This is a genomic window from Chryseobacterium sp. JUb7 (genome assembly GCF_024806495.1).
Classification (GTDB): domain Bacteria; phylum Bacteroidota; class Bacteroidia; order Flavobacteriales; family Weeksellaceae; genus Chryseobacterium.
Map to the genome: position 1 here is coordinate 1 of NZ_JANUFF010000003.1, position 115,343 is coordinate 115,343.

General features: G+C 35.4%; 104 protein-coding genes and 1 pseudogene. 60 read left to right on the forward strand and 45 right to left on the reverse strand.

Annotated elements, in window-relative coordinates; genetic code table 11:
- Positions 1-213: 213 nt before the first annotated feature.
- Together M2373_RS06825 and M2373_RS06830 are read left to right on the forward strand one after the other, a co-directional pair.
- Positions 214-1,755, forward strand: coding sequence for a glycine--tRNA ligase (locus tag M2373_RS06825; RefSeq protein ID WP_259108914.1), 1,542 nt, complete (start codon positions 214-216; stop codon positions 1,753-1,755).
- Between the two features lie 256 nt (positions 1,756-2,011).
- Positions 2,012-3,535, forward strand: a complete 1,524-nt coding sequence (locus tag M2373_RS06830) for a hypothetical protein (RefSeq protein WP_259108916.1) — start codon at positions 2,012-2,014, stop codon at positions 3,533-3,535.
- A 26-nt stretch (positions 3,536-3,561) separates the two neighbouring features.
- On the opposite strand, the gene M2373_RS06835 is transcribed toward M2373_RS06830, so the two are convergent.
- Positions 3,562-4,863 (reverse strand): M48 family metallopeptidase, encoded by a 1,302-nt coding sequence (locus tag M2373_RS06835; protein WP_259108918.1) that lies wholly within the window; start codon positions 4,861-4,863, stop codon positions 3,562-3,564.
- A 100-nt stretch (positions 4,864-4,963) separates the two neighbouring features.
- On the opposite strand from M2373_RS06835, the gene M2373_RS06840 reads away from it, so the two are divergent.
- Positions 4,964-6,103 (forward strand): serine hydrolase, encoded by a 1,140-nt coding sequence (locus M2373_RS06840; RefSeq protein WP_259108920.1) that lies wholly within the window; start codon positions 4,964-4,966, stop codon positions 6,101-6,103.
- A gap of 3 nt (positions 6,104-6,106) precedes the next feature.
- Positions 6,107-6,718, forward strand: coding sequence for a YdeI family protein (locus M2373_RS06845; RefSeq protein ID WP_259108922.1), 612 nt, complete (start codon positions 6,107-6,109; stop codon positions 6,716-6,718).
- Between the two features lie 60 nt (positions 6,719-6,778).
- Here M2373_RS06845 and M2373_RS06850 read toward each other — a convergent pair whose 3' ends face one another.
- The 4 genes from M2373_RS06850 to M2373_RS06865 all read right to left on the reverse strand — a co-directional run bounded on the left by M2373_RS06850 (position 6,779) and on the right by M2373_RS06865 (position 11,148).
- Positions 6,779-7,753: a DUF4113 domain-containing protein gene (locus M2373_RS06850; RefSeq protein ID WP_259109768.1), complete on the reverse strand. Its 975-nt coding sequence runs from the start codon at positions 7,751-7,753 to the stop codon at positions 6,779-6,781.
- A gap of 127 nt (positions 7,754-7,880) precedes the next feature.
- Positions 7,881-8,897, reverse strand: coding sequence for a site-specific integrase (locus M2373_RS06855; protein WP_259108924.1), 1,017 nt, complete (start codon positions 8,895-8,897; stop codon positions 7,881-7,883).
- Between the two features lie 2 nt (positions 8,898-8,899).
- The gene (locus tag M2373_RS06860; RefSeq protein ID WP_259108926.1) at positions 8,900-9,910 is read right to left on the reverse strand and encodes a tyrosine-type recombinase/integrase; all 1,011 of its coding nucleotides are present in this window, start codon (positions 9,908-9,910) and stop codon (positions 8,900-8,902) included.
- Positions 9,898-11,148, reverse strand: coding sequence for a site-specific integrase (locus M2373_RS06865; RefSeq protein ID WP_259108928.1), 1,251 nt, complete (start codon positions 11,146-11,148; stop codon positions 9,898-9,900). Before M2373_RS06865 ends, M2373_RS06860 begins: the two co-directional genes overlap by 13 nt.
- Positions 11,149-11,755: 607 nt before the next feature.
- Here M2373_RS06865 and M2373_RS06870 point away from each other — a divergent pair.
- The 4 genes from M2373_RS06870 (at position 11,756) to M2373_RS06885 (ending at position 14,437) form a co-directional block, all read left to right on the forward strand.
- Positions 11,756-13,113 (forward strand): IS3 family transposase gene (locus tag M2373_RS06870; protein WP_409013191.1). Its coding sequence is split into 2 segments (ribosomal slippage): positions 11,756-12,091 and positions 12,094-13,113, totalling 1,356 coding nucleotides; the frame shifts between segments, so codons are not numbered across the junction.
- Between the two features lie 46 nt (positions 13,114-13,159).
- Entirely contained in the window at positions 13,160-13,450 is a 291-nt protein-coding gene (locus M2373_RS06875; protein WP_259108931.1) for a hypothetical protein, read from the forward strand.
- Between the two features lie 367 nt (positions 13,451-13,817).
- Positions 13,818-14,120 carry an NmrA family NAD(P)-binding protein gene (locus M2373_RS06880; RefSeq protein ID WP_259108933.1) on the forward strand — a complete coding sequence of 101 codons (303 nt, stop codon included), beginning with the start codon at positions 13,818-13,820 and terminating at the stop codon, positions 14,118-14,120.
- Between the two features lie 149 nt (positions 14,121-14,269).
- Entirely contained in the window at positions 14,270-14,437 is a 168-nt protein-coding gene (locus tag M2373_RS06885) for a hypothetical protein (RefSeq protein ID WP_259108935.1), read from the forward strand.
- 144 nt (positions 14,438-14,581) lie between these two features.
- On the opposite strand, the gene bla is transcribed toward M2373_RS06885, so the two are convergent.
- Complete coding sequence (gene bla / locus M2373_RS06890; protein WP_259108937.1) at positions 14,582-15,481, reverse strand: class A beta-lactamase; 900 nt, start codon at positions 15,479-15,481, stop codon at positions 14,582-14,584.
- Positions 15,482-16,476: 995 nt separating this feature from the next.
- Between bla and M2373_RS06895 the strand changes: the two genes are divergently transcribed.
- Positions 16,477-17,949 (forward strand): tail fiber domain-containing protein, encoded by a 1,473-nt coding sequence (locus M2373_RS06895; RefSeq protein WP_259108939.1) that lies wholly within the window; start codon positions 16,477-16,479, stop codon positions 17,947-17,949.
- Positions 17,950-18,725: 776 nt separating this feature from the next.
- Here M2373_RS06895 and M2373_RS06900 read toward each other — a convergent pair.
- Positions 18,726-19,637, reverse strand: a pseudogene (locus M2373_RS06900) (IS3 family transposase); the annotation flags it as partial.
- 480 nt (positions 19,638-20,117) lie between these two features.
- Between M2373_RS06900 and M2373_RS06905 the strand changes: the two are divergent.
- Entirely contained in the window at positions 20,118-21,035 is a 918-nt protein-coding gene (locus M2373_RS06905; protein ID WP_259108941.1) for a hypothetical protein, read from the forward strand.
- Between the two features lie 941 nt (positions 21,036-21,976).
- On the opposite strand, the gene M2373_RS06910 is transcribed toward M2373_RS06905, so the two are convergent.
- Positions 21,977-22,309: a hypothetical protein gene (locus M2373_RS06910; protein WP_259108943.1), complete on the reverse strand. Its 333-nt coding sequence runs from the start codon at positions 22,307-22,309 to the stop codon at positions 21,977-21,979.
- A gap of 184 nt (positions 22,310-22,493) precedes the next feature.
- On the opposite strand from M2373_RS06910, the gene M2373_RS06915 reads away from it, so the two are divergent.
- From M2373_RS06915 to M2373_RS06960, 10 genes are all read left to right on the forward strand, one after another.
- Positions 22,494-22,994 (forward strand): M15 family metallopeptidase, encoded by a 501-nt coding sequence (locus tag M2373_RS06915; protein WP_259108944.1) that lies wholly within the window; start codon positions 22,494-22,496, stop codon positions 22,992-22,994.
- Between the two features lie 17 nt (positions 22,995-23,011).
- Positions 23,012-23,422, forward strand: a complete 411-nt coding sequence (locus M2373_RS06920) for a hypothetical protein (protein WP_259108946.1) — start codon at positions 23,012-23,014, stop codon at positions 23,420-23,422.
- A 189-nt stretch (positions 23,423-23,611) separates the two neighbouring features.
- A complete protein-coding gene (locus M2373_RS06925; RefSeq protein WP_259108949.1) occupies positions 23,612-24,649 on the forward strand; it encodes a patatin-like phospholipase family protein in 1,038 nt (345 codons plus the stop codon).
- 219 nt (positions 24,650-24,868) lie between these two features.
- Positions 24,869-25,039 (forward strand): hypothetical protein, encoded by a 171-nt coding sequence (locus M2373_RS06930; RefSeq protein WP_259108951.1) that lies wholly within the window; start codon positions 24,869-24,871, stop codon positions 25,037-25,039.
- 182 nt (positions 25,040-25,221) lie between these two features.
- Positions 25,222-25,824 carry a leucine-rich repeat domain-containing protein gene (locus tag M2373_RS06935; protein ID WP_259108953.1) on the forward strand — a complete coding sequence of 201 codons (603 nt, stop codon included), beginning with the start codon at positions 25,222-25,224 and terminating at the stop codon, positions 25,822-25,824.
- Between the two features lie 4 nt (positions 25,825-25,828).
- Positions 25,829-26,437, forward strand: coding sequence for a leucine-rich repeat domain-containing protein (locus M2373_RS06940; protein ID WP_259108955.1), 609 nt, complete (start codon positions 25,829-25,831; stop codon positions 26,435-26,437).
- Positions 26,438-26,441: 4 nt separating this feature from the next.
- Positions 26,442-27,047 (forward strand): leucine-rich repeat domain-containing protein, encoded by a 606-nt coding sequence (locus tag M2373_RS06945; protein WP_259108957.1) that lies wholly within the window; start codon positions 26,442-26,444, stop codon positions 27,045-27,047.
- 152 nt (positions 27,048-27,199) lie between these two features.
- Positions 27,200-28,120 (forward strand): YafY family protein, encoded by a 921-nt coding sequence (locus M2373_RS06950; protein WP_259108960.1) that lies wholly within the window; start codon positions 27,200-27,202, stop codon positions 28,118-28,120.
- Positions 28,121-28,201: 81 nt separating this feature from the next.
- Complete coding sequence (locus tag M2373_RS06955; protein WP_259108962.1) at positions 28,202-28,798, forward strand: energy transducer TonB; 597 nt, start codon at positions 28,202-28,204, stop codon at positions 28,796-28,798.
- Between the two features lie 8 nt (positions 28,799-28,806).
- Entirely contained in the window at positions 28,807-29,238 is a 432-nt protein-coding gene (locus M2373_RS06960) for a nucleoside deaminase (protein WP_259108964.1), read from the forward strand.
- On the opposite strand, the gene M2373_RS06965 is transcribed toward M2373_RS06960, so the two are convergent.
- From M2373_RS06965 to M2373_RS06990, 6 genes are all read right to left on the reverse strand, one after another.
- Positions 29,235-29,768 carry a GNAT family N-acetyltransferase gene (locus M2373_RS06965; protein ID WP_259108966.1) on the reverse strand — a complete coding sequence of 178 codons (534 nt, stop codon included), beginning with the start codon at positions 29,766-29,768 and terminating at the stop codon, positions 29,235-29,237. The two genes, M2373_RS06960 and M2373_RS06965, sit on opposite strands and share 4 nt — an antisense overlap.
- Positions 29,769-29,827: 59 nt before the next feature.
- Positions 29,828-30,586, reverse strand: coding sequence for a type III pantothenate kinase (locus tag M2373_RS06970; RefSeq protein WP_259108968.1), 759 nt, complete (start codon positions 30,584-30,586; stop codon positions 29,828-29,830).
- A gap of 199 nt (positions 30,587-30,785) precedes the next feature.
- Positions 30,786-32,624, reverse strand: coding sequence for a M1 family metallopeptidase (locus M2373_RS06975; RefSeq protein WP_259108970.1), 1,839 nt, complete (start codon positions 32,622-32,624; stop codon positions 30,786-30,788).
- 121 nt (positions 32,625-32,745) lie between these two features.
- Complete coding sequence (locus M2373_RS06980; protein WP_259108972.1) at positions 32,746-33,381, reverse strand: hypothetical protein; 636 nt, start codon at positions 33,379-33,381, stop codon at positions 32,746-32,748.
- 2 nt (positions 33,382-33,383) lie between these two features.
- The gene (locus tag M2373_RS06985; protein ID WP_259108974.1) at positions 33,384-33,851 is read right to left on the reverse strand and encodes a DUF1572 domain-containing protein; all 468 of its coding nucleotides are present in this window, start codon (positions 33,849-33,851) and stop codon (positions 33,384-33,386) included.
- Positions 33,852-33,987: 136 nt separating this feature from the next.
- Positions 33,988-35,679, reverse strand: coding sequence for a DUF6909 family protein (locus M2373_RS06990; protein WP_259108977.1), 1,692 nt, complete (start codon positions 35,677-35,679; stop codon positions 33,988-33,990).
- A gap of 519 nt (positions 35,680-36,198) precedes the next feature.
- Here M2373_RS06990 and M2373_RS06995 point away from each other — a divergent pair.
- The gene (locus M2373_RS06995; RefSeq protein ID WP_259108978.1) at positions 36,199-38,394 is read left to right on the forward strand and encodes a glutamine synthetase III; all 2,196 of its coding nucleotides are present in this window, start codon (positions 36,199-36,201) and stop codon (positions 38,392-38,394) included.
- A gap of 338 nt (positions 38,395-38,732) precedes the next feature.
- The gene (locus M2373_RS07000) at positions 38,733-39,446 is read left to right on the forward strand and encodes a C40 family peptidase (RefSeq protein WP_259108979.1); all 714 of its coding nucleotides are present in this window, start codon (positions 38,733-38,735) and stop codon (positions 39,444-39,446) included.
- Positions 39,447-39,578: 132 nt separating this feature from the next.
- Here M2373_RS07000 and M2373_RS07005 read toward each other — a convergent pair whose 3' ends face one another.
- The 6 genes from M2373_RS07005 to M2373_RS07030 form a co-directional block, all read right to left on the reverse strand.
- Positions 39,579-40,154 (reverse strand): pentapeptide repeat-containing protein, encoded by a 576-nt coding sequence (locus M2373_RS07005; protein WP_259108980.1) that lies wholly within the window; start codon positions 40,152-40,154, stop codon positions 39,579-39,581.
- An 80-nt stretch (positions 40,155-40,234) separates the two neighbouring features.
- Positions 40,235-41,464 carry a rod shape-determining protein RodA gene (gene rodA, locus M2373_RS07010; RefSeq protein ID WP_259108981.1) on the reverse strand — a complete coding sequence of 410 codons (1,230 nt, stop codon included), beginning with the start codon at positions 41,462-41,464 and terminating at the stop codon, positions 40,235-40,237.
- Positions 41,461-43,497, reverse strand: coding sequence for a penicillin-binding protein 2 (locus M2373_RS07015; RefSeq protein ID WP_259108982.1), 2,037 nt, complete (start codon positions 43,495-43,497; stop codon positions 41,461-41,463). Before M2373_RS07015 ends, rodA begins: the two co-directional genes overlap by 4 nt.
- The gene (locus M2373_RS07020) at positions 43,494-44,000 is read right to left on the reverse strand and encodes a rod shape-determining protein MreD (RefSeq protein ID WP_259108983.1); all 507 of its coding nucleotides are present in this window, start codon (positions 43,998-44,000) and stop codon (positions 43,494-43,496) included. The genes M2373_RS07015 and M2373_RS07020 overlap by 4 nt, the downstream gene beginning before the upstream one ends.
- Positions 43,993-44,847 (reverse strand): rod shape-determining protein MreC, encoded by an 855-nt coding sequence (mreC, locus tag M2373_RS07025; protein WP_259108984.1) that lies wholly within the window; start codon positions 44,845-44,847, stop codon positions 43,993-43,995. Before mreC ends, M2373_RS07020 begins: the two co-directional genes overlap by 8 nt.
- A gap of 26 nt (positions 44,848-44,873) precedes the next feature.
- A complete protein-coding gene (locus tag M2373_RS07030) occupies positions 44,874-45,899 on the reverse strand; it encodes a rod shape-determining protein (RefSeq protein ID WP_027381028.1) in 1,026 nt (341 codons plus the stop codon).
- A gap of 395 nt (positions 45,900-46,294) precedes the next feature.
- Here M2373_RS07030 and hemA point away from each other — a divergent pair, with 395 nt between their 5' ends.
- Genes hemA through hemE form a run of 4 tightly spaced genes read left to right on the forward strand, consistent with a single transcriptional unit; the run spans position 46,295 to position 50,254 of the window.
- Positions 46,295-47,569: a glutamyl-tRNA reductase gene (gene hemA / locus M2373_RS07035; RefSeq protein ID WP_259108989.1), complete on the forward strand. Its 1,275-nt coding sequence runs from the start codon at positions 46,295-46,297 to the stop codon at positions 47,567-47,569.
- On the forward strand, positions 47,556-48,464 hold the full coding sequence (hemC, locus tag M2373_RS07040) for a hydroxymethylbilane synthase (protein WP_259108990.1): 909 nt from the start codon (positions 47,556-47,558) through the stop codon (positions 48,462-48,464). The genes hemA and hemC overlap by 14 nt, the downstream gene beginning before the upstream one ends.
- A 37-nt stretch (positions 48,465-48,501) precedes the next feature.
- Positions 48,502-49,173, forward strand: a complete 672-nt coding sequence (locus M2373_RS07045) for a uroporphyrinogen-III synthase (protein ID WP_259108991.1) — start codon at positions 48,502-48,504, stop codon at positions 49,171-49,173.
- Between the two features lie 43 nt (positions 49,174-49,216).
- Positions 49,217-50,254 (forward strand): uroporphyrinogen decarboxylase, encoded by a 1,038-nt coding sequence (gene hemE / locus M2373_RS07050; RefSeq protein WP_259108992.1) that lies wholly within the window; start codon positions 49,217-49,219, stop codon positions 50,252-50,254.
- Between the two features lie 113 nt (positions 50,255-50,367).
- Here hemE and M2373_RS07055 read toward each other — a convergent pair whose 3' ends face one another.
- The 7 genes from M2373_RS07055 to M2373_RS07085 form a co-directional block, all read right to left on the reverse strand.
- Complete coding sequence (locus M2373_RS07055) at positions 50,368-51,000, reverse strand: NAD(P)H-dependent oxidoreductase (RefSeq protein WP_259108993.1); 633 nt, start codon at positions 50,998-51,000, stop codon at positions 50,368-50,370.
- A gap of 170 nt (positions 51,001-51,170) precedes the next feature.
- On the reverse strand, positions 51,171-51,989 hold the full coding sequence (locus tag M2373_RS07060; RefSeq protein ID WP_259108994.1) for a T9SS-dependent choice-of-anchor J family protein: 819 nt from the start codon (positions 51,987-51,989) through the stop codon (positions 51,171-51,173).
- Between the two features lie 147 nt (positions 51,990-52,136).
- The gene (locus M2373_RS07065) at positions 52,137-53,357 is read right to left on the reverse strand and encodes an aminotransferase class V-fold PLP-dependent enzyme (RefSeq protein WP_259108995.1); all 1,221 of its coding nucleotides are present in this window, start codon (positions 53,355-53,357) and stop codon (positions 52,137-52,139) included.
- A gap of 183 nt (positions 53,358-53,540) precedes the next feature.
- The gene (locus tag M2373_RS07070; protein WP_259108996.1) at positions 53,541-54,179 is read right to left on the reverse strand and encodes a 50S ribosomal protein L25/general stress protein Ctc; all 639 of its coding nucleotides are present in this window, start codon (positions 54,177-54,179) and stop codon (positions 53,541-53,543) included.
- A 55-nt stretch (positions 54,180-54,234) separates the two neighbouring features.
- Positions 54,235-55,173, reverse strand: coding sequence for a ribose-phosphate pyrophosphokinase (locus M2373_RS07075; protein ID WP_259108997.1), 939 nt, complete (start codon positions 55,171-55,173; stop codon positions 54,235-54,237).
- An 85-nt stretch (positions 55,174-55,258) separates the two neighbouring features.
- Positions 55,259-56,845 (reverse strand): G-D-S-L family lipolytic protein, encoded by a 1,587-nt coding sequence (locus M2373_RS07080; protein ID WP_259108999.1) that lies wholly within the window; start codon positions 56,843-56,845, stop codon positions 55,259-55,261.
- An 11-nt stretch (positions 56,846-56,856) separates the two neighbouring features.
- A complete protein-coding gene (locus tag M2373_RS07085; RefSeq protein ID WP_259109001.1) occupies positions 56,857-58,089 on the reverse strand; it encodes an OmpP1/FadL family transporter in 1,233 nt (410 codons plus the stop codon).
- Between the two features lie 275 nt (positions 58,090-58,364).
- Between M2373_RS07085 and M2373_RS07090 the strand changes: the two genes are divergently transcribed.
- From M2373_RS07090 to M2373_RS07115, 6 genes are all read left to right on the forward strand, one after another.
- Positions 58,365-59,807, forward strand: a complete 1,443-nt coding sequence (locus M2373_RS07090; protein WP_259109004.1) for a regulatory iron-sulfur-containing complex subunit RicT — start codon at positions 58,365-58,367, stop codon at positions 59,805-59,807.
- Positions 59,800-60,264: a gliding motility lipoprotein GldH gene (locus M2373_RS07095; protein ID WP_259109006.1), complete on the forward strand. Its 465-nt coding sequence runs from the start codon at positions 59,800-59,802 to the stop codon at positions 60,262-60,264. The genes M2373_RS07090 and M2373_RS07095 overlap by 8 nt, the downstream gene beginning before the upstream one ends.
- A gap of 6 nt (positions 60,265-60,270) precedes the next feature.
- Entirely contained in the window at positions 60,271-62,646 is a 2,376-nt protein-coding gene (locus M2373_RS07100; protein WP_259109008.1) for a penicillin-binding protein 1A, read from the forward strand.
- Between the two features lie 75 nt (positions 62,647-62,721).
- Positions 62,722-64,263 carry a YdiU family protein gene (locus M2373_RS07105; protein ID WP_259109011.1) on the forward strand — a complete coding sequence of 514 codons (1,542 nt, stop codon included), beginning with the start codon at positions 62,722-62,724 and terminating at the stop codon, positions 64,261-64,263.
- A 91-nt stretch (positions 64,264-64,354) separates the two neighbouring features.
- Complete coding sequence (locus M2373_RS07110; RefSeq protein ID WP_259109013.1) at positions 64,355-65,284, forward strand: T9SS-dependent choice-of-anchor J family protein; 930 nt, start codon at positions 64,355-64,357, stop codon at positions 65,282-65,284.
- Positions 65,285-65,361: 77 nt separating this feature from the next.
- Positions 65,362-66,636: a DUF6080 domain-containing protein gene (locus tag M2373_RS07115; RefSeq protein ID WP_259109015.1), complete on the forward strand. Its 1,275-nt coding sequence runs from the start codon at positions 65,362-65,364 to the stop codon at positions 66,634-66,636.
- Between the two features lie 53 nt (positions 66,637-66,689).
- Here the strand turns inward: M2373_RS07115 and M2373_RS07120 are convergent, their stop codons facing one another.
- Entirely contained in the window at positions 66,690-67,229 is a 540-nt protein-coding gene (locus tag M2373_RS07120; RefSeq protein WP_259109016.1) for an SPOR domain-containing protein, read from the reverse strand.
- Positions 67,230-67,411: 182 nt separating this feature from the next.
- On the opposite strand from M2373_RS07120, the gene M2373_RS07125 reads away from it, so the two are divergent.
- From M2373_RS07125 to M2373_RS07185, 13 genes are all read left to right on the forward strand, one after another.
- Positions 67,412-68,773: a c-type cytochrome gene (locus M2373_RS07125; protein WP_259109018.1), complete on the forward strand. Its 1,362-nt coding sequence runs from the start codon at positions 67,412-67,414 to the stop codon at positions 68,771-68,773.
- Positions 68,774-68,796: 23 nt separating this feature from the next.
- Positions 68,797-71,865: a TAT-variant-translocated molybdopterin oxidoreductase gene (locus tag M2373_RS07130; protein ID WP_259109020.1), complete on the forward strand. Its 3,069-nt coding sequence runs from the start codon at positions 68,797-68,799 to the stop codon at positions 71,863-71,865.
- A 25-nt stretch (positions 71,866-71,890) separates the two neighbouring features.
- Positions 71,891-73,288, forward strand: a complete 1,398-nt coding sequence (gene nrfD, locus M2373_RS07135) for an NrfD/PsrC family molybdoenzyme membrane anchor subunit (RefSeq protein WP_259109023.1) — start codon at positions 71,891-71,893, stop codon at positions 73,286-73,288.
- A complete protein-coding gene (locus tag M2373_RS07140; protein ID WP_233110498.1) occupies positions 73,275-73,796 on the forward strand; it encodes a DUF3341 domain-containing protein in 522 nt (173 codons plus the stop codon). Before nrfD ends, M2373_RS07140 begins: the two co-directional genes overlap by 14 nt.
- Position 73,797: 1 nt before the next feature.
- Positions 73,798-74,481, forward strand: coding sequence for a cytochrome c (locus M2373_RS07145; RefSeq protein WP_259109026.1), 684 nt, complete (start codon positions 73,798-73,800; stop codon positions 74,479-74,481).
- Positions 74,482-74,489: 8 nt separating this feature from the next.
- A complete protein-coding gene (locus tag M2373_RS07150; RefSeq protein ID WP_259109028.1) occupies positions 74,490-75,821 on the forward strand; it encodes a quinol:cytochrome C oxidoreductase in 1,332 nt (443 codons plus the stop codon).
- Between the two features lie 145 nt (positions 75,822-75,966).
- Positions 75,967-76,986: a hypothetical protein gene (locus M2373_RS07155; protein WP_259109031.1), complete on the forward strand. Its 1,020-nt coding sequence runs from the start codon at positions 75,967-75,969 to the stop codon at positions 76,984-76,986.
- Between the two features lie 49 nt (positions 76,987-77,035).
- Positions 77,036-78,238, forward strand: a complete 1,203-nt coding sequence (locus M2373_RS07160; protein WP_259109034.1) for a hypothetical protein — start codon at positions 77,036-77,038, stop codon at positions 78,236-78,238.
- 9 nt (positions 78,239-78,247) lie between these two features.
- Positions 78,248-78,784: an adenine phosphoribosyltransferase gene (locus M2373_RS07165; protein WP_259109036.1), complete on the forward strand. Its 537-nt coding sequence runs from the start codon at positions 78,248-78,250 to the stop codon at positions 78,782-78,784.
- A gap of 182 nt (positions 78,785-78,966) precedes the next feature.
- On the forward strand, positions 78,967-79,674 hold the full coding sequence (locus tag M2373_RS07170) for a tetratricopeptide repeat protein (protein WP_259109038.1): 708 nt from the start codon (positions 78,967-78,969) through the stop codon (positions 79,672-79,674).
- A gap of 3 nt (positions 79,675-79,677) precedes the next feature.
- The gene (gene ribH / locus M2373_RS07175; protein WP_259109039.1) at positions 79,678-80,196 is read left to right on the forward strand and encodes a 6,7-dimethyl-8-ribityllumazine synthase; all 519 of its coding nucleotides are present in this window, start codon (positions 79,678-79,680) and stop codon (positions 80,194-80,196) included.
- A 233-nt stretch (positions 80,197-80,429) separates the two neighbouring features.
- Positions 80,430-82,508, forward strand: a complete 2,079-nt coding sequence (locus tag M2373_RS07180; RefSeq protein ID WP_259109041.1) for an LTA synthase family protein — start codon at positions 80,430-80,432, stop codon at positions 82,506-82,508.
- 78 nt (positions 82,509-82,586) lie between these two features.
- Positions 82,587-83,441: a neutral zinc metallopeptidase gene (locus M2373_RS07185; protein ID WP_259109043.1), complete on the forward strand. Its 855-nt coding sequence runs from the start codon at positions 82,587-82,589 to the stop codon at positions 83,439-83,441.
- Positions 83,442-83,493: 52 nt separating this feature from the next.
- Here M2373_RS07185 and M2373_RS07190 read toward each other — a convergent pair whose 3' ends face one another.
- Positions 83,494-84,354 carry a GLPGLI family protein gene (locus M2373_RS07190; RefSeq protein WP_259109045.1) on the reverse strand — a complete coding sequence of 287 codons (861 nt, stop codon included), beginning with the start codon at positions 84,352-84,354 and terminating at the stop codon, positions 83,494-83,496.
- A gap of 10 nt (positions 84,355-84,364) precedes the next feature.
- A complete protein-coding gene (locus M2373_RS07195) occupies positions 84,365-85,303 on the reverse strand; it encodes a GLPGLI family protein (protein ID WP_259109047.1) in 939 nt (312 codons plus the stop codon).
- 216 nt (positions 85,304-85,519) lie between these two features.
- Here M2373_RS07195 and M2373_RS07200 point away from each other — a divergent pair, with 216 nt between their 5' ends.
- The 5 genes from M2373_RS07200 (at position 85,520) to sufD (ending at position 90,069) form a co-directional block, all read left to right on the forward strand.
- Positions 85,520-85,849, forward strand: coding sequence for an iron-sulfur cluster assembly accessory protein (locus M2373_RS07200; RefSeq protein ID WP_259109048.1), 330 nt, complete (start codon positions 85,520-85,522; stop codon positions 85,847-85,849).
- A gap of 81 nt (positions 85,850-85,930) precedes the next feature.
- Positions 85,931-87,379, forward strand: coding sequence for a Fe-S cluster assembly protein SufB (sufB, locus tag M2373_RS07205; protein WP_259109049.1), 1,449 nt, complete (start codon positions 85,931-85,933; stop codon positions 87,377-87,379).
- Positions 87,380-87,405: 26 nt separating this feature from the next.
- Complete coding sequence (gene uraH, locus M2373_RS07210; RefSeq protein ID WP_259109050.1) at positions 87,406-87,819, forward strand: hydroxyisourate hydrolase; 414 nt, start codon at positions 87,406-87,408, stop codon at positions 87,817-87,819.
- 29 nt (positions 87,820-87,848) lie between these two features.
- Positions 87,849-88,592, forward strand: coding sequence for a Fe-S cluster assembly ATPase SufC (gene sufC, locus M2373_RS07215; protein ID WP_259109051.1), 744 nt, complete (start codon positions 87,849-87,851; stop codon positions 88,590-88,592).
- Between the two features lie 169 nt (positions 88,593-88,761).
- The gene (sufD, locus tag M2373_RS07220) at positions 88,762-90,069 is read left to right on the forward strand and encodes a Fe-S cluster assembly protein SufD (protein ID WP_259109770.1); all 1,308 of its coding nucleotides are present in this window, start codon (positions 88,762-88,764) and stop codon (positions 90,067-90,069) included.
- 159 nt (positions 90,070-90,228) lie between these two features.
- Here the strand turns inward: sufD and M2373_RS07225 are convergent, their stop codons facing one another.
- Positions 90,229-91,173, reverse strand: a complete 945-nt coding sequence (locus tag M2373_RS07225; RefSeq protein ID WP_259109052.1) for a DUF3078 domain-containing protein — start codon at positions 91,171-91,173, stop codon at positions 90,229-90,231.
- Between the two features lie 274 nt (positions 91,174-91,447).
- Between M2373_RS07225 and M2373_RS07230 the strand changes: the two genes are divergently transcribed.
- From M2373_RS07230 to M2373_RS07245, 4 genes are all read left to right on the forward strand, one after another.
- Entirely contained in the window at positions 91,448-92,215 is a 768-nt protein-coding gene (locus M2373_RS07230) for a rhomboid family intramembrane serine protease (RefSeq protein ID WP_259109053.1), read from the forward strand.
- A 39-nt stretch (positions 92,216-92,254) separates the two neighbouring features.
- Complete coding sequence (dprA, locus tag M2373_RS07235) at positions 92,255-93,364, forward strand: DNA-processing protein DprA (RefSeq protein ID WP_259109054.1); 1,110 nt, start codon at positions 92,255-92,257, stop codon at positions 93,362-93,364.
- A 190-nt stretch (positions 93,365-93,554) separates the two neighbouring features.
- Positions 93,555-94,913 (forward strand): NADP-specific glutamate dehydrogenase, encoded by a 1,359-nt coding sequence (gdhA, locus tag M2373_RS07240; RefSeq protein ID WP_259109056.1) that lies wholly within the window; start codon positions 93,555-93,557, stop codon positions 94,911-94,913.
- Between the two features lie 129 nt (positions 94,914-95,042).
- Entirely contained in the window at positions 95,043-95,411 is a 369-nt protein-coding gene (locus M2373_RS07245) for an iron chaperone (protein WP_259109058.1), read from the forward strand.
- A gap of 42 nt (positions 95,412-95,453) precedes the next feature.
- Here the strand turns inward: M2373_RS07245 and M2373_RS07250 are convergent, their stop codons facing one another.
- From M2373_RS07250 to M2373_RS07260, 3 genes are all read right to left on the reverse strand, one after another.
- Positions 95,454-95,792: a hypothetical protein gene (locus M2373_RS07250; protein WP_259109060.1), complete on the reverse strand. Its 339-nt coding sequence runs from the start codon at positions 95,790-95,792 to the stop codon at positions 95,454-95,456.
- Between the two features lie 116 nt (positions 95,793-95,908).
- On the reverse strand, positions 95,909-96,397 hold the full coding sequence (locus M2373_RS07255) for a YkgJ family cysteine cluster protein (protein ID WP_259109062.1): 489 nt from the start codon (positions 96,395-96,397) through the stop codon (positions 95,909-95,911).
- On the reverse strand, positions 96,398-97,366 hold the full coding sequence (locus tag M2373_RS07260) for an ion channel (RefSeq protein ID WP_259109064.1): 969 nt from the start codon (positions 97,364-97,366) through the stop codon (positions 96,398-96,400).
- Between the two features lie 164 nt (positions 97,367-97,530).
- On the opposite strand from M2373_RS07260, the gene M2373_RS07265 reads away from it, so the two are divergent.
- Positions 97,531-97,911, forward strand: a complete 381-nt coding sequence (locus tag M2373_RS07265) for a group III truncated hemoglobin (RefSeq protein ID WP_259109065.1) — start codon at positions 97,531-97,533, stop codon at positions 97,909-97,911.
- Positions 97,912-97,960: 49 nt separating this feature from the next.
- On the opposite strand, the gene M2373_RS07270 is transcribed toward M2373_RS07265, so the two are convergent.
- From M2373_RS07270 to hflX, 9 genes are all read right to left on the reverse strand, one after another.
- Entirely contained in the window at positions 97,961-99,031 is a 1,071-nt protein-coding gene (locus M2373_RS07270; protein ID WP_259109066.1) for a calcium:proton antiporter, read from the reverse strand.
- Between the two features lie 66 nt (positions 99,032-99,097).
- The gene (locus tag M2373_RS07275; RefSeq protein ID WP_259109067.1) at positions 99,098-99,436 is read right to left on the reverse strand and encodes a DUF6122 family protein; all 339 of its coding nucleotides are present in this window, start codon (positions 99,434-99,436) and stop codon (positions 99,098-99,100) included.
- A 16-nt stretch (positions 99,437-99,452) separates the two neighbouring features.
- A complete protein-coding gene (locus M2373_RS07280) occupies positions 99,453-100,679 on the reverse strand; it encodes a hypothetical protein (RefSeq protein ID WP_259109068.1) in 1,227 nt (408 codons plus the stop codon).
- Positions 100,680-102,719, reverse strand: a complete 2,040-nt coding sequence (locus tag M2373_RS07285) for a hypothetical protein (protein WP_259109069.1) — start codon at positions 102,717-102,719, stop codon at positions 100,680-100,682.
- 15 nt (positions 102,720-102,734) lie between these two features.
- Entirely contained in the window at positions 102,735-103,403 is a 669-nt protein-coding gene (locus M2373_RS07290; protein WP_259109070.1) for a hypothetical protein, read from the reverse strand.
- Positions 103,404-103,440: 37 nt separating this feature from the next.
- Positions 103,441-104,157, reverse strand: a complete 717-nt coding sequence (locus M2373_RS07295) for a DNA alkylation repair protein (protein WP_259109072.1) — start codon at positions 104,155-104,157, stop codon at positions 103,441-103,443.
- 113 nt (positions 104,158-104,270) lie between these two features.
- Positions 104,271-105,551: a sodium:proton antiporter gene (locus tag M2373_RS07300; RefSeq protein WP_259109074.1), complete on the reverse strand. Its 1,281-nt coding sequence runs from the start codon at positions 105,549-105,551 to the stop codon at positions 104,271-104,273.
- 24 nt (positions 105,552-105,575) lie between these two features.
- Positions 105,576-106,202: a DUF4919 domain-containing protein gene (locus M2373_RS07305; protein ID WP_259109076.1), complete on the reverse strand. Its 627-nt coding sequence runs from the start codon at positions 106,200-106,202 to the stop codon at positions 105,576-105,578.
- Positions 106,202-107,425 carry a GTPase HflX gene (gene hflX / locus M2373_RS07310; RefSeq protein WP_259109078.1) on the reverse strand — a complete coding sequence of 408 codons (1,224 nt, stop codon included), beginning with the start codon at positions 107,423-107,425 and terminating at the stop codon, positions 106,202-106,204. The genes M2373_RS07305 and hflX overlap by 1 nt, the downstream gene beginning before the upstream one ends.
- Before the next feature lie 206 nt (positions 107,426-107,631).
- On the opposite strand from hflX, the gene M2373_RS07315 reads away from it, so the two are divergent.
- The 4 genes from M2373_RS07315 (at position 107,632) to M2373_RS07330 (ending at position 111,993) form a co-directional block, all read left to right on the forward strand.
- A complete protein-coding gene (locus M2373_RS07315; protein ID WP_259109080.1) occupies positions 107,632-108,345 on the forward strand; it encodes a LytTR family DNA-binding domain-containing protein in 714 nt (237 codons plus the stop codon).
- Positions 108,346-108,538: 193 nt separating this feature from the next.
- On the forward strand, positions 108,539-109,018 hold the full coding sequence (locus M2373_RS07320; protein WP_259109082.1) for a T9SS type A sorting domain-containing protein: 480 nt from the start codon (positions 108,539-108,541) through the stop codon (positions 109,016-109,018).
- A gap of 5 nt (positions 109,019-109,023) precedes the next feature.
- A complete protein-coding gene (locus tag M2373_RS07325; protein WP_259109083.1) occupies positions 109,024-111,573 on the forward strand; it encodes a collagen-like protein in 2,550 nt (849 codons plus the stop codon).
- Positions 111,574-111,579: 6 nt separating this feature from the next.
- Positions 111,580-111,993 (forward strand): hypothetical protein, encoded by a 414-nt coding sequence (locus M2373_RS07330; RefSeq protein WP_259109085.1) that lies wholly within the window; start codon positions 111,580-111,582, stop codon positions 111,991-111,993.
- Positions 111,994-112,070: 77 nt separating this feature from the next.
- Here M2373_RS07330 and M2373_RS07335 read toward each other — a convergent pair whose 3' ends face one another.
- Positions 112,071-112,505 (reverse strand): META domain-containing protein, encoded by a 435-nt coding sequence (locus M2373_RS07335; protein ID WP_259109087.1) that lies wholly within the window; start codon positions 112,503-112,505, stop codon positions 112,071-112,073.
- A gap of 86 nt (positions 112,506-112,591) precedes the next feature.
- On the opposite strand from M2373_RS07335, the gene M2373_RS07340 reads away from it, so the two are divergent.
- Complete coding sequence (locus M2373_RS07340; protein WP_259109089.1) at positions 112,592-114,784, forward strand: S46 family peptidase; 2,193 nt, start codon at positions 112,592-112,594, stop codon at positions 114,782-114,784.
- Between the two features lie 156 nt (positions 114,785-114,940).
- Here the strand turns inward: M2373_RS07340 and M2373_RS07345 are convergent, their stop codons facing one another.
- Positions 114,941-115,243, reverse strand: a complete 303-nt coding sequence (locus M2373_RS07345) for a hypothetical protein (protein ID WP_259109090.1) — start codon at positions 115,241-115,243, stop codon at positions 114,941-114,943.
- Positions 115,244-115,343: the final 100 nt, after the last annotated feature.

The window sequence follows — 115,343 nt, forward strand, 5'->3', positions numbered from 1 at the left end:
CCCCCCCCCCCCCCCCCCCCCCCCCCCCCCCCCCCCCCCCCCCCCCCCCCCCCCCCCCCCCCCCCCCCCCCCCCCCCCCCCGAAACTCAAAAAATAGCGAGTAGTGAAAGCAGGTTCCCGGCTCCTAAACTACACGAATATAAAAACTTCCATCTTCCCGCATCCATCTTCCTACATTTTCACTATTTTTGCACTTCAGACGTTAAAAAAATTATGGCAAAGCAAGAAGATGTTTTCAAGAAAGTGATTTCTCACGCTAAAGAATATGGTTTTATTTTCCCTTCGAGTGAGATCTATGACGGTTTATCCGCTGTTTATGATTATGGACAGAATGGGGCTGAACTAAAAAATAATATCAAACAATATTGGTGGAAAGCGATGGTACAGCTTAACGAAAATATTGTGGGTATTGATTCGGCAATTTTGATGCACCCAACAACCTGGAAGGCATCGGGCCACGTAGACGCTTTCAACGATCCATTGATTGATAATAAGGATTCTAAAAAACGTTTCAGAGCAGACGTTTTGGTGGAAGATTACTGCTTAAAAATCGAAGATAAAGAGAAAAAAGAAATCGAAAAGGCAGCGAAAAGATTCGGTGAGTCTTTCGATAAAGCTCAGTTTGAAGCGACGAATCCAAAAGTTTTAGAATACAGAGCAAAAAGAGAAGCTATTCTTTCAAGATTAGCAAAATCTCTTGAAAATGAAGATCTTGCTGATGTAAAAGCTTTAATTGAAGAATTGGAAATTGCTGATCCAGATACAGGATCTAAAAACTGGACGGAAGTAAGACAGTTTAACCTGATGTTCGGAACAAAATTAGGTGCTTCTGCAGATTCTGCAATGGACCTTTATTTAAGACCGGAAACAGCTCAGGGTATTTTTGTTAATTTCTTAAACGTACAAAAAACATCCCGTCACAGACTTCCTTTTGGTATCGCTCAAATCGGTAAAGCGTTTAGAAATGAAATCGTTGCAAGACAGTTTATTTTCAGAATGCGTGAATTCGAACAAATGGAAATGCAATTCTTCGTTGCTCCGGGAACTGAATTGGAATTCTACGAACAATGGAAAACAAAACGTCTGAACTGGCACCTTGCTTTAGGTTTAGGAAACGAAAATTACAGATTCCACGATCATGAGAAATTGGCGCACTATGCAAATGCAGCGGCTGATATTGAGTTTAATTTCCCATTTGGATTCAAAGAATTGGAAGGTATTCACTCAAGAACAGATTTCGATTTAAAAGCTCATGAGAAGCATTCAGGAAGAAAACTTCAGTTCTTCGATCCTGAAAGAAATGAAAACTATGTACCTTATGTTGTGGAAACTTCAGTTGGTTTAGACAGATTATTCCTTTCCCTTTTCGCTCATTGCTTAAAAGACGAAACATTGGAGGACGGTTCAGAAAGAACAGTATTATCATTACCACCAGCTTTAGCACCAATAAAAGCAGCTATTCTTCCATTAATGAAGAAAGACGGTTTGGCAGAATACGCAGAGCAGATATTTAATGATTTAAAATACGATTTCAACTTATTCTACGAAGAAAAAGATGCGATCGGAAAACGTTACAGAAGACAGGATGCGATCGGTACTCCTTACTGTATCACAATCGACCACGATTCATTGACGGATCACACGGTGACGATCAGAGACAGAGACACGATGCAGCAGGAAAGAGTTCCGGTTTCAGAACTGAGACGAATTATCGACGAAAAAACAAACTTCAGAAATTTACTTTCTAAACTATAGATCAAAAGCCTTGAGAAATCAGGGCTTTTTTTTATTAAAAAAGTAAAAAGAGAATAAGCCAAATAATTGAGATTTTAAGAATTAATAATTATCTGATATGGCATCTAATGACCGATTAAGAGACTTACTAATAATCGGTATTCGTCAAAACTTCCCACTTAAGCCTATCATCTCCCATCTGAGCGATCTTATTTTTATGAAGAGTTTATGATAAAATATGAGTTAATTTATTACTTTTGAGATTCAAATTTCAACCATGAAAAAAATACTCTTACTGGCATTTGGTTTAGTTCAGACTTTATATTTTTCCCAGACACAGGATTTGGCGGCTTTAGCTACCGGAGAGCACGTGGGTATGAATGCTTTATTTGATGAACAGGATAATCTTTATGGCTATGTATCTCTTTATTCTTATGGAAAATCCGGAGACAAAACAAAAAAATTCGAATATGTCATTCTGGATAAGAATCTAAATCCCGTCGCCAATAAAGAATTTGAAGGAGATATTACGGCAGGTTCCTATATGGGATATGTAGACTTCAGAAAAAAAGTAATTCTGCGCCCCAGTTCATTAGATTATTCTAAAGTCAAGATGGGTGAATTGTTTACGCCCCGTTCTATGGAAATTGACTTAGCGAATAATTCTGTTCAACCAAAGACTTATTACGACTACGACAACGGAACTTTTAAAATTATAAGTCAACCCAAAAACTGGAAAGATGCCCGCAAGGAAAACAGAGAAGAGAAAAAAACCAAAGGCTATAATTACTACTCTACCGTTTTTGAAATCAAAGAAGGTGGTTTTTTAGCTATTGAACTTAATGACTATGGGAAATATGTCAACAACAATTCTCTGATAAAGTTTGATGAAAATAAAAACGAAGTCTGGAGATACAGATATAATGAAAATGGTGATAAAAAAAACACCGAAGAACTTGCATTGGTAGAAAAGGATGCCAAAAATATCTATTTCATCAAACAGAAAAAGACCAATGACACCAAGGAATTCACGTTGCTTGTTTTAGATATGAAAACAGGAAAAGAAGTGATCAGCAAACCTATTTCCGGGCTTTCTGATGATACTGTTGATCATATCACGTCTTTTTCTTCTACGACAAGAAGTTTAGATAACGACAAAACGTTCGATGATAAAATTGTCATTGTCGGAAGAAATTATGAAAATAAAAAAGGAGTCGGCTTTGCAAGACTGATCATTGATAAAAACACCTTTGAAGTGACTACCAAAAAGATCAATTACGTTACCGATTTGTCTTCCTATATTCCAAGAATTGATGAATTCGGGTATGTGGAAAAAAGCTATCACCTTCAGCCTCGGGATGTCTTTTTCTTAAAAGACGGAAGTGTAGGAATTCTCCTTGAAAAATATAAAATAGACTTCAATTACGGAGTTCCTAAAACAACAGATTTGGTTTATATTTTTACAGATAAAGATTTTAAAGTAAGAGGAACTAAAATATTCACCAAAGAAAAGTCTTTATCAACAAGTGATTATTTATTTTCACAATATATTAATGATGGCAATGATGTTGTTTTCTTTTACAGAGATTTACAAAAAGACAAAGAAACCAGAGAGAAGAACTGGAAACTATTCATCAACACTCTTATTAACGGGACATTTAAGCAAGAGATAGTTCCTATTTCAGAAAAAGATTCTTATACTGTGATTCCTTATATTGGAAAAGAAGGTTATATCCTTCTCCGGGAGTTTAATGAAAAAGAAAAATTCAATAAAATACGTCTTGAAAGACTAAATTACTGATAAAACAAAGAATCCTGATCATATGATTAGGATTCTTTGTTTTGATAATATTCTGAAATATTTTTAATTTCTTCAAGACTCAGATTCCACATAAAGCTTAAAAACTGCTGATAGCTGTCGCTCTGTTTTTTAGGCTCAACTCTGTCGAGATATCTATTGAGATTATAATTTTTCCGGGCTTCATAAATTTTTGCAAAGTATTTTCCAAGCCAGTTTTTATGATAGGCTTCATCTTCTCCATCCTGTAAAAACTGCAGCGAAACATAAATTCCCAATCCATAATCTTCGGAATGATAATAGTTGGACAAAACTTCCATTCTTGCCGCTTTTTCCAAGGTCATATAAGCAACCGAAGGTTTAAGAGTTTCAGCAGCCTGACTGAGCTCCGGGAAAACTTTCTTTATATTCTCTATTCTTTTAGCCATCTCAGGATGCGACGCCAAAGAATCTTTATTGAATTTTTCTTTATAAAAATCATAATTATAGAGTGAGAAATCTTCTTTTTTAAGCCACTGATCTTTAAAATGCTGATTAGGAAGCTCAAAAAACTTTTTATAGGTTTCCACTTTTAATGCTCGGGGGGATATGGTATCAAAATCCTGAAGTCTTTTTAACATATTTACAAATTCACCCTTTTTGAAATCTCCTTTTGTGAAAATTGTATATCCCAAAGAATCAGCTTCCATTTCCTGATGTCTTTTTTCAGCACCTTTTTTATACATTCTGTTTTTAAGAATATCAAAAGCTCTTTGATTAAGCCCGTTTTGCTCAATTTTCAGGTTTTTGACGGCTACCTTATCTTTTTCATTATTTTCAACAAATTCCATAAACAGCTTAAAAGAATGTTCTTTAATTCTATGTCCCAGTTCATGAGAAATTACAGCAGCAATCTGTTCTTCATTATCAAGCCAGTTAAAAAGCCCCATATTAATCACAAAAGTTCCGTCCAAAAGACAATATGCGTTGGGGGTATTATCTTTAGCTATTAATATTTTTAAATTCTGAGGAATTTGCGGATTATTTTTTCTTAACCTCTGAATCAGCGATTTCACGTGGATATCGTAATCTGATTTAAAGATAAAATCTTTATTTTTCACCTGCTTCACAAAGTCAGTGCCGAATTCCTTATAAATTTTGGCAAGATCAGCCCCGGTTTTACCTGGATATTGTGATTTTATCTTTTTTATAAACAGATCATTATTTGTATTGAAATTTTGTATAAATTCTTTTCGCTGCGCATAATCTGCGGTATCTATTGTTTTATTTATCTGACTGAAAGACAATCCGAAAAAAAAGATAAATAACCCGTTAATAAGTCTAAAATTCATATTTTTTATCAAATAATCACAAAAATAGTTTATTTACATATCCATTTTAATTTTCGTATCAATTTTATTTTAAATTTGTTTTACACTAATCATTCAAAATATGTGGTTAATCATTTTACAAAGCTTTTTAATAATTCTCATTATTGCCATTATCCTCGTTTATATTTTCGGGTACGGTTATCTTTTTAACGGGATCTCGAAAACCTACTTAAAAGGTAAATCGAGCGCCAATATTGATGATGGCAAGCTCTTTTCAAGCAATATCATTGCCACGGAAAATCCTGTTCTGTGGGAAGAAGCTCCCGGCTATAACACCACTGAACTTCCTCAAAATATAGTGGATGATCTGACCCATTCTCATACCGCTTCTTTTATTGTCATTAAAAGTGGAAAACTGATTCACGAACAATATTTTAACGGTTATAATCAGTTATCAAAAACCAATTCTTTCTCGATGGCCAAAGCAGTTACTGTAATGCTTTTAGGAAAAGCTTTGGAGGAAGGAAAGATTAAAAATATTGATGATAAATTATCCGATTATTTTGATGAATTTAAACAAAAGGAGTTTGGAAAAGAGGTAACATTAAAAAACCTTGCCCAGATGGAAGCCGGCTTAAACTGGGATGAAGACTACAAAAATCCCTTTCTTCCAAATGCTAAAGCCTACTATGGAAGAAGCCTTATAAAAGCTACTTTTTCAAGAAAATTCAAAGAAAATCCAGGCAAAAAATTTGAATATCAAAGTGGTTCAACACAACTGCTTGGGTTTGCTGTCCGAAAAGCTGTTAATCAATCTTTAGCCAGTTATTTATCTGAAAAATTCTGGACGCCTTTGGGAATGGAACAAAACGCAGAATGGAGCACCGATGAAAGCGGAATGGAAAAAACCTATTGTTGCATTCATTCTAATGGAAGGGATTTTGCAAAATTGGGACAGCTATTTCTGGATGACGGAAAAGTTGGAGATCAGCAAATTTTAAATCTTGATTTTATTAATCAAATGAGGACTCCCACTCAGAAATCTGAAGAAATTTACGGCATGGGCTTCTGGATCAATCACGACAACCCCGTTAAACATTATTATTTTCTTGGATTACAGGGGCAATATATTATTATAGTTCCTGAGCATCAAATGGTCATTGTAAGAACGGGAAGCTATAATAATCTTCCTAAAAATGACCGGGGAAGGCCTGATCAGGTAAAATTTCTAGTAAATGAAACGGTGAAATTATTTCAATAAAATATGGAAAAACACAGCTCAAAAGTTGATGAATATATTGAAAAGTCTCAGGATTTTGCGAAACCGGTCTTAAATTATCTCCGCGAACTTGTTCATAAATACTGCCCTGATGCGGAAGAAGCAATGAAATGGAGCTTTCCAAATTTCACCTACAAAGGTAAAATACTTTGTTCAATGGCGTCGTTTAAACAACACTGCACCTTTGGATTCTGGCTGGAAGAGGAAATGAAAACCATGCAGGAGATCACAAAAGATATTGAGAAAAATTCTATGTTCAGCTTAGGAAAAATTTCTAAAATCGAAGATCTTCCTTCAAAACCTCAGCTTAAGAATGCCATAAAAGAGGCTATGGAGCTTACAGATATGGGAATTACGTTGAAAAAAGCAGCTCCCTCTAAAACTGAAAACGAAATTCCAAATGAGCTTCAAAATGCACTAAATATCAGTAAAAAAGCTCTCGCTATTTTTGAAAAAGGGTCGCCTTCGTTTCGTAAAGAATATATCAACTGGATCACGGAAGCAAAAACTGAAACTACCAGAAATAAAAGAATAGAACAGGCTTTGGAATGGATTTCTGAAGGCAAAGGAAGAAACTGGAAATATGAGAAAAAGTAAGTTTTGAGTTATAAATGATGAGTTATAAGTTTTGAATTTCATTAAATTTGAAATAACGTTTTAGTGGAAACGAAAATTTGCTTCAGGAAGGGTATTATTCTTTAAAAAAGCTTCATATTCGGGAGACAACTGTGCCCGTCCGAAAGTATTTTGTCCGCTCATACTTCCTAAACGCACTTTATCCTTCCCGAATTTTTTGTTCATCGCATCCATTGCTTTCATTACCGGTAAATGTTGATTTTGTGTATCTTCCTCAAAAAGATTAATCAGCCTTTGATCTTCAGGAACAAAATCATTAACAATCACACCTGCTTTTTTGTAATAAAAACCTTCTTTAAAAATTGCCTCAAAAAGCTCATTCACAACCCTTCCGATAAGAATTGAAGAGTTGGTAGGATTGGGAAGAACCCGGGTCACAGCATTTCTGTATTCCGGCAAATCTTTTCGAAAACGGTTGGTCTGCACAAAAACAGTGATCATTTTACAACATGTATTTTGTTTTCTCAGCCTCTCCGAACAATACATTCCAAAAGTTTCCACACGCTCCCGGACCTCCTCTTTTTTTGTAAGCATTGTCATGAAGCTTCGGGTAACGGCAATCGACTTTTTGGGTGAAGGGGCATCCAGTTCCAATTGACGGATTCCTTTTAACTCATTGATCATTCTTACCCCATGAATCCCCATAATTTTGCGAACCCACATTTCAGGCTTCTGAAGAAGATCCCAGGCTTTATACACCCCGTTATCCTGCATTTTTACAGCAAGCCTTCTCCCAATTCCCCATACGTCACCAATGTTAAGCCATTTCAAAGCTTTTTCAATTTTTTCAGGAGTATCTAAAATATACACTCCCTCAAACTTGTCGGGGAAATCTTTAACAATTCTATTGGCAACTTTACACAAGGTTTTAGTGGGAGCAATTCCGATGCTTACCGGAATATTCGCTTCAACATTGATTTTATTACGGATTTCAAGGCAGTAATCATAAATATTGACATATTTAAATCCTGTAAGATTTAAAAATAACTCATCAATATTATCAAAAGCTTTCGATAACGTTGATTATCAAAACTTAAAAATAATCATAAGCCTAAAATACAAAGTATTAATTATCAATTATTTAAATCATCAACTTTCTATTTAGGCTTTTGATTATAATATATTAGCTCAGACTTTTGAGAAAGTCTTTCAGTTTAGGATTCTTTTCCCAAGATCTTTCTGTATTACTTTCAGGAAGAACATTTACATAAACGGATTCTAACGCTTCTCTTTTTTGCTTTGAATCAGCACGGGCATAAATTTCTGTGGTCTGTATGCTTTTGTGTCCCAGAAAGTCTCTAATATAAACTAGGTTAACACCACCTTGTAATAAATGCATTGCTTTTGAATGTCTTATAATGTGAGGACTAATTTTTGATGGTATCAAATCTTCATTTTGCAATCTAGCTGACAATGCATATTTCTTTAAAATATATGTTATTCCAGCGGTTGTCAATTTTTCGCCTATTCGATTAGAAAATAAAGGACTTTTTTCTCTTCCAAATTTATTCAACCCAAAGTCCTGTATATAATTTTTTAAAAGATCCGTTTGTTCTTTTTGTAATGGAACAATTCGTTGCTTATTTCCTTTCCCAACTAATCTAATTGTATTTGGATTATCAAATCTTATAGAATCTGGTGTTAAGTCAGCAATTTCTTGGACACGAGCGCCACTGTCATAGAGCAGTGCAAGAAGAGCCAAATCCCTTCTAGAACTTCGTGAATTTAGTGGAACTTGATCTAAAAGTAATTTTATTGCATCTATTGATAGGTAAGAGAAACTTCCGCTTTTATCTTTCTTTAGTCTGATAGAGCGGATATTCTGCCATTCTGAAATTCTCATTGGCTCCTCATATTGTAGATACTTACAAAAAGATTTAATAGCTGCATATCTTTGGTTTCTAGTTGAAATTTCATTTCTATGTTCGTACTCAAGCCATTGTAAAAAATCTAAAACAACATTTCTATTTAAATGTTTTAATTGTAGATTGTCGGCATTAATATTTTTTTCGTCTTTCATGAATATTAATAGAAGAGTGAAAGCATCCCTATAAGCTCTAATAGTATGTTTTGACGAATTACATTCTCCAATTAGATATTTTATGAAGAAATTTTCCAAATGTTTAGCAAAATCTGTCATGACTATTTGTTTTTATTATATTTCATATCGGGAAAAACAAAAGACGTTATGCTTCCTTTCTTAATTAAATCTGGAAACATTTCATTTGTTAGTTTAACATATGCTTCAGTAGATTTTATATTTTTATGTCCTAAAAAGACAGAAATCATAGGTAAAGCACAATAAATATCTTCCCCATTTCTTACAAGTTTTTCTAAAGTGTGTACCGCTGCTGTGTGTCTAATATCATGTATTCTGGGTCTATTAAAATATGCTTGTTTAGGAACATCGCTATATTCCAATAGTCTTCTAAACCATGCATGAATATTATTTGGCAAACAGGGTTTTCCTTTCTGTGTGACAAAAAAATTTTTGTGCGCATCACATATTCCTTTTACAGGTATTGTTTCTTTAAATTTTTGATATTGGAAAAGAACTTCGTAAAGAGAATGATTTATTGCAACTATTCTATTTTTATCATTCTTAGTATCGCTAATTTCAATGATTTTTTTATCAAAGTTAACATTATCATTAGTGATACTTAACGCTTCCCCAATCCTTATCCCGGTGCTATAAAGTAAGCGTAGAAATGCTGGCAAAACAAACATTGGAGTATCATTATGATGCTTTCCAATTCTTAATTGATCAGCACTGGAAAATATTAATATTATTTCCTCATGTGTATAGATATATGGAATATAATCATTTTGTCTACCTCCTTTAGGAGTATGTGGAATATAGCATTCGACACCAATACTACACAGATATCTACAAAAATGTATCCACGCAACATACTTATGATATAAATTGCGAGGATTATCATTAATACGTGTTGATTTCCATTCTAAAATAAGCTCTTTTGTTATATTTAAACTAGTTATATTGTATTCAATAAAGAATCTATCAAATTCAAGCATAAAACATTTTAACATCAGACCTCGGAGCAGACCTTTACGTTCCTTTTCGAGTAGAAAACCCTCAATATGTGCAGAGAATACACTTCTGTATGTAAAATATCCATTCATCTTATCCATGACAAACCTTTTCCTTTTTGTGAATAAAAGTCAATATTTACATTAGGTACATCTAATGTACATTTCAATAGATTTTTAATACTTATGTGGAGATAATGCATAGTCGTCCCTGAACTTTGATGCCCGAGAGTATCTGCAATTATAGGTAACGCAGTACCATTATTTAGAAGATTGGTAGCAAGACTATGCCGCAAAGAATGTGGACCATGCTTTTTTTTACTATAATCTATATTCGCTTTTTGGAAATATTTATTAATTATAACATTAAGCCCTCCCTCTGTCATTGGTATATATGGAGCATTACCCCGTAAAAAGATGTATTTGGAATCTGACTTAGCCCTACCATTTTTTATATAATCTATTATCGCTTCACCAACATCTATTAATAATGGCAATTCTATCTTATTCTTTGTCTTATATTGTTCAAATACTATTAAATTATTATCCCAATCAATGTTAGAAAATTGTAAAAATCTTATATCTGATGATCTTATTCCTAATCTAGTAGCTAATAGCATCATTGCATAATCTCTCTTGCCCATTGCATATTTCCTGTTAACTGAAGATTCTATACATAGAATTTCTTCTAAAGAATAATGCGATGTTGACTTTATTGTCTTCCTAACTTTTACACCATCAAGAATATGTGTAGTACTATAACTGATGAGTTTTTTATTATATAAATAACGTAATAAAGCTCTCAAAATAATTGCTGCATGATCTTTTCCTGTTTCCACAGAACTAATGAACGTCAATATAGCTTCTGATGAGATTTCAGAAAGAGAAGATAAATTTTTCTCCTCCATTCTGTGACAAAATTTTTCTAAAGCAATATAATAGTTTCGACGTGTTTTTATATCTAACCTTCTCTCAACTGCATACTTGTTTAAAAAATTAAAAAGTAGAGGACCTAGTTGTGTCGGTAGAATTTCATTGTAGTCTTTTTTACTTTTTTTAATAATCCATATTTCTTGAAGCATCCCATTGATAAGATCTACATACCTACTATCCATTCTAAATTTACAATTTTTTATCATCCTACTATTGCTGGGTTCTTCTCTAAATTTTAAGTATTTCATCCCAACATCCTCACTGTAAAATTCAATTGAATAATCTTGCATAAATTTTTGAAGTTTTATAAATTCAAACGAAAGCTTTTTCTGAAGATCACTTGAGTTGATATGCTCTTTCATATACTTTTCAAGTTTAGCATGAAGTTTAGTAAGATCTTGTTCCATAATATTTATATTTAATGTTTATAAAAGAATCAACTTTAATCATAAAGATGGAAGTAAACAATGTATTAAATACAAAATTTAAATATAAAGTTACTGATATTTAAATATTTAAACATTAATCTTTAAAACTTTCGATAATTTATTTTTGAAATTTTATCTTTGCTTAGAAAATAATTTAACGTAAAGCGTAAGCTATCGTTTTGGTACAAGAAAACTGCGAATCTTCTTATGATAACCAAATCCGATAGACTTACGCCCGTGCCTTATATCGGCGTGGGCTAAGTCTTCCTTCTGGTTATCGGGTTCTTCGCAGTACCTCTTGTACGGATTGAGATTAGTACCACGCTTTTTTATTTTATAATGATAAATTATATAAAATATGAATATAACGCAGTTTTTACATTCTGAAAAAAAATTTTACGAGGGATTGATAGATAGACTGGATATTTTGATAAGCTTATGCGACGATTCTAAAAATATTGAATCCCTAAATAATGCTACTGACAATTTCACTTCAGGTAATTTTAATGTGTAAATCGTCAGCAAAAAGAGGACATTTGATATTAGAAATTTAAGGAGTGTTTTCATAAAAAGAGTAATTTTAATTATGGCAACACCGAAAAAGAAACCAACCGAAAAATTTGTAAAAGATATTCGGCAAAACACCCGCAGAATATTTACCGCAGAGCAAAAGATTCTAATCGTGATGGAAGGTCTTCGAGCTGAGACCTCCGTAGCCGAACTTTGCAGGAACCATAATATTGCACAGTCGCAGTTTTATGCCTGGAACAAGGAGTTTATGGAAGCAGGAAAGAAGCGCTTAAATGGAGATGTCGCTCGCGAGGCTACGAGTGATGACGTATCAGACCTGAAGAAGGAAAACGCACGTTTGAAAGAGATAGTGGCTGATCTGGTTGTTCGTTATGACATTGTAAAAAAAAGTTTAGACAGGCTGGATTAATCGATAAATATAGGAAATATATGAGATTATCAGCAGCCGAGAAATACGAAATCATTCAAACGGTGACCAGGAGTGAAATCGGTGTGAAGCGAACCTTGGAAAGTTTTGGAATCGCTAGAAGTAGTTTTTACAAATGGTATCAAAGCTACCTCGAATACGGCTATGATGGCTTGGAAACTACGAAAAGGGCAAACACAAGACAATGGAACAGCATTCCTGAAAGACAGAAAGATTTGGTGGTAGAAATCGCTTTGGAACACACCGAATTGTCTGCAAGGGAACTGGCCTACAAAATTACCGATGAGCAAGGTGTTTTTATTTCAGAATCCAGTGTTTACCGTATTTTGAAGCAAAGAGACTTAATCCCGGCCCCGAATCATTTTCTTCTTTCGGCAGCAAATGAGTTCAAAGACAAAACGGAATTTGTGCATCAAATGTGGCAGACAGATTTTACTTATTTCAAGATCATTGGCTGGGGATGGTACTATCTGAGTACGATTTTGGACGATTACAGCCGCTACATCATTCACTGGGAGCTATGCGATTCTATGAAAGCCGAAGATGTGAAACGAACGGTGGACACAGCCATTAAAAAAGCCAAATTAAAGACCAAAGTCAAACCGAAACTGCTATCAGACAACGGTTCCTGCTACGTCTCCAATGAGTTGAAAAGCTATCTGAAAGACGATTTAAGGATGAAACAGGTTCACGGAAAACCGATGCATCCGCAGACCCAGGGCAAGATCGAGCGTTATCACAGAACGATGAAAAATGTAGTGAAACTAAATCATTTTTATCACCCCGAGGAACTCATCCAGGCACTGGAAAAATTTGTAGAAAACTACAATAACAAGCGCTATCACGAGTCGATAAATAACCTAACTCCGAGGGATGTATACTTCGGAAGATCAGAACAGATTTTGGAAAAAAGAAAGCAGATAAAAGAAGAATCCATCCGAAAAAGAAGACAAATATATAATCAACAAAAATTAGTAAGTTTATAAACCGAAAATCCTCCTTAAGGATTTAAACCAAAATGTCTAAGTTGGTTTGAAGACGTACAATTTTAATGCTCAAATCTTGTTTATAATTAATAAGGAGAAAAGATTTTTACATAATAAAGAGATTGCTATAGCTATGCTAGATCACTTTAACAATAAATTTGATATCATCCAATTGCAGAATAAAATTTCTATTGTATTAAATAGAAAGCTGCCCCAATTTGAGGAACTTATTAAATATAAATATTCTAATGCTTACAAAGATACCGTATGGGGTAAAAAAGAATGGCTAGACAAAAATGGTATTCCTAAGTCTTTATACATGTATAAAATTAGATAAATTAGTCCCGCTACAGAGTGGGTGACTATAATTATTACTATAACATTAAATAATATTTCATAATAATAAATTTGCAGCATGATTACAGAGCATTCAATAAATAGCATTGCTAGCTAAATTTTTTCCTTGGTAATCCAATCTCATGCGAATGAGAGTAAGGTTTTCTATGAGTCCGCTCAAATCTTCTTTTATACGTTATTGACGATTTTGACGTCCTAAAGAATAGCATTCCTTCTATTTTCTATTTTCTCTCACAAGGCTGGAAAAATCATTTTAGGAGAACTAGAAGAAAATCCTGAATACAATTGCTGACATAATCCGCAGTTGCATTTAATTTTTTATATAACAACTTCATAAAAATTATATTATGTCAGCTATTTCAAATAAACCCAGAATTTTTATTACAGGTGCGACAGGCTATATTGGTGGCACCTTCCTTCACATAATGTTGGAGCTCGGGTACTTGGAGAACTTTACGATTTCATCATTAGTGAGACGACAACAAGACACGCAATCGATGCTCGATCTGGGAATTATTCCCATACTTGGAATATTGGCTAATTCTAAACTTATTAAGCAAAATGCTTCCGAATCGGACATTGTGTTCAATACTGCAAACTGCGATCATTTGGTAAGTGTCAAAGCTATTACTCAGGGTTTAATTGAATGATAGTATCAATAATTTTTTCCATCGTATCGTTTTTTGAGATTACTTTTTGTAGTTTAAAACTTCAACATATTTAAAATTGTCAACATCAATATCGGGATTAAATCTCTTAAATCCATTTATATCAGCGCTGGTTTAACCAATACTTTTCAGTGCAACAGTGGTACCCGTACTACTGGACCAACCATGCGGAAGCCCACGAAAAAAAAAACTACTTAGACCTCCTTGAAGCTGAAAAAATCAAGTATCTACAGCAAGTAATCAATAAAGGAATAGCATATTATTCTTATAATAGCAAGGCTGGTATTCCTATTAAATAGTGAGCTATTTAATAACTGATTTTTTTAATCAAAAATAAAATCCAAAATAAGGAAGGTTGAGCTCATTAATTTAAATATAGATTTAAATAGTACCACTTTTTGGGAGTCATGCTAAAAAAATAAATTCAAGACGTAGTAATTTGATTACTTCGCTATAGCATAAAAATCCCAAATCTCTTTAGAAATTGCTGCAATTACATTGATCCCACGGTCTAGCGGCCCTTGAAAATCAGAAAGAAAGACGGAAATAGCGAGATGTTTACCATTAGGTAAAGTAACGATCCCCATATCATTAAAAGCGGCCATCATCCCTTGTTTATTCATTCCCGAATAGCCAGTTTTATGAAATAATTCAGTTTCTGCTGGCAATTGCACCGTTATCCTTTTACTCCCATCCGGTAACTCGCGCATGATCTGAAACAGAAAATCATTGTTTGATTTAGAAAGCAATTTCTGGTCAAATAGCAACTGTAATAATTGCAACGAGCCGCCAGGCTTAAGCCAGTTTTTGTACTGCAATGACTTGTCTTTTTCCATTGCACCTTCTGTATACGCGATAGCAATATCTTTTACACCAGCACGGTGAAGATATTTATTTATAGCGGCCGGGCCACCAGCAACCTTTGTGATCAGAAAATCACAGGCATTGTTATCACTCTTTGTAACCATATACATAAGCAGATCGGCTAAGGTCACGTCCAGATCCTGATTCGGAAAATCTTTGATCATCGGACTATAGGTATTGATATCCAGGGATTCTTTAGGCATATGAAATTTTTGGTTGAGCTTAAGTTCACCTTTATCCACCTTGTCCAATACCGCAAAGGCAATCGGAAATTTAAACACGCTCATCATCGGGTACTCATGGTTCCCGTTAATCACAAAACCGGTTTTAAAATCCATTCCCATAACACCCACGCCAATTTTCCCTCCTGCAGTATCGATAATGTGGTTGATCTTTTCCTGTAACTGCACGAGAGATTTGTTTTCTTGACCGAACATAACTTGCGGGATAAGTATTAACGCTACGATAATGTACTTCATATTTTGGAATTTAATCATGTCATAAAAATATAAAAAATATGATACTTTGAACAACGTATAAATGTTAAAAAACCATAAAAAAGAACGTTAGTCAATCGGTAATTGTAAATCATCTAATCCATTCATTGACAACATCTAATCACTTTCCCTACTTAAACATAAGCAACTTAAGTCATGAACATTTTTTGATACAATGCGCAGCAATTGATCTTAAAATAAGATCAAGGTTTATGATGTAATAGTAAGAAAATTCTCATTTTTACAAACCTAGTAAACCCGCAATAATTACTAATAATACATCGTTCATACCCATTGTTAATTTTTACTTAGTACAAAATAACATCAATTTTTTGTCAAAATCAGTTTATTAATCAAAAATAATTAAACTATTTATTATTAATAACTTATTAGCCATTGAAAAAATGTATTTACAATCATTTTTAGTCGGTTATATTCTGAAATAAACGTAATTAGATTTAAATTCATTATAGCTTTTATAAAATTGATATTAGAATATTATTTTTTTTTATCGTTTTGTGAGATTTTTGTTCACCTTTCCATTAATTAGTATATGGATCGAATGGACATTGATTTAATTTTTTCCAAGAGGAATTACTAAATTCAAGATCAAAATTATCCATGCAGATATAACGAAATTGCCATTTTTTACTGTAATCATACTCAATAATCTTTTTCTAATTTTTATGCTCGTAATAGATTTTTTTCTATATTTACAATACAAATAATTACCTATGAAAAATATCAAACTTCCTCCACTATTTTCAATAGAATATCTCTTAATAATCAAGTAGATATTAATTTCCAGAGTATATAAAAACAGATTCAAAAAAACTAGTGTACTATTCTTTATTGTTGATGTATAAAAAGTGGAATATGCCTAAAGTTAATCTTGATAATGGAGATTATTATTTACTAAAATTGTATATAATAAGTCACACACTTTATAAAATTATTAAACTTAAAACGATATTACAATGAAAAAAGTAATCTTATCTTCCCTTTTATTATTGGGTGCTTACTCCTTCGCTCAAGTAGGGGTTAACACCAACACACCTTCCTCCACGTTAGATATAACAGCTAAAAATGCGACGGGTACCACAGATAATGTTGACGGCCTTTTAGTTCCTCGCGTAGACCGACAAAGAGCGCAAAGCATGACAACAATTCCGACTTCTACAATTATCTATGTAAATAGTATTGCGACAGGAGCAGCAACAGGTATAGCCACCAATATAGATGCTGTAGGCTACTATTTTTATAATGGCACAACGTGGATTAAAATGCCTGTGAATATTTACAATTCAGACGGTACTTTAACAGGAAACAGAACAGTAACTCAAGGGGCAAATACTTTAGCTTTTACGGGAACAGCTGTTAATGCTTTTTCGGTAGACGGAACTTCACTATCTGTAGATGCTACCAATCATAGGGTGGGTATTGGCACGAATTCTCCGGACGGACCTCTTCATATCGTAAGTACAGGATCAAATGCACTTATTAATGAGAGATTTGCTACAGGTACGGGTAGCCCTGCTTATCTTGCCTTAAGACGAAATGGAGCAACAGCTATTGGATCAAACGCAGCAGTACAATCAGGCTATTATCTAGGGGCTATTACATTTAATGGAAACTCAGGGACTGGATATACTACTAATGCTATTAATGGTAATAGTATGGTAGTATCTTCCGCTACAGAAAATTACACAGCAACTGCACAAGGTTCTAATTTAAGTTTCTGGACTGTACCTAGCGGAACAACCACCAATGTTCAAGCAATGATTATTACTGATACTGGAAATGTAGGAATAGCAACAGCTAGCCCTCAAACCAAATTGGATGTACAAACACCAACTCAACAATATGGATTTCAGCATACCGACGGAGCGGTAAGAGTAAGATCTTACATTGGAATTGGAAACAATGCGGGAGCCGGACTTTCTGGTTGGTTAGGTACTAATTCCAATCATCCACTAGATCTTATGACAAATGATCTTTTTAGAATGAGGATTACCACTAGCGGAAATGTCGGTATAAATACTGTAGCTCCTACATCTACTCTTTCAGTCAACGGATCAGCAGATAAACCCGGAGGAGGAAGCTGGGGAACGTTCTCTGATAAAAGAGTTAAAAAAGAGATTGTAGAGTTTAGAGACGGATTAAATGTTATTACACAACTAAGACCTGTTACCTATAAATACAATGAAAAGTCCGGATATAAAGATCTAGATAAACAATATGTTGGTTTCATTGCTCAGGAAGTAGAAAAAGCAGCACCATATATGGTAAATATTATAGACGATTCTGCAAAAAGTGGGTTGAAAGACAAAAGAGAGCTAGACGAAAGTGCATTGACTAAAATATTGGTGAATGCCGTAAGAGAGCAACAAAAGGAAATTGAAGATCTGAAATTGCAAGTAAAAGAAATGCAAAAATTATTGAAGAAATAATAAATTAATGTAAAATAATTTCAATACTCCCTCAAATGAGGATGTGAATAAAAAAATAAGGACTTTGATTTTTGTAATCTGAGCCTTTATTTTGTAAAAAAAAAAGAAAATCAGTCTGAAATACATTAAAATTTATATGTATATCCGTTTTCACGCATATTCTTGTAATACCTGCTATTAAAGGCCTTTTGAAGGTTCTATTACCAGAATATGTTTGATTTAGTATGTAAAATAAACTCATCTACATAGAATTAAAAATATTTTCGTTTAATTCCAGAGGCAATATCTTTAAAACAATACAAATAACTAACTGTTTAACAGTGTGTTATTTGTATTGTTGCCAATTACGGATATATATAAATTTATCTCAAAAAAAGTGAAAATTCAAAATTTCTTCTAAATCGTTACTCAATATTGTATAAAAGTTTAAAGACTAACATTATTACGGGTAACGACTATTCATTTATAAGTTGAATTAAAACATAAAAAAGGTTATTTCAAGTATATATGCATGATTATGATCTAATCACTTAGCCTAAGTGCACAACAGGTTAATCTATATATTATTCTCTTTGTGATTCACTGACTGTATTTTTACCAAATTGGCTATTACTAATTTAAGGGATCAACATATAATATAGTGATTTTAATAGATATGATCAATCAGAAAAGTTTTCGATTTTGCATCATATTCCTAAAACAATCATGTGTCGAAAAATTTTATAGTATAATTTGACCTTGCAACTATTTTTGAGACAAAATTTATATACTTTTCTTTAAGCTACATTTTTAGATTGATTAGACATTAAATTTTGATACTCTCGTATGGTTAAATTTCCTAAAGCTGAATGCCTTCTTTGGGTGTTGTAAAATGTTTCTATATATTCAAACACAGAGTTTTTGGCATGGTCTCTAGTTTCATATTTATTTTGATAAATAAGTTCCGTTTTTAAGGTCTTGAAAAAACTCTCCGCTACTGCATTATCATAGCAATTTCCTTTTCCGCTCATACTTCGAGTAATGTTTTTTCCGACTATTGACGTAAATTCTGTGCAGGCATACTGTATCCCTCTGTCCGAATGAAAAATTAAACTATCATGATCCTGTAAAGGACGGTGAAGTCGTGCCATTTTCAAGGCAGCAATACTGGTGTCCTGAGCTTTCATCGTCTCACTTAACGACCACCCTATAATCTTTCTGTCAAATAAGTCAATAACTGTAGTGAGATATAACCAGCCCTGACCTGTACGGATATAGGTAATATCAGAAACCCATACTTCTCTGCTGTTTTTAACCCGAAAATTCTGATTTAAATAATTTCTGGCAACAGGGTATCGATGAGATGAATTGGTAGTCTTCTTAAATTTTTTCTTTACAATACTTCTCAGGTCACCCTCTCTCATCAGTTTGGCAACAAAAGGGCGAGAAGCTCTTATTCCTTTTGATTCAAGTTCCCTTACAATCCGGGGGCTTCCATATCTGCCACGGCTCCAATGATAGATACTGAAGATCTCCGCAGATAAAACAGCTCTTCTTTCTGATCTCATAGTAGGTTTTCTTTTCTTCCAATGATAGAAACTGCTCCTGCTTACCTTTAATACCTCATACATCTTCCCGACAGGAAACACACTAGCGTGTTCTTTGATAAATTTATATCTTACCCGTCTCTCTTGGAGAAGATGCCTACCGCCTTTTTTAAGATGTCACGCTCAAGCTTTGTTTCTTCATGTTCCTTGCGAAGCCTTAGTAACTCTTCTCTTATGGGATCGGAGGAAATTTGTTTTTCCTTGGTAAGCCTACCTTCTTTGTGAAGCTTTAGCTTTCTCCAATTGACTAGACTTTCTTTGCAAATCCCCAATTCTTGAGCCACCAAAGAGACATTGCCTCGCTGTTAACTTAAAGATACTGCTTAGATTTTAAACTCTAAACTGTAATTTTTTCTGATCTTTTTCATACTCTTAAAGTTAAAGAGTATAAGAATTGTGTCCTAACAAAGTTAGCAACTCCACCTTTTGATTATGACAATTTAAAGCACATAATATTAAATATTGTGATAGTAGCTCGTCATTTTTACTTAATTATAAATTCTCTAAATGTTATATATTATAGAAAAAAAAACAACTTAATTAATATTTTTAACATATTTTTTTTAAATATAAACTAATAAAATGTACTTTTTTTTAGAAAAACAATTTTATATTAAAATTTTAGTACTTTTGTATATAAATATTAACACATTCAAAATGAAAAAATTACAATTTATGTCCATCATCATGGTAGGGTTTTTAAATGCACAAGTTGGAGTTGGAACTCCTAATCCAAAAACGTCTTTTCACGTTGATTCATCGAAAAATAATCCCACAGCAACTGATCCTTCAGCAGCTCAACAGACGGACGATGTAGCATTTACTAATATATCTGGAAATGCGGCCATAGGTATTGGTACAATAACACCTACACAAAGTATAGATGTGGTAAATGGTAATGTGCGAGTGCGTAGTATAGCGGCAAGTACAACTGGATCGACGGATAGATTGGTAGTTACGGATACCAACGGGATTCTAAGAACAGCCTCAGGTAGTAGCTTCTCCACAACAGATAGTGGAAATAGAGTTCTAAGAGTAACAGGAGGCACAGCACTTAATGCACAGACCAGTTGGACTAATAATACTTGGACAACCCTTATCCTAAATCCTGCCTATAATCCACTAAATTCTTACAATGCATCAACAGGTGAATTTACAGTTCCATCAGATGGTTTCTATTTAATTTATGGGGTGATTACATATAATCTACCATCTGCAGGATCCGGAACTTTTGATGGAACTCAAGGAATTGCTTATGGCGCTATTACGATAGATGGAGGCCGTATATCGACAACTACACTTCCTATTATTAGAGGAGTTAAGTCTCCCTCGGCTGTTAATAATTTAACATTAGCCTGTAATGCAGGAGTTTGGCTAAAAGCAGGAGAGAAGATTGCTCTTCAATTTCTAACTTACGGGACACCAAATATGGTTGCAAACCTTTCTGACCTCACAGTTGATAGAAATAGTTCCAGAATGGAGGTAAATAGAATATTTTAATGTTTTTCTATATAAAAATTTAAATTTATTACCATTTATAAGTTCTCTTACAAGTGAAAAGGCTACCCCAAGGGGCAGCCTTTTCTGTATCAATAAATTGCAATGTTTAATTATTTTTCCAACTCTCAGTATTGTCTGATTTATAATAGTAAGATCGGTCTTATCGCTTTTATCTTTCGAGATGTTTCTCTGTTCAACAACGAAAATATACTGAAAAAGAAATAAAAAGAGTTGTAAAGTAATTTTCAAAGAAATTACATGAAACCGACCGTATTTCTGTAATAATAAATAGCAATAGGTCTAACAATATTTGGTAATTCTTCCACAAGTTCTATATTTTGTTACACTCTAATCCTTCTACTTCACCGAATAATATACTAAAACCTATTATGGATGGACTCTCTGATCATAATGGAGTATTATTGATGATTGTCAAGTCCAAACAATACGTAACTATGGGATTGATTGGACAAAAGGAGAACACGAAATAAATGTTTCGATTCAATATGTTCCAGACGATTATGTTTCCAAAGCAAATCTTGTTTTTGTTAGACTTGACGGTAATTTATATTTTCCAATACAGGCTGATCTACCTCTAGAAGCTAAAAAACTTATCATTGAATATTTTGAAAATGAAATGAAATTTAGAAATAAGATCTTAGAACAAACCAATGATTATCATCAAGCAAAAATGTTTATGTCAATTCAAAGACTCTTTCACAAATCAAGAATAAATAAATCTTATAATCTATTAGAGACAGAAGAGTGTTTAAACTAAAATCATAGGTGAAAATAATATGGCTGCGAACAACTTCTATTAACATTTTTAAATATTTAAAAATATCAACTTATAACAATGATGACTACTAAATTTTGTTTTTATTTAAATATAATTATCGAAAGTTATAGGTAATATCACATTCTCAAGTAACTTTTTCATTTTAGCTTTCGATTAAAATTAACTTTGGATAATCAATACTGTAGGTTTCAAATTCCAATACATACGAACTGGCAATACGGATAACCTGCTGGCTTTTAAAATTATATAATTCAAATTTTGCAGAAAAACTTTTCACGTCATGTTGTTTGAACAACTCTTTGTACTTAAAAGCAGGTGCAGCCATCGGAATGCCGAGATCTTTTGCTTCTTTGCTTCGGGACACAACACAGCCATCGTTGTTGGAGAGCACCACAACGGGTTTGTTTTCAAGCGAAGGATCCAAAGTCCTTTCACACGAAACAAAAAAATTATTGCAATCTACCAGCGCATACATAATCTGATCACGGACATTTTATAGGACAAAATTATAACTTTTAAAATAGAAATTTATGTTTCTAAAAAACTTTAACATTATATTAATCAAATAATTACAATAGGTTGATTTTATTCAAAACACGTCGAGTTTTGACGCCAACTTGGTATAATTTTGCTTTTCAAAAACATACAAACTTATAATTATGGACAAAGTCAGCTTACAAAGAATCGAAAAACTTCACCCCGTCGTAAGAGAGGAAGTGAAGCAAATTATTAAAGAATGTGATGGTGCATTGACCGGAAGAGCAAAAATAAGAATTACCCAAGGTTTAAGGAGTTTTGAAGAACAGGAAAAACTCTACGCGATCGGAAGGCTTACCACAGGAAAAAAAGTAACGAATGCCAAAGCCGGACAAAGCATTCATAACTACGGTCTTGCAGTAGATATATGTTTAATGATTGACGGAAAAGTCGCAAGTTGGGATACTGCCAAAGACTGGGACAATGATGGCGTTGCCGATTGGTATGAATGTGTAAAAATTTTCGCAAAACATGGCTGGGACTGGGGGGGGAACTGGAAAACCTTTAAAGATCTGCCTCACTTTGAAAAGAAAGCCATTACGACCAAAAAGGGGTTGGTAAAAACCAGTTGGAGGACATTGTTAAAAATGGGCAGGGACAAAGATGGATACGTCATCCTATAAGCCTGCGAAATATTTTTATGCAAAATGATTTAGAAGAAATTATTAAAAAATTAATTTTCTACAGCAACGATTATGATGATCTTCCTGATTTCTTAGCTCATAAGAAAAATAAAAAAAACTTATGGAAGCTTCATTTCATTATTTCAGATTTACTATTATGGCAGAAGACTTTATTCAAAGAAAATAGTACAGACGTACCTTGTATCTTTAGCTGTAATCAATATTATATGCAGGATTACGAAATAACTGATTACAAAAATGTTATAGAAGATTCAGAGGAACTAAGCTTAATTTTCATTATAAAAAATGATATTATACAATTAAATCCTTCATTAACTTCGTTACAGATTATCGAAATCCGACAATTAATTGAAAATTTGATGGCAACATCATTCAGAGTCAAAAACTTAGAAAAAATAATGAAATAAATTCTCTAAAAAGAGAAATTTATTTTTAATACGACAAGTTCTGTCGCTTCCCACTCCTATCTTTGTATATCAGAAAGCACCAAAAGCAATATCAATAGAAAGCTAAAACCAATAGTAAAATTCATAACACTATTGGTTTTACTTGTCTAAAGTTGCCAAGTCTTTCTCTAAAAAAAGCAAAAAAATAACATGAAAAAAACAACTATTCTTTCTTTAGACGGTGGCGGAATAAGAGGGATTATTACCTGTATTATTCTACGCTACATAGAAGAGCAATTGCAGATTCATGATAAACCAAGCGCTAAACTTGGTGATTATTTTGATCTGGTAGCCGGAAGCAGCACAGGAGGACTTATTGCGTCTATTATTCTCTGCCCGGATGAACACCGAAAAGCAAAATACTCTATCCAAAAAGGATTAGAGTTATATGCCGAAAAAGGTGGTGACATATTTCAGGTATCTTTTTGGGAGAGATTAGTAAATCCTTTTGGATTGTTGAATGAAAAAATTTCTCAAGAAGCCCTTGAAAAAAATTTAAATGACTTTTTTGGAAATTTAGAATTAAAAGAATTAATAAAACCCTGCTTAATAACAAGTTATGATATAGAAAACAGAAGAGCAAAACTTTTCAACTCATGGAAAGCCAATTTGAGCACAGACAATTTTTATGTAAAAGATGTCTGCAGAGCAACCTCAGCGGCTCCGACGTATTTCAGTCCGGTTCAGATAAAATCGATGTACGGACAGATTTTCAGCTTAATAGACGGAGGAATGTTTGCGAATAATCCGGCACTTTGTGCTTACGCCGAAGCCCGAAAAACCTCTTTTGCGGAAGTTTTGAAAAATCATCAGAAAGCGAATCATCCTACTGTTAATGATATGATTATCATTTCTATCGGTACCGGTATTGAGTCCAGGAGCTATTCATTTAAAAAAATGGAAAAATCCGGAAAATTGGGATGGGTAAATCCTATCATTGATATTTTAATGTCTGCCAATGCAGAAACAGTTGATTATCAGCTTTGTCAAATGTTTCAGACACTAGGTCTGCGAAATCAGAAAAATTACTATCGACTAAATCCTTCGTTGAAAAACGCTTCTCCTGCGATGGATAACGTAAGAAGATCAAATATTGAGAATCTGATTCAGGCCGGATTAAGTTATATTGATGACAACAGAGATACTCTTAACCAAATTGTACAAAAACTCATTAAAAACAAAATATAAGCAATTTAACTTATAACTGGATCATATAAGCAATTTAGCTAATATTTTAAATTTAAAAATCTTTTCTAAACACGTCAAGTTTTGACGTTCTCCGCTTCTATCTTTGAAATAGAAACAAAGACACAAAAACAGACCATTAAAAACTTTTAAACTCTATTGAATTCAACATTTATAAATGCTGGACAGCCCGAAATATGTTCAACTTTTAAAACACCAAACATGGAAACACCAAATCACAAATCAGATATACTTTTCGATGAAGAGCTCTACACTATTGAGTGGAGCGACATCGAAAATGCAGAGATAGACTATGAAAACTATCTCAATGATATTGAAAATTTCTTCCGACAAGATTTTGAGAGTGATATTCTTGAAGAAGATATTTATTAAATACAATTTTTAAACACAATCCGTTCTGTGCTGTTCAGCATATCCTCAAAAACCAATAATCCTTTTTTATGTCTCACAACCTTTGAACTCACCATTCACACGATGTTGAACAGCCAGAACTGTGTTTAAATTAAAGATAAACCAATCAATTTTATTAAAACTACTAATAACAAAAATATATTATGACAACTAGAGAAAAACTAAAAAAATATTTTGAAGCCGGAGATAAACCTACCCAGCAAGAGTTTGAAGAGTGGCTGGATTCTTACTGGCATATGGAGGACTTAATTCCTCAGGATTCTGTTGATTTAATAGAAAAAGCCGTACCATGGATCATGGACGGTGTACTTTATAGTAATTCGTTATCAATCACAATTCCATCCAATGTGAAAAAAGTTGCAGATGAAGCATTTATGAACAAAGGTACTGGTCGTTATATCAGTGAAATCAAATTTAAAGAAGGAGTGGAAGAAATTGGAATCCGTTCTTTTAATGGCCAACCCGTAACTAAGGTAAAAACACCATCAACCCTGAAAAAAATTGGCGAAGGAGCGTTCACTTTCTATCTTTTTGAAGAGATAACTTTAAATGAAGGATTGGAATACATTGGAAAAGTTGCCTTTGCCACTTTCGTATCGTCAATTAAAAGTTTATACATCCCTAGCACTGTAACCTATGTAGGAGAAGATGCTTTCAAAATTTCTTCCCTTGAGACAGTTTCTGCCCCTGCAGGATTAGATTTAAGTATTTCAGGTATTCCGGCATCAAAAATAATCTATCGATAAAATCATGACAACAAGAAATCAACTAAAACAATATTTTAAAGCCAATAAAAAACCGACTCAACAAGAATTTTGGGAATGGCTGGATTCCTATTGGCATCAGGAGGAAGACTTAATCCCACAAGATTCTGTTAATTTAATAGAAAAAACTATACCCTGGATTTTAGATGGTGTACTTCATAGCACTGGATTATCCATCACATTTCCACCAAATGTTAAAAAAATTGCTGATGAAGCATTTATGAATAAAAACAATGGCCGCTATGTTCTGGAAATTAAATTGAATGAAGGATTAGAAGAAATTGGGATTCGCGCTTTTAATGGGCAGTTTGCAACCAGAGTAAAAACACCATCAACCCTGAAAAAAATTGGAGAAGGAGCGTTCTCTTATTTCCTTTTTGAAGAGATAACTTTAAATGAAGGATTAGAATATATTGGAAATGATGCATTCGGTACCTTCATATCTCCAATTAAAAATTTATACATCCCAAGTACAGTAACATTTGTTGGTCAGGATGCACTAAGGCTTCCCTCTCTCCAAACAGTTTCTGCTCCGTCAGGATTGAATTTAAGCATCTCAGGTATTCCGTCTTCTGCAGTAATAACTTATCGATAAAATCATGACAACAAGAGAGAAACTAAAACAATATTTTAAAGCTAATAAAAAACCTACTCAACAAGAATTTGAGGAATGGCTGGATTCCTATTGGCATCAGGCGGAAGACTTAATTCCACAAGATTCTGTTAACTTAATTGAAAAAGTAATTCCATATATATCAGGTGATGTGATGTATGGCTATGGATTGTCCATTACCATTCCTTCCAATATCAGAAAGATAAATGATCAAGCTTTTGTGTATCAACAAAATTCCCGTTATATTCTTGAGATTAAATTTAGTGAGGGACTGGAAGAAATAGGAACTTATGCTTTTTTTGGACAAATGGCAGGCAAGATTAAGACGCCTTCAACGCTGAAAAGAATTGAAGAAGGAGCATTCAGTTATTTGTTTTTCGAAGAAATCATATTAAATGAAGGATTAGAATACATTGGAAAAGATGCATTTAGAACGGTTATAAATTCAATCTCGACCTTATATATCCCTAACAGCGTGACATTTGTAGGAGAAAACGCATTTCTCCTGTCACATCTTCAATCAGTTTCTGCCCCTGCAGGACTAGATTTAAGTAACTCAGGTATTCCGGCATCAATAATTACTTATAGATAAGAGATAGAAATCAACAACTTTTATAAAAGGATATAATTAAAAGTTTTAGTTAAAAAATAAAACACGACACTTTTTGTCGCATTAAGCTCATATATTTGTAATAGAAACTTTTACCATGAAACGTAGCAAAGCTACATCATAAATATATCCGAATGAAAAAAGATTTTTATCTGACAAGATATGCCTTAATTATAAAAAGATTAGAAAGTTCTCCGGCTACCTATTCGCAGCTGGAGGACTATCTTCTCAACTCTTTCGAATTTCAGGATGCAGGGATCAAGAGCTACTCTATCCGCACACTGCAGAGAGATATTCGTGAGATTTCTGATCTTTTTAACCTTTCTATTCACAACAAAAAAAAGGGTGACAACCGGTATTATATTGAGAGCCGCCCCATTATGGAAGTAGATGAATACAATCAAAAATTATTGGAATCTTTTCAGGTAAGTAATGCTCTGAATCTTCATCCGGATTTCTCAAATTTCATCTTTTTTGAAAACCGAAAACCTACAGGTGTAGATCATTTCTACGACCTTTTCTTTGCCATCCGTAATAAAAGAATTGTAAGTTTCGAGCATTACAATTATAAAAATAAACTGATGACTTCGAGAAAAGTTCATCCGTTAGCTTTAAAAGAATCAAAAGGCCGGTGGTATCTTATTGCCATCGACACCAAAGATCAGATGTTGAAATCTTTCGGACTCGACAGGATCAATTATCTGGATGTAGATAAAAATAAATTTCGAGAAAAATACAAATACAACCTGAGAGAACATTTTAAAAACGCTTTTGGGGTTATGAATCTTGCCGAACAGAAACCTCAGCAGATCGTTATCAAGTGCAGCAAGCATCAGGGTGAATATATTAAAAGCTTCCCGCTTCACCAATCTCAAAAGGAAACCAAAGAAACCCTCACAGAGACCTTTTTCGAGTTTTTCTTACATCCTACTTACGATTTTATGCAGGAGATTCTTTCGTACGGAAAGGAGGTGCAGGTTTTAGAACCGAAAGGTTTAGTTGATGATATCCGCAATCACCTGCAGGAATCTCTGAACAAATATTTTGAAAACTAATTGTTCCGAAAATTTCAGTTTTTTTTATTACATTTACATAAATAACATGTCGTGAAATCTCTATTTCTTTACTTTTTTTGTTTGACCCCTTTTTTCTGTTTTTCACAGCAGACAGAAGAATTTAAGAATGTAAAGAACTATTACAACCAGCATCGTGTTTTGCTCAATAACGAATTTCGAAAGAAATATGAGGCCGAAACCAATGTTCTGAATAAAGATGCTATAAAAAGAGATTTCGTTTTTTTTATGAAAAAAATGGACAGTATCGAAAATACAGCATTAGTAGGTGCTTTATTAAAGGTTAAAAACCTGGAAGATCTGAATAGCATTAAGAATAAGACGGCTACACTTCCTGAAACCTCCCCAGATATTACATCATCAACAGGTCAGATGGCCGAATATCCCGGCGGCATGAATACCCTTAGACAGCAAGTCGCTAATCTTTTTTATACAGAAGGCGTACATTCTGAAATGAAAACTGCCAAAGCTCTTGTTGCATTTATTGTGGAAAAAGACGGAACCATAAGCAACGTACAGGCTTCAGGAGATAATTTCACTTTCAACAGACAAGCTGAAATCGCCTTATATTCCGTTCCTCAAAAATTTACCCCTGCTGTTTTTAATGGCGGACCTGTAAGATATCGCTTCAAGCTTCCTTTAACGATGACTATTGAATAAAAACATTAATGTTTACAGACGAATATTACATGAAAATGGCTTTACAGGAAGCCGAAATTGCTCTTGAAAAAGATGAGGTTCCCATCGGTTGTATTGTGGTTTCTAATAACCGCGTGATTGCAAGAGCACATAACCTTACAGAAACTCTGAATGATGTGACTGCCCATGCCGAAATGCAGGCCATCACTTCAGCTGCTAATTTTTTGGGTGGAAAATATTTGATCAACTGCACGCTGTATGTCACCATGGAACCTTGCGTGATGTGTTCCGGAGCACTTTCCTGGTCTCAGATTTCAAAGGTAGTCATTGGAGCCAGAGATGAGCACAGAGGATTTATCAATAAACACCTCTCCTTACATCCAAAAACAGAAATTGTTACGGGAATTATGGAAAACGAATGTTCAACGATTGTAAAAGATTTTTTTAAGTCAAAACGCTAATCTTGATCCCTGAAAACAGAATACATCGGAATATCATAGTATTTACCGTCTTTCTTCAGATGCTGTTTTAAAATAGCCTCCTCCTCCATTCCTATTTTCTGCATTATTTTTCCGGAAGCCGGGTTATGAGGGAAGTAGGTTGCGTAAATTTTATTAAAACCCAATTCTTTGAATCCAAAATCAACAACCGATTTTGCAGCTTCAGTCACGTATCCCTTGTTCCAGAAAGGCTTTGCGAGCCAGTAGCCCATTTCAGCTTTATCAGAACCTTCATCATGAAGTCCGATGGCCCCGATCATCTGCTCATTTTTATCCCGAATAGCAAATGTAAAGCCTTTTCTTTTATCAAAAGCCTCTCTCGAAATTTTAAACCAAAACTCAGCATCTTCTTTGCGGTAAGGATAAGGAATATTGGAAGTAAGCTCCGAAAAAACTTTATCCTGAAGATATTGAGTTACAAGAGGCAGATCTTCTTCTTTTAATTCGGAAAGGATCAATCTTTCCGTTTCTATTCTAGGGAATTTTGTCATGGTTTTGTGGTTGAGATTGAGGTTGAGGTTTTTAAACTGATCCCTAACCTCAGCCTGATTTATAAATCTTTTCCTAAAAAATAAAGACCTTTTAATGTGTGAAGCCTGTCCATCACATGGATTTTGTCTGTCAGAGGTTTGTAAACGTGGGAAACGCCTCCGGTAGCTACAACAAAGCAGTCATCATTCACCTCATCGTTTATTCGGTCAATAAAACCTTCTACCATTCCTAAAAACCCATATACCATACCACTTTGCATGCAGGTTACCGTATCAAGTCCCAAAACTGTTTTTGGCTTTTTCAATTCAATATCCGGAAGCTGTGCCGTTTGATTGATCAGAGAATTTAAAGCAGTAACAATCCCAGGAGCAATGATAACACCCAATGTCTCACCGTTTTCTGCTACGCAGCTTGCCGTAAGTGCTGTACCGAAATCAAGAACAATTTTTTTCCGGTCTGTATACATATTATGTGCAGCCACAAGATTGGCATAAATATCCGTTCCCATCTGTTTAGATTTTGCCACGACGCCTGAAGGTGTACTCCTATCAACAATTACAGGAAGGATTCCATGGATTTTTTTGATCGCCGAACTTATCACCTTGGTCAGCTGAGGGACAACCGATCCGATAATCACTTTTGTGATCTGCTCGGGTTCAACTTTATAAGTCTGATATAACATCAGCATCTGAACGTATAATTCATCTGCTGTTCTGTAAGGTTTTGTATTGATCACCCACGAAATATCACAATTGTCATCATCAAAAAGACCAAATCTGATATTACTGTTTCCTACGTTGATTACGATTGAATTCATTGACTTATTTTTCAAAAGGATATGCTTTATAATAGAAATCCTTGATTTATTTTCAGGGGATAAATTTAATGATTTTAATAAAAAACTATGTCTCAATCTCCCATAAATTGATCCTATCCTTAAAAAAACTTAAACAATTCATGCCAACAAAAAATCCTACAGACTATCTGTAGGATTTTGACATTTATTTTTAATGCGATTATTTTACTTCTACGAAATTATCATCCATATTGACATCTGCAATTCTCTGACTGAAATCGATTCCTAAAACAGACAGCTGATCTTTTGTGTAAGGCACCGTCACTACATATTCCTTCTGTGTCCATGGCCAGTAAGGCATCGTTTTGAAATCTCCATAGGCATCTTTTGTTTTCCAGGTATGCGTCATATTTAACGGAATCTGGTAGGTCATCACTTTTTTATCCTTAGTCAGTACACTGAAGTCAATTGGCATTGGTACCTGCCCTTTGTTGACTAAAGTAATTGTTGTCGATTTTGCATCATACTTCACATCCTTGATTCCATAATCAATTGTTTTTGTGGTATAGATCCAATAGTTCTGAAACCATTTCAGATCCATTCCGGAAACTTTCTGGGCAATATGCAAAAAGTCTCTGTCTGAAGGATGTTTCATACTCCACTGTTCATAATATTGCTTCAGGGTTTCTGCTAAATTCTGCTCACCCATAATGTATCCCAACTGCACCAGATACAATTCTCCTTTTACATAAGAAGCATATGAATATGAGGTTCCGTTATCATGATGGTCACCAAACCATATCGCAGGCTCCTCAATTCCTTTTTTGATAAAACTTCTGTAGGCATTTAATTTATCGGTAAACGGATTCGGAAGTTCCTCCGGAAAAAGCTGATGCATAACAAAACTTTCAGCATAGCTTGTAAAACCTTCATCCATCCATGGGCGCATAGGCTCATTGGTTGCCAACATCTGCTGGTACCAGGAATGAGAGCCTTCGTGAGCCATTAATCCCATTAAGTCTTTAATATTTTTTGATTCACCCAAAATCATCGTACACATTCCGTACTCCATTCCACCATCTCCCCCTTGAATAAAGGCATAGGTTGGATAGACATATTTTCCGAAATGAGAATTCATAATCTGGAAATATTTAGTTATATACGGCTGAGCCTGTTCCCAGACTTTCGTTTTATCATTATTCTGGTATACAAAAAATACTTTCGGACCTTGTGAAACATCAAAACTTTTCACAATATAATCCCGGTCTGCGCTCCAGGCGAAGTCGAGAATATTTTTTGCAGTCCATTTCCAGGTGGCTTTTTTATTTTTCTCAGCTTTAATTTTTGCATTGGTATCGTATCCTTTTACTTCTGTAGGATTTTCAAGAATTCCTCCCGCTCCGATGACGTAGTCTTTATCAATTTTAATAGTCACATCAAAATCTGAAAATGGAGCATGAAACTCTCTTCCGATATAGTCAAATGTTGCCCAACCGTCATAATCGTATTCCGCAATTTTCGGATACCACTGTGTCATGGTCATATCAACACCTTCTCTATTATTTCTTCCGCTTCTTCGAATCTGCTGAGGAATTACAGCATCCCATTCCATTGTGAAAATAGTTGTTGAATTAGGTTTAATAGGTTCTGCCAAATATACCTTCATTACTGTTTCCTGAATCTCAAACTTTACGTCTTTTCCGTTTTGTTTAAGCCAGTGAATATTTTGAGCTCCTTCTTCATTTTTCGGAATCGAGGCCAATCTTGAAATCCCATCTTTTTGCAATCTTGAGTCTCCATTTTTCCCTTGGGCAGCCACTCTCTGATCCATCATAGAGTTAGGTTTAAAAGCATTCCAGTACAAATGGAAATAAACCACATTCAGTTCATCCGGTGAGTTATTGGTATATTCTAAGGTCTGATTCCCTTGGTAAGTAAATTTTTCAGCGTTCACATCAATATCCATCTTGTACTTCGCACTCTGCTGATAGTAAGCTCCTTGCTGAGCCTGAAATTGAGAAATGATAAACGCAAAAATGATTGCAACCGATTTTTTCATTTAAAATTTTATTTTTTTTAAAGATAAGTAATTAAAATAAGACCTCAAATGTAGACTTATGTTGAGGTTTTATCTGTGTGATATGGTTTTAGATGGAGTTTTGAGGAGTTTGTTAAAAAGATTATTCCAATTCAAATTCTTTTCCCACCAAGCTTAGCTTTTCAAATAATTGAGATGAGAAGTTTTTAATAAAAATACTTTTAGATTGCTTTTTATTTCCTTTGAAATTTTGAAACTCTATTTTATTAGTTTTCATATTATAAACATCGTTTGTCACGGTATAATCTCCTGTCAGCAAGTTATATGTTTTACTGCAATGACCACTCGGAGTTCTGTAGCTGTAATCATAACCAATAAGCTGTATTTCTTTTACTTTTTGGTTAAATCTTAATTTCAGACCGTGTCCGTATACACCTGTTCCTTCCTGATAAACCAAGAAATCTACCACATCATTTTTATATTTTAAGGGAATAACAAAAACTCCGTTAAATAAATCAAAATCGATGTAAAAAGTTTTATTCTTCGACGAAAGATAGAGGATCAGATACTTTTTAGCAGAATGCAATTCGTACTCTGATTGATAAATTAACGTAATCACATCATCTTTCTTATCCTTATCAAAATCCACAACAATCCTTTTCATTTCCTTTCCGTTTGAAGGACTTTCTTTAAATTCTGAAAAACCATCAGGAATTTTGAATTGTGAAAAACAATAAGAAGAAATAAGCAGCATAAAAAGAAAATATATTTTTCTCATTTTCAAATCGGCAATAATTTTTTAATCAAAGTAATCTGTCCCAAATGATAATATGCATGCTCAATCATTCCATCAATATTTCTTAAATAGGTTCCGTATTTTTCATCGACAAAAACTTCACTCATTTTGGAATCAGGCATTTGCTCTAATAAATGGGCAAACTTTTCAGAATCGCTCCAAAGCTTATTCAATAATCCTTCCCATTCTTCCTGAGATTCAATTGACGGAAGATCAAAGCTAAATTGATCTCTGATTTCCAAATCACCACCTTCAAAAACATTCATAAGTCCCGCGATATAATAATCGATGTGAAAAGTGAGCATTGCGATTGTGTTCAAAGAACCGACTTTCGTGCTTGCTTTTTTCCAAGTGATATCTTTTAATTGATCCTTAAAATTGGTATTTGCAATCCAAAGTCCATCAAGCAAAACCTCTCGGAATCTTTTTGCTAATTGTGAAGTTGAACTCATTGTTTTTAATTTTTTTAAAGATAATTATTTTTTAAATTTTCTCACAAAAACCTTGACAAGGATGATTATTAAAAAAAATCCTTCAAGGCTTTTGAAACCTTAAAGGATTAGATGGATTCTTAATCGAGATTAAAAATTATTTTTTAGCTGAAACTTCTTTTTTTCCGCTTTGTAAAATCTTTTCTAAGATTCTTAACGTAATCAGATATGTTGGTTTTACACCTGTCAGCCCTAAACCACCTGAAGAAAGTGTGCTTCCCGTTTCCAAAGGATTATCCGAAGCGTAATAAGCATACATTACAAATAAATCAGGTGAAATATGATGTCTGATTTTAGATGCTACCTGAATGGCTTTTTGATAATGTGCACCTTCCATCTCCAGTCCAATTGCCTTCCAAGAAGTATTCATAAAATAAGAAAGAATATCTCTGTTTTGAAGCGATGTTCCTAAAACGGTAATCATAGGTCCTTCGAAAGCTTTTAATTCATCATCGTGAAAATCTTCAAGCTTTAAAGCATTTTCAAAAGGATAATTATCTGCCGTTCCTTCAAATATATGTGAAGTAGGAATCATAATATCTCCTTTTGCACCGGCAAGAATTCCGGCTTTACCCATGATGGAAACAGATTTCACTTTCATCATGTAAACCTCTCCTTTGTGTTCGAAAGGTCTCAACAACTCATCCATCACCTCAAAAGCCTGTTCACCAAAAGCATAATCGAAAACCATAATCACATCATCTCCACCATATTTTATATCGTTGAAAGGCGTGTTTTTAAGATTTGTTTTGCTCAAATCAATGATCTGAACATCGATATTACTTCCGCTTTTATCGTTAATATAGATCAAACCTTCTTCCAAAGCATATTTAGAAACTTTATCACGAAGTTCTTTCTTATCAGAAATTTCGCCGTACAGTTTATAATCTACTTCCTTGGTATCTTTTTTCTTTAAGGCATCATTTCCATACAACATGTTTTTTACAGAGTGCATATTGGCAGAAATAATATGAAGCGGTCTCATATGAAGGTTGTTTTCAAATAAAACTTCTTTCACTTTATTGGCCCATTTTTCACCAAAATAGTGATGTCCCACTCTTTCCTTTAATATCGCACTGAAATGAATTTCTCTTTCTCTTGTCTGTTTTGCATCTTCCAAACTAACTTTTGCCAAGTTATAGATGATTTTGAATAAACGGTCAGGATTGCTGTCGTCCCCAAAAGTATTGTAAGCGTTTAATGTCTCATCAAAAGTTCTTCCTATTAAAGAAGATAAATGAATAAGAGCAACTTCTTTTTCTTTTCTGCTGAATTTTTTTTCACCTTTTACTACCTCTTCGATAATTTTAAAAGCACGTGTCGGTTTCCAGTTTTCATCCTGGATGAACGCCAGATTTCTAACTTTATCTGCTTCTATAAATAAAAATGTAAGGTGAGTAAGGATATCATAGATCTCAGAACGTCCCAAAAGAACTTCAATATTCATCTGGTGTTCGTCTATTCTGTAACAGTTTCTTCTTCTCTTTTTAGGTACAATTGGCTCGAAACTTCCTTTATCAAAACCCTCATCTGATGTCAGATGAATAAAAGCACATTCTTCAATTCCCTCAGGAAGCCTGTCTAAAACATACATCAAACCATCCAGTTCCAATTTACTTGGAATATTCATACTTCCATAAATCTCCGGATTGATGGTCTTCAACAAACTTCTGATGCTCTCCCCCGAAACACCGGCAGGTTTAAAAAAACCTCTGTAAAAGAGGTGTCTCATAGAAATATACAATCTTTCAATTGCTTCCGTTGTTTCTCTTGCTCTAGAATTTGTCATAAAATAAATTTCACACAAATATACAAAATCTCCGCTCAACTTATTTTAAGTATCTTTTAATAAACGATTTAACATAATATATAAATTCAATGATGTTATTGCTATGAATAAAGCAAAAAAGCAAAAGTATATCGTGGAAATTTATATAAGAAAATGATCGTTTTTAAGACCACCCCGTCAAAAATTTCAAAGAAATTTTTGATACCACTCCATTGGTGAGGAATTTTCTTCCTTTTAGAAATATTATTTATGAAAAATGGGCTTCGGTCATCACAAACAAAATAATTACTATGTATATGCTGTTTTAAATTCGTAAATTGTATAACAATAGTATGTATCCATTATTAATGGTTTTCAAAAAAAGATTCAATTTAAAACTTTGAATTCATTTCACCCCTTTAAAAAATCAAATCAACGTTTGAAATTTAGTTAAAATTAAATTTACCCCTTAATTTTTTAGGGTAAAAATATTTTCAATTCATTTTTTTTGTAAATTTGCCCCGTAAAAATTAACCTAATATGTCAACTTTAAGATTCAAAGCGTTAGAAACTTTACCATTCAAGGACTTTAGAAAAGATAACTCTATTGAAGTTCCTGCAAAATTGTCAGAATTATTCTGTCAGAATGTTTTCTCAGAAGAAACAATGAGAGAATATTTAACGAAAGAAGCATTCCAGTCTATTTTGGATGCAATGAAAAAAGGAACAAAAATCCAGAGACACATTGCAGACCAAGTAGCTGTAGCCATGAAAGACTGGGCAATGAGCAAAGGGGTAACTCACTACACTCACTGGTTTCAGCCTTTGACAGGTACAACTGCAGAAAAACACGATTCTTTCTTCACTCCAATTGAAGGAGGCAGAGCTATCGAAAGATTCAGCGGAAACTTATTGATCCAGCAGGAGCCGGATGCATCTTCTTTCCCGAACGGTGGTATCAGAAACACTTTCGAGGCAAGAGGTTATACAGCTTGGGACCCTACATCTCCGGCATTCATTATGGGAACTACATTATGTATTCCTTCAATTTTCATCTCTTACACAGGAGAAACTTTAGATTATAAAGCCCCTCTTTTAAGAGCTTTGAACGCTGTAGACGAAGCTGCAACCAATGTAATGCAGTATTTCGATAAAAACGTAACAAAAGTAACTCCTACTTTAGGTTGGGAGCAAGAATATTTCCTGGTAGATTCAGCATTATATCAATCTCGCCCGGACCTTGTATTAACAGGGAAAACTTTGCTTGGACACTCTCCTGCAAAAGGACAGCAGCTGGATGACCACTATTTCGGTTCAATTCCTACCAGAGTAATGAACTTCATGAAAGAGTTGGAAATCGAATGTATGAAATTAGGTATTCCCGTAACAACAAGACACAACGAGGTAGCACCAAACCAATTTGAGCTGGCTCCAATGTTTGAGGAAGTAAATGTTGCCGTTGACCACAACTCTTTGTTGATGGACATTATGGCAAGAATTGCTCACAAACACCATTTCCATATTTTATTCCACGAAAAACCATTCGCAGGCGTAAACGGAAGCGGAAAACACAACAACTGGTCTTTAGCAACAGATACTGGTGAAAACCTATTAAGCCCTGGAAAAAATCCTAAGAAAAACTTACAGTTCTTAACGTTCTTCGTTAACACAATTAAAGCTGTTCACGAATACGCTGATCTTTTAAGAGCTAGTATTGCATCTGCAAGCAACGACCACAGATTGGGTGCTAATGAAGCTCCACCGGCAATTATTTCTGTATTTATCGGTAGCCAGTTATTCAGAGTTTTGGAAGAGCTTGAAAAAGTAACGGAAGGAAAACTTTCTCCGGACGAAAAAACAGATTTAAAATTAAATGTAGTTGGAAAAATCCCTGAGATCCTGTTGGATAACACCGACAGAAACAGAACTTCTCCATTTGCATTTACAGGAAATAAATTCGAGATCAGAGCGGTAGGTTCTTCTGCAAACTGCGCGGAATCTATGACAGTAATGAACACGATTGCTGCAAAACAATTAAACGATTTCAAAAAAGAAGTTGATGCATTGGTAGAAACAGGTCTTAAAAAAGACGAAGCCATATTCAATGTATTAAGAGAGTACATCAAACAGTGTAAAAACATCATGTTTGAAGGGGACGGATATTCTGATGACTGGGCTAAGGAAGCTAAAAAGAGAGGTTTGAACAACTTAAAAACAACTCCGGAGGCTCTTAAACAGGAAATGGACAAAAAATTCGTTGATCTTTATGAAGAAATCGGAGTTTTCACTCACAGAGAGGTTGAGGCAAGAAACGAAATTAAATTAGAAAAATATTCTACCGTTATCGATATTGAAGCCAGAGTTTTAAGTGACATCGCAAGAAATCACATTATTCCTTCAGCTTTAAATTATCAAAACAGATTAATTGAAAACGTAAAAGGTCTTAAAGAGATTTTCGGAGACAAAGAATTCAAAACATTAGCGAAAGAGCAAATGAGCCTGATTACTAATATTTCTGAGAATGTTTCTAAAATCAAATTAGGTGTTGAAGACCTTATCAAAGCCAGAGAAGCTGCAAAAGCTGTATCTGACAGTCAGAAGCAGGCAGAAACTTACTGCAACAAAGTAAAACCTTTATTTGATATCATCAGAGATGCTTCTGACGATCTTGAGATGATGGTGGATGATGAACTTTGGCCAATGACAAAATACAGAGAAATGTTGTTTACAAAATAACATTTGTAAAGTTCCATATTAGTGAAACTCCTCGATTTATCGGGGAGTTTTTTTTGTTTTATTAACAGTCCTGAAAATTAGAGTTTTAAAACTGAATGCTTGATTAATAAAGGAAATACGATTTATTTTGTTAAAGAATCTTAATAAAAAAAACCGCACACTCACCTAAAACAGGCGGTTGCGGTTTGTTTTTCTTTAACATACTTAAATAATATGTTAAAATGTGTTAAAATAAGAACCTGACAATTATCATATCGGGGCTCTTTTAGACGGAATACATACTTTTGTAATGCTTTTGAAAAATACTATTCCTTTTTAACACGGTTAATCAAATTTATATGAAGAAAAGAGTTTTGTTTTATTTAGTTGCTTTAGTTTCTACAGTTTCATTACAATCGTGCGCTACAAATTATGTAGTTTCAAAACCAGCAACTTATAGTAAAGAATACAAAACAGATGCCAAACTAGCTTCTCTTGATACGAAGAAAATGGAGCTAGACAAGCAAAGATTAATTGATTCTTTCCTTGCAGAAAAAGCGGCATCTTTAGTCAATGCTAAAAACGCAGTTAAGAATTCTGAAATTGCAAAAGCAATCAGACATAACAAAACAATCGACAATATCCTAACAGAAGCTGAAACATACCTAGGAACGCCTTACAGATATGGAGGAATGACAAGAAACGGTATTGATTGTTCAGCTTTCGTTCTTTCTGTATTTGGTGCTGCAGCAGGCCTTAGCTTACCAAGAGTAGCGGCTTCTCAGTCTCAGGAAGGAGAAAAAATTGAAAAAGAAAACCTACAGAAAGGAGATTTAATTTTCTTTTCTCATGGAAGAAGAATTTCTCACGTAGGTATTGTAGAAAGTGTTACAGAAGATGGGGAGGTTAAATTCATTCACGCTGCCACGTCGAAAGGAGTGATGGTTTCTTCACTGAATGACTCTTATTGGGGACCTAAATACAGATTCGGAAAAAGAGTGATCAACGAAAACGGAGAGGCCTTCAATAACCTGGCAACTACGACTCCAGCATCAAACGCAACAAGTTTTTAATTTTAAATAATTGATTTAAATAATGAAACCATCAATATTTTTTGATGGTTTTTTTATTTTTAGTGATTAATTATACCTCTTGTTCTCTCACTTACACTCATTACGAAACTTCAAAAATCCGGCTTCGGACTCCTAGCCATTCTTATCAATTTCAATATCGAATTTATAAAGAAGCCCATAAATCTCAGACAACGAAAATTTAGCTTTTTTAAGCCTGTTCTGAGAAGGATCTATTGAATAGTTGACCGATGTTCTGAAATCTGCTTTTTCAAGGTTTGTATTATCGAAAACAGCGCCTGAAAAGTCGCAATGGCTAAATGCAGCATTAGAAAGATCACACTCGGCGAAATCAACTTCTATGAGCTTTGAATTTTTAAATAGGGTCTTTTTGATTTTTGTTCTGTAGAAAATTGAATTATGCAATAAACAGCCGTCAAATTTAAAAGACATTCCGAACTCATTGCAGTCATCAAAATGAAGCCCGAACATTTTACATTCTTTAAAAATAACATCACGAAAAGCCGTTGAGACAAGCTTTGCCATACTCAGGTTGCAGCTAATAAACTCACAGTCGTTGAAACTGAAGCCCGAAAGATCCGCATATTCAAAATTACAATGACGGAAAGTACAATTTTCGTATTCACCCCTTTGAAATTTAGAAAAATCTGTGTTTTCGAAAGTTTGGTCCAGAACGTATGCTTCTTTCATAAGATTATAGTTTTGCTCGTAGATTTAAATCAAGAAATTAATCGGAAAATACTTTCACCAGCCTTTTCTACTTCAAACTGTTAAACCAGGCTGTTTTTATCTGCATAATTAAGTTTAAAGAAAATAAAAGTCATGATTGAAAAAGCCAATAAAGAACTCCCTCCATAACTGAAATACGGCAAAGGAATACCCACTGTAGGAAAAAGCCCCATAACCATCCCTAAATTGATCGTAAAGTGCATTAAAAGAATGGAAGCAAAGCAATATCCAAAAACCCTGTTAAAGGTTGATTTCTGCTTTTCTGCGAGATAGTAAATCCTTCCGATGTATACCATGTAGCACAAAACAAGAATTGCACTTCCTAAAAAGCCCCATTCTTCTCCCACCGTACAGAAAATATAATCGGTTTCCTGCTCAGGAACGAATTTACCCTGAGTCACAGAACCTTCCCGATATCCTTTTCCTAAAAGTCCTCCGGAACCAATTGCCGTCTTTGAATACAGCAAATTATAACCGGAAGTATCTCTAAAAGCTTTTTCACCTTTAAAAAGAACCTCAATTCTTTCTCTCTGGTGTTTCGGCAGTTTTTCTAAAATATAAGGTGATCCGAAAGCCAGTCCGCATAAAATCAGAATAGATCCGGCAATACTTGAAATGGAAATAACATTCCATGACATTTTATAGTAATTCATGGCAATCCAGCCTCCCGCAATCAATAAAATCGTGATCACAACATATACCGGAGGAATAGCCAATGAAACAAGAAATACACCTGCAAAAAGAAATCCAACGCCAAAAAGTAAACCACTCAGACCTTCACGGTACAAGGCAATGAAAAAGGCAATAAATACCAACATAGACCCAACATCGGGAATAGCAAGCACAACAACTGCCGGAATACCTATAATTCCAAGTGCCGTTAAAAGTGATTTTCTGTTTTTTAAATTAAAGTCAGGTCCGGAAACATAATTGGACACCATAAGCGCCGTTCCTATTTTCGCAAACTCAACAGGCTGCATGGTAAAACTTCCGAACTTATACCAGTTTTTCTGGCCCAAAATCTCTTTACCAAAAGGGAAAAGACCAATAAGCAATAAAACACCGCCTATATAAATGATCCCTGACATATTTTCGAAAAACTTACTTCTCCCGACAAAAATAATAAGACCTACAAACAGGGAAATACCGAAAAAAACCAATTGCTTTTCTCCTAATTTCTGATCCACACTGTAAATATTTGCAATCGCAAAAATGCAAAGCAGGAAATATAAGCCAAGACCTAATTTATCTATTCCTTCTGTCCATTTCATTGCTTAGCAGGTTTTGTATTTTTATTATTTTTTGTTTCTTCTTCTATCTTTTTCTGCAGTTTTATTTTCTGCTCTTTAATAAAGTTTAAGCTATCCTTAATTCTTTTTTGCTTCACAGAATCCTGAGTTGGATCTTTATAAAGTCCTTTACGTTTCAGATCAGCAACCCATTGTCTTTTATATTCAGGCATGAAACTCGCGCCGGTCATTTTTTTATAAAGATTTTCTCTTTTTAAATCACCGGTAATATATTTTTCGGCGATGACAGCAGAAGCAGGACCGGCCCAGGTAGCACCGAATCCGGCATGTTCCATAACAGCAACCACAACAATTTTAGGTTTATCTGCAGGAGCAATCAGTACAAAGATTGAGTTATCCTTTCCTTGTGGCACCTGTGCTGTACCCGTTTTTGCCAGCATAGTAAAATCATTAGATTTTAAACTTCTTGCTGTTCCTCTTAACACCACAGCCTCCATACCTTTCAGTACAGGCTCAAAATGTTTGGGGTCCACCAACGTCTGATGCTTCTTTTTGAATCTCGGATCAGGATTTGGTTTACCATCAATAGATTTTACAATATGAGGCGTATAGTACCATCCTTTATTCGCAATTGCCCCTACATAATTAGCAAGCTGAAGAGGCGTAATCATGATATCTCCCTGCCCCATTCCGTTGAAAACGGCACCGGTAGCCAAAGGGTCCCAGTTTTTATAATCTTTTTTACCGCTATATTTATTAAGAGTTTTCTGTCTTTTTTCATAGAATTCTCCAGACGGAATTCTTCCTTTCGCACCAACAGCAAGGTCATTGTTTAAAAATTCTCCAACCCCGAAGCTGTTCATGATTTTTTTCCATTCATCAACCCCTTTGGAAGGATTTCCCGGATATTTATTAATAATAGCAAGATAAGCGTATGAAAAATAGCAGTTACTGGAAATTTGAATAGAAGGAATCAAAGGATCGGCTCCGCCATGACCTTTAATTCTTAATCCTCTGTAATTAAAACCTCCGCCACAAGGAAATATCGTATTTTCCGTCATCACCCCCATCTGCATTGCAGAAAGAGCCGTTAACAGTTTAAAAGTAGACCCTGGAGGATAAGCAGCCTGAGCAGATCTGTCAAAGGTTGGTTTATTCTCATAGATCGTATCTTTTGATAATGCGTATAAGTTTTTAGATTTATTAGGACCTGTAAATAAGTTGGGATCAATATCCGGACCGGTTGCCATCGTTAAGATTTCACCATTATTAGGATCAATGGCAACAATAGCTCCGTGCTTATCCACAAGCATTTCTTCGGCCATTCTCTGCAGATCGTAATCAATCGTTAAAGTAATATCTTTTCCGGTGATTACATCTTTATCCAATGTCCCGTTTTTATAAGATCCGATATTTCGGAGCCTGATATCCTTTTGGATATATTTCATTCCTTTTACCCCACGAAGCTCTTTTTCATAAGATTTTTCAACACCTGTTTTTCCGATAAAATCTCCCGGCAAATAATAGGTTGAATCTTTTTTAATTTCTTTTTCATTGACCTCACTGGTGTAGCCTAAAAGGTTTCCGGAAGTCGAAACTTCATATTGACGCTGTGGTCTTGAAACAATACTGAATGCCGGATATTTAAATATAATTTCCTGAACTCTTGCAATATCTTCTCTGCTGAGGTCTTTAATAAAAGTCATCGGCGTCAGCTTCGAATAATATTTCTCTTTCTTTATGGTATTAACTTTATTGATGAAATCCGATTTGCTGATCTTCATTAAATTACAAAACCCAAGAGTATCAAAATCAGGTTTCATTAAAGCTTGCGTAAAAGAAATCTCGTAGGCAGGCTGATTTCCAACCATAATTTTTCCATTTCTGTCGAAAATGACTCCTCGTTGGGGAATAACATATTCAATTTTAATAGAAGTATTCGCAGCATTCAATGCATAACGATCTGTAAACAATTGTAAATAAGCAAGTCTCGCCACGAAAATCAAGGCGATAACAGCAAGAGCGGAAAAAATTTTTAAATAACGTGTGTTCAAACTTTTTGTTTGATTTTAAATATTAATGCGTAAACAACGATAAAGATAAATGAAATTATACTCGTCACCAATACATTAATTAATATTTCAAAAAATCTACTAAACTTAAAGAACTCTATATATTGTACTAAAAGCTGATGTAAAAAGATACTTGAAAATAAAAACAGCAAAAACTGCGCCCATTGAAGGGACTGAAATGAGAAAAAGTCTGTGGAAGTATCTGTAGACGTTCTGAAAATTAAGGTTCTGAAGTAGGCAATCAGAGTGGTCGCAAATGCATTGATTCCCCATGAATAAAGGAATGCATCAACCGAAAGGCCGATCAGAAAACTTAAAGCCAGAAATTGAAATTTATTTCTGAAAAAAGGATAAAACATAACGAACACAGGATATAGTACCGGCGTATATTTTCCGAAAATCGTGATCCTGTTCAAAACAAATATTTGTAATGCAACCAGAAAAATCATGATTAATATGTCCGTAAATAAAGTCCTGCTAATCATTTTCTTTTTTTATTACAGCTTGCATTGTATCTTGAATCTTTTGTACTTCAGCTTTTTTAAGGTTTTTAACCACGAAAACTTTATTCAAAGCTCCCATTTTTTCACTTAATTCAACTGAAATATCCCAGAAACCTGTTTTATTATCAACAGAATATCCCGCGATGGTACCGATCTGAACTCCTTTGGGGAAGATCGCCGATTTACCGTCAGTAACAACAGTATCCCCTATTTTAAGGGCAACATATTTAGGAATATCTGCCAGGTGCATCACTCTCGAATTATCTCCGTTCCATGTTAAGGTACCAAAATATCCTGAGTTTTTTAAGGCGGCATTAATTCTGATTCTGTTTACACTTAAAACAGACTGAACCAACGCATAACTATCAGTAGAATTGATGACAATTCCGGCAATTCCCTTTGGAGCCATTACGCCCATCTGTGGAAAAACCCCGTCTCTTCTACCTCTGTTTATTGTAAAGTAATTATTTCTTCTGTTGATACTGTTGAAAACAATTTCACCGTCGACGAATGTATAAATCTGTCCGCCACCTAACGTATCATGAACTTTTCTGAACTGAGGATTTGCAGCGCCCTGTTTTCCGTAAAGCTCAACCATCAAAGCCTTATTCTGAGTAACCAGGTCATCATTGATCTGTTTAAGCTTCAGATAAGAAACCCCCTCATCAATATATCCTGAAACCCAAGAATTCAAAGCAGCAGATTGACCTGCAATCCAGGATTTCTGCATGGCATTTTTAGAGAATATCAGAACCAGAGCAATAATTTGCAGGAATATAAAGAAGACAAAAAGTGCGTTCTTCGAAAATAATCTCAGCAAAAATCCCATTCAGATGTGTTCGTAAAAAGTTAAAATTATTTAATTAAGAAATTGAATTTATCCATATTCTTAAGAGCGATACCTGTTCCGCGAACTACAGCTCTCAACGGATCCTCTGCAACAAATACAGGAAGACCTGTTTTTTTGTGTAGTCTATCCGCAAGACCTCTCAACAATGCACCACCACCAGCAAGATAAATACCTGTTTTGTAGATATCAGCAGCCAATTCAGGAGGAGTAAGAGAAAGAGTTTCCATTACAGCATCTTCAATTCTGATAATTGATTTGTCTAATGCACGGGCAATCTCTTTGTATCCAACCATGATTTCTTTTGGTTTTCCAGTGATAAGGTCTCTACCCTGTACCGGAATATCTTCAATATCAACGTCAAGATCTTCAACAGCAGAACCCACTTCGATTTTAATTCTCTCGGCAGTTCTCTCCCCGATGTAAAGATTGTGGTGTGTTCTTAAGTAATAAGCAATGTCATTTGTAAATACATCACCTGCAATTTTCACAGATTTATCACAAACAATACCTCCTAAAGCAACCACAGCAATTTCTGTAGTACCGCCACCTATGTCGATAATCATATTACCTTCAGGTTTCTGTACATCGATCCCGACTCCTATAGCAGCAGCCATTGGTTCATAAATCAAACGTACTTCTTTAGCATTTACTTTCTGTGCAGAATCTCTTACCGCTCTCTTTTCAACCTCAGTGATTCCGGAAGGAATACAAATCACAATTCTTAATGCAGGCTGAATAAATTTACCCTTAATTCCAGGAATTTTTTTGATAAATTCTTTAATCATGTGTTCAGAAGCGTGGAAATCTGCAATAACCCCATCTTTCAGTGGGCGAATTGTTTTGATATCCTCGTGAGTTTTACCCTGCATATGCTTCGCCTGCTCGCCGACGGCAATCGGCCTACCCGTAGAACGCTCAATTGCAACAATTGACGGCTGATCTATAACAATTTTATTATTATGGATGATAAGGGTGTTGGCAGTACCAAGGTCTATCGCAATTTCTTGCGTAAACATATCGAATAAACTCATATTTTCCTTCTGATTTTTTAAAGAGTTACAAAGATATAAATTTAAGACAACCAAAGAAATTCCGCAAGCATATAATTTGGTTAAAATTTTATTAAAATTTTCAATAATCTATTAACTTTTACTTTAATCAATTACAGACTTTAACCTAAACCAGATTTAAGTCAATTCTCGGCTGGAAGCGGGAAGATTGAAGGTTGAGGTTTTCATAATCAGACAAAGGGTCGTTTTTTAATGAATTGATAATCTTCAAACCGTTAAAATTGGATTAAAAAATTTAACTTTTCATATTATTTGGAAAGCTTATTTAGAAGCAAACCAAAATAGTTTTTTACGATAATTATCATATACATTATCAGAAAGTGATTAATGAAAAAAAACGTAAATTTGCTGCGCTTATGTTACAGTATTCCAATATACATCAAACGTCGAATTTCGCCGTACTTTCTATAAGCTTTGAAAAGGCAGATGTAGAAACAAGGGGAAAATTTGCATTCTTTGATGAAAATATCAAAAACTTTGTTACCCGAATTCACAATGAAGATTTAGGGGATGCTTTCGTGGTATCGACATGTAACAGGACCGAAATTTACACAACTTCGCCCAATTATCTTTTAGTGGCTGAAGAATACTGCAAAACAATCGGTGTTCATTTTACCGATTTCATCAGATTTGCAAATATCCACACCAAAGAAGAAGCGCTGACTCACCTGTTCAGAGTAGCGGCAGGTCTGGAAAGTCAGATTATCGGTGACTTTGAAATTATCGGTCAGATAAAAAAAGCATATAACCGTTTCAAAAAAGAAAGAAAAAATTCTAATCCTTTTTTGGAGAGATCAATTAATTCTGCCATTCAGATTTCAAAAAGAATCAAAAACGAAACAGGAATTTCCAATGGGGCAGCGTCAGTTTCTTATGCGGCGGTGCATTATATTTTAAATAATCAAAAAAGGATTACGGAGAAAAATATTCTTCTGTTGGGAGTTGGAGAAATCGGACAGAACACGGTTGAGAATCTGGTAAAACATGTTTATCAGCCCAAAATTAAAATCGCCAACAGAACTCAGGAAACAGCAGCCAAGATATCTGAAAAATACAGTATTCCTCATATTGACTATTCTGATTTTGACAAAGAATTAAGTGGCACCGATATCCTGATCGTGGCAACCGGAGCAAGACATCCGATTGTTGATAAATCTCACTTCCCGAACGGAAAAGAAACTTTGGTCATCGATCTTTCCATTCCAAATAACGTTGACAAAAACGTCATGGAAAACGAAAATGTAACCCTGATTGATGTCGATGAGCTTTCAAAACAAATTCAGGAAACCATTCAACAGAGAGAAAAAGAAATCCCGAAAGCTGAAAAAATCATCAAGGAAATGACAAAAGATTTTCTTGAATGGGAAAAGAAGAGAAGACTGGCTCCCAATATTCATCATTTCAAAGCGGTTTTAAAAAATATGGAACGTAACGAAATGCATAATTTTTACAGAAAAAATAAATATATAAATATCACGGATATGGAACTTTCTGATAAAATGATTCAGAAAATCACCAACCGGTTTGCAAAATATATCATCGATAATCCTTTAAAAGCCGAAGAAATTAGTAAATTAATGCACGAAATATTAGTTGAACAACCAAACAACGAATTCAATGAAAAGCATTAGAATCGGAACCAGAAATTCCGCACTTGCACTTTGGCAGGCGAGAGAAGTTGCGAGGCATCTTCAAAACAACAACTATTTAACGGAAATTGTTCCTATTGTATCTTCGGGTGATAAAAATCTTAATCAGCCGCTTTATTCTTTAGGAATTACAGGTGTCTTTACAAGAGATCTGGATGTTGCATTATTAAATGATGAGATCGACATTGCGGTACATTCATTAAAGGATGTTCCGACCAAACTTCCTGAAAACCTTGAAATCATTGCTTATCTGGAGAGAGACTTTCCTCAGGATGTTTTAATCCGTAAAGAATCTGCAAAAACTAAAGAATTTCATGAACTGAAATTGGCAACGAGCAGTTTAAGAAGAAGAGCATTTTGGCTTAAAAATTATCCAAATGCAGAATTTTCTGACATCCGGGGAAATATACAAACCCGTCTTCAAAAGCTGGAAGACGGTGATTTTGATGCGACAATTTTATCTTTAGCAGGAATCAAGAGAATGAAAATGGAAATCGATTATGAAATGCTTCCATTTTTAATTCCAGCTCCTTCACAAGGAGTAATTTCTGTTGCAGGACATTCTGAAAAAACAGATATCAACGAAATCTTAAGTTCTATCAATCATAAACCCACCCAGATCTGTGTAGAAATGGAAAGAAATTTCCTAAACACCCTGGAAGGAGGTTGTACAGCTCCTATTGGCGCATTTGCAGAAATCTTCGGGGATCAGATTCGTTTCAAAGCAGGACTTTGCTCATTAGATGGTAAAAACTGTATCTTGACTGACGAAAGTTTTGTTTATAATGAAGAAGAGAACTTTGGAAAAAAATTCGCAAAAATAGTTCTTGAAAATGGTGGAAAAGAACTGATGGCAGAAATTAAAAGCCAGATTTAAAAAACACCCTTTATCTTTTAGCTCCAGGCTCTAAAAAATGAAAATCTTATTTACCAAAAATATAGACCCATCTGTTATATCCAAAGAATTAGGAGAGCATATTGCGGTCGATTGTGTTGAGGTAATTAAGACAAATCCTCTTATAGTTCGCTCCTTTGACCTGAAAGACCATTCATTAATTTTCACCAGTGTCAATGGCATAAATTCTTTTTTTAAAAACGGATTTAAGCCTAATGAAGATTTTACGGCAAAAAATTATAACAAAATCTACTGTGTCGGTGAAAAAACAAAACGAGCATTAAGAAAAAACGGCTTCGGAACCTTTAAAGTTCTGAAAAATGCAGATACCCTCTCAAGATTCATCATTGGCCATTGCCAACATGAAAACTTTTTACACTTTTGCGGCAATCTGGCGATCAGCGTTCTCGACCAGGAGCTTCCACTGCAAAATATTAAATATAAAAAGGTTACCGTCTACAATACTGAAGAAATGAATCCCATGATACCTGAAAAATATCATGCTGCCGTTTTTTTTAGTCCGAGTGGAGTTCGTAGTTTTGCAAAAAAAAATTCATTGGAAAACATGAAGCTTTTTTCGATTGGGGAAACTACTTCTAATGAATTAAAAAAGTATACTTCTGAAAAGATTTTTACTTCTGAAGAAAATAATTTAATCTCTGTTTTTGGATTGATTAAAAGGTTTCTTTAAGCTTCATAACAACAATATTGGCAAATTATAGTCTAAATAAATTATGATCAAAAACGACCTATATCTAAAGGCTCTGCGTGGTGAAACCGTAGAAAGACCGCCTGTTTGGATGATGAGACAAGCCGGAAGATATTTACCGGAATTCATTGCTCTTCGTGATAAATATGACTTCTTTACAAGATGTCAGACTCCCGAGCTAGCTTCTGAAATTACAGTACAGCCTATCAGAAGATATCCTTTGGATGCTGCTATTTTGTTTTCCGACATTTTAGTAGTTCCTCAAGCGATGGGAATTGATTTCAAAATGAAAGAAAATGTAGGTCCTTGGCTAGATAATCCGATCAGAACAATGGAAGATGTACAGAATGTGATCGTTCCGGATGTGAATGATACATTAGGATACGTTTTTGACGCCATTGAACTTACTTTACAAAAGCTTGACAATGAAATCCCATTGATTGGTTTTGCAGGTTCTCCCTGGACAATTCTTTGCTATTGCGTAGAAGGCAAAGGAAGTAAGGCTTTTGACATTGCTAAATCTTTCTGTTTCCAACAACCGGAAGCGGCTCATCTGTTATTACAGAAAATCACTGATACCACGATTGCATATTTGAAGAGAAAAGTAGAAAAAGGTGTTTCTGCTGTTCAGGTTTTTGATTCTTGGGGAGGTATGCTATCTCCGGCAGATTATCAGGAATTTTCATGGAAATATATTAACCAGATTGTTGAAGCGCTAAGTCCGTTAACCCATGTAGTAGTATTCGGAAAAGGATGCTGGTTTGCTTTGGAAGAGATGGTTCAATCACCAGTTTCGGCTTTAGGAGTTGACTGGACAATCAAACCGGAATTCGCGAGAACACTAACCAATCACACGATGACTCTTCAGGGGAACTTTGATCCGGCAAGACTGCATTCCACACCTGAAACGATTAAAAAGATGGTGAATGAAATGATCAACCGTTTTGGAAAAGACAGATATATTGCCAATCTTGGTCATGGAATTTTACCTAATATTCCTCTGGAAAATGCAGAAGCATTTATAAGAGCGGTAGTGGATTGGAAACCGAATACTCAGTTTTAATTTCCCCTAAGATTTTCACTGATATTATGATAAACTTTATGTGAAATTTTAGTTTAAATAAAATACAAATACCCTTTCAGTGATTGAAAGGGTATTTTTTATGAGTAAAATAATTAATTAACTTCAGTAATGAAATCTTCTTTTGGTTTTCTGACTTTCGTAAGGTTTACCAACCAGTCATTGGATGCATCTCTGTAACCTATTGGCAATAGCAGAACACTCTTTAAACCTTTTTCTTTTAAGTTTAAAACTTCGTCCACCGCTTCAGGAGAAAACCCTTCCATTGGCGTAGAATCTACTTCCTCAAAAGCTGCCGCAATAATCGCTGCTCCGAAAGAAATATAAGCCTGTTTTGCAGCATGCGTAAAATTTTCTTCAGCAGACCTTTGAGGATAAGTTCCTAACAACATCTGTCTGTAATTTTCCCAGCCTTCATTTTTGAATCCTCTGATATCATTGGTCAAATCAAACATTTTATTGATTCTTTCTTCTGTGTAATTATCCCAGGCTGCAAAAACCAAAAGATGTGAACAATCCGTAATCTGTGGCTGATTCCAAGCATGAGGTTTGATCTGTTCTTTGATTTCCTGATTGGTAATCACAATGATTTCAAAAGGCTGAAGACCACTAGATGTGGGTGCCAACCTTGCTGCTTCTAATATTTTGTCCACTTTTTCCTGTGGCACTTTCTGACCGTTCATTGCTTTTGTTGCAAATCTCCAGTTCAGTTTTTCAATTAATTCCATATTTTAAAATTTAACTACGCAAAATTACTTCAAGTGTCCTATATAAAAGACACTGATTTTTAAATTTGATTCATTGTTAATATCTATATTTTAATCAATACAACCCGATTAACACAAATCAAGAGTCCGGTAAAATAAAAAAGCTCCTGAAATTCAGAAGCTATCAACCATCATTGTTTTATAATTTTCTTTCTTACCGTGTTCTTACCATCGTCGATTGAAATTATATAATTTCCCTTTGGAAGATCAGATAAATCGTATGTTTGAGATTTTCCTGAAAAAGTTTTCACTCGTTTTCCGGACATATCCATAACTGTAATTTTAGTATCGTTTTTTATATCAGATTTAATATAAAAACTATCTTTAACAGGGTTTGGATAAAGCTCCAGCCCTTTTCCTAAAAAGGCATCTGAAGTTGCCAACACTCCTGTTGAGGTAATTGTCACATCATCAATTGCCGCTCCGTAAGAATAATCCCCTACATCATCGTAAATAAATCTAAGCTGGAAATTGGCATTAGCATAAGGTGCTAAATCTATATTTGCAGCATCTGCATACACCTGAAGAACATAAGTAAGTGTATTAAAATCAATATTCCAGGTTCCCGAACTTCCGGCAGAAGAAAACACCTGAACCCAAGAAGTTCCGTTGAATGCTTCGACCTTTATCACAGAATCCAGATCATAGATCATATTTGCATATTTAAATGACAGCTTCGGGTTTGCAACTCCCGCAAGGTTAATAACCGGTGAAACCAGCCTTGCATTTGAATTAACACCTGAAGGTCCGGCATCATCATCATCAAAAAAAGCGGCTCCGTTTGGAAATGAAGCAAAGCCAGCCTGGCCGCCTACTGCCCAATTGTAAGTCGTATCAGGATTATTTACCGTCCATCCTGAAGGAAGACTCCCTCCATTAAAATTTTCAGAAAACACTTGTGCATTACTAAGCCCACAAGCCAGCAAGAATAAAAGCAATTGTTTTCTCATGGTATAGTTTTTTAGGATATTTAAATTTAAGAAATTATTTTCAATAAAAAATCAATATTAAATAAATAAAATATTCAATATCAATACTTTTAAATAAAAAAGCACTCCAGATATGCTGGAGTGCTTAAAAGTTATATATTATAAATATTAGCTTAACATTCGCTGGGCTTTTTTCACCCCTTCAATCAATGCATCGATTTCCTCAAAAGTATTGTAAACCGCAAAACTGGCTCTTACCGTTCCTGCAATATTAAAGAAATCCATGATCGGCTGTGTACAATGATGGCCAGTTCTTACAGCAACTCCCATTTTATCCAGAATCATTCCTACATCAGAAGCAATCCCTATTCCTTCCAGATTAAAAGAAACTACTCCGGTTCTATTGGCTTTTTCACCATAAATTTTAATTCCCTCTAATTCCAGAAGGTGTCTTTGAGCATATTCTAATAACGCATTTTCGTGATTCTGAATATTCTCCTGCCCTACTTTCTGAATAAAATCAATTGCCGCACCTAAAGCAATATTTCCACCTACATTTGGTGTTCCGGCTTCAAATTTAAAAGGTAGCCCTGCATATGTTGTTCCATCAAACGAGCATGTTGCAATCATCTCACCTCCTCCATGGAATGGTGGCAAATCTTCCAGAATTTCCTGTTTTCCGTATAAAATACCGGTTCCCATAGGTGCATACATTTTATGCCCCGAAAACACGAAGAAATCACAATCCATTTTCTGAACATCAATTGTAAAATGCGGAGCCGACTGAGCACCATCAATAACAATATAGGCATCTGAATTCTTTCTTGTCTTTGCAATAATTTCTTCAATAGGATTTACAATTCCCAAAGCATTTGAAACCTGATTAACAGAAACCACTTTTGTTTTTTCGCTTAAAAATTCATCCAGATAATTAAGCTGAAGAATTCCATTTTCATCAATAGGAATCACTCTTAATTTTGCTCCAGTTCTCTCACAAAGTAACTGCCAGGGAACAATATTTGAGTGATGCTCAAGATAAGAGATAATAATTTCATCATCTTTTTTCAGCTTTTGCGTCAGAATATAAGCGATAAGATTCAACCCTTCTGTAGTTCCTTTTGTAAAAATCACTTCAAAATCATGCTCAGCATTAATGAATTTCTGGATTTTCCTTCTTGAAAGCTCCATTTCTTCCGTTGCTAACTGACTCAATGTATGGATTCCTCTATGCACATTGGCATTAAGCTCTGTATAGTATTTGTTCCAAACTTCTAAAACAGAGTTGGGTTTTTGCGATGTTGCTGCATTATCTAAATAAACCAATGGTTTCCCGTTCACCTTCTGATCTAATATAGAAAACTGACTTCTTATTTCCTGAATGTCAAACATTTATTAAAATTTTAAATTAAAACGTTCTTATTTAGAACACTTCAAATTTACGGCTTTTTTTCGGATTCTTGCTGAGGCCAAATTGTTGCCAGCTGATAGAAAGGATTCGATGAATAATATTGCAGACAAAAAAACCTGTCAAATAAAATTGACAGGTTCTTATATTGTTTAAATAAGCAATTCTTATTCTGCTGCAGTTTCTGCTGCCGGAGCTTCTCCTTCAGCTGCAACTTCTTCTTCATCTTCATCATCCATTGCTGCTGCACCTCCTTTCATTGCATTTCTAGACATCTTAACAGCAACTACTACTGCATTGTCCGGGTGAACGAAAGAATATCCCTCAGTTTTGATACCTCCAACATAAAGTTTGTTACCAATTCTTAATGGAGTAACATCAACAACGATCTCATCAGGTAAGTTAGCAGGAATAGCTTTTACTTTCAATTTTCTGAAAGACTGACGTAAAACACCACCAGCTACAACACCTTTAGAACGACCTGTAATTCTTACAGGAACCTCCATAACTACTGGCTTATCATCAGATAACTGATAGAAGTCAGCGTGAAGAATTTTGTCTGTAATTGGGTGAAACTGAATATCCTGAAGAACAGCAGGAATTACCTGTCCGTCGATTTCAATAGATACCGTGTGTGCTTCAGGAGTATATACCAAACCTTTGAAAGCTCTCTCTTCTGCAGAGAAGTTCAATGGCTCACCACCTCCGTAAACAACACAAGGAACTAGTTCAGCATCACGTAGAGCTTTTGTAGATTTTTTACCCACGCTTTCTCTTTTTGTACCTTGAATTGTAATAGATTTCATTTATAAAAATTTAAAAAATTGTTTTAATTTTAATTGCAAACTTCATGATAATCAATTAAATAACAAACTTACTGCTAATTGATTGATGCTCATGAACCATCTTCATAACGTCCGCAAATAATGGGGCGCAAGATAGCACTTTTATTTTAGTTGACAAATTATTTTTAACAGGAATTGAGTCAGTTACAATCACTTCCAATAATTTTGAGTTCTCAATATTATCATAAGCTTTTCCTGAAAGCACTCCGTGAGTAGCCATTGCTCTTACAGATTTTGCTCCTTTCTCAATCAGAATATCTGCTGCTTTGCAAAGTGTTCCTGCCGTATCGATCATATCATCAATAAGAATCACATTCTTACCTTCTACATCACCGATAAGGAACATTTCTTCTACAACGTTTGCTTTTTTTCTTTCTTTGTAAGCAATTACTACTTCTGCGCCTAAGTGACCAGCATAGTTTTTTGCTCTTTTTGCACCTCCCATATCCGGAGAAGCAATGGTAAGGTCTTCAAGATTCAGGTTTCTGATATAATCTACGAAAATCGTAGACGCATATAAGTGGTCCACCGGAATTTCGAAGAATCCTTGAATCTGGTCTGCGTGAAGATCCATTGTCATTACTCTTGTCGCTCCCGCAGCTGTTAAAAGATTAGCAACCAATTTTGCACCGATCGGTGCTCTTGGTTTGTCTTTTCTGTCTTGTCTTGCAAGTCCGAAGTACGGAAGTACGACAGTAATGCTTTTTGCAGAAGCTCTTTTCGCAGCATCAATCATTAGAAGAAGCTCCAAAAGATTGTCCGCCGGCGGGAATGTAGATCCGATTAGGAATACTCTTCCCCCTCTTACAGATTCGTCCAAAACAGGTTCAAATTCCCCGTCGCTGAACTCCTGAAAGTTGATTTTTCCTAATTCTTTCCCATAATGCTGGGCAATTTTCTCTGCCAAGTCCTTACTCGTCCTTGTACAAAATAGATAACTTAACTGATCGGCCATTTTTACTTTTTAAAAGATTTTGCAAATTTAAAAAAAAACCACAAGAATCTGTCTTGTGGTTTCTAAGTTTTTATTTATTCCGATTTTATTGAGGGAATTTTACTCCTGAATATTTATTCGGATCTACCTGTGGTAAAGTAGATTTGTATTTTGCATTAATTGATTTAATAAATTCATTAGCAATGATTGCGTACCCTCTTCCGGTTAAGTGAACGCCATCCAGAGAGAAAGCTCCCCCGGTAACAAAAGTTGCTGTATACTTCACTCCGTTCCAGGTAATTCCTGCTTTTGAATCCAGTTCTTTCATTTTAGTATTTGCATCTACAAATGCAAGATTGTAAGAATCTGCCAGTCCTTTAATAGCAACATTATACGCCTTAACAGCTGTAGAAATATTGCTTACCTCATCTGCTGTAAGAGAAAGCTGATCTCCAATCGGGAAGCTGGCCCCATAAATAAACTGAGAACTTGCTGTAGGAGGCTGATTTGTGATCGCATCCAATCCCAAAACCTTACTTGCCGTAAGAAGAATAAGCTCTCCCTGTTTTGCCTGACGCGTCTGACCGAAAGCATTACCTATAAAAGTCGCCTGATCTAAAGGATATCCTGCAGTTGTCAAAGCTGCGGTAAGCTGAGCAGAAAGGTTTGTAAGCTTATTATCTTTAATTAAAACCGGGTTATTTCCAGCTGCAACAGGGTTAATTCTATCTCCCTGACCAAAGAAAGTAAGCGCAGATTTTAACGGACCATAAAGAGTCGTATTCAACTTCTGAGCAGTTGCTGCATCCAGAGGAATTGCATTATAAGGTACTCTTGTAAAGAACGGAATACTGGTAACATCAGGAATATTTCCGATGATTCCTTTTGTAGCTCCTACACTTTTAAGACCATCCAATACTCCTTTTATAGAACCCGCCAATACATTAGGATCTGAAATATCATTAGATTTATAAGTTGCAGGATTTAAGTTTCCGTTTTGCACTGTTGCTGCAGAGTATGTTGTAACTGTCCCTACAGTCTGAGAATTCGTCCCTCCATTGGTCGCATAAGAAAGTACATCGTTATTTCCGATCCAAAGAGAGAAAAATGTAGGAGCCTGAGACATTGCATCCGCTAAAACCGTAGTTGTTGCTGAAGAAGCAAATCGTACGAAATAAGGATTAGCCGTTCCTGTAGCCAGCCCTGCAAGACTTCCGTAATTAGGAGCTACCAAATGGAAAGACTTAGCACCCGGAACTCCCATATTTCTATACGGCCTTCCGGCTGAAATATTATCTAAGGCAGTAGTAGTCGGCAAATTATCCGGAGAAAGGGCCCCGTTAACAACTTTTAGTTCAAGCTTTCCAGGAAATAATAAATTCCCCGCTGCATCTTTCAAGTTATTAAACCCTCCGATATCGTTAGGCATCATTGGCTGATTAAAATCACCACCTCCTGCAAGTTTCATTTGTCCTGCAATCATACTTGGATAAGATTCATTCTGTCCTGAGCTGTAAAGAGCTCCGTCTCTGTACCCTGAAGTCAAAGAGTTCCCTAAGGAAACATATCTTGAAAAATCAGCTTCACCACTTGTTACAGGAATATCTTTTACATCCGTATCAAAATCGTGTTCGCAGCTTGTCGTTAAAAAAAGTGCAGAAACAGCTAATGTTGAAATTATAATTTTTTTCATAGTCTTTTCAATTAAAAAGGATTATAAGATAAACCTAGACCTACATAGAATGCAGTAGCTGTAGATTGCCCATAAAACTGCAAATAGTCATTTTTCACATCTCTAGCCTGAGGCATCGCGTATCCACCAGCTATATCAACTCCGAATTTTTTCAGTTTAAATCCTACCCCACCAGTCACTACATAAGTATTATAAGAAGGCGTTTCGGGAATAAAGTTGTCATCAGAATAAGGAGATTCATCATAGTAAGCCCCAAGACGACCATAGATCATGTTGGTGAAAGCATACTGTGTACCCAATCTGAATGTTTTTGTATTTTTAAAATTCTTAGGAGCAACCAAAATGGTAGGATCTGCCTGGTTTCCAACAGGAGCATTAGCAAAATCCAACGTCAGCTTGCTGTATCTTTCCCATCCATGGTAGTTGAAATCTGCTGAAATCAACCACTTTGGTGTAATTTTATACGTTAAACCAATCGTATATTCTTCTACCAATGGTAACATCGCTGTGAAACTGTCTTGTCCCTGAGCATTTAAACCAAGTTGAGAATATACTGCCGGTGATATATCAAAAGTAGCTTTCCCGTTTTTAGCTTTCATATCTACTGGTGAACGGTACGCAATACTCACATCCAATTTTGGATCAGGTCTGAAGTAGAAACCGAAACCATACCCGCTTCCGCTGGCTTTTTCATCCTTAATATTAAGGTTTCCGCTGAATTGTGTAACTGCCTTATCCCAGTTCACCTGGCCTCTTGCATAGATATAACTTGCACCAAATGCAAACCAGTCGTTAAATTTATATGAAATCATTGGCTGGAAGTAGAAACTCTTAAGCTCCAGCTTTTGTACCATTTCTTTCCCTTCCCAGTCGTAAGGATATTTAATTGTACTTCCGAAAGGAGTAGAAAAACTGAAACCAACAGATAATTTTTCCAATGGTTTATAAGTAATCGCTCCATAAAGAGGAGTTCCGATAGGATTATCCGTTTCTGTGCTCTGCAAAGTATTTAAGTTCTGGAATGTAACTTTATTACCTGCTGCGAAACCTCCAATTGCTATACTCAGCTTCGAAGGAATAAATGACATACCTGCCGGGTTAAAGAATGCCACACTTGCATCTTCAGCATGCGCACTGGTATGTGCCATTGCCAATTGCTTTACCCCCTGCAAAGACACTCTGAAGCCTCCCGCATAAGATAGAACACCCGCCAATAAAGCAGTTGATACTAAGATTTTTTTCATAGACTATTATTATATAACCCAAATATAAAATTATTTTAGTTACGTCTGTTAATAAATCTTAAAATTTTAAACATTATGCTAAAAGAAAATTATGTTTAAAATAGCACTTTAAGAAATACCCGATTTAAATACATCGTTGTTAAGTACTTAATAAACCTTTCAGTAATAAACTAATTTAAAGTTTAATGTTAAACACACAGATTAGGAATATTTGCTTATTTTACAATCGCATAAAGATAAAAATATATAAATTTGCAAGATTAAATATATACAATATGAGTTGTGGATGTAAAACATCCGGCGATTCTGCACATTCTTGCGGACCCAAGAAAACCGCGAATGGCTGTGAAAGTGTAAATACCTGTGGTAATAGTTATAAATTAAGTGTTTTCGACTGGCTTTCTAACATAAACAATCCCGCCCCTAATAGGTGTGATTATGTAGAAGTTAGATTTAAAAATGACAGAAAATCGTTTTATAAAAATGTAAATAATGTTCCTTTACATATAGGTAGCGTAGTAACAGTAGAATCAAGTCCCGGACATGATGTAGGTGTGGTAAGTCTCACCGGCGAACTGGTAAAGATTCAGATGAAAAAGAAGAAATTTTCAGAAGAATCTGTCCTTAAAATATACAGACAGGCCAACCAGAAAGATCTGGAAGTTTGGCAGGAAGCAAGAAAGAAAGAAGACGGCATAAAGCTGGAGGCGAGAAAAATCGCCCAGAGACTAGGTCTCGAAATGAAAGTTACAGACGTTGAGTATCAGGGAGATGCCTCAAAAGTAACATTTTATTATACCGCTGACAATCGCATAGATTTCAGACAGTTAATTAAAGATTATGCAGGCGCCTTCAGAACTAAAATCGATATGAAACAAATCGGTTTCAGACAGGAAGCTGCAAAAGTCGGAGGTATCGGTTCTTGCGGAAGAGAACTTTGCTGTTCAACATGGTTAACGGATTTCAGATCTGTAAATACCAATGTTGCCAGATATCAGCAGCTCAGCATTAATCCTCAGAAACTGGCGGGACAATGCGGTAAGCTTAAATGTTGTCTTAACTATGAACTAGACAGCTATCTTGATGCGCTAAGCAACTTTCCTTCTTCTTCAACGATGTTGGATACGGAAAAAGGAAGAGCTTTTTGTATCAAAATTGATGTTTTCAAAAAGAAAATGTGGTTTGCTTACGTAGACAGCTCTATGGCATGGTACGACTTTGATATTGATTTAGTTAAAAAGTTGATCTCTAAAAATAAGCGTGGCGAGAAAATCTTACCTCTTGAAGAATTAAAACAACCTGAAGGACCATTACAGACGATTGATCTTATTCAGGAAAACAATGTTGACCGATTCGAAAAGAAAAACAGAGGTCCTAAAAACAGGAATCAGAATCAGAACCAGAACAGACCAAACAACAATCAGAGCAATCAAAATCAGCAAGGTCCGAAGAAAAACACCAACAGACCTGAAAGACAAGATCGCCCTGAGAGAAGTGAGAGACCGGAAAGATCTGAAAAACCTCAAAAACAGGAAAGACCGCAAAACCCAAATGCCAATTCAAATAACCAACCAAGACAACAGAAGCCTCAACAGCCTAAAGTTCAGTTGGAAAAAGTAGAAGCAGCAGGTTCTGATCAGGAAAAAAAACCACAACAAAATCCGAATAAGAAAAAGTTTAAAAAGAAATTTCCTCCAAAAAAAGACAATAATGCGTAAAATTTTAGGATTACTTACTCTTATCCTTTTCTTTAGTTGTAATTCTTCTTCTGAAGGAGAAGTTATCATGAATTCCGTTAATAATAAATGGAGTAAGAAAAGTGAACAAAAATTTAATCTTGAAATTTCAGATCCGCAAAATCCTAAAAATATTATATTTGTTGTAAGAAATAATAACAATTTTCCTTACAGCAACATAAGATTTATTGTCAATTTTACAGATCTTCAGACCAAGAAAAAGGAAACAGACACTCTAAACTATGTTTTAGCAAAACCAAATGGAGAATGGCTTGGTACAGGATTTGGTGACACGAAGGAAACTCTTTTTCAGTATAAACTGAATTATAAATTTCCGAAGGAAGGCAAATATCAGATTGGCTTAACCCAGGCCATGAGAAATGACAATCTTCCGGGGATTGAAGATATCGGAGTAAAAATAGAAACGGCTAAACCGTAATCATAAATGGAACAAAACAAGCAAAACGCTGGAAGTAAAGGAAAAACATTTCCGCTTCCTCCTAAAAAAAAGAAAGATACCTCTTGGAAAAGGTGGGTTAAATTCATTTGGATTGGGCTTATCGCGGTAGTTTTAGGTATTTCAGGGCTTTTCTTTGCCGTTTCCCAAGGATTTCTTGGTGAAATGCCTGATGTAAAAGAGCTCGAAAATCCTGATATTTATGTAGCCTCCGAAATTATTTCTTCAGACGGAGTACTTTTAGGAAAATTCGAAAAAGAGAAAACACAACCTATCTTTTATAAAGACCTTCCCCCTTATCTTATCTATGCTTTACAAGCGAAAGAAGATGAGCGTTTCAAAGAACATTCGGGAATTGATTTACAATCTGTTGCCAGAGCTGTTGTTTATGGAGGAAAAAGAGGTGGTGGATCTACGATTACCCAGCAGCTTGCAAAGCTACTTTTCACTGGGAATGCCTCTCAAAATAAAGTTCAGAGAGCCTTTCAGAAACTGAAAGAATGGATCGTAGCGGTAAGTCTTGAAAAAAGATATACTAAAGAAGAAATTATCACTTTATATTTCAATAAATTCGATTTCCTATTCAATGCGAATGGTGTTGAAATGGCTTCTAAGGTATACTTTAACAAAAAAACTTCTGAACTTACCCTTCCGGAAGCTGCTACGTTTGTAGCCATGCTTGAAAATCCCAGAAAAAACAATCCTTATAGAAACCCGGAAAAAGCGAAAGAAAGAAGAAACGTTGTATTGGAACAAATGCTTAAAACCGGTTATATTGACCAAGCAACGTATGACAAAGCTACCAGTACACCTATCGAAGTTGACTTTCATCCAATCAAAAATATTTCGGATGGATATTCAGCTTACTATAAGTTTTATCTAAGAAAAGAAATTGATAAATACCTTACTGATTACGAAAAGGAAACCGGCAAAAAATTAAACCTTTATAAGGACGGTTTAAAAATATATGTTACTCTTGATTCAAAAATGCAAAAATATGCAGAAGATGCAATCAGAGAACATTTAACAGATCTTCAGAAAAGATTTGATGCAGAACAGAGAGGTAGAAAAAACAGACCGTTCTATTACCTGAATGATAAGCAGATCAATAGCGTAATGATGCAGGCGGTAAGAAGAACAGGTCGCTACAAAATGCTGAAAGCAGATAAGATGCCTGAAGATTCCATTATGATGGAGTTCAAAAAACCTATCAAAACATCCCGTTTCACATGGAATGGTGAAGAAGAGGTAGAAATGTCTCCTTGGGATTCTATCAGATATCATAAACAAATTGCACAGGCAGGATTGATGTCTATGGTTCCTGGAACAGGTGAAATTAAAGCCTGGGTTGGAGGTATTGACTGGCAGCATTTCCAATATGATCATATCAAGCAAGGTAAGAGACAGGTAGGGTCGACATTTAAACCATTCGTATACGCTACAGCTATTATGAAATTGGGAATGACTCCTTGTTCAGCCGTATCCAACGCAACCTATGATCACAAAGGATGGCACGTCCCGGGCCGAGGAGGAATGCTAACACTTAAAGACGGCTTAGCTCATTCTCAAAACCCTATTGCAGCTCGTCTTATTGAAATGACAGGTGTAGACGCAGTTATTCAGACTGCAAGAGATTTGGGAGTAACAGAAGATATTCCAAGAAACAATACAATCGCCTTAGGTTCATCTGATATTACAATTTTTGAGATGTTAGGTGCTTACAGTACTTTTGCTAACTACGGAAATCACAACAAACCGGAAATGATCTGGAGAATTGAAGATGCCAATGGTAGAGTCATCAAAGAGGTAAATGTAGAACCAAAAGAAGTTATGAACCCTATGTATGCTTACACCATGATTGAACTGATGAAAGGAGTAGCACAATATGGTACAGCATCTGGTGAATTAGGAAGAAGAGGAGTTTCAAAAGATATTGACATTGCCGCTAAAACAGGTACTACTCAGAATAACTCAGACGGTTGGTTTATGGGAATTACACCAAAATTAGCAACCGGTGCATGGGTTGGATGGGAAGACAGAGCGACCCACTTCTACGGAACCGGCGAAGGTCAGGGTGCAAAAATGGCATTACCAATCTGGGCTATATTCATGAAAAAAGTATGGGCCGACAAAAGTTTAGGGGTTTCACCTGATGACAAGTTTGTAAAACCTTCCGACTGGAAAGACGGCTGCTCAAACCTTAAAGGCATTGGCGGTGGTTACGGAGACGACGGTGGACTTCAAACAATCGATGAGATTAAAAATCCTAAACCTGTAGATCCTACTCCAAAGAATACAGATAAAAAAGAAGAAAACATTAATGAAAATCTTCATTCTTCAGATGAGGTAGATTTCAATAAATAAATTCTCTTTTAGAAATACACAAGACCTTTCAATTTATTTGAAAGGTCTTTCTTTTATAATTAATACCTTTGAATTATGAAAATCGAGAACATTAAACAACCTTTTATTGATATATTTCCCGGGGATTTTTCACGCAACACCATGCAAAGAAATACTCCCAAAGTTTTGTTTTCCACTACTGAACCAGCAGGCTTTACGACTCCAGAATTAATTATATTTAATAATGAACTTTCTGAAGAAATAGGTCTTGGAAAATTTGAAGAAAACGATTTGAACTTTCTTGCCGGCACAAATCTTCCGAAAAATATTCAATCATATGCAACAGCTTACGCAGGCCATCAGTTTGGAAACTGGGCAGGACAGCTTGGTGATGGAAGAGCTATTCTGGCAGGAGAAATCACTAACAAAGACGGAAAGAAAACCGAAATACAATGGAAAGGAGCCGGAGCGACTCCCTACTCAAGACATGCGGACGGCAGAGCAGTTTTAAGATCCTCCCTCAGAGAATATTTAATGAGTGAAGCCATGTACCATCTGGGAATTCCTACTACCCGAGCATTAAGCTTAAGCCTCACCGGAGAAAATGTAGTCCGGGACATGATGTACGATGGGAATCCACAAGAAGAAAAAGGAGCTGTAGTGATCCGAACAGCAGAAAGCTTTCTTCGTTTTGGGCACTTCGAATTAATGTCTGCTCAACGAGAATACAGTACTTTACAGGATCTTGTTGATTTTACAATAGAGAACTACTTTACGGAAATCAACTCTGAAGGAGCTCAAAAATATAAAGACTTTTTTGAAAACATTTCAAAACGAACAGCAGATTTAATGGTAGAATGGTTTAGAGTAGGCTTTGTTCATGGTGTAATGAATACAGATAATATGTCTGTTCTGGGATTAACAATAGACTACGGTCCTTTTTCAATGATGGATGAATATGATTTAAACTTCACCCCAAACACTACAGATCTGCCCGGAAGAAGATATGCTTTTGGAAAACAAGGTCAAATTTCACAGTGGAATCTTTGGCAGCTCGCAAATGCTCTTCATCCTTTAATAAAAGATGAAAAATTTTTGGAAGAAACATTAAATAATTATGGAAATTACTTCTGGGAGCAGCATGATAAAATGCTTTGCCGAAAATTTGGATTCGACCAGCTTCTTGATGGGGATGAAGAATTCTTCACCAACTGGCAAGGTCTGATGCAGGAATTACAACTTGATTACACTTTATTCTTCAGCCAGATTGAGAAATTTGACAAAGAAACAGATCTAAGAAAGCAATTTGAAAATATTTCTTATCATTCTTTAAATAATCAGAATTTAGATAAAATTGCAAATTTCATAAATTCATACAACCTTCGATTAGAGAAAAATATTATCTCAAAAGCAGAATCTATTGTTTTAATGAAAATAACAAATCCCAAATTCACATTAAGAAATTATTTACTTTACGAATGTATAGAAGAAATTAATTTAGGAAAAACCGAAAAATTAAACATTTTAATTAATGCTTTAAAAAATCCGTATGAAGAAACACATCCTGATTTATCCAAGAAAAGACCTTTAAAATATGATGATATTTCCGGATCTTCCACACTTTCTTGCAGCTCATAATAATTATTAATTTTTTAACAATATAACTTTTAACTTAAAAATTTATGCATAATTGAGTTTTTTCATTACTTTTACGAAAAAATAAAGTATCATGAAAAAACTTCTACTTTCTCTAAGCTTATTATTTACTGCTGCAGCTACCCAAGCTCAGACGGTATTATTAAATGAAGACTTTGAGTCTTATACAAACTTTGCAATTACTGGCTTTGGAGGCTGGCTAACATTAGACCTCGACCAATTAGGAACCTACACTGGAGGAAGCGATAACCCAGATTGGGATAACGCAGGTGCCGCAATGGCATTTCAAATTTTCAACCCCTCTGTGGCAGGCGTTACAAACAACGCAACTGCAACAATAAGCGATCCTGAAACAAGAAATTTCGACCCACATAGTGGTCTAAAATACGCTGCTTCTTGGGCCGCTGTTCCCGCAGCTCCCATCACAGCAAACAATGACTGGTTAATTTCTCCAGCAGTTACATTAGGCGCAACAGCTAACCTCGTATCACTATGGGTTAAGGCTTTATCAAACACATACACCCCAGAAAGATACAGAGTGGGAGTATATGTAGGAAGTGGAGCTCCTACTTCCGCAGCTGATTTTACTATAATCTCCGGAGCAACTCCTTTAAACGCTCCTTACCCAAACTGGGGAAGAGTATCTTACGCACTTGACGCATACGCTGGGCAAACTGTAAGAATCGGAATCCAATGTATCTCAGCAGACAAATACATGTTTATGGTAGATGACGTCAGAATTACAACCGGATCACTTGCCACAGATGAGGTTTCTGCTTCAAAATCAAAAACAAGTATCTACCCTAACCCTACTAAAGGAGAGCTTAACATCAAAACTGATAAAAAAATAAAAACTTCAACAGTTTTAGATGTTTCCGGAAGAGCAGTATTAAGCTCTACAACTCAAAAAGTAGATCTTTCTTCTTTACCAAAAGGATCATATCTGGTAAAAGTTGAATTCACGGACGGAACAGCTTCTACAGAAAAAGTAATTAAAGAATAATTTTAATTATAACAATATATAAAACTCACCAAATCTGGTGAGTTTTTTTATTCTATTTTTGCAAAAAAACTTAACACGTGGCAATCAAATCAAAGATTCTAAACGTTTTTAGACTCATCTTCCCTTCAACACCTATCGAATTAGGCCTATTTTTCGCATTTCTTACAGCTTATGGAATTTTAGGATCATATATCGCAATCAATTATACCGTTATTTTTGACAGCAGAATACCTTGGGATGCTTATTTTAGTTTCGATAACAAATCAATAGTGATGTCCGGAGGAAGCTTTGAAAGACACCCTCTATCTTATTATTTCTTCAATTGGCTAAGAGAATTAGCCTTATTGGTTTCTAGTGGTAAAACCGATACAACTTTCAGATTAACACTCGCGTGGTTCAGCAATCTTGCAGTAAGCTTAAGTGTACTTCAAATTTTCAAATACTTAAAAAACATCATCAAGCTGCCTCTCCATATCAATTTGCTTTTGGTTGTTTTTTTTAGTTTTTTTTCAACCAGCATCCTACTCTCTTTTACTCCTGAAAATTTCACCTACACCCTATTTTTATTGACTTTATTTAACCATTATTCCGCTATAAAGATTCAAAAAGAACAGCAAATACCCGCTTTAGCATTAATTTTCGCTGGAGTTTCAGTTGGAGGTTTAACCGTGACAAATATTGTAAAAGTATTTATTCCTGTCGGTTTCCAGAAAGGCCTTTTCAAGAGCTGGAGAAAAATCGGTTACGCCATCTTTAGCATAATCCTTACCTGCATTTGCTTCATTGTTTTGTATTTAAACAGGATCAACTTCAAATACGAAAATATATTTAACAGAACCAATGAGCAATATGAAAAATTCTCCAATGTAAGATCAACTCCAATATGGGACGCTGTTTTATCCTATTTTTTTGGCGAAAATATTCTATTCTCAAACTTCATCATTCGTGACAAACACAACATGCAGGGGTTCCATTATAAAGGTCTAATTATGGACGTTTATTCTTCATTGGTTCCTTATGTATTTATATGTACTTTACTGCTACTTGTTTTGTGGAGTTATTTCAAAAATGTAAAGAATAAATTAGTTCAGATTTTGATGATTTCCTTTTCCATAGACATCATTATTCACTGCCTTTTAAAGTTCGGAATACACACTTCATACATTTACGGAGGACACTTTATTTTCGTTTATCCATTACTGTTGGGATGGCTTTTCTACTCTTACAAAAGGTCTTCAAACGCATTTTCATTTTTAACTATAACGATCACTTTTCTCTTCGCTTATTTAGCCATCAACAACATCATTAGAATGTCAGAATTTTTTGTTTTTTTAGACCAGAATTATCAATAAAAAAAGCTGAGAATTTTCACCCTCAGCCCTATACTTATTTATATCAAATATTATTATTTTGCTTCTGCGCAGAAAATTCTGTATTGCACCGCAATCGCAGATTTAAAATATTCTCTGATTCGCGAAAGATCAGCCGCGGCACTCTGTTTTGTAAAATAACTTCCTGCCAGAATTTTATAGTTAGGCCTTAAAGAAGCATCTGTTTCAACTTTTAAGCTTGGAAACCTTTTTCTAAAATACGATTTCACCTCATTGGCTTCCTCATTGCTTTTCACTGTAGTAATTTGAATCTTGAATCCTAAGATTCTTGGATTTTTTCTACAGATTTCAGCATTGGTAAGCTCTCTGCTGGGAACATATATTTTTGCAGGCCTCGTGTAGGTCTCCCCGTCACCACTGTCTCTTACCGATGTATTATTAGCCACTTTAGCACATTTGCCTTCAATATTTTCTAAAGCACTGTTCACCTTAGAATCCATGGTAATTACCAGCTCCGTACCATCCAACGTATCTCTTTTTACAACCTGCTGTGCTTCAGCAGTATAAAACCCTAGAAGAGACAATACCGAAAATATTTTGATCAATTTTCTCATTTAAACTTGTTTCCGCAAATTTATACAAATTAAAAAATTATACCAAACTGAGTTATTTAGAATAATTACAAATTAAACGTAAATGATATTTTCCCCTTTGCATATACCGTTAAATTCCTGTTAAAAATATTATTTTTGCGGAATTGATTGGTTCAATATTTTACTAACATAAGATAATTTAAATGATTAGTTGGAGAAAGCATTATAAACAAACGTTGATCGCGATAGGCTTATTGCTATCAACCAGTGCTTCAATTTACGGGCAAGACGGCGATCCTAAAAATGGTGAGAAACTTTTCAAAGCGAATTGTACTGCATGCCACGCGCTGGACAAACAAGTTGTAGGACCGCCTCTGAAAGGGGTTGTAGAACGAGTAAAGACAGAAGGTGGTGTAGACAAAGATTGGCTTCACAAGTGGATCAAGGACAACAAAGCTCTTAGGGCTTCTGGGGACAAATACGCCAATGAAATTTTCGAAAAGTTTAACAAGACTGAGATGCAGGTCTTTCCAAATCTTACCGATAAGGATATAGACGACATCTTGGCTTTTACGACTAATCCTCCGGCACCAGAACCGGAAAAAACAGCAGATACTGCGACTGCAACAGACGCTACAGCAGCGGCTGCACCAGCAGACAAGACAACGACAAGCGTTGTAATTATTTCACTTCTAGCGATTGCAGCCCTATTGGTTTGGATCTTAATTAAACTGAGACAATTGGTTAAATTAGGTCAATCTGAAGATTTAGCAGGGCTTAATGCAACAAGAGTGAAATCTTTCAGTGAAATCTATGAAAAATACCACTATGTAGGTAAAGGATTAATTGCAATCCTTGCGCTATTAGCAACTTATGGCGTTTGGAACTGGATCATGTGGATCGGGGTTTACAAAGGATATAAGCCTGAGCAGCCTATCTATTTCTCTCACAAAATCCACGCTGGAGAAAACAAAATTGACTGTCAATTGTGTCACTCTAGTGCTAAATACGGTAAGGTTTCTGAGATCCCTTCAATGAATGTTTGTATGAACTGTCACAAAGCTATTTCTGAATACAACGGAAAATACCTTGAGCCAGGAAAAGACAAAGCATTCTACGATGGAGAAATCCAGAAGATTTATGCGGCAACAGGTTGGGATCCTGCAAAAGCTCAGTATACAGGCAAAACACAGCCGGTAGAATGGACAAGAATCCACAACATGCCTGATTTCGTATATTTCAACCACTCACAACACGTAGTAGCAGGTGAACAGGCGATTATCAATTCTTTCAATAAAAAGAACCCAACAAACAAAATTGATGTTGTTTGTAAAGCTTGTCATGGAAAAATTGACACGATGAATGTTGTTCAGATGGCAAATGACTTCACTATGGGATGGTGTATCGAATGTCACAGAACTACAGAAGTTGATATGAACAACGGTTATAATAAAGAATACTTCAAGAATCTACATGACAAGCTTAAGAAGCAATACCCTAAAGATGGTGGTAAGATTACTGTAGATGCGATTGGAGGTCTTGAGTGTGGTAAATGTCATTATTAATAACTAAAAAATTAGAAGTATAAATGGCTTCAAACAAAATACAATTTAGAAGTATTCATGAACTTAAAGACCCGGCTTTAAACAATAAGCTGGCTCAAAAAGAGTTTCAGGAAGAAATTCCGGTAGAAGATTTCCTTGGAGATGCTGAACAAAACGGATCAAGTACTTCAAGAAGAGATTTCTTAAAGTTACTAGGATTCTCTACAGCTGCGGTAACGCTTGCTGCTTGTGAAGCTCCGGTAATTAAAACGATTCCTTACGTAGTAAAACCTCACGATATTATCCCTGGGGTTCCTAACTACTACGCTTCAACATATTTTGATGGTTTCGATTTCGCTAGCGTTTTAGTAAAAACCCGTGAAGGTAGACCTATCAAAATTGATCCGAACCCGGCAGCTGGTGATTTAGGTAAAACTAATGCCAGAGCTCAGGCAGCTGTACTTTCTCTTTATGATAATGATAAAGTAAAACAACCTAAGCTAGACGGTAAAGATGAAACTTTCGATAAAGTAGATGATTTCGTAATTAAAGGATTAACTGAAGCTAAGGCTGGAAACAAAAGAATTGTACTATTATCTCAATCTTTTGCTTCACCTACATTCAAAAAATTATTTGCTGAATTTAAAGCAAAATATCCTACAGCTGAATTAGTAACTTATGATGCTTTCCCTTACTCTGCAGCCTTAGATGCAGCTCAGGAAGTATTCGGAACAAGAGCATTACCGGTTTACGATCTTAAAGGAACTGAATTGGTAGTATCTTTCCAGGCAGATTTCTTAGGAGATTACAATGCTGCAAGCTTAGAAACATCTTATGCTACAGCAAGAACTCCGGGAGCAAGCATGTTGAGACACATTCAGGTGGAATCAAATATGTCTTTAACAGGTGCTAATGCCGACTCAAGATATAGATTAAAACCAAGTGCTGTAAACAAAACATTAGTTGAAGTTTATAACGCAATCGTAGGAGGTGCTGCTCCGGCTGATCAATCTGCAGCTGAAATCGTAAAAGAAATTCAGGCTAAAGGTAACAAAGCTGTTGTATTTGCTGACGGTTCTAAAGGAGCTCAGGTTTTAGCACACTTAATTAACCAAAAATTGGGATCTGTTGCTTTCACTGGTAAAGCAAACTTCTTAAAAGAATTTGACAAAGCAAGATATAATGAATTCTTAGGATGGGTAACTGCAGGACAGGTTGGTGTATTGATTACAAACAATGTAGATCCTATTTACTCTCACTATAAAGGTGCTGAATTCGAAAAAGCAATCAAAAACGTACCTTACGTAGTTGCTGTTGCTGATAAGAAAAATGCAATGTATAAAGCAGCGAAAGCTGTAATTCCTGTAGCTAACTGGCTAGAATCTTGGGGTGATATGGAACCTCAGACCGGAGTTTATACATTGATGCAGCCAACAATCCAGAAAATCTACAAGTCAAGACAGATCGAAGAATCTCTATTGGTTTGGAAAAATGGAAAAAATAACGCTGCTAATAACTATTATGATTATTTAAAAGCTAGTGCAGCTTCTATTTTAGGAGCTACATCTTTCAATAAAGCTTTATATAACGGTATCACTACTTCTAATAATGCTACAACGTTATCTTATGCAGGAGGAAATGGTGCTCAGGCTGCTGCGGAACTAAGTGGTTTCAAAGCTTCTGAATTAGAATTGGTACTATATACGAAGACTTCTATTGGTGACGGTACTCAGGCAAACAACCCTTGGTTGCAGGAATTACCGGATCCATTGACAAGAATGTCTTGGGATAACTACTTGACAATTTCTCCTAAAGATGCAGAGAAGTTTGAAATAGACAATGATCTTAATGCTAGAATGCAGTTGGATGGTTCTATTGTAAATCTTACTGTAAACGGAGTAAAAATAGAAAACGTTCCTGTATTTATTCAACCGGGACAAGCTGAAGGATCTGTAGGTCTTGCACTTGGTTATGGTAAGAAAAACTCAGGAGCTACAGCCGATACAGGTGTAAATGCTTATCCTCTATTTGATGGTTCTAACCTGGTTGTTTCCGGTGTTAAAATCGAGAAAACAGGAGAAGATCACGAATTTGCAGGTATCCAGCTTCAAAACACGTTAATGGGTCGTTATGAAATCGCGAAGGAAGTTCCTTTGGCTGAATTCATCAACGTAGCATTTGACGATGAGCACAAAGGATGGAACAAGCCTTTGGAATATCATACAATCAGCGGTGCATTGCCAGCAAGAAAAATTGATCTTTGGGATGCATTTGATGATACTGACGGACCTCACTTTAACTTATCAATCGACTTGAACTCATGTACTGGTTGTGGAGCATGTATCATTGCTTGTCAGGCAGAAAACAACGTTCCTGTTGTAGGTAAAGAGGAAATCAGAATGTCAAGAGATATGTATTGGTTAAGAATTGACCGTTACTATTCTTCAAGACAAAAAGTAGAAGTATACGAAGGATTAAAAGACGGATTGGCTGTTCCTGAATTGTATGGAACTGCTTTCGGTGACGGAGGTGCATTAAACCACCCTGCTGATAATCCGGATGTAATCTTCCAGCCGGTAATGTGTCAGCACTGTAACCACGCTCCTTGTGAAACTGTATGTCCGGTTGCGGCTACTTCACACGGTAAGCAAGGTCAAAACCACATGGCTTACAACAGATGTATCGGTACTAGATATTGTGCAAACAACTGTCCTTACAAAGTAAGACGTTTCAACTGGTTTACTTATAACCTGAATGACAAGTTCGATTTCAACATGAATAACGACCTTGGAAGAATGGTTCTAAATCCAGATGTAGTTGTAAGAACGAGAGGGGTAATGGAGAAATGTTCAATGTGTATCCAGGAAACTCAGGCTACAATCTTAGCTGCTAAGAGAGAAAACAGAAAAGTAACAGACAACGAATTCAAAAATTCTTGTGCTTGTGCTGCTGCTTGTTCTACCGGAGCAATGACGTTTGGAGACATGAATGACAAAGAATCTGAAGTGAGAGAATTGTATTCTAGCAACAGAAGATATTATTTACTTGAAGAGATCGGAACAAAACCAAATGTGTTCTATCACGCTAAAGTAAGAAACAGAGTAGAAAAATAAAGTTTAAATAATAAATAGGTAAAAAATGTCAGGACATTACGAAGCTCCGATAAGGGAACCTCTAATTATTGGTCACAAAACTTATCACGATATCACAGAAGATATTGCACGACCTATCGAAGAAAGAGCAGGTAAATTATGGTGGATTTCATTATATGCAGCCTTAGTTCTATTCCTCTATGGATTTGGGTGTATCGCTTATACTATCGGGACAGGTATTGGAGCATGGGGGCTTAACAGAACTATTAACTGGGGTTGGGATATTACCAACTTCGTATGGTGGGTAGGTATCGGTCACGCCGGAACACTTATCTCCGCAGTATTATTATTATTTAGACAGAGATGGAGAATGTCTGTAAACCGTTCAGCTGAGGCGATGACTATCTTCGCAGTTGTACAGGCGGCAATCTTCCCTGTAATCCACATGGGTAGAGTTTGGGTAGGTTATTGGGTATTCCCTTTACCAAACCAGTTCGGTTCTCTTTGGGGGAACTTCAACTCTCCTCTACTTTGGGACGTATTCGCGATCTCAACGTATTTCTCAGTATCAACTGTATTCTGGTTTATGGGATTGATCCCTGACTTTGCAATGATCAGAGATAGAGCAAAAACTCCTTGGACTAAGAAAATTTATACATTCCTGGCTTTCGGTTGGGGTGGTAAAGCAAAACACTGGCAGAGATTCGAAGAGCTTTCTTTGGTCCTTGCAGGTTTAGCAACTCCACTAGTATTCTCGGTACACACTACCGTATCTTTTGACTTCGCGACTTCAGTAATTAAAGGATGGCACTCTACGATCTATCCTCCTTACTTCGTTGCAGGAGCAATCTTCTCAGGATTCGCAATGGTACAGACACTATTGTTGATCGCTAGAAAAGTGTGTCACTTAGAAGACTATATTACAATGTATCATATCGAAATTATGAACATCGTAATCATCTTAACAGGTGGTATGGTAACCGTAGCTTATGCTACTGAATATTTCATCGGATGGTATTCTGGATCTAGATTTGAAGATTTTACTTATCTATCTCCGGGTGCTGCTGTTGGACCTTACTGGTGGGCTTTCTGGGCATTGATTAGTTGTAACTTGATTATTCCGGCATTGTTCTGGTTCAAGAGAGTAAGAACAAATATCATTGCAACATTTATTATTGCATTAATCATCAACATCGGTATGTGGTTTGAGCGTTTTGATATCATCGTTATCAACCTTTCTAGAGACTACTTACCTGGATCTTGGACAATGTTTAAGCCAACGATCATTGATGTGGGTGTATATTTAGGAACAATCGGATTCTTCTCTGTATTATTCTTACTATACGCAAGAACATTCCCTGTAATTGCACAGGCCGAATTAAAATCGATTTTGAAAATCTCAGGTGAAACTTATAAAGCAAAAGAAGGAGATGAGCACCACTAAAATTGTATACGGACTTTATGCTGACGACGACGATTTAATGAACGGCGTTAAGGCATTCAACGATAAAGGGATTGCGATAAACGAAGTTTATACTCCATTCCCGGTTCACGGACTAGATAAAGCTTTAGGGTTAAAGAAAACCAGAATTTCTGATGCTGCATTCATCTACGCTCTTTATGGAGTTACCATTGGTGCTACTGTAACTTGGTATGTGATGAATCATGACTGGCCTCAAAACATTGGTGGTAAACCTGCTTTTGACTGGGCACACAACATGCCGGCATTCGTAGTTCCAATGTTCGAATTAATGGTATTCTGTGCCGCTCACATGATGTCTTTGACTTTCTTGGTAAGAAATAAAATGTATCCTGGAGCACCAGCTCAGAACCCAGATCCTAGAACTACCGATGATAAATTCATGATGGAATTTGTAACTGAAGATGTAGAATCTGTAAAACAGTTGCTTATTGAAACTGGAGTTGAAGAAATAACTGTTAAAGACGCTTAAAATGAAAAAGAATGTATTAAAAATTACAGCAGTTTTAGGTTTAACAACAGTTTTACTTAATTCTTGCGGACCGAAAGAAAATACTCCGTTGGTTTATTTCCCTGATATGTACTTTCCAGTAGCTTATGATCCATTGATGAAAGCTCAAGATGCATATTCGGATCATGAAAACGAAATTCCTGCGTTTGTTAAAAATAATGGTGCAACAGGACTTTCTCCAGTAGAAGGAAGTGTCGCTCAAAATAAAGATGGTGTTTTTGAAGAAACACTACTTCCTAAAAATGTAGACGAATACAATGCAGGATATGACGCTTCTAAAAAAATGACAGCTTCTCCTTTAAATCCGGCTAATGCAGCAAAGGATATCGAAAGAGGAAAAATGTTATTTGATAAAACGTGTGCTGCTTGTCACGGAACAGGAGGAGATGGACAGGGACCAATCGTACAGAGTGGTGCATATAGCGGAGTTCCGAATTATGCTGACAGAGAAATTACTGTAGGATCTGTTCATTATGTATTAACAAACGGTAGAAACAACATGGGATCTTATGCAGGTCAATTGAATGCAGGAGATAGATGGAGAGTAGCAATGTATGTGATGAATGCTTTCAAAAAAGGAGCAGCAGCACCGGCAGCAGCTACAGCGACGGCAACAACTGAAACTACTACCGAAACTAAAAAATAAGAAAAGAAATGTATAGTTTTTCACCAAAATTAAAATCAACTTCTATAATACTTCTTGTTGTAGGTTTAGTTCTATTTGGTATTGGTTTCTTTTTAAACAAAGGAATTTCTACTGAAAAAATCGAACACATGATGGAAGCAGTACATGCTGCCGGTCATAATGCTCCTACACACTCGAGTGAAATGGTAGGTCCTCAGGATCACCAATCTCATTTAGAGCATGCAACGTTACAAGTTCACAATCAACCGTTGGCATCTCTACACTTTGTGGCTGTATTTTTCTTTGGAATTAGTTGTGCTGTATTGTTTTTTTACTGTATTCAGCACGCTGCACACGCAGGTTGGCCAATTATTATTACAAGAGTAATGGAGGCTATTGCTTCTTATATTCCATACGGAGGAGCTATATTAGTTATCTTAATGCTTTTAAATATCTTCCACCAAGGTCACCTTTTCCATTGGATGGATCCGGATTTGACAGACCCTAACTCTGCTCATTTCGATGTGATCTTATTCGAAAAGAAAAGATTCCTGAACATTCCTTTCTACGCGATCAGAACGATCATTTATGTAGTGGGAGCATCTTTCTTCGCTTGGAAGCTTAAAGCTCAATCTAAGAAAGTAGATGAAACTAAGTCTAAAGTAGAGTATCAAATGCTTTACAGATGGGCAGTAGGATATATCGCATTCTTCGGATTTGCTTCTGCAGCTTGGGCTTGGGACTGGTTGATGTCTATTGACCCTCACTGGTATTCTACAATGTATATCTGGTATTCAATGGTTAGCTGCCTTTCAAGTGGTATTGCGGTAATCATCCTTTTAAGTGTTTACTTAAAGAAAAATGGATTCTTACCTCAGTTCAATGATAATCACTTGCATGATTTAGGAGTATTCCTTTTTGCTACAAGTATGCTTTGGACATATACATGGTTTGCTCAGTTTATGTTATACTGGTATGCCAACGTACCGGAAGAGGTTAACTACTTCTTCGGAAGATTCCAACACTATGGTACAACATTCTTACCAATGCTGATCGTAAACTTCTTATTACCTTTATTGGTATTAGTAAGTAGCAGCATCAAGAGAAACTACAAAGTTGTTACGACAATGGCGGTAGTTGTAATCCTTGGACACCTTTTAGATTACTTCAACATGGTAATGCCAGGAACAGTAGGACCATACTGGAACACTCCTGAAGTATTCGTATTAATATTAGGTGCTGTTTTATTCATCGTTGGATTATTTATGTTTACAGTGCTTACAGCATTATCTAAACTTAAACTTATTCCTACAGGTAACCCTTACCTACACGAATCTGAAATTTATGAGTATCCTTTCTAAGGACTTGTAACAAAATAAAATTGTAAAAGACTGATTAGTAAAATAATCAGTCTTTTTTTATGGCTATACCTCAAATTCTGAAAACGAGGCAACCTTTTCAGAAATGACAGGTCTTAGTATTGTAGAATCACTTAAATAAAGTATTATGAAAAGAAATTACTTAGTCTACCTTCTCTTTATTCTTGCTGTTCAGCTATTCAATGGGCAGTCCATTACTTTTATTTCAGAAAACAGTGGAAAGCCTTTACCCAAAGTTTCCGTATTTGGAAAAGACGGGAGTATTTTAGCCTATTCAGATATTGATGGGAAAATAGATAAGAAAGTAATAATTCCTGAGCAGGAAAAATTTCAGCTTATTTATGACAACTACCCTATCGCAACTTTATCTTATACCGATTTTAATAATGGCATTGTTAAACTAAATGATGTTGTAAAGGAAATCGAAACCATTGTTCTCAAAAATGGAAAACCCACAAAATACATTTTTGTAAAAGGAAACTTTAATGCATATGTAACCGTCAACAACAAATTAAATTGCTATGCCGACGGAATCGTAACTTATATTTTCGATAACAAAACAAAGAAACTTAAAAACACTTATGTAGAACAATATCGAATGTTTAGATTGGAAGATCCTAAAAACGAAAGAAAACAGACCTCTTCATGGGATTATGATTCTTCACTGGAAATTCCGAATATTAAAGATGTAGGAAATATTCTGGATTATAAAACAAAAAAGAATACCGTAATCAAAGAATTAAAGGGTTCTCAAAAAGACCAGATGGAAATTAGCGGCGAAGCATTACAGAAAAAAGAATTCGCTTTCTTAGGATATCGTTTTTTTGACGCAAAAAGTATCCTTAATGTTTCTTATGAAAAAGATTCGAAAAAGACCTTGAAAGATTTTGTAGAGTTTAACGAAATATCATTTTTGAAACTAAAACATAAAAGTGAACCGGATTATAACCAGCTAATACTTTATACCAACTTTTACCCTGCCGAACTTAATTTCAGCAATGAAAAAGATATTGAAAAAGTAAAATTCAGTACCGGTAACAGCAACTACAAAACAAACTATTGGGAGGATGCCTCGTTTCCAAATATGCAGAAAGTCTTCAGCTCATTTTTTAAAGATGATTTGAAAGAACAACAAAATAAAAAATAAAACTCTCTATTAATAAAGGTTTTATTAAATTTGTAGCAAATCATTAAAAATGAAAAAGTTTTCTTTTCTACTCGTTTTCAGCTTATTGCTTTTTACAGCATGTAAGAAAGACCACGTAGATGCAACGAATACTCAAACACTACAGTCAAGTATCAATGATATGACTTCCAGCCTCACTACAATTAAACAGATTAAGTTTAATGAGGCTCTTTATATTCTTAAAACTTTTGGCGTAGAAGCAGACGGCGATGTTGCAGAATTAAAAGCTCTTGGTCAGCTGATTAACGGTAAAAAAGTTCCTGAAGTTTTGGCACTGGCCGATCAGGTAGCACAGAAAAACGGGATCGAATGGGCAAGTACAGCGCCTCCTTCATTAGGAGAAATGAATATCTTTGGTGATGATAAAGCAAAAGAAAGTGATCCAAATGATGTTAAGGCAAGCTCATTAAGCATCATGACAAAACCTACCGGAGACGATGGATCCGGTGCAGCAACAGCTATTCAGATTGTACCAAGACTTGTGGATGCCGCAGGAAACCCGGTTTCATTTACAGGTGCTGGTCTGGAAGCTACTCTTGAAGTTTTCAGCAATGGTGTAAAGCTTGCAACGGCCAAAAACCTAATGCAGGATAATAATTTTAAAGGTTTTAATTTAAAATTCTCATCAATCCCTGCTGCAAAAGTAGTTGATAATAAAATTGACATCACTGTTTCTGTAAAAACAACAGCAAAAACGTTCAAAATGTCTAAGATCGGTTTAGATGTAAACCCTTCTGCACTGAAAGTTCCTGCTCCACCAAAAGTAGATTCTACATCTGTAAACCAGAATCCGGCAGTGATTGATCCAAATAATACTGGAACTACAACACCTGCAGATCCAAATGCAACTCCAAATACACCAGCGACAACTGCTCCGGCAACTCCAAAACAGCCGACTGCAGATCCAAAAAATACGGTGTCAAGCTTTTTAAATAATGTAAGCTCTCAGAATCTTAAAGCAGCTTATAATGCATCGAGCAATCCAAGCTGGGGAAGTTATGAATCTTTCTCAAACCCTAATTCAGGTTTTGGTTCTGTAAAAAATGTAAGTGTAAAAAATCTTACCACCAATGCTACCAACCCTAATGTAGCAAGTGTAAATGCAACTTATGACGTTACTGATAAAAGTGGAAAAACAACCTCTCTGAAAGTAACTTTCGGTCTTAAAAATGTAAATGGTGACTGGAAAATTTCCAGCTACAAAATCAATTAATAAAAATAAATGACTTCACCAGAACTTATCAAAAAACTAGAAGAAACTATTGAAAATATCCCTGACTTTCCTATTCCGGGAATTCAGTTTAAGGATATCTCTCCTATTTTTTTAAATCCAAAACTTTACGAGGAAGTTATTGAAGACCTTGTAAAGTTCAGTAAAGGAAAAGTAGATGCCGTTTGCGGAATCGAGAGCAGAGGTTATCTTTTCGGGATTGCCATCGCTGTGGCTCTTGAAGTTCCTTTTATTTTAATCAGAAAAGCCGGAAAACTTCCTCCACCTGTTATTTCAGAAAAATATGATCTTGAATACGGAAGTGCTATCATTGAAACCCGTGAAGGGCAGATCAAACCAGGACAGAGAATTTTAATTCATGATGATCTTCTGGCAACCGGAGGAACGACAGAAGCCGCTGCAAAATTAGTTGAAAAACAAGGCGCAACAGTTTCACAGTTCAGTTTTCTTATTGGACTGAAAGGATTAAACGGAGAAGAAAAATTAAATAAATTCAATGCAGAAGTCTATCATATTCTAGAATATTAAACTTCTCAAAATAAAATTCAAAAATGCTTTGTGATTCATTTCATAAAGCATTTTTTATGTTCCATAATTAATAATTGTATTACTCTTTGTAAGAATTATTCCACTTTTATTAATAATACAAACAAAGTATTTTGTAAATCACTCAGAAACAATTAAATTTGCAATTCAATTTTTAAGAATTTATGGCAAAATTGGGAAAGAATGCTCAGAATGAGCAAGAAGGTAAAGAAACAGTGGAATTTTTTAAAGACCTTGACAGAGAGGCTTTAAACACAGAAAGATTCCTAGAAAAATATTCAAAACCGATAGGTATTGTTTTTGGAGTACTTATTTTAGGCGTACTAGGATTTTTTGCTTACAAGCAATTCGTTGTTGCTCCTCAAAATGCTGAGGCGGTAAAAAGCTTCCTTGCTGCTCAAAAAAACCTTACTGAAGGTAAAGATAAAGAAGCTTTAGGCGGAAAATCTGCTGCTAACCCAGGATTCCTGGGAACGGCAAATGAATATTCTTCTACTAATATTGGTAAACTTTCTGCTTACAATGCTGGTTTGCTAAAATTCAAAGAAGGAAAATTCCAGGAAGCTTATGATCTTTTAGATAAATTCTCATCAGATAATAAGACTATGGTTGCAATGAAATTCGGAGCAATGGCTGATGCTAAATCTGGTCTTAACAAAAATGATGAAGCTTTACAGTTATTAGACAAAGCAGCTTCTGCTTCCAGCGATCCTTATACAACCTACTACTTTACAAGAAAAGCAGGTATTTTAGCTTTAGGATTAAAGAAAAATGCGGATGCTAAAAAATATTTTGCTACAATTGACGAAAAATATCAGGACTACGACAACGGAATGTCTGATTCTTATATTGAAATGACTAAATATTACTAAAAAATGGCAACAGTTAATCTTTCCGATTACAAGCCACTTAATATAACCAATGCCGATGAGTTTTCTATCGGCATTGTTTTTTCTGAGTGGAATGACTTTGTAACCTACAATCTTCGTGATGCAGCTCTGGAAATCCTTCAAAAAGAAGGTGTAAAATCTGAAAATATAAAACTTTTTCCGGTTCCGGGAGCTTTTGAACTGAACTATGCAAGCATGCAGCTTTGTAAAGAACGTAAATATGATGCAGTAATTTCAATCGGATGTGTCATCCGTGGAGAAACGCCTCATTTTGATTATGTTTGTTCGGCAGTAGCACAAGGAATCAAAGATTGTAATATCTTAACGGATACTCCTACTATCTTCTGCGTTTTAACTGATGATACTAAAGAACAATCTATTGCAAGAAGTGGTGGTGATTTAGGAAATAAAGGAGTTGAGGCAGCAGTTACAGCATTAAGAATGATCGATTTCAAAAAGAATCTTTCTGATAAAAAAGGAAATATTGGTTTTGGACATTCATAATTTTAACAAATTTTATAAAATTCAAATAAAAAAAGAGCTATACACTAGCTCTTTTTTTATTTGTAAAATAGGCTAAGCAATAGGAATAAAGTTATTTATTGAGAATACAAATGTTTTAAGCATAAACTTAAAAATCATAAAATTTCCTATAAAAACTAAGTTTTGATTTTTTATATCAAAAAATTTAGCATAAAAACTATCTTTGCGGGAAATTTAATATACAGTTAAAACAAATGTTCCCAAAAAAAATAAAACCTTTTCTTTACTTAGGAGTTTTTTATCTTCTTATTTCGTTTATCCTAAGAATCATATTCCTTTTTCATCCTATTACAACGGCACACTTAGGATTTTTACATATTCTGAAGGTTTTATCCATTGGTATGGTAAATGATTCCTTTGTATTCGTTTTGACCTGTCCGTTTCTGGCATTTTATTTTTTATTTCTATCTAATTCAAAATATCAAAAACCTTACGGATATATAATTTTAGGGATATTATCATTACTATTTTTATACATTCTTTTAATTCCAAATAATATCTTCAAACAATATGGCGGCTCTATTGCTGAGATTGCATTAGCATTTATCGGGTTAAAAATTATTTTCTTCGGACTGATGCTATTTCTACCTGAAAAAAGGCTCAAAATCAGAAACATTCTTTATTTCATTACCCTATTTTTATATGTTTTATTGATCGTTTTCAATGCCGTTAGCGAATACTTCTTTTATAATGAATTTGGACTGCGATATAATTTCATTGCCGTAGATTATCTTATCTATACCAATGAAGTTATCGGCAATATTATGGAGAGCTACCCGGTCGTTCCTTTATTTTTGACCATCCTTGCTGTGACAAGCGCTATAACCCTTTATATTTATAGAAAAACAAGACAAGAACTTCTTGATCTACCTAATATAAAACAAAAGATTTTATTGCTTGGTTCATTCGTTATCTTAATGGCAATCAGTTTATTTGCTTTAAGTTTTACTACAAAAATCAAATCATGTAACGTTTTTGAAGAAGAAATTCAGGCCAACGGGCTGCCAAAATTTTACTGGGCCTTCACGCATAATGAACTTGACTATTTCCAATTTTACCCGGTATCAGATCAGAAAACTGCAGAAAAACAATTTTTACAACAGTATTCTCCTTCAGCTTTAAGCAGAGAAGTTACCGCTGATCAGCCTGAAATAAAGAAAAATGTAGTTCTTATTTCCGTGGAAAGTTTATCTGCCGATTATCTTGAACATTATGGCAATACAGAAAAGATCACTCCTTTTTTAGATAGCCTAGCAGATCGTTCATTGCTATTTACCAATCTGTATGCTACAGGGAACAGAACAGTTCGTGGTCTGGAAGCATTAACGCTTTGTATTCCTCCAACAGCAGGCGAAAGTATTATTAAAAGAGAAAATAATAAGAAGAAATTTACTACGGGCAGCGTATTCAAATCAAAAGGTTATGATGTAAAGTTCCTGTACGGCGGGTACAGTTATTTTGACAATATGCAGGATTTCTACGCCGGAAACGGATATGGAATTGTTGATCGTAATAATTTCAAACCGGAAGAAATTAGTTTTGCAAATGTTTGGGGCGTTGCCGATGAAGATATGGCAAAAAAAGCGATTCAAACCATGAATACCGAAGCTAAAAGCGGAAAACCGTTCTTCAATCATTGGATGACTGTTTCCAATCACCGCCCGTTCACATATCCGGAAGGCAGAATAGATATTCCCGGAAATGTAAAATCAAGAGAGGGAGGTGTAAAATACACCGATTATTCCCTGAGAAAGTTTTTTGAAATGGCAAAAAAGCAGGAATGGTACAAGAATACAGTCTTCATTATCATTGCAGACCATTGTGCTTCTAGTGCAGGAGATACAGAATTACCAATGGATAAATACAGAATTCCGGCTCTTATTTTTTCTGAAGGATTTATTAAACCTCAAAAATTCACAAAACTGATGTCACAGATAGATGTTATGCCTACTCTTTTTGGCTTGCTGAATTTTAATTATCAATCCAAATTTTTAGGACAGGATGTTTTCAGTAAAGAATTTCAGCCAAAAGCCTACGTGGCCACCTATGAGGATCTTGGGTTTATAAAAGACAATTATTTAACGGTCATTTCTCCTGTAAAAAAGGTGAAGCAGTATTCATTATCTCAACAGCCATCGAAATTGTCCCCGGATTTCAATATATATTATGATGAGAAATATCTGAAAAAACAAAACCAGAATCTGGTCAATGAAACAATATCTGCTTATCAGTCTACATCATATTGGGTGAAAACCAACCAGCTTAATCGCTAATTTCTTGTAAAAATTATTTTGTCCTTTCGAAAAAAGTAAGCATTAAATTTTTAAATTTACATACAAAAATTACAAACTATGAAATGGACAGACGACAGAAGCGGTAATGTAGAAGACAGGCGAGGCTTGGGCGGCGGTGCCGTTGTAGGTGGAGGTCTTGGAACTCTTATTATTGCTGCCATTATATTTTTTCTCGGAGGAGATCCATCTTCGATTCTTTCTTCGGGCAATGCAGGAAGTAATACTGCCAGTACTGAGCAAAGAGATTTAACGCCGGACGAGCTTAAAATCCGGGAATTTGTACAGATGATCACTGCCGAAAACGAAGAGACCTGGACAAAAATTTTTGCTGAAAACGGAATGAAATACAGTCCCGCAAAGGTGGTCTTATTCGAAAGTACGACACAGTCCGGTTGTGGAACCGCTCAGTCAGCAATGGGACCATTCTACTGTCCGGCAGATCATAAAGTGTATATGGATATGAGCTTCTTTAAAGAACTTCAGTCAAGATTCGGAGCTAAGGTTACGGAATTTACCATTGCCTATGTTATGGCTCATGAGATGGGACATCATGTTCAGAATCTTTTAGGCGTTTTAGAAGAAACCAATAAAGCTAGAACAAGCGGAAATTATTCTGAAGCACAGCTCAATAAAGTATCAGTAGCTACAGAATTACAGGCTGACTTCTACGCCGGAGTATGGGCAAAGCAAACAGACAGCAGAGAACATTTTCTGGAGCCCGGAGACATCGATGCAGCTATTAACGCTGCTGAAGCTGTGGGAGATGACAATATCCAGAAAAGATCCCAAGGATATGTAAATCAGGAAAGCTTTACACACGGTTCATCTGCTCAGCGTAAAGAATGGTTCATGAAAGGATATAACTCTGGAGACATCAGACAAGGTGATACTTTCAACCAGCTTTTGAAATAATAAGAAAATAATATATCACAAACCCCCGAAGAGATCTTCAGGGGTTTATTTTTTATTGCAATTCGATGGGGTTACTGTTTTTCTTTGCTTCATCTTTCACCCTCTCTTCCATTCTTTTTTTCATATCTGCCGGATTTTGATTTCCTCCGCGGCCTCCGCCTCCACGGTTTCCACCACTACCCATAACCCGGGTTTGAGAAAAACCTCCTCCGCCACCTTGGCTCATAAAAGACATTGGATCTTTTTTAAATTTTTCCTGTTGTTTTATAAAATCTGTTCTTTTTACTTTGATGGTATTTCCAAACTGATTCAAACCAGCTATTTCCGGAATTTTATAATTTTTCATTAAATCAAAAGAATAATCTCCCTGAGCATCCTCCACTTTTACAATTAATCCCGGAAGACCTCCAAACTTATACGGTCCATCCTGATAGGGCAGATCTGTTGTAAACCATGCGGTCCATTTTCTCCCTCCAAAGTCTGTTTCTGCTTTCTGAACTTTATATTCACCGATTTTTGTTGTTTCAGAAGAAATTTTCCAATTAAGAGGTCTGTCTTCTTCATAAGTATAAACGTCTCTGCCGATTCTGTCTTTAAAAAGAGTTTTTTGATTAGTTCTGTCTTTTTCAACAGAATAATTAATATTAGATCTTAACTCTTCCATTTGTTCCCTGTTGAAACCTCTTCCTCCTCCACTCTGAAAATTTTTCTGCATAATGGAATCTCTTTTAAATCTGTTTTCAGAATAAAAAAGAGATTTTTCCTGTGAAATATCTAAATAAGCATTTTCTGTTTTTATATCATTCTTATTTGCTGCATCCGATTTCATCGTAACCTGATACACAAACCTGTTTGTTTGTGCAAAAGCAGTCTGTATGAATAATGCTAGAGCAATGATTCCTATTTTTTTCATTATATATATTTTATTTTAATTCAATTGGATTTTCGCTCATACTAACTCTCATCGAAGTATTTTTCGAGCCCATATTTGGCATTGACATCATATCATTTCCGTCCGTTCCCATTCCTCTATCATTCATTCCTGCTCCGCCCCGATGACTATCGCCCTGCATACCTCCCATGCCACCAACATGTTTTCCCTGTCCACCTCTGAAACCGGACATCCCGTTTCCGGACATGCTTCTTGTATTTTTTGCAAATTCAAGTTCTAAAGCTGCTTTATCTCCGTTAAAACCAAGTCTTGTACTTTGCTTTGCATCAGGACTTATCGGTTCTTCAAAAGCATTCGGAATGATTATTTTTTTAATAAGATCGAATTTATAATCTCCTTTATCGTCTTCCAGTTTCACAATCAGTCCCGGTAATCCCGAGAATTTATAGGGTCCGTCGGAAATATTGATATCTTTTGTAAACCAGGCTGTCCAAAGTCTGCCTCCGAAATCAGCAACAGCTTTTTGGGCAGGATAACCATTTTGCTTTTCAACATCATTTGTTATTTTCCACGATATCGGACGGTCCTCCTGATAATAAATTTGCTTTCCTGCAACTCTGTCATAGTAATAAACCTTCTGCTCAGGAATATGTTTAGTGATAAAATATTCGAAAAAAGTAGGCTCAGTATATTTTTTTCTGCCTGGCCCTGAGAAATCCTTCTCTCTTTTTTTATTTTCTTTTTTTTCTTCAGGTTTAAAAGATGCAAACAAAGAATCTTTTATTAATTTATTTTCACTGATAAATAATGATCTGCTTCCTTTAATATCCAGAAATGTTTTTTCCGTTTTAAGACTCACCAGATTAATGGAATCCGGATTTACAGAAGTCTCATAAATATACCTTGTCGTCTGCCCGTAGGAGCTTGTTAATAAAAACAATACAAAAAAAATAATCAATTTCTGTTTCACAGTTAATTTTTTTAAATAGATAAAAAATACCCCTCAAAGTTAAATCAAAAACGGAGTTTGCAGATTTCAAGAGGAAAATTTATATAAAATTAACATTAACAATCATCTTTATGATAATCTTACTATGAACAGAATCATTAAAATAGATATCTTCAATTTGAGATTGCGGAAATTAGTTCGTATTTTTGCATAATTAAATCATTCTAAATAAATACAATGATAAAAGTATCTGATCAAGCAAAAGCAAAAGCCATCCAACTGATGACAGAAGATGGGTTTAAGCCTTTTGAAGACTATATAAGAGTTGGGGTAAAAAGTGGAGGATGCTCTGGATTAGAATATGTTTTGAAGTTTGACAACGAAAAAACAGACACTGATCAAATTTTTGAAGACAATGACATCAAAATTATTGTAGATAAAAAATCTATCCTCTATCTGGCAGGAACAGTTCTTGAATATTCAGGAGGTTTAAATGGGAAAGGATTTGTTTTTAACAATCCTAATGCATCCAGAACATGTGGATGTGGAGAAAGTTTTTCTTTGTAGAAAAGACATTAGATGCCGGATCTCAGAGGTCGGAACCAATCTGAAATCTGAGATCTATCATCTGAAATCTAAAAAAAAATAATGAGTAAATATACTGAAGACGATTTAAGAGTCGATCTAGAAAATAAAAAATACGAATTCGGCTGGGAAACCAAAATTGATTACGAAGATTTCCCGACGGGTTTAAATGAAGATATTGTCCGTGCGATTTCCGCTAAAAAAGAGGAGCCGGAATGGATGACAGAATGGCGTTTGGAATCTTTCAAGATCTGGAAAAAAATGGTGGAGCCGGAATGGGCAAATATCAAATATGAAAAACCGGATTTCCAGGCAATTAAATATTACGCTGCTCCAAAAGCAAAACCAGAGCTGGAAAGCTTAGATGAGGTGGATCCTGAATTATTGGCAACTTTTGCAAAATTAGGAATCAATATCGAGGAACAAAAAAGACTTTCAGGAGTTGCTGTGGATATCGTAATAGACTCAGTTTCTGTAAAGACAACTTTTCAGGACACATTAATGGAAAAAGGAATTATTTTCTGTTCCATTTCCGAGGCTATTAAAAACCACCCTGATTTAGTAAGAAAATATCTTGGAAAAGTAGTTCCTAGAGGAGATAATTTTTATTCAGCACTTAATTCCGCAGTATTTTCTGACGGAAGTTTCTGCTATATTCCAAAAGGCGTAAGATGTCCTATGGAACTTTCTACTTATTTCCGTATCAATCAAGCAGGTACAGGTCAGTTTGAGAGAACACTTGTGATTGCAGATGAAGGAAGTTATGTTTCTTATTTAGAAGGCTGTACAGCACCATCGAGAGACGAAAACCAGCTTCACGCTGCCGTTGTTGAGTTAATTGCGATGGATAATGCTGAAATTAAATATTCAACAGTACAAAACTGGTATCCGGGGAATGAAGAAGGAAAAGGTGGAGTTTTCAATTTTGTAACGAAAAGAGGACTTTGTGAAAGAAACGCCAAAATCTCCTGGACTCAGGTGGAAACAGGTTCTGCTGTAACCTGGAAATATCCGTCTTGTATTTTGAAAGGTGATAACTCAATCGGTGAGTTCTACTCTATCGCTGTGACGAACAATCACCAATATGCAGATACAGGAACAAAAATGATCCACATCGGAAAAAATACGAAATCAACAATTATTTCTAAAGGTATTTCTGCCGGAAAATCTCAGAATTCATACAGAGGTCTGGTAAAAGTGATGCCGACTGCAAAAGGAGCAAGAAACTTCTCCCAGTGTGATTCTTTGTTGATGGGTAATGAATGTGGAGCACATACTTTCCCTTATATCGAAATCAAAGACCCGACTGCTCAGCTGGAGCATGAAGCAACAACTTCAAAAATCGGAGAAGATCAGATTTTCTACTGTAACCAAAGAGGAATCGATACGGAAAGAGCAATTGCTTTGATCGTAAATGGTTTCAGTAAAGAAGTTTTAAATAAACTACCAATGGAATTTGCTATTGAAGCTCAGAAGTTATTGGAAATTTCATTAGAAGGCTCTGTAGGATAATTTAAATAAAAATGATGAAGACGGCGATGAAAAAATTTTTAGTAGTATTTTTTGGAGTTTTATTTTTGAGTCTTTCGGCTCAGGAAAAAGGGAGTTTTCAGGTTTCCAGCCATATTTTAGATATTTCTGAGGGGCATCCTGCAGGAAATGTAAATGTAGAATTGGAAAAATATAATGAAAGTACCAGACAATGGGTTTCTTTAAGTAAAAAACAAACCGACAGCAATGGCAGAATTGGGGATTTTTTACCTTATTCAAAAGGAACCGAAAACAACGGAAAATACAAACTGATTTTCTTCACAGGAGATTATTATAAAAGTAAAAAAATAGATAGCTTCTATCCGTATATTGAGATTATATTCCAGATCAAAGATAATCAGCATTATCATGTGCCCATTTCTTTATCACCTTTTGGATACTCTACATACAGAGGAAGTTAATAAAATTTAAAAAGAAAAAGTTTTAACGAATGTTAGAAATAAAAAACTTGCACGCCAAAATTGAAGATGGCGCAGAAATTTTAAAAGGTATCAATCTTGAAATAAAGCCAGGTGAAGTTCATGCCATTATGGGACCGAACGGAGCCGGAAAATCTACACTTTCTTCTGTTATTGCAGGAAAAGAAGATTATGAGGTTACAGACGGAGAAATCATTTTCGGAGGTGAAAATATCATCGAGGATGCTCCTGAAGACAGAGCTCACAAAGGAATTTTCCTTTCTTTTCAATATCCGGTAGAAATTCCGGGAGTTTCTGTGACGAATTTCATCAAAGCTGCGATGAACGAAAACAGAAAAGCAAAAGGATTATCCGAAATGCCTGCAAAAGAGATGCTGGCTTTAATTCGTGAGAAATCCGAGCAATTGGGGATCAAAAAAGACTTCCTTTCAAGATCATTAAACGAAGGTTTTTCGGGAGGTGAAAAGAAAAGAAACGAGATTTTCCAGATGATGATGCTAGATCCAAAACTGGCTATTCTTGATGAAACAGATTCAGGATTGGACATCGATGCATTGAGAATCGTTGCAGACGGCGTAAATGCTTTCAAAAATGAAGGAAATGCAGTTCTTTTGATTACGCACTATCAGAGATTGCTTAATTATATTCAACCTGACTTCGTTCACGTTTTAGCAAATGGAAAAATCATCAAGACCGGTGATAAATCTCTTGCCTTAGAGCTTGAAGAAAAAGGGTACGACTGGCTTCTTAACTAAGGAGAAATCCGATTATTTCAGAGATTAAAAATGTCTCGTTGTCATTCTGAATGAGACGAGATGAATGAAGAATCTCTAATAATAAAAATTAGATTCCTCGTTCATGGGAATGACAATATTTTAGCTCAAATAAAAAGAAAAAATGGTGCAAACCACAGATATACCAGTAATGGCATTAAAAGAACAAATTATAGAAAATCACAGTGAATTTTTGGAGAGTCTTCGTCACAGATTTCTGGATGATGATAGAACAGCCGCTCTTCAAAGGTTTGAAAAACTTGGTTTTCCGACAAAAAAAGACGAAGAATATAAATATACCAACCTAAAGGAGATTACTGAAAAAGGATATAACTTTTTTCCAAAAGAAAGTCATAATATCACCAAAGAACAATTGGAAGAACTACACCTTGGTGAAGAGAACTTTGACTGGATTACTTTTGTGAATGGTAAACTTCGTAAAGAGTTATCAAAAGTTTCGATTGAAAATGTTGAGTTTCTTTCATTTAATTATGCTTTGAATGACGAGAAACACAGAGATATTTTTGATCAGTATTTTAATACAATTGCTTCTGATAAATCTGCTTTTACAAACTTAAATCAGGCGTATTGCAAATATGGTTTCTTTTTGAAAGTTCCAAAAAACGTTGTGATTGAAAAACCAATCCATGTTTTCTATATTTCTCAGAATCAAGAAGAAAACACGTTCTATAATACAAGAAATTTATTAATTGTAGATGAAGGAGCAAAAGTGGAAATCATTGAAAGTCACCACAATTTTGACAGTACGTATGTGCTGACCAATTCCGTGACGGAAATTTTCACATACCCAAATGCAAAAGCAGACTGGCACAAAGTTCAGAACGATAACGATACTTCTTATTTAATTGACAATACTTTTGCAAAACAGGAAAAAGACAGTTTAACGACTGTTAATACATTCTCTTTCGGAGGTAAATTGGTAAGAAATAATCTGGATTTCATTCAAAATGGATCAAACATCAATTCATTCATGAACGGAATCACGATTATCGGAAAAGATCAGTTGGTAGACCACCACACGGCAGTACACCACAATCAGCCAAACTGTGAAAGCTATCAAAACTACAAAGGTATTTTCAGCGGAAATTCTCACGGAGTTTTCAACGGAAAGGTTTTTGTAGATAAAATTGCTCAGAAAACGAATGCTTATCAGCAAAATAACAACGTATTATTAAGCGAAGGTGCTACTATTGATACAAAACCTCAGTTGGAAATTTTTGCAGACGATGTGAAGTGTTCTCACGGTTGTACAGTAGGACAGCTAAACGAAGATGCATTGTTCTATTTGAGAGCAAGGGGTATTTCTAAAAAAGAAGCTCAGGCTTTATTATTATACGCTTTTGCAAACGATGCGATGCAGAATATCGATATTGAACCTTTAAAAGAAAAAATTTCAAAGCTTCTGGCTGAGAAATTAGAAGTTGATATAGAGTTTTAACAATATATATAATTGATAATAAAAAGCACTTCTCAAAATGAAGTGCTTTTATTTTTTCTTTAATTTGATAGACCTAAAGCCTATTCTCTGTATATTAAAAAGTGAGCTAAAGCTCACTCCTATTGATTTTGATAAAATTTTACATCTATTTCTGTGGCATTATTTTTTAATCCACCACTGGCTGTCTTTTCTTTCAGAGCGCTTCACACCATTATTCAAAGTATAAGCCACACCTATTCCCAAAGTCTGTTTAAGCTGTGTTTTTTGAATCTGATTATGGTCATACAACACATCAACTGTGATATTGGAAGAGATGAATTTATTAACCTTTAAATTTAAAACCATTCCATATGCTAAAACCAATCTTTCCGGATGATCCAAGTAGTTGGAAAAGACAGAAGCATTGTTGGTCATATGTACATTTTCCATGATTTTAAATTTATACGAAGCCGTTCCCAGAAAACCGAATTGCAGCAAAGAAGAATCTCCATCTGCCTTAAGACCATAATTTCCTGCCACCTGTAAATCTTTATCCAATACAAAAGCCCATCTCGCGTTACTTGGTCTTAATGTTACATTCAGATTATCATTCGGTCTGTAGGTAATACCAATACCTACATTCACATATCCCGGAGCCATAAAGTTGGATATTTTCTTCGCTTCAGGGTTATTTCCGTCTTCATACCCTGCTGAAAACTGTGAAAGAAGACCTGCTCCTACCGAAAGATACCAACTTTTTGAAACTTTTCTTCCATAATTGGTAGAAACATTAATCACGTCCTGTGTTTTTCTGACACCGATGCCCTGGGTATCATTTTGACCATAGTTTAAAAGGATAATGTTCTCCCAAAGGTCTTTGTCATTTTCATACGTAATATTATAATCCAACGCAGCCAGCCAACCCACATTGTTGGCTCCACCGCCAACCCAATTTGAGAAAGCAGCCTGATTGATCATTAATGATTGTTTTCCTAAAACTGACCAATGCTTAATGGTATCTACCACTTTTATCGGTTGTTTTACAGTCGGCGTATCCACAATTACGACCTGTGCATTACTAAAAATCCCGAAAGAAAGGGAAATAAACAATAGAAACTTCTTCATTATTCAAAAATTTTCATTTGCAAAAATATTAAATATAATTTTTTTGATTAAAAACAAGAAATAATCTCACTGAATATTTTCAACAATATGTTTTTTTTGCATTTGAATACTAAAACCAAGCCACTTTAATCAATTAAGTGACAAAATATTAAGTGTAAAAATTAAAACCTGATGAAAATCATAACCTTTTGTCTCAAAATAATAATGAACTATTAAAATCATCGACATTTTTTCCGAAATTTATCATTGGCGTTTCATTTGACGTACCACCATCATGTTTAAAAATGTAATTTCCAAAAAAGCCATTATCAACCCTTTGTTGATGCTTTCTGCAATGTGGCTGGGCTATTTCTTACAGTTACAGGGCTTTTTTGAAAGTTGCTTTGGTGCAATTATTCCTTTAATGCCTGAAGGTTTATTAGGAATTATCACCTCGCCTCTTTTACATGGAAACTTTGATCATATTGTGGGAAACTCAATTCCAATTGCTGTATTAATGTTTCTGCTTTACCAGTTTTATCCGTTAGTCGCCAATAAAGTTTTTGTACTCGGCTGGCTGGCCACAGGTTTATTGGTTTGGCTACTGCCTCCGGTTGACATCCTTACAGGTGAATATATGTACACCTGTACCATAGGCGCCAGTGGCGTTGTCTACGTTTTGGCTTTCTTTCTTTTTTTCAGTGGGGTCTTTAAATGGAATATGAAGCTTCTGACCATCTCTCTGTTGGTGGTTCTGTATTATGGAAGTTTAATTTGGGGGATGTTTCCTGAAGAGTTTTTTTATAATCTTAATGAGCCCAGCAAAATCTCCTGGCAAGCCCACCTTTCGGGCGCTGTGGTAGGAAGTATTATTGCATTTATGTTTAAAAAAGTTGGTGAGAGAAAGAAAAGATACATCTGGGAATTTCCAAATTATTACAATGAAAAGGATGACAAATTATGGCAGGAATACAAAGAAAACCATCCTGAAGACTTTTTGGAACTGCCTTACAAAAAAAAGGATGATATCTGGGATCATTTGGAAGAATTAAGAAAAAAGTAAAACTTAATTCTCTACATTTGTGAAAACAAAAAGACACAAATGTATTCTGAAGAACATCTATACGCAATCGCCCTGCGTGAATGTAAACTCATTGGCGATATCAATTTTTATAAACTGGTAAGAATTTTCGGCAGCGCAAAAAAAGCATGGGAAAATGCAAAAAAAGAATACCGTAAAGTTGACGGCATCGGTCGTAAAGCCGTTTCTGAAATTGGTCATCCTGAGTATCTGAAATTTGCAGAAAAAGAACTTCATTTTTGCGAAAAGAATAATATTCAGATAAAATTAAGACATCTGAATGAGCTTCCATTTCTTTTGAACGAATGTGATGATGCTCCCGCTATCCTTTATCAAAAGGGAACATTTGATGATTCAAAACAAAAAGTAAGTCTTGTAGGAACCCGAAATATGACCCTTTATGGGAAACAGTTTATCCACGATTTTTTTGAGGAAACCAAAAACTGTAATTTCATTTCCGTGAGCGGTCTGGCCTTAGGTGTAGATAAAGAGGTTCATGAGCAATCTATTCATAATAAAATATCTACAGTTGCTGTCCTCGCGCATGGCTTTCACCTTCTGTACCCTTCAAAAAACAAAACTCTTTCAGAGAAAATACTTCAGGAAGAAGGTGCCTTATTTACAGAATTTAATTCATCCCGAAAGCCCGACAGAGAAAATTTTATTCAGAGAAATAGAATTGTCGCAGGAATTTCACCTTCTACGATCGTAGTTGAAACAGGGTTTGGCGGAGGTTCCGTAAGTACCGCAACATTTGCCAACAATTACAATCGGGAAGTTTTTGCCCTACCCGGGAAAATCACAGATAAATACAGTCAGGGATGTAACCATCTGATTTTTCAGAACAAAGCGTCTGCTATTTCGACCCTGAAAGATCTTATTGATTCTTTAGATTTTAATAAACTTCAAAGTAAAATTCACGAGCTTTTTCCTGAAAGCAAATCAACAATACAATTATCTGAAAATCAAACATTAATATATACATCAATTACAAATCTACCATACATTTCTTTGGATGATTTATCCGAAAAAATTTCACTCCCCTCTTATAGAATTTTACCAATAATTTTGGAATTGGAACTTTTGGGGAAAATTAAATCGCTTTCTGGGAGACAATTTGTGGCAATCTAAGAATTAATGATTTCTTAATATTTCATTATTTCAGAGATAACATTTAATTTTTAATAATATTTAATCATAAATTATCAATTCAATAATATTTCGACACATTATTATTAAATTTTTAACAATCAACAAATAAGGTATTGTGAATCTTGAAAAAAAAATTAAATTTGTTGACAATAATATTCAACCTTAATATATGGAACAATATAATATTGACCAGAAAATCCAGGAGTTTATTGCAAAAATTGAGGCAAAAAACCCTAATGAGCCAGAATTTTTACAAGCCGTAAAAGAAGTTGCTGTAACTGTAATCCCTTTCATTATGACGAAAAAGGAGTATACAGGAATGAAGCTTCTTGAGAGAATGGCGGAAGCTGAAAGAATTATTATTTTCAGAGTTCCATGGGTTGATGACAAAGGAGAAATCCAGGTAAACAGAGGTTTCAGAATTCAGATGAACTCTGCGATCGGACCATACAAAGGAGGAATCCGTTTCCACCCTACTGTAAACCTTTCGGTTCTTAAATTCTTGGCATTCGAGCAGGTATTTAAAAACTCTTTAACGACTCTTCCAATGGGAGGTGGTAAAGGAGGTTCAGATTTTGATCCACAAGGTAAATCTGATATGGAAGTAATGCGTTTCTGCCAGGCTTTCATGACAGAGCTTTGCAAGCACGTAGGTCCTGAGACCGACGTTCCTGCCGGAGACATCGGTGTTGGAGCAAGAGAAATCGGATATCTATTCGGGCAATACAAGAAAATCAAAAATGAATTTACAGGTGTACTGACAGGTAAAGGTCTTGCATACGGAGGTTCATTAATCCGTCCTGAAGCGACAGGATATGGCGTTGTGTACTTTGCAGAACAGATGCTTAAAACAATCGGACAAACTTTTAAAGATAAAACAGTAACGGTTTCAGGTTTCGGAAACGTAGCATGGGGAGTTATAAAAAAAGTATCTGAACTAGGAGGAAAAGTAGTAACACTTTCCGGACCAGACGGATACGTTTATGACAAAGACGGAATTGATGGTGAAAAGATCGATTATTTATTAGAATTAAGATCTTCTGGAAACAACAGAGCTGAAGATTATGCTAAAAAATATCCTTCTGCAGAATTCCATGCCGGAAAACGTCCTTGGGAAGTGAAATGTGATGTTGCCATTCCATCTGCTACCCAAAACGAACTTGATCTTGAGGATGCTAAAGTTTTGGTTGAAAACGGATGTCTTTGTGTAACTGAAGCAGCAAATATGCCATCAACTCTAGATGCCATCAACTATTTCTTAGATAACAAAGTATTATTCTCACCTGGTAAAGCGTCAAACGCTGGTGGGGTAGCTACTTCAGGATTGGAGATGACCCAAAACTCTATTCGTCTTAACTGGACTTCTGAAGAAGTTGATGCAAGACTAAAAGAGATCATGATCGGAATCCACAAAGCGTGTAGAGACTACGGAAAAGAGGAAGACGGCTATGTAAACTATGTAAAGGGAGCGAATATCGCCGGCTTTGTAAAGGTTGCAGAAGCAATGTTGGCTCAAGGAGTCGTATAAAATATAAAGGTTGGGAAGTTTTCCCGACCTTTTTTGATATAACCTGTTCCCGGGATTATAAATGGGAAAAAAGTAAAAAGTGAAAGGAGAAAGCGTTGATATATTCAACGCTTTTTTTATTTTTAATCCATGAAAAACACCTTTAAAAATATTGATGAATACCTTCTTTTGTTTTCCGAAGATATCCGGAAAAAGCTTAAAGCATTAAGGCAGAATATACACAGACATGATTCTGAAATCGAAGAATATATAGGCTATCAGATGCCCGCTTTCAGATATAGAGGGAAACCGCTAATTTATTTTGCAGGATATAAAAAACATATTGGTTTTTACCCCGGAGCTGAGGGCATTAAAAATTTTGAAAAAGACTTTCTTGAGAAAAAATATAAGTTTTCAAAAGGAGCCGTACAATTTCCTGTTAACGGAGAGCTTCCTATTGATCTAATCGACAAAATAATAAAATTCAGGATGGCAGAAATTGATCAAAAGAAATCCTGAAACATTACATTTCAGGATTACCATTTCTACTTTGTTAAATATTTACTTTGACTTTTTCTTTTTAGTTTTTTTTGTTTCGGCTGTAGCATCTGCTGGCTTAGTGGTTTCTGTAGTTGCTGTAGCTTCAGTTACTGTCGATGCATCAGTTGCTGTAGTTGCAGCCGGATCTACAGTCGTGGTTGTAGAGCCTTGTGTTTGTCCGCTCGTTCCTGAAGCTGTTCCCCAGCCTGCAGTCCCCTGTGTAGTTTGCTGCTGCCCTTGTTGGGTTGCTGTCTGATTACCTGGAGTTTGCTGTTGGGTTGTCGTTTGATTTTGTGATTGAGCTGATACTGCACCTGCACCTGCTAATGAAAATACGGCAGTTAAAATTAACTTTTTCATAATATAATATTTTAGTTGTTTACTTCTTTCAGAACGAAGCTCCAATCACTAATATTATATGTAAAGTACTTATTTAACGTACTTTATAACACTTTAAGACGATTTGGGATTATCATCTACTTTCCTAAATTTTTCATAATTCTTTCAACGAATTCAAATGCTGCAGGGCAGATAAGTGTATTTTTTACCATCAAATTATTTATCTGATAGATTTTTTTCCGATCTGTGTGTGGATATTCTCGGCATGCCTTTGGACGCACTTCATAGATTGAACAGGTGTTGTCTTCATTCAGAAAAAAACATGGAAGATTTTGCAGAACTTTGTCATTATCTTCATCGACTCTCAGAAATTTTGCTTCAAAATCAGCAGATTTCATCCGTAAATGCTTTGAAATACGTTCTATATCTTTCTCCGTATACAATGGCCCGGTAGTTTTACAACAGTTGGCACATTGCAAACAATCTATCTTCTCAAAAACCTCCTCATGAGTTTCCTGAACGATATAATCGAGATTTTTGGGCGGTTTTTTCTTTAATCCGTCCAGAAATTTTTTATGTTCTTTCTGCTTTTGTAAAGCCTGTTTTTTGTAAAATTCTAAATTCATTTATTCTTCCTCCACTAAAATAGGCATCTCTACTGCCTTATATTCATTGATTTTATCTAAATCCAGTACGGTAAACGCATTATCTTTCGCCGGATAATACATCGGAATAAATTTTGCGCCGTATGTAATTTCTTTCGAAACATAGGACGAGCGCTGCACTACCGTATTTGAATACACTTCATCAAAAGCCCGTACATGAACAATAATTTCAATCGGTGTATTCTTAAAATCATCCTCTGTAAAGCCATAAAACGGTGAATCTTCATCTATTTTATGAACCACTGTCCAGTTCAGAGCCAATGTATTAATATGATTCAAATGTGTTTTTAAGGTATAAAAATTGGTTTTTGATTCCCCATTTTCACTGACTTCAATTGCTGTAGAAACCACAACTTCCGCACTCGTCAATGCATTATTTTTATAAGGAGCCAGCCTGAACATCAATCCTGTGACTTCCTGAAAAGGAGCAATGACCGCCACATCTGAAAATCTAAGATAAGCTCTCGGACGAGAAAACCGCCCATAAAACAATCCCGTTGCAATGGCAAAGGTAAGCAATCCCAGAAATGCTTCAAAAGTAGCTACAAGGCTTGCCATAAAACCAACAGGTGCTATCCTGCCATAACCTACCGTAGTAAAGGTTTGTGAACTGAAGAAAAAGACATCGATAAATTCATTTAACGGATCGCTTTTATCAATTCCGGTAAGATGCTCTACCCCAATTAAGTAATAAATAAAGGCAAAAATCAAATTTATCACAATGTAGGCCGTCACCAGGTAAGTAAGAAACTGAACAGTCGATAAATCGAGCATCGTATGATACCAACTGAACCGGTTAAGAATATTTACTCCTTTCCGTTCTACGTTCGGAAGACCATCTTTTTTGATAAATCTCCCTGAAGCACTGGCTCCGAAACCACTATTTTCAGTATTCTTCTGACGGATTCTTTTTCTAAAACCTCTTGCCATTTTTTATCTCATTTGTTTTTATCTGTCCATACGAAAGGCTAATCCTTTTCCCGGCTCATCATCTCTTTCGTATTTTCCGATATGTAAAGATAAAATATTGTTTTCATGAAATTTATCAAGCCTGCGATTGAATTTCTCATTTGATTTTAAATTAACTTTGAAGTATGAAAAAATTGGAATCAAAAGAGGACATTGAACACCTTGTTAATTCATTTTATGCTAAAGTAGTTAAGGATGAAACGATTAGTTTTTTCTTTACAGATATTGCAAAAGTAGATTGGGAAAAACATCTTCCTAAAATGTATTCTTTTTGGGAATCCATTCTTTTCGGCCAAATGACCTATAAAGGCAATCCGATGGGCGTTCATTTTCCGGTCAACGAAATAGAAGCAATGGAGCAGAAACACTTTAACAAGTGGCTTGAATTATGGAGAACAACCATTGAAGAAAATTTTGTAGGCGAAAATGCAGAAATGGCTATCTATAAATCTGAGAATATTGCCAAACTGATGGCTTTTAAAATGGAATTGGCGAGAAGATTATAATCGATAAAATCCCGAATTAAAAATTGATCCGTGTTTCTAAAGTTTGCAATTAAGGAACAATCACCGTAAAAATATAAGCCGCCAGATTGACCAGCAGAACTGTTCCGTAAAGAACATTTGTCTTTCCCCTGCTCAATGAAAGCATTACGATAAATACCGATAAGGAAAGAAGAATAATATCTTTTTTATCCAATCCTAAAACCAGTGGGATATCATACATAATACAAACCACTGAAACTGCAGGAATACTAAGCCCTATACTTGCTAAAGCAGATCCTAAAGCCAGATTTAAACTGGACTGAATCTGGTTGCTTCTAGCCGCTCTGATCGCAGCAACACCCTCCGGAAGCAGTACAACTGCCGCAATGATTACTCCTACTAAAGACTTTGGAGCTCCGAAGCTCTGTACCATATTTTCAATCGTTGTAGAAAGTCCTTTTGCCATCATAACTACTATGGCAAGACACACAACCAGAAAGACAAAACTCACGAGTGTTTTGGTTAAAGATGGAATATAATGTTCTTCAGGATGCTCATCAGGAACGATAAAATAACTTCTGTGTCTTACCGTCTGAACCATAAGAAATATCCCATAAATGACCAGACAGGCAATGGAGACGAAGATCAACTGTGCCTGATTATAAAAAGGACCGTTCACACTCGATGTAAAATTGGGAAGAACCAATGTAAGTACCAAAATAGAGATAATACTTACCAGGTAGGTTGTCGCAGATGTTCTTGCAAAAAACTGCTCGTGATATTTAACCCCTCCTACCAAAATACAGATTCCCAGAATACCATTAAGAATAAGCATTACTGCTGCAAAAACGGTATCTCTTGCCAGCGTGATCGCCTGATCTCCGCCGGCCACCATCAGTGAGATGATTAACGCAACTTCAATAATGGTGATACAGAGAGCCAGAATAATTGTTCCGAACGGCTCCCCTACTTTATGAGCAACAACCTCTGCATGATGTACTGCCGATAAAACACTTCCCGTGAGTAAAAGACCTGCAATTATATCATAAACAACTCCACCGCCCATTAAACCGGAAAAGTAATAAACTACCGCTAAAACAGGGAAAATATACGTGTAATGCAAAAATTCTTTTAATCTCATAAAGTGTCTACAAAATACAAAAAATCTATGGTTTTTACAATTCTAAAAGAAAATATTAATAATATTTTAATGACTCCAGAAATAAAAATCCTGAAAATCTGTGAGCATATGAAATAATAATCCAACGCCGATAATCCTGATATTGCCTTTAAAAAATAACATCAAAAAATACACCGCAATGGCATAATAGGAATGTAAAAAATGAAAACCTATACTTCCTCTGTTGGGATCAAAGATTGGGTTTGCAAACAGATGGTCCAGATCCACAAGCATTGTAGCCAATAAAATAAGATAGACTTTTTTCCAGTTTTCACGATAGAAAACCCAAGCAATAAATAGCGGGAAAACAAAATGCAAAAAGTAATGGGTGCATGTTTTAAGCAAAGCAATATGTGAAGAATCCATCAATATTTATTTTTTGTCACCTTAGAATTAAAGGCAATTCATCTTTTTTAAATTTTAATTGTACATAATAATCCTGATCTCGATTTCCATAGAAAATATAATCCAATGACGAAATCATTCTTTTTTCATTTAACGTCAAAGTTTTCAAAGATGATAAAAGCAGTTCATTATTTCTTACAAAAATATAGTTTTCATTCAGCTTTTGAAAAGGCTGCATTTTTTTGCGGGTAGATTTTATTTCAAAGCTATTTTCTTTTTTTTCAATAGAATTGGGCTGAAAAGGAATAGCTGTAAACTGATTTTGCGCATTAATCCATTTTTTATTCCGGAAATATTCTTCTGTTTTCTCTGAATTTACACTTTCAATACTAACGATATAGTTGGGCTGGATAATTTTTTGAAAAGTTTTTTTCTCAATCTCATTAAAGTCGTCATCATAGCTATAAGTGATCACAGTATCATTTACCTGCTCAAGATGGGCTGTTGCTCTAAGATGATTAATTTTAGAAGAATCTAAGGATTTCCGGTCAAAAATAAAATCAAAATTATTGATATTCTGAGCATCTAATTCGGTTTCAAAAAATGACTTTGTCTTTAACAATTTAGAAATAACAGAAGTCGGAGGATTAAAATATATGTTATTTTTAATTTCAATATCATCATTATTCAGGCTGATAGAAAGGTTCTGGCTGTTTTCTTCAGAATGGATCAGAATACTTCCAATACCGTTTGTAATAAGTTCATCTGCATCAAGAATATCAATCTTAGCGGAAGGAAGCAGCTGGTAGTTTATATTTTTAAAATCTCTGTCAGAAGTTCCCAGAATAAGATTCTCCTTTTCTATTTTAACAAAAATCTGATCTTTTCTGAAAATATTATCTCCCTGATCTGTAAATTTTTTCTGCTTTAAAAAAGTGATCAGCTTCTGCTTATCCTTTATTTCAAAAACGCTGTACCAATCTGAAAATTTAGAATTTTTGAGGTGAAAAACCTGCAAAAAATCGGGAATTTTCACTCCCGATTTTTCTAAAGAAATTACCTTTCCTTTTTTATTCCCAAACCATTGTGAAGGATGGCTGAGAAAGCTAGAAATATATTGCCTTTTGATTTTTTTCACATCCAGTAAAATCACTACATCCGCATTGGCCGGAGCAATTGTAAACGTTTTTTCTTTATGATAAAACATCAGATAAACAGTCACCGCGATAAGAAAAACCGCAAGAGCAATCAATTTCTTTTTCATTTATAGTACTTGTGGTTTTTTCTCAGATTCATTGATTTTATAAATCTCATCAAACAGATCGAAGAAGTACATCAGGCTGTTTTCAGAAGAAGTTTTAATATTATAATCAATTTCAGTTTCAACTTTATCGCCTTTTACTTCAGATTTAAAATACATTTCACCTACATTTTTCTTTACAAAATCCAGAGTCTTTCTTTCCGAAGGGCTCTTAAATTCTTTTTCCATTCCTATCAGCAGTTTTTGTATATCAAACCTGCCCGATGCCGGATATCCGGATGCATCTTTTGCCCACTTTTTAGAAATTTCTGATTGATTTTTAGGAATAACATTATCCGATGAAGTGGTAACATACACGATTCCGTCTTTCACCGCAAACAACAGCTGATCAAAATAACCGTCATTTTTTTCTTCCTTGAATGAATAAAATTCTCCTTTTTTAATAAATTTTTTCGCCGTCTTTTTGTTTGTCGTCAGCAAATTAAAAATACGATTCCAATAGCCTTCATTTTCTGTAGCAAAAGCAAATATAAAGTTAGGCATAGCCACTTCTTTTGTTTTTTTAACTTCCTTTTCATTATAGTCAGCATCGTAATCGTAATCTGTGTATTCCACTGTTTTTGTTTTCAGTTCGTTTAACACAAAAATCCCGTTACCCGGTGCTATTTTAGCAATGGCTTCTTCATCAAGAACAATTTTCATCGTTTCCATCATCAGCTCCATTTCTTTTTGATAATCTCCTTCTCCTGAATTTTTAAGCAGACTGTACATCAGATCAAAATATTTACTTCCGTCAACATTTATAGAATAGTATCCGATACTTTTATCATTAATTAGGGCTGTCAGTTTTTTATTTTTCTTTCCTTTATATAATGACGAAATATTCTTCTGCACTTCCCCATCCTTGTGCTGATAGCTGCTGACAAGTTTTACTTTATCCTGATCAAAATATAAGTTATACGAAGAGTTGGAGTTATAAGCCTTCTCAAAAAAGCTTCCGAACTCATATCTTTTCATCATCTTTCCGTAGATTCCGTCATTCACGATTCTGCCATAATCTGTATAGACGAAAACATCAGAATTGGAATCCCTAAAAGCAAGAACATCTTTTGATACTTCCAGTTCTAAATTTGAATTGAAATACTGGTCAAAAGAATCTTCCGCCAGTTTTTTTACGATTTTAAATTTTTCTATTTTCAGCGAATCCATTTGTTTCTGGAAAGCTAAATCTTCTTCCGAGTCTTCCTCTTCCATATTTTCATTCTGAGAAGGCGGCAGAATTTCGGTATTTTTTTCAGAATAATCCTGATCTGTAGAATCTTTTTTCTCTTTTGGATACTCGTGATGTTTTTCGAGATACTTAATATCTTTCTGCATTCTTGCGATCTCAGCATTATTATCTTTTATACTCTCTTTCAGATATTTTATATCATCCTTCAGATACTGTATTTCTTCCTTATAATTGAATGGTTTTTCCGGCTCTTCTGCATATGCACTGTCTACTACAACAGCCGCACTATCTGCTACTATTGCAATACTGTCAGTATCTTCATCCGTCCATGTATTTTTGTATGGTTTGTTGTAACTGATCATTTTAAGAACCGCCTTATTACCATTCCACGCTACGAAAATATCATCGTCTATATCGACATACGAATAATTTTTTTTCCTTGTAATTTCAAGCCCTTTTTTCTTGGCAGAGTTGATAAACTCCTGAAATTTATCTTTATTATCCAGAATAAAATGCGCAGTATACATCTTTACAGAATCATTAAAACCTGCATAATGATACTGCGTAGCATCATATTTAATTCCCGTTTTAGAATAATCTGTCCACGAAGGTTTTTCCTTTCCTTTTTTCGTTACTTCCTGTAAAAAAGGGTTAAACTTCTGCCAGTTGACTTTTTTGTTCAGCTGCTTCCCGTTAATTTCCATATAGAATACAGCATCATTTGGTATTTTCATACTTTGCTGAGCAAAAACAAAGGCAAAGCCAAAGAGAAGGAAGATAATTGTTTGTGTTTTTTTTAGGATCAATTTCATGGTTTAAAATTAGAATTATTGGAAAAGGATATTATTTTGAATCTGTTTTTTCTGGAGAATGAAATCGAGAAGATTAGCTTCTATTTTCACGGCTTTTCTGTTTGGAGAAAGCATATACGAAGTATTAGACTGAGACTTTATCGTATTTTCAAATTGCAGAACGGAAGTGTATCTGGCATCATTAAAGATTTCTTTATCTGCCTTACTCATCTTATCGTAATCGCTTTTAAATGTGTTGACTTTGTTTTTGGAAAACAGTTTTTTTTCAAGGCTCTGACTGTAAATCTGCGTCGGAATCATTTTACCGATAATATTTCTGGTTTTCAGCTGCTCCAGACCTGCGTTTACATTTTCAATTTTTTTGAAATTACAACTCAGTTTAATGATATAATTATCAAAATCCAACGAAGTTTTTACATTACTGATGCCGGGAGTTGCTCTGAATATTTTGGCAGCTTCATTAATTTTATTCTCAATTTCAGATTTTTTCGGAACTTTTTTTCCGTTAATTGTTTCCATTTTAGAGATCGAAGCCAGTCTGGTTTTGCTTTTACTGGCATTCAGTATAATGGTATATTCGCCGCTACCGTCAGCTTTAACATTGACTTTATCTAATATATCGAAACAACTTGTAAGCAATAACATAGGAAGAAGCAAAATAAGCTTCCTGAGAAAAATTTTCATGATTCAGGTTTAAAAAACAAAAATACGATCTTATTTTCTAAATCCTGCCTTTTAAATAATCCTGTCGTACCTCTTCATCCAGTTTTTCAATTGCATACCGCAAACACGTACGGGGCATTTCTTTGTAATGGAGATTCAGATAGCTGATTAATTCATCTTCATTCTTCTGCCCCATTTCTCTCAACAGCCAGCCGTTTGCCTTATGCATGAGATCATGAGTGTGTTTTAAATTAGCCGTAACAAATTCTTTGGTTAAGTCAAATGATCCTTTTTTCACATAATACATCGTTCCTACAACAGCGATTCTTTTATGCCACATTTCTTCAGAATCCGAAAGGTTCCTTAGCAAATCTTCTCTTTGATTTTCAAAAGCATATCTTCCTAAAATCTTATAACAACTTGAATCTACAAGATCCCAATTATTCACATATTGTAAATGATTTAGGTAAAATAATACGATTTCATCTTTTACCGCCTTATCTTTTGTTTTTTCAAATTTTGAAATCAACATAAAAAGAGCCGTTAAGCGATGTTCATGATATTTTGACGAAAGCAGTTCGCTTAATTCATGCAATGAAATTTTAGCATAATATTCTTTCGCAACAGATCTTTGATCCGGAACTTTTACTCCCAAAAACAAATCTCCTTCGCCATATTCTCCTTTTCCGGTTTTGAAAAATTTTGGGAAAAATGCCGCTTTTTCCGGAACGGAGAGGATGGCTAATGCTTCCTGGATTTCTTTTATCATATTCATCTTTGTTTAATTTGTATTTTACAGACTTACCAAGCTCACAATAATAAAGTTTTTTCGAGCATAAAAAAAGAGCAAACCGTTACAGTATGCTCCATTTTTTTATATTAATGTTACTAATGTTTCTCTTCCAGAACAATGCTTTCCAGCTCCTCTTCTTCTTTTGCAATTTTCTTAGGATTCGCCACTTTAGCAATGGTAAGCCCCTGAACTATAATAGAAAATACAACGACACAGTATGTGATGCTTAAAATAATTTCGCTGTATTCGCTTTTAGGAATTGACATCGCCAGGGCAATAGAAACTCCACCCCGTATTCCACCCCAAACCAATACTTTCACAGTTTGCGGACTGAAGGTTGTTCGCATAAACTTCGTCGGTCCCCAGATTGAAATTACTCTTGCCAGTAAAACAATGACAATGGCTACCAATCCCGGAACGATAAAGTGTCTCAGATCTTTTATCATTAAAAGTTCAAACCCGATAAACAGGAATAAAACAGCATTCAGGATTTCATCAATTAACTCCCAGAATTTGATCAGATAATCCTGAGTAATAGATTTCATTTTAAATTTAACATTAAAATTCCCCATAAACAATCCTGCTGCTACCATTGTCAACGGCCCCGAAATATGCATTTGTCTGGCAATCAGATAACCACCCATCACCACCGAAAGTGTTACTAAAACAGAAATGATATAGTCATCCACTTCCCGCATCAGTCTTGAGGTGATCCAACCCAGAATGACTCCAAGCAGTATTCCTCCACCGGCTTCTTTTAATAGTAATATTCCTATACTTTCAACCCCGAGATCTACCTCTTTACCAATAGCCAGCTGCAATACTACAGAGAATACAACCACCGCCATACCGTCGTTGAAAAGTGACTCTCCTGCTACTTTAGTTTCCAAAGATTTCGAAACATTAGCCTGCTTCAAAATACTTAAAACCGCCACAGGATCAGTCGGAGAAATCAAGGCTCCAAAAAGAAGACAGTAAATAAACGGTAGGTTAATCCCTAAAAACGGTAATAGATAAAACATCCCAAAACCAACAACAAAAGTCGAGATAACAACTCCCAGTGTTGAAAATATCACCACAGGTCTGAGCTGTTCTTTGAGATCATTGATATTAATGTGAATTCCCCCTGCAAAGAGCAGAAAATTTAACATTGCTCCCATCAGTACCTCCGTAAAATCGATGCTGCTCATCAGATTATGAAGATGTCCGAAAGTTCTGGGTAAAATAGTCTCTCCGAAAGAAACCAGAAATATAGAAACTACAATGGCAATCACCATGATTCCGATCGTACTCGGAAGTTTAAGAAATCTGTAATTAAGATATGCGAATATTGATGCTAATACGATTAAAGCTGAAAATGAATAATATAACTCCACTAAGCTGTTTTTTTATGATTTGATTTATAGATTTAAATATAATACTTTGATGTAAATTTTGTTGCCTTCTTTTTCCCAGATATCATACATCCCGTCTTTTGCAGCTTTTGAACCGCGCGTATAATCCTGACCAATATTGAGAATATTCAGTAAGATATATTCATCACCTACAGAGTTCACGAGGTAAGCTGTTTTCTCAGATTTTCCGTCACCGGAAGACTTTATAGCGTCCGTAAGTGTGCGAAACTGACTGATGTGATGCATAAAATTATCCCCATCTTTTTTACTGTCATAGGCACGAAGCAAGATCAGAAGAATATCCAGATTGGTAGGATCTTTTTCATATAGAATCTTTCCCTGCTTAATACAGTCTTCAAAATTGTTATCTTTAAAAGCTTCCGCAAGGATTTTAAAATCATCATCGTTAGTAGAGACTTTAGGATTTATAAAATTCCTTCCGTAGTATAAATACTGTGCTTCTATGCTATCTAATGATTTTGGATATCCTTTATACTTGAAAATGAGCTTTTCGTAATTGTAAGTAGATTTGGAATTGGTAAGATTTTTTTCAATACCCTTGAAATCAATTTTTGATTTCTGAGCAAAACCAAAAATTGACATCAACACGAATAGGAAAAAGTAATATTTCATTAGTCGTTATTTTCTTCCTCGTCGTTATCGAAATATTCGAAAAGGAAATCGTTATAAGGGAATCTCGAAATATGAATTTTCATGACCTCATCATAGATCATTTTTTTCATTTCGGGAAAATTCTCTTTTGTAAGAGCCGAAATAAACACCGTTGGATATTTTGATTTTGCCATCCATGTTTTTTTCCATTCTTCAAGAGAGATGTTCTTTTTTGTAGACGGAGTAAGATCATCTTCGTCCTTTTTTTCATAGCTGAAGTCATCAATTTTATTGAAAACCATTACCATCGGTTTTTGATGTGCGTTGATTTCCATTAAAATCTGATTCACAGAATCAATATGATCTTCAAAACTTTCGTGAGAAATATCTACCACGTGAATCAGCAAATCGGCTTCGCGTACCTCATCCAGTGTAGATTTAAAAGATTCTACCAGCTGAGTCGGTAATTTTCTGATGAATCCAACCGTATCCGTCAACAGAAACGGTAAATTTCCGATCACCACCTTTCTTACCGTCGTATCAAGGGTTGCAAACAACTTATTTTCAGCGAAAACTTCCGATTTTGAAAGCGCATTCATTAAAGTCGATTTTCCAACATTGGTATATCCTACCAACGCTGCACGCACCACTTTTCCACGGTTGTTTCGCTGTGTTGCCATTTGCTTATCAATCGTCTTCAGCTTATCTTTCAATAATGATATTCTGTCACGAATGATACGTCTGTCGGTTTCGATCTCTGTTTCTCCAGGCCCCCTCATCCCGATTCCCCCTTTCTGACGCTCAAGGTGAGTCCACATTCTGGTCAGTCGGGGTAAAAGATATTGGTACTGAGCCAATTCTACCTGTGTTCTTGCATAAGAAGTCTGAGCTCTTTGAGCAAAAATATCAAGAATAAGATTCGTTCTGTCGAGAATTTTAACTTCAATTTCTCTTTCCAGATTTTTAAGCTGCGAAGGCGACAATTCATCATCAAAAATGATGGTTCCTATTTCATTTTCCTTTGCATATTCTTTTATTTCTTGAGCCTTTCCGCTTCCAATAAAGGTTTTGGAGTCAGGCTGAGTTAATTTTTGAGTAAAACGTCTGTCCACTGAAGCACCGGCCGTATAGGCCAAAAACTCCAGCTCATCCATATATTCCTGAAGCTTTTCCTCATCCTGATGCTGCGTAACAACACCTACCAAAACCACTTTTTCGTAATTATGTTCTTTCTTTTCTAGCATTAAGTTCTATCTATGTTTGTGAGATTTACAAGTTACCATTTTTCGGTAAAAAATGCAAAACAATCTTTAAGCCAATTATTATTAAATATTAACTTTAATTAATCATATTGTTGATTTATAGAATTTTAATAACTTTATAATGCTAATTTTTGAATTTTAATCATAAAATTTGCTTTTTATTATAAAAACCAACAACCGGGAGAATCATGATTACCAATATTAAATGTATCATTGTTGATAATGACGAACTGGATAAGCTGGTTCTTCATCATCATCTTAAACAATATGAGAACATAGAGGTGGTAGGCTCTTTTGATTCTGCAGAAAAAGCAATTTCCTGTCTCGATCTTCCTATTGACCTTCTATTCATTGAAACCCAACTGAAAGGGATGAGCGGCATGGCATTCCGAAAACTTGCCCATAAAATTCCGGCGTGTATTTTTATCAGCTCCCATCCGGAATTCGCTGTTGAGACTTTTGAGCTCGACACTTTCGATTTTATTGCAAAACCTTTGAAAACAGAGCGCTTTCACTATTCGATGCAAAAGCTTTTTGATTATTTCGAAATGAAAGAAAAATCAGAATGTTTTGATATGTTACTTGGAGAAAACAGCATTAAAATTAAAGAGAGCGGAAATATTCATCAGGTCAAAATTACAGATATCCTTTATCTTGAAGCATTAAAAGATTACACCAGAATCATCACATCAGAAAAGAAACATTGCATTCTCGATTCGCTTGGAAATTTACTCCACAAATCCTATTTTGATTCTTTTATCCGGATACACAAAAGCTATGCAGTTCCCAGACATCTCATCCGAAGCAAAAACACTCATGAAGTAGAACTTGTACATCATATCAAACTTCCTATCGGAAGAGCTTACAAAGATAATTTATCCTTTTTTGGCCCTAAAATCTGATTTTTAAAAAACACCGTCAATATTATATTTAAACCACAAACAACACAAATATCTCCACTTTTTGTCGTTTGTCGATTATTCTTGTCGTTTGTCTATTTTCTCAATTTTCAGTGACGATATGTGGTAATTTAGTCTTCCAAAATTCTTATAGATATTTTGGATAAACCAATTAATAACCACAAATTTATTTTATATGAAAAGAACATCTATTCACTGCTTCTTTTTCATTCTGCTCCTTATTCCCGTCAGCCTGCTCAAAGCCCAATCTGCAGTTCTGGCCACAGGAGGAAATGCGACAGGAGGTAACGGTTCGGTTTCTTATAGTGTAGGGCAAGTAGCCTATCTCACAAAAGGCAGTAATCAAATTCTGGAAGGCGTACAACAAGCCTTTGAAATTTCAACACTTGCTACAACAGAAACCTCATCAGCTGAAAAAGACATTTTACTTTATCCTAACCCCTTTAAAGACTATTTGTATTTAGATTTTACGACAAACAGCTATAAAGATTCCGAATACCAGTTATTCGATGCTCAGGGTAAACTGATAAAAAAGGATAAAATCACTCAATCCAAATCTGAGTTTAATTTTTCCTCGCTTCCATCCGCCATGTATATCATCCGGATTAATCAGGAAGGCAAAAACATAAAAACATTTAAAATCATTAAAAAATAAGCACCATGAAAAAAATATTATTCTCTGTGGGTATCTTACTCGGGACCTTTCTCTCCTATGCACAAGTACCCGAAAAAATGAGCTATCAGGCTGTTGTAAGAAATAATTCCGGCCAGATACTGGCCAATCAAAGCATAGGAATAAGAGCCAGCATCTTACAGGGTTCTCCTGCGGGAGCAGCCGTATATTCTGAAAGGCTTGTCGGAAATACCAATATCAACGGATTAATCACTCTTGAAATAGGTTCAGGTACAGTACTTTCAGGTACATTTAATGCAATCAACTGGTCTACAGGAAACTATTATTTAAAAACAGAAACAGATCCGTCAGGTGGTACAACCTATACTATCACAGGAACAAGCCAGCTATTAAGCGTTCCGTACGCGATGTATGCCAAAACAGCCGGTGGCGGCGGTGGTGGCTTCGCAATTCCTTATACCAATACCGTTAATAATGCCGGAAATCTTTTTTCTTTAATCAATGATGGCGACGGAACTTCTATTGAAGGTATTAACAACACGACTACTTCAAGCGTCGCTTCTGTACGCGGTATCGTAAGCAATACAGCACCCGGAGGTTTTTCTTCAGGAGTTCGGGGAATCAATAACGGAACCGGAGGTTTGGGGATAGGCATGTGGGGAAGCCAGGCCGGAAGTGGCTGGGGAGTTTACGGAGTTACTCCTGCCGGAATAGGAGTTTACGGAAATGCTTCAGGGAACGGATACGGAGTTTTTGCAAACAGCAATACCGGAACGGGTCTTAATGCAACAAGCAACAATGGTATTGCAGCTAATTTTGCAATATCCAACAATGCTAACAGTAATAATGTAATCAATGCCAACACTTTGGGTAACGGAACCGTCATCAATGTTTCTACAACAGGAACCGGAGCAGGGGTTTTCAGTTCTACAGGATCCGGATTTGCCATTCATGGGATTACCAGCCAGCAGACATCAGCCGGTATTATCGGAGACAATAGTGGCGCAGGAGAAGCAGTTGTAGGACGAACAACCAGTGATATTGCAGGAGCAGTAGTCGGAAGAAATGATGGTGGAGGGTATGGAGTAAGAGGTTTTGTGGCTACCAATACAACAGGAACTGGTATTGGTGTTTACGGTCAAGTGGGAATAAACAGTAGTAAAGGACGCGCCGGGCGTTTTGAAAACACCAATGCTTCAAATGATATAAATAATACTTTCGAGGTTGAAACCAACGGTAACGGAAATATTCCTGACAATACACAGGGTAACGCCGCATCTTTCTTAGTTGACAATACAAACAGTGTGGGTGCAGCAGTAAGAGGGGAAGTTAATACCATCTTCGGAAACTTCGGTGCCGCAGGTATTTTTGGTATTTCTTCAGGAACAGGAGGACGTGCCGGATTATTTTATGCATCAAATCCAAGTGGAAATGGAGCAGCATTAATTTCCTTAACAGATGGTAATGGTGATGCTATTGTTGCCAATGCCGGAAAAGACGGTGATGCGGTAGAAGCTAATGTTGATGGAGCCGGTCGCGCAATCTATGGCTGGACTCCAACATTCAGTTTAGGAAAGCCCGCGGAATTCCAAAATTTCAATACCTCAAATACAAATTCTGTAGTTACGGCAAAAACAGTCGGAAACGGTATGGCCGGAGATTTTTTCGTAGACAACACGAATGGTACTTCTGCAGCATTACATGGCAAAGTAAATTCAATATTTGCCAATTTCGGAACTGCGGGAGTTTACGGTGAATCTATTGGTACCGGAGGTTATGGCGGTTTATTCTATCAAAGAAATCCATCAGGAAACGGGCCCGCATTAATTGCACTGTCAGAAGGCGCCGGAAATGGGATTACCGCAAATGCCGGAGGAAATGGAGATGGTGTTGAAGCTACAGTAGACGGAACAGGTTCCGCTATTTATGGCTGGATTCCGAATTTCGGGACTGGTAGAGCCGGATATTTCAGAAACTTTAATAATGCCAACGGTCAGCCGGTAGTACATATAACCACAACCGGAACAGGATCTACTTTACTCGTTAATCATCAAGGTCCGTCTGGTAATATTGCTGTATATCAGAGTGCATCGACTAACGTGGCCCGTATCAACAAAACAGGAACAGGATTCTTTAATGGAGGAACACAAAATAGCGGCGCCGATTTAGCTGAAGCCTTCGATGTTGAAGGAAATACTTCTGAATATGAGCCAGGTGATATTTTAGTGATCTCAACTGATACAGACAGAACCGTAGAAAAATCTTCAAAACCATATTCCACTCTTGTTGCCGGAGTTTACGCTACAAAACCGGGAGTTCTTTTAACAGAAGAAAATATTGATTCTGAATTAATCGGAAAAGTTCCGATGGGGGTCATCGGGGTTATTCCTACTAAAGTTTGTCTTGAGGGTGGAAAAATTAAAAGAGGAGATCTTCTGGTAACCTCATCAAAATCCGGAGTTGCTATGAAAGCCAATATCAAAAAAGTGAAAATCGGACAGGTAATTGGTAAAGCGCTTCAGGATTATGATCAAAACTCAGTCGGAAAAATAAAAGTATTGGTAAACATTAAATAAACTATCATGAAATCATTATACATCATCGCATTTATAGCATTAAGTATCAATCTATATGCTCAGGAAAGTAAAAAAGCTTCTGAAGCAGAAGATCAGGCACAGGTCGTAAAACTGGCTAAAGAGAGAGAAATCCAAATGGCAAAAACCTCACAGGAAAATGCACCAAAGAAACAGGCTTCAAACATTTTAGCATCAGAACAAGGCCTGGAAGTAAAAAAACAGGAATCGAAGGTTCAGGCAAAAGCTGATAATTCCGGAAAACTATTGCCAAACACTTCCAGTCTTGAAGAAATTAAAGCAAGTATCCCCAACAGACAGGCATCAACACATACAGCACATTCTAGGAACACGAATAATGTCAGAGGTTTACCCAATACAGCCACATTAGAAGAAATAAAAAAAACAATTCCTAAAAACTAATAACAAAACTAGATTTTTCAACCAAAAAGAAAGTCCGCCAAGCAAGCGGACTTTTTATATTTGAATTTATTTTAAGATTAATCCCAATCGGCTGCAACAAATTTCATTTGATTACCCTTATCATCCGACAGTGTCAAAAAATGTCCTTCCACCGAATATTTGGTCATTTTTTCAAAATTTGTACTAAAATATGTTTCCAGATCCATATTCTGACAGGCCATCATCGTACTGCCCAGACCTGAAATACTTACTTTTCCATTGCTTTTAAATTCGGAAGTAAAAAACATTTTATTACACCCCATAAAAGCACCTCCTTTGATTTTCTGACCTTCTTTGGAAGCTGTTAAATTAATTCCTGCTTTATTCTTAATCAACTGATCTTTAGTAAATCCGTTTAAAGAAACCAACATCCATTCTCTCTGAATATGCGGATTTTTTGTCTGTACAGAAGCACAGTTGATGAGGATCCCCAAGCATAAAACAGTAAAAATTGAAACTAATATTTTTTTCATAACGCACACAATTCCATTTTCGTACCAATCCCAAACAGAATACCGTAAAAATTAGTAAATTAGCGACACAAAAATTATTTTATAAAATGAAAAGACTATTTCTACTATTCACTTTCTTGTTGGGCTTTGCTCAGATGAGGGCGGATGAGGGTATGTGGCTGTTGATGCTCATCAAAAGGCTAAACGGTGTTGATATGCAAAAAGAAGGTTTGCATTTGACTCCGGAAGAAATTTATTCAGTAAACAATTCGAGCATGAAGGACGCTATCGTAAGTTTCGGTGGCTTCTGTACGGGTGAGATTGTTTCTAATCAGGGACTTATTTTCACAAACCACCACTGTGGTTACGGTGCTGTTGCAGCAGCTTCTACTCCGGAAAAAGACTATTTAAAGAATGGTTTCTGGGCAATGAAGCAGAAAGACGAGTTCAATGCTAAAGATCTCTATGTAAGATTTTTAGTAAGAATGGATGATGCTACACAAAGAATCAATTCTAAATTGAATAACAGCATGACTCCTGAACAGAGAAAAGCTGTCATCGATGCTGAAACTAAGGCTATCCAGTCTGAAAACTCTGAAAACGGAAAATATACAGTTGTAGTAAGAGATTTCTTCAACGGAAATGAATTTTATTATTTTGTATACCAAGATTATAAAGACATCAGATTAGTAGGTGCTCCACCTTCATCATTAGGAAAATTCGGAGGTGATACAGATAACTGGGAATGGCCAAGACACACAGCTGACTTCACTGTTTTCAGAGTATACGCTGATGCTGCCGGAAATCCTGCAGAATTTGCACCTACGAACGTTCCTTTGAAGCCTAAGCATTTCTTACCGGTTTCTCTTAAAGGAATCAAGCCAGGTGACTTCTCCATGATCATGGGATACCCAGGAAGAACAAACCGTTATTTAACATCTTACGGTATTCAGCAGATGGTTAACAAAGATTATCCGGCTTGGGTTGAATCTTCTAAGCTGGCAATGGATATTATGAAGAAGTACATGGATAAAGATAAAGCGACTCAGCTTAACTATGCTTCTCAATATGCTTCTGTAGCTAACTATTGGAAAAACAGACAGGGAACAATAGACGCTGTTGATAAAAACGGTACTATTACTGATAAACAAAAAATTGAAGATATCTACAGAAAATGGTCTGTACAGCCAGGTAATACTGAATATGACGGAGTTTTAGAAGATATTGATGCTTATTACAAGCAAGTTTCTGACAGAAACGTTGAAAGAAACTACTCTTCTCAGTTTTCAAGAAATGCTAAATACATCAGCCTGGCAATTCAGGTAGGTTCTGTATTAAAGGCTTATGCAGCACAGGACATGCAGGGAAGACTGGCTATGAAACCAAAAGTAGATGCTGCTATTAAAGCTGCTTACGAAAACTTCAACCCTCAGTTGGAAGGCGAAATGTTAAGCGGAATGGCAAAACTTTATAAAGCCAGAGTAAACCAGAATGTTGCTTCTGCTACTATTTTAGGAATTGATCCGGCTACAGTATCAAACGTTGCTTATTCTTCAATTTTTGCGAACAAAACATCAGCAACAAACTTTATCCTGAATCCTGATGCATTAAAATTAGATGCAGATCCACTTTGGAAACTGGCTAACGGAATCGTTGCTGATCAGAAAATGAGTGCTGAAAGATTCTCGAAAGTAGATGATAATTTTGCTAAAAACAACAGATTATTCTTAGCTGGATTAATGAAAGCTATGCCTGAGAAAAAATTCTATCCGGATGCTAACTCAACAATGAGATTAACATATGGAACGGTAGATAAATTACCGATCAGACAAGACAGAAACTACTTCGGTGTTACAGATAACTATTATACAGACATGACAGGTCTTGTAGGTAAATACAAGAAAGGCGACGAAGAATTTGATCTTCCACAGAGAGTGATCGATCTTTACAATATGAAAGATTTCGGTCAGTATGCTGATGCTAAAGGATATATGCCTGTTAACTTCTTATCAAACAACGATATTACAGGTGGTAACTCAGGATCTCCGGTAATTGATGGTGACGGTAACCTTATCGGTATCGCATTCGACGGAAACAGTGAAGCTTTAAGTGGTGACATCGTATTCGAACCTGAATGGCAAAAAACAATCAACGTAGACGTTCGTTTTGTTCTTTGGACAATCGACAAATATGCTGGTGCAAGAAGATTGATCGACGAATTACAATTGGTAAGAGACGAAAATACTCCTGCAGATACAAAAACAAAAGCTCCAAAAGCAGAGCCTAAAAAGAAAAAATAATCTTCTTTGATTTATTTTTAAAACCGTGAAAGTTTTCTTTCGCGGTTTTTTATTTTTGAAAATTTAAGATATCTTCAAATAAGAATGTTTCACCCAAGACGATTTTTATTCTAAAATTCCGCTTACCCTTATTTGAATAATGCTAATATCTCTATTTTAATTTTTTAAATCTGCCTCAAGATATTGCTCCACTCCACCGTTTGTGATCGCAATAATGCCATCATGGTGGGCAACAGTAGCTCCCAAGTCATTTTTTATTTCTTTAAAATATCCTTTTGATGCATAGCTTACATTTTTTTGCCATAAAAACTGGGCAGATAGACCCGTATTGTTTTCAATGGTTAAGATTCCCAGATCATCTCCAAGACCTAGTGACTCAATATTAACAACTACACTTTCATTGGCCGCAAAAGTTTTGCTTAATAAGCGGACTGATTCATTTATATCTGTAGTATTCATTTATCTGTTTTTTTTGATTTGATTTCATTATTACTTTACAAACATCAACCTATAAAGCGACAAAACTTGACGTATTATTTTTTTATAATTAAAGAACCAG

Excerpts from the sequence above, each read along its gene's own strand:
- M2373_RS07290 (WP_259109070.1), bottom strand. The coding sequence starts at position 103,403 with ATGAAAATTTTTCTCAGGAAGCTTATTTTGCTTCTTCCTATGTTATTG.
- M2373_RS07285 (WP_259109069.1), bottom strand. The coding sequence starts at position 102,719 with ATGAAATTGATCCTAAAAAAAACACAAACAATTATCTTCCTTCTCTTT.
- M2373_RS07330 (WP_259109085.1), top strand. The coding sequence starts at position 111,580 with ATGAAATCATTATACATCATCGCATTTATAGCATTAAGTATCAATCTA.
- dprA (WP_259109054.1), top strand. The coding sequence starts at position 92,255 with ATGTATTCTGAAGAACATCTATACGCAATCGCCCTGCGTGAATGTAAA.
- M2373_RS06940 (WP_259108955.1), top strand. The coding sequence starts at position 25,829 with ATGACAACAAGAAATCAACTAAAACAATATTTTAAAGCCAATAAAAAA.
- M2373_RS07130 (WP_259109020.1), top strand. The coding sequence starts at position 68,797 with ATGGCTTCAAACAAAATACAATTTAGAAGTATTCATGAACTTAAAGAC.
- M2373_RS07005 (WP_259108980.1), bottom strand. The coding sequence starts at position 40,154 with ATGAAAGAAGCATACGTTCTGGACCAAACTTTCGAAAACACAGATTTT.
- M2373_RS07280 (WP_259109068.1), bottom strand. The coding sequence starts at position 100,679 with ATGAAAAAGAAATTGATTGCTCTTGCGGTTTTTCTTATCGCGGTGACT.
- M2373_RS07125 (WP_259109018.1), top strand. The coding sequence starts at position 67,412 with ATGATTAGTTGGAGAAAGCATTATAAACAAACGTTGATCGCGATAGGC.
- M2373_RS07060 (WP_259108994.1), bottom strand. The coding sequence starts at position 51,989 with ATGAGAAAACAATTGCTTTTATTCTTGCTGGCTTGTGGGCTTAGTAAT.
- M2373_RS07110 (WP_259109013.1), top strand. The coding sequence starts at position 64,355 with ATGAAAAAACTTCTACTTTCTCTAAGCTTATTATTTACTGCTGCAGCT.
- M2373_RS07095 (WP_259109006.1), top strand. The coding sequence starts at position 59,800 with ATGCGTAAAATTTTAGGATTACTTACTCTTATCCTTTTCTTTAGTTGT.
- hemC (WP_259108990.1), top strand. The coding sequence starts at position 47,556 with ATGAAAAGCATTAGAATCGGAACCAGAAATTCCGCACTTGCACTTTGG.
- M2373_RS07335 (WP_259109087.1), bottom strand. The coding sequence starts at position 112,505 with ATGAAAAAAATATTAGTTTCAATTTTTACTGTTTTATGCTTGGGGATC.
- M2373_RS07170 (WP_259109038.1), top strand. The coding sequence starts at position 78,967 with ATGGCAAAATTGGGAAAGAATGCTCAGAATGAGCAAGAAGGTAAAGAA.
- M2373_RS07260 (WP_259109064.1), bottom strand. The coding sequence starts at position 97,366 with ATGGCAAGAGGTTTTAGAAAAAGAATCCGTCAGAAGAATACTGAAAAT.
- M2373_RS07230 (WP_259109053.1), top strand. The coding sequence starts at position 91,448 with ATGTTTAAAAATGTAATTTCCAAAAAAGCCATTATCAACCCTTTGTTG.
- M2373_RS07305 (WP_259109076.1), bottom strand. The coding sequence starts at position 106,202 with ATGAAATATTACTTTTTCCTATTCGTGTTGATGTCAATTTTTGGTTTT.
- M2373_RS07325 (WP_259109083.1), top strand. The coding sequence starts at position 109,024 with ATGAAAAAAATATTATTCTCTGTGGGTATCTTACTCGGGACCTTTCTC.
- M2373_RS06845 (WP_259108922.1), top strand. The coding sequence starts at position 6,107 with ATGGAAAAACACAGCTCAAAAGTTGATGAATATATTGAAAAGTCTCAG.
- hemA (WP_259108989.1), top strand. The coding sequence starts at position 46,295 with ATGTTACAGTATTCCAATATACATCAAACGTCGAATTTCGCCGTACTT.
- M2373_RS06920 (WP_259108946.1), top strand. The coding sequence starts at position 23,012 with ATGCAAAATGATTTAGAAGAAATTATTAAAAAATTAATTTTCTACAGC.
- M2373_RS07150 (WP_259109028.1), top strand. The coding sequence starts at position 74,490 with ATGTATAGTTTTTCACCAAAATTAAAATCAACTTCTATAATACTTCTT.
- M2373_RS07345 (WP_259109090.1), bottom strand. The coding sequence starts at position 115,243 with ATGAATACTACAGATATAAATGAATCAGTCCGCTTATTAAGCAAAACT.
- M2373_RS06825 (WP_259108914.1), top strand. The coding sequence starts at position 214 with ATGGCAAAGCAAGAAGATGTTTTCAAGAAAGTGATTTCTCACGCTAAA.
- M2373_RS07200 (WP_259109048.1), top strand. The coding sequence starts at position 85,520 with ATGATAAAAGTATCTGATCAAGCAAAAGCAAAAGCCATCCAACTGATG.
- M2373_RS07000 (WP_259108979.1), top strand. The coding sequence starts at position 38,733 with ATGAAGAAAAGAGTTTTGTTTTATTTAGTTGCTTTAGTTTCTACAGTT.
- M2373_RS06950 (WP_259108960.1), top strand. The coding sequence starts at position 27,200 with ATGAAAAAAGATTTTTATCTGACAAGATATGCCTTAATTATAAAAAGA.
- M2373_RS07020 (WP_259108983.1), bottom strand. The coding sequence starts at position 44,000 with ATGATTAGCAGGACTTTATTTACGGACATATTAATCATGATTTTTCTG.
- M2373_RS07080 (WP_259108999.1), bottom strand. The coding sequence starts at position 56,845 with ATGAAAAAAATTATAATTTCAACATTAGCTGTTTCTGCACTTTTTTTA.
- M2373_RS07145 (WP_259109026.1), top strand. The coding sequence starts at position 73,798 with ATGAAAAAGAATGTATTAAAAATTACAGCAGTTTTAGGTTTAACAACA.
- M2373_RS07180 (WP_259109041.1), top strand. The coding sequence starts at position 80,430 with ATGTTCCCAAAAAAAATAAAACCTTTTCTTTACTTAGGAGTTTTTTAT.
- M2373_RS07245 (WP_259109058.1), top strand. The coding sequence starts at position 95,043 with ATGAAAAACACCTTTAAAAATATTGATGAATACCTTCTTTTGTTTTCC.
- M2373_RS06930 (WP_259108951.1), top strand. The coding sequence starts at position 24,869 with ATGGAAACACCAAATCACAAATCAGATATACTTTTCGATGAAGAGCTC.
- sufC (WP_259109051.1), top strand. The coding sequence starts at position 87,849 with ATGTTAGAAATAAAAAACTTGCACGCCAAAATTGAAGATGGCGCAGAA.
- M2373_RS07295 (WP_259109072.1), bottom strand. The coding sequence starts at position 104,157 with ATGAATATGATAAAAGAAATCCAGGAAGCATTAGCCATCCTCTCCGTT.
- M2373_RS07100 (WP_259109008.1), top strand. The coding sequence starts at position 60,271 with ATGGAACAAAACAAGCAAAACGCTGGAAGTAAAGGAAAAACATTTCCG.
- rodA (WP_259108981.1), bottom strand. The coding sequence starts at position 41,464 with ATGAAATGGACAGAAGGAATAGATAAATTAGGTCTTGGCTTATATTTC.
- M2373_RS06910 (WP_259108943.1), bottom strand. The coding sequence starts at position 22,309 with ATGTATGCGCTGGTAGATTGCAATAATTTTTTTGTTTCGTGTGAAAGG.
- M2373_RS07065 (WP_259108995.1), bottom strand. The coding sequence starts at position 53,357 with ATGTTTGACATTCAGGAAATAAGAAGTCAGTTTTCTATATTAGATCAG.
- M2373_RS07185 (WP_259109043.1), top strand. The coding sequence starts at position 82,587 with ATGAAATGGACAGACGACAGAAGCGGTAATGTAGAAGACAGGCGAGGC.
- M2373_RS07225 (WP_259109052.1), bottom strand. The coding sequence starts at position 91,173 with ATGAAGAAGTTTCTATTGTTTATTTCCCTTTCTTTCGGGATTTTTAGT.
- M2373_RS06945 (WP_259108957.1), top strand. The coding sequence starts at position 26,442 with ATGACAACAAGAGAGAAACTAAAACAATATTTTAAAGCTAATAAAAAA.
- M2373_RS06935 (WP_259108953.1), top strand. The coding sequence starts at position 25,222 with ATGACAACTAGAGAAAAACTAAAAAAATATTTTGAAGCCGGAGATAAA.
- M2373_RS06895 (WP_259108939.1), top strand. The coding sequence starts at position 16,477 with ATGAAAAAAGTAATCTTATCTTCCCTTTTATTATTGGGTGCTTACTCC.
- sufD (WP_259109770.1), top strand. The coding sequence starts at position 88,762 with ATGGCATTAAAAGAACAAATTATAGAAAATCACAGTGAATTTTTGGAG.
- M2373_RS07340 (WP_259109089.1), top strand. The coding sequence starts at position 112,592 with ATGAAAAGACTATTTCTACTATTCACTTTCTTGTTGGGCTTTGCTCAG.
- M2373_RS07315 (WP_259109080.1), top strand. The coding sequence starts at position 107,632 with ATGATTACCAATATTAAATGTATCATTGTTGATAATGACGAACTGGAT.
- M2373_RS07320 (WP_259109082.1), top strand. The coding sequence starts at position 108,539 with ATGAAAAGAACATCTATTCACTGCTTCTTTTTCATTCTGCTCCTTATT.
- M2373_RS07275 (WP_259109067.1), bottom strand. The coding sequence starts at position 99,436 with ATGGATTCTTCACATATTGCTTTGCTTAAAACATGCACCCATTACTTT.
- M2373_RS06855 (WP_259108924.1), bottom strand. The coding sequence starts at position 8,897 with ATGACAGATTTTGCTAAACATTTGGAAAATTTCTTCATAAAATATCTA.
- M2373_RS07045 (WP_259108991.1), top strand. The coding sequence starts at position 48,502 with ATGAAAATCTTATTTACCAAAAATATAGACCCATCTGTTATATCCAAA.
- M2373_RS07070 (WP_259108996.1), bottom strand. The coding sequence starts at position 54,179 with ATGAAATCTATTACAATTCAAGGTACAAAAAGAGAAAGCGTGGGTAAA.
- M2373_RS06835 (WP_259108918.1), bottom strand. The coding sequence starts at position 4,863 with ATGAATTTTAGACTTATTAACGGGTTATTTATCTTTTTTTTCGGATTG.
- M2373_RS06880 (WP_259108933.1), top strand. The coding sequence starts at position 13,818 with ATGTCAGCTATTTCAAATAAACCCAGAATTTTTATTACAGGTGCGACA.
- M2373_RS06840 (WP_259108920.1), top strand. The coding sequence starts at position 4,964 with ATGTGGTTAATCATTTTACAAAGCTTTTTAATAATTCTCATTATTGCC.
- bla (WP_259108937.1), bottom strand. The coding sequence starts at position 15,481 with ATGAAGTACATTATCGTAGCGTTAATACTTATCCCGCAAGTTATGTTC.
- M2373_RS06830 (WP_259108916.1), top strand. The coding sequence starts at position 2,012 with ATGAAAAAAATACTCTTACTGGCATTTGGTTTAGTTCAGACTTTATAT.
- M2373_RS06925 (WP_259108949.1), top strand. The coding sequence starts at position 23,612 with ATGAAAAAAACAACTATTCTTTCTTTAGACGGTGGCGGAATAAGAGGG.
- M2373_RS06985 (WP_259108974.1), bottom strand. The coding sequence starts at position 33,851 with ATGAGTTCAACTTCACAATTAGCAAAAAGATTCCGAGAGGTTTTGCTT.
- M2373_RS06965 (WP_259108966.1), bottom strand. The coding sequence starts at position 29,768 with ATGACAAAATTCCCTAGAATAGAAACGGAAAGATTGATCCTTTCCGAA.
- ribH (WP_259109039.1), top strand. The coding sequence starts at position 79,678 with ATGGCAACAGTTAATCTTTCCGATTACAAGCCACTTAATATAACCAAT.
- M2373_RS07030 (WP_027381028.1), bottom strand. The coding sequence starts at position 45,899 with ATGAGTTTATTCGATATGTTTACGCAAGAAATTGCGATAGACCTTGGT.
- M2373_RS07165 (WP_259109036.1), top strand. The coding sequence starts at position 78,248 with ATGACTTCACCAGAACTTATCAAAAAACTAGAAGAAACTATTGAAAAT.
- M2373_RS06960 (WP_259108964.1), top strand. The coding sequence starts at position 28,807 with ATGTTTACAGACGAATATTACATGAAAATGGCTTTACAGGAAGCCGAA.
- M2373_RS07160 (WP_259109034.1), top strand. The coding sequence starts at position 77,036 with ATGAAAAAGTTTTCTTTTCTACTCGTTTTCAGCTTATTGCTTTTTACA.
- hflX (WP_259109078.1), bottom strand. The coding sequence starts at position 107,425 with ATGCTAGAAAAGAAAGAACATAATTACGAAAAAGTGGTTTTGGTAGGT.
- M2373_RS07155 (WP_259109031.1), top strand. The coding sequence starts at position 75,967 with ATGAAAAGAAATTACTTAGTCTACCTTCTCTTTATTCTTGCTGTTCAG.
- M2373_RS06860 (WP_259108926.1), bottom strand. The coding sequence starts at position 9,910 with ATGGATAAGATGAATGGATATTTTACATACAGAAGTGTATTCTCTGCA.
- M2373_RS06865 (WP_259108928.1), bottom strand. The coding sequence starts at position 11,148 with ATGGAACAAGATCTTACTAAACTTCATGCTAAACTTGAAAAGTATATG.
- M2373_RS07255 (WP_259109062.1), bottom strand. The coding sequence starts at position 96,397 with ATGAATTTAGAATTTTACAAAAAACAGGCTTTACAAAAGCAGAAAGAA.
- M2373_RS06990 (WP_259108977.1), bottom strand. The coding sequence starts at position 35,679 with ATGACAAATTCTAGAGCAAGAGAAACAACGGAAGCAATTGAAAGATTG.
- mreC (WP_259108984.1), bottom strand. The coding sequence starts at position 44,847 with ATGGGATTTTTGCTGAGATTATTTTCGAAGAACGCACTTTTTGTCTTC.
- sufB (WP_259109049.1), top strand. The coding sequence starts at position 85,931 with ATGAGTAAATATACTGAAGACGATTTAAGAGTCGATCTAGAAAATAAA.
- M2373_RS06995 (WP_259108978.1), top strand. The coding sequence starts at position 36,199 with ATGTCAACTTTAAGATTCAAAGCGTTAGAAACTTTACCATTCAAGGAC.
- M2373_RS07190 (WP_259109045.1), bottom strand. The coding sequence starts at position 84,354 with ATGAAAAAAATAGGAATCATTGCTCTAGCATTATTCATACAGACTGCT.
- uraH (WP_259109050.1), top strand. The coding sequence starts at position 87,406 with ATGAAAAAATTTTTAGTAGTATTTTTTGGAGTTTTATTTTTGAGTCTT.
- M2373_RS07140 (WP_233110498.1), top strand. The coding sequence starts at position 73,275 with ATGAGCACCACTAAAATTGTATACGGACTTTATGCTGACGACGACGAT.
- M2373_RS07055 (WP_259108993.1), bottom strand. The coding sequence starts at position 51,000 with ATGGAATTAATTGAAAAACTGAACTGGAGATTTGCAACAAAAGCAATG.
- M2373_RS06980 (WP_259108972.1), bottom strand. The coding sequence starts at position 33,381 with ATGAGAAAAATATATTTTCTTTTTATGCTGCTTATTTCTTCTTATTGT.
- M2373_RS07090 (WP_259109004.1), top strand. The coding sequence starts at position 58,365 with ATGAGTTGTGGATGTAAAACATCCGGCGATTCTGCACATTCTTGCGGA.
- M2373_RS06915 (WP_259108944.1), top strand. The coding sequence starts at position 22,494 with ATGGACAAAGTCAGCTTACAAAGAATCGAAAAACTTCACCCCGTCGTA.
- hemE (WP_259108992.1), top strand. The coding sequence starts at position 49,217 with ATGATCAAAAACGACCTATATCTAAAGGCTCTGCGTGGTGAAACCGTA.
- M2373_RS07085 (WP_259109001.1), bottom strand. The coding sequence starts at position 58,089 with ATGAAAAAAATCTTAGTATCAACTGCTTTATTGGCGGGTGTTCTATCT.
- M2373_RS06905 (WP_259108941.1), top strand. The coding sequence starts at position 20,118 with ATGTACTTTTTTTTAGAAAAACAATTTTATATTAAAATTTTAGTACTT.
- M2373_RS06975 (WP_259108970.1), bottom strand. The coding sequence starts at position 32,624 with ATGAAAAAATCGGTTGCAATCATTTTTGCGTTTATCATTTCTCAATTT.
- M2373_RS07270 (WP_259109066.1), bottom strand. The coding sequence starts at position 99,031 with ATGAGATTAAAAGAATTTTTGCATTACACGTATATTTTCCCTGTTTTA.
- M2373_RS07120 (WP_259109016.1), bottom strand. The coding sequence starts at position 67,229 with ATGAGAAAATTGATCAAAATATTTTCGGTATTGTCTCTTCTAGGGTTT.
- M2373_RS07250 (WP_259109060.1), bottom strand. The coding sequence starts at position 95,792 with ATGAAAAAGTTAATTTTAACTGCCGTATTTTCATTAGCAGGTGCAGGT.
- M2373_RS07075 (WP_259108997.1), bottom strand. The coding sequence starts at position 55,173 with ATGGCCGATCAGTTAAGTTATCTATTTTGTACAAGGACGAGTAAGGAC.
- M2373_RS07105 (WP_259109011.1), top strand. The coding sequence starts at position 62,722 with ATGAAAATCGAGAACATTAAACAACCTTTTATTGATATATTTCCCGGG.
- gdhA (WP_259109056.1), top strand. The coding sequence starts at position 93,555 with ATGGAACAATATAATATTGACCAGAAAATCCAGGAGTTTATTGCAAAA.
- nrfD (WP_259109023.1), top strand. The coding sequence starts at position 71,891 with ATGTCAGGACATTACGAAGCTCCGATAAGGGAACCTCTAATTATTGGT.
- M2373_RS06970 (WP_259108968.1), bottom strand. The coding sequence starts at position 30,586 with ATGAATTCAATCGTAATCAACGTAGGAAACAGTAATATCAGATTTGGT.
- M2373_RS07265 (WP_259109065.1), top strand. The coding sequence starts at position 97,531 with ATGAAAAAATTGGAATCAAAAGAGGACATTGAACACCTTGTTAATTCA.